Below are 115,092 nucleotides of genomic sequence, written 5' to 3'. Positions count from 1 at the left end.
ATCCTGCCGTGCCTGGGCCGTACCGACATTGATATCCAGGCCGATGGCCCGCAAGCCGTCACCGTGGAAGACTCGTTCAGCATGGTTCACGGCTCCAACGGCCAACTGCAACCCCTGTCGAAGCAGATGAAGTCCGAGCCTGCCATCCTCGCGGGCATCGCCGCCGCGACCCTGGGCAGCAAACCGGTGGACTGGAACTGGCTGGTGGCCGACTACGGGCGCATCCGCGACCTGATCGCCGACACCATCCCAGGCTTCAAAGACTTTAACGAGAAGATCAAACACCCGGGCGGCTTCTACCTGGGCAACTCCGCCGGCGCACGCCGCTGGAACACACCTTCGGGCCGCGCCAACTTCCGCCCGAACGTGCTGCCCAAAGACCTGATCCACGAACGCACCCACGCCACGGGCCGGGTGCCGGACCTGATCATGCAATCGATGCGCTCCCACGATCAGTACAACACCACCATTTATGGCCTGGACGACCGCTACCGTGGGGTCAAGGGCCAGCGTGACGTGTTGTTCGTCAACGAGGCCGACATCATCCGCCTCGGCTTCAAGCCGGGGCAGAAGGCCGACATCGTGTCGCTTTGGGAGGACGGCCGTGAGCGCCGCGTGAAAGGGTTCACCTTGCTGGCATTCGATATCCCGGCAGGCCAGGCTGCCGCCTACTACCCGGAAGTGAACCCGCTGGTGCCACTGGAAAGCACCGGGGATGGCAGCCATACACCGACGTCGAAATTTGTGGCGATTCGATTGGAAGCGGCGAGTGCGACCGGTTTGATCATGGCGCGCTCGGCCTGATGGGCTTGTTGTGCTGTGCGGGCTGGTTGTAGCGAGCGGGCTTGCCACAACAAGCAAGCCGTCACACATACTTTTTGCGAGGCACAAAAAAGGCCGCTTTTGCATAAAAGCGGCCGTTCCGAAGTAGTTAAAGACTCGCGAAAACCACTTAAGTTCCCCATACAAAACAGCAACTTAGCAAATTGTATACAACCTGTACCACTGGTCGGTTTTCGATTGTCAGTGTCTCGATACAACCTCAGGATCGCGCCGTCATCCTCTTGAGGTCTCTCTATGAAGTTCTCCTCGATTCTCTTGTTGTCCCTTGGCCTGGTCAGTGGCGCAGCCATGGCCGGTGGCACCACCGAAGCCGGTGTGGGCGGCGCATTGGGCGGGGTTTTAGGTTCAGTTGTCGGCCAGCAGATGGGTGGTAACACCGGCTCGGCCATCGGCGCAGCCCTGGGTGGCGCGGGTGGCAGTGCAGTGGGTGCCGACAAACGCAGCCGTGGCGAAGCCGCTATCGGTGGCGCCTTGGGCGCGGCCGGTGGCAACGTGGTGGGCCGCAGCATGGGCGGCAGCACGGGCAGCCTGATCGGCGCAGCCGCCGGCGGTGGTGCGGGCGGCGCGCTGGGCAACTACATGGGCAACAAGAGCGATGACGAAGACCGTCGTTATCGCGGGCGGGACAACCGTCGTTATGACCGTGACGACCATCGCGGCCGCGGCCATGCTTATGGGCATCGCAAGAACAAACATCATTACCGTGATCGGTAAGCCCGCAGTCTAAAGACAACTGCAGGCCCATGTGGGAGCGGGCTTGCCCGCGATAGCACAGCGTCAGGCGACACATCTCAACCTGACCCGCCGCCATCGCTGGCAAGCCCGCTCCCACATTTAATCTCCATTGAGCACAATGGCGGTGTCAGGCCACCAACCGCTGCAACGCCTCGCGCAACATCCCCGGAATCGCCACCGGCTGGTTCGACGCCCGATCCACAAACACATGCACAAAGCGCCCTGCCGCGCAGGCTTCCTCTTCGCCTGCCTTGAACACCGCCAACTCATACTGCACCGAGCTGTTACCCAGCTTGCCCACCCGCAGGCCAATCTCTATGCGGTCCGGAAAGGCAATCGACGCGAAATAATCGCATGCCGAACTCACCACAAAGCCCACCACCTCACCGTCATGAATGTCCAACCCACCGTGTTCGATCAAGTAGGTATTCACCGCCGTGTCGAAGAAGCTGTAGTAGGTGACGTTATTCACATGGCCATACACGTCGTTGTCGTGCCAACGCGTGATGATCGGCTGGAAGTGACGGTAATCGGCGCGCAAGGGCATTGAGTCAGGCATGTGCAGGTCTCACGAAAGTGGATTTACAGATCATTCAAATGACACTCAGCCCACTCACGCACCTCGGCGTAGGGGTAGTCTTCCAGCGCAGCAAAACCGGGAATCCCCCGCGCCTTCAGCTTGGTAAACAACGGCACGCTGATACCCCCCAGGAACCGTGTCAGCCGCTCCGCACCCGGCAGTTGCCCGGTGTGTTCATGATGCCTGTGGATAAAATCGCCGCACAGCCCCATGAAGTTTTTATCCACAAGCCGCGGCAAACTCGGCGGTGCAGGCAAGTGGGCTACATGGCCGTGGCACACCGAACAATGCCCACACCGCAAGGGGGCATCTTCATCGCCAAAGTACTTGGCCAAACGCTGTCCGAGGCAATGCTCGGTTGCAAAAAGGTCGAGCATGGCGTGAATTCGCGCCACCTCCGTCACTTCGTGCTGCTTGAAGCCTGTGTATAACTCTTCGCTCAATGCCTGCGGATCGAAGTCGGTATTCAGCAAGCTGTAGACCTCAGTCATCTGCTTGCTTTCCAGCTCGATCAAGCCCTGTTCCTGGAAGTAATCCAGCGCCTTCACTACACGGCTGCGCTCAGCATTGTGCTGCTGATACAGCGCGTCGAAATCCACAGTCGCCCAGGTCCTGGCGCGATTACACACCTGGATAATCGCCGCGACAAACTGCTGCCGCTCACCCGAAAAACGCGCCAACAAGGCCTCGGGCTCGATCAGGTATTTGAAACGGTATTCGGCGTAAAACGCGTAGCGCGGCGCGATCACGCCCTTGAGCTCCAACTGCACCAGCAATGTCTTGAGCGGCAGCTCGCGGATGTTGCTGTGGTCCGACAGCGACCTCAGCAAGAACTCCCATTGCCCATCGCCCCGCGCCGCCTGCAACTCCTCCAGCACACGGCAAATGCCCGACTGCTCCGGCGTGTCGCCGTAAACAAAGTTTTCCAGCACATTGAGGCTGTCGCGGTTGGCCAACACCAGGCAGTCGGACGGCTGCCCATCACGCCCTGCGCGGCCGATCTCCTGGCTGTAGTTCTCGATGGACTTGGGCAGGTCGAAATGCACCACGTTGCGGATGTCACTCTTGTCGATGCCCATGCCAAACGCGATGGTGGCAACGATGCAATTGGAGCGCCCGCCCATAAAGCGTTGCTGGATACCCTCACGTTTATCGTGGGCCAAGCCGGCGTGATAGGCCTCGGCCTGGATGCCATTGCGGTTCAGGTGCTCGGCAATCTGCTCGGCGGTTTTTTGCAGGGTGACGTAAACGATGCTCGGTTGATTGGCTCGCTCGCTCATCCAGGCGACCAGGCGCCGACGCTTATCCACACCGGCAACCGGCTCCACCAGCAAGTTGAGGTTGGGCCGGTAGAAGCCTGTGGTGATGACATCGTCCGGCGCAATGGCGAACTTCGCCTGCATGTCGGCAATCACCTTGGGCGTGGCCGTGGCTGTCAGCAGCAGGGCCTGCGGGATATTGAACTGGCGCTGGTAGTCCGGCAGCTTCAAATAGTCCGGGCGAAAGTTATGACCCCATTCGGAAATACAGTGCGCCTCGTCCACCACCAGCAAGGAGATCTGCACGCTTTGCAGGAAATGACGGAAACGCTCGTTCTTCAAACGCTCCACGGAAATCATCAGGATTTTCAGCTCGCCCGAACGTGCGCGGGCCATTACGTCATTGGCGTCATCGCGGCTCTGGGCCGAATCGATACTGCCAGCTGAAATGCCGTGGCGTTTCAAGAAGCCCAATTGGTCCTGCATCAACGCCAACAGCGGCGACACCACCAACGTCAGGTGCGGCAACAATACCGCCGACAGCTGATAACACAGGGACTTGCCAGAGCCGGTGGGGAAGATCGCCGCCGCTGAACGACCGGCCAGCACCGCACTGACCGCTGCTTCCTGGCCCAAACGAAACTGTGGATAACCAAAGACCTGTTGGAGGGTGTCGTGCATAAGCTGTCACTCCGTTGACCGCTGAACGAGCCCAAACCATAGACCAGCGTGTTCAGCGAATCGAGAAAGGTCGCAAGGAAAAAAGAGACAGGATGATACACAGACTGAGAGATGGCCCAGGGCCGAAGTGGGAGTGTTAACTCGATATTGTGAGAAGAATACAAACCAAATGTGGGAGCGGGCTTGCCTGCGATGGCGGTGTGGCAGTCGACATAAGTATCAACTGAACCACCGCCATCGCGGGCAAGCCCGCTCCCACACTTTTAGACCTGCGCTATGGCTGAATCAGCGGTTCTGCACGCGCTCAATCGCAGTGTCATACACCGGGTTGGCCTTTTGCTCTTTCGCCAACTGGTAGTGACGCAAGGCATCCGAGAATTGCCCCGCTGCTTCGTAGATCCGCGCGATGTTGTAGTAGGCGCCTGCCCGTACGGTCGCTGCATTCACGCCGGTCGCCAGGGCAATCGCCTTACGGTTGGCCCAGATCGACTCGGCGGTGTTGCCGGCTTTCTGATACGCCAGGCCGAGGTTGCCGTAGGCCTTCCCGAAACCATTGTCCAGATCGATGGCCTGACGGAACAGGTCAATCGCCTGGTCGAGGTTACCGGCCTGGTAAGCCGCTTCACCTTGCACGTTCAGACGCTTCGCATCGGTCTGTGCGGAAGAGCTGACAGCTACCGCCGTGACCGCCACGCCGTCATCCAGCAACCCCTTCACTTCATTGAGCACGTTCGGGGCATCAACCGTCACACCGCTGAAATTGTTGATGTCCTGGAAATCGCCACTGCCGGTCATGCGGAACACGGTCCACAGGTTACCGCTGCGGTTCTTCGGCACGTAATAAGTGCGCACCAAGGATTGACCCATGTAGACAAACACCTTGGCCTCGCTGTTGGACAGCTGACGCGAGCCTGGATTGCCGCTGTTGGTGAAGTCATGCACGGCGTAGACGTAGCTTTCGCCGTAGTGCTTTTTCTGCAGGGTGATGGTTTCCGGGCCATAGCTGTCGGTGTCATCCACGTCCAGCTCGGCGTCGGTGCCTTTCTGGTTGCCGAAGAAGATGTTGTTGCCCGGGAAAATCATGTGGGAGTCGAGGTCTTCCGGGGTTTTACCCCAGGTCAGCACGACGCGCAGGCCGTCGAGGTTTTCCATCACCGGGCTGACGGCGTACGTCATGCCTTTGCAAGGGCACTTCACCACCAGGTTGGAATAGCCGGGCTTTTTGATGATCAGCAGATTGCTGGCATCATCGGCGGCTTCGCTGGTGAGGGTCACCTGGCCTTGAGCGTTGGTGCGGCCCACCACGTTTTGTGCGCCGTTGCGTTGCAGCAGCACTTCGGCGTCGGCGATTTTCTGGTCCTTGACCACCGCACTCAGCACCTCGATCGGCAACTGTTCGGCCTGGATCGAAAAAGCCACCGCACACAATGACATCGCCGAGGCGATACGAAGCAAACCCATGCTTAACTCCCTTTAAGTGGTGGGCGGAATCGCCCGACAAGATTTTGCGGTGCAACATACGCTGAATTCGGTGGGTTGGCGTTTTTTTTGTGCGGAATGTGACGTGGTTTTTATCTCGCCTGCCCCCGCAAGCATTGCGCTACAATTGAACATTGCGACCCAGGAGTACGCTGCAATGAGCGAACCGACGTTTGAGCAAAAACAGGATCACTACCACAAGATCCGCCGTTCCAATTATCTGGCCAGCCTGCGCCTGGAAGGGTTCGACACCCAACCGGCCGACGTCGACAAACCCTTGCCGACCCGCGAAGCCGTTCTTGCCAAGTACCGCAAAACCCCACACTGATGCTCGACAAATACGGGGTGGGCCAGGACCCATACTGCTATCCCGATAGCAGCATCCTGCGCAACCGCCTCGATTTGCGCGACGAATCACTCCTGCATCAAGCCGAGCGCGAATTATCTGAAATCGCTGTAGGCAGCCTCCCGCTCTACCCACCGCCCTACGATCTCAGCCGGCTGCAACACATACACCGCACCCTGTTCGGCGATATCTACGACTGGGCCGGTGAGCTGCGCAGCGTCAACATCCAGAAAGGCGACACCCTGTTCTGCACGCCGGAACGCATTCCGCCGGAAGCGACGAAAATCATCCAGTCCATGGAACAGGCCAACTGGTATGTCGGTGCGAACCAGGCCGAACTGGTGCAGTTGATTGCCGAGGCTTATGGCGACCTCAACGTCATCCACCCTTTTCGTGAGGGCAACGGCCGGGCACAGCGGATTTTGTTCGAACAGATCATTGTGAATGCGGGGTTCTCGGTGAACTGGTGGCTGGTGAAACACGCGGCGTGGATACCGGCGAACATTGATGCGGTGGCGTGTGATTATCGGGGGCTGGAGGCGATTTTTGAGCGGTGTATCAGTAAACCAGTCAGTGCTTGATCGAATCACCACCTGTTAAACCATCTGTTTATTGCTCGAAATAACGCTCACTTCTAAGGTTTGGCCCATCGCTGCCAATTCAGCGATCGGGTTTGGTCACTCGAAAACAGCACACATAAGTGCCACTACCTGCCTTGCGAACGTCTATCGTCTCGTAATGCACTGCTATGGCGGCTGTGTGTGGGACGTCTTCGGACGTGTCGGAGTGCTGTTTCCGGCTGGCCAACCCGCGCACAGTCCGCCACCCACCGTTTGGCCACGGTGATGTCGGTTACCTAACAGCAAACCGAGTACCTTCAAATGCAAATACCTGAAACGATGGATCGCTATCGTCAGCTACGCACCAATTTCACCGACACTCACCCTCTCATCATCGACACCGAAGCCACCGCCGAAGACATCCAGTCCGCCGCACACCAGCGCATCCGCGCTGCCTCCGACTTACTGGAAACCTTCACCTGCCTGACCTACGAACACGCTGACCTCAACGATATTTCCCATATCATTAACGCCTTGTACCTGCTCGTGCAGGATGGCTGTGATCTGCTGGAAGCGGCGCAACACGTTCAACTGCAACCGGCAGCCGATAACCCACCACAACCAAGCCAACCACTGAGCTAAACCTGTGGGAGCTGGCTTGCCTGCGATAGCGGTATATCAGGCTATATTTCTGCACCTGACACACCGCAATCGCGGGCGAGCCCGACTCCCACATTGAATGGGTGTTGACCAAAAAATCACTGTCAAACCGAAAATGTCGGACAGCCCTGTGGGAAGCCGCTAAATACAGCGTAGTCCTCTTCCTAAACTGCTTAAAACACCTGCTCCGCCCTCTACATAACCCCCCTTCGCATGACCGAAACTAGCGCCCTCTCAACTGCCCCGGCAAATATCCGTGAACCTCGAAAGGACTCAATACATCGGCCACTACGGCGTCACCTTCATAGTGATTCGCCTTAACGTTTTACCCACCCACAAGCACGCTTTGGCAAACCTGTGTTTGTTAGAAGCGGGTACTTCGGCAAACGAAGTGCGCTATCGACTGGTGGATCTCTACGAAAAGATGTTCGCCCGTGATTTGCCTTGCAAGATGACAGTCGCGGTCTCCAAACCCCTGAGCCGACAACAAGCTGATCTGCTCAACGAGCGCGGGTCCATCGTCACCTTACTGTTGGCTGGGGCCTTCAGCGCTCCCATTCACCCGCTTTCGAAACCTGTAGCACGCGTTGTCGGCGTCACAGTGGGTCTAATCACCAAAAACATCATTATTGACATGCTCTACCAAGCCGTCAAAGCCAAACGCTGGAACACACAGGCACTCGAAGCAAGGAGATTTCAAGCGTCATGAATATCGTCCTGCAAATAGCCTGTTTCTTCGGTTTTTACCTTGTACTGCATTACCAGATCACTGACGCTATTCTGAGAAAACGCCTTGCAGTCACATGCCTCATAACCGGCCTAGCATTGACGTTCTTATTACCCTACGTGGCAGTAATCCTCAGAATGCCCTTCCTCCCTATCTTCGTATTCTTGATAGGCTTGGCACTCTTCATCACCCGCAACAAATACCGACTAAAACGCAACCCTCTCCCTCACCCACTCCCGCGTGCGCCCACCATGAACCTGGCCCCCAACTTCCCCGAAGACCCCGCGATGCAGCAGCTTCTGCAATTGCTGCACGAAGAAATCGGCCTGCCGAAACACAAGACCCTTCGCCTCGACACCTCAATCAACTTCGACCTTGGCTGCGACCGCGCCGAGGCCAAGCAATTCATGGAGGCGTTGGAGCAGGATTTTGCGGTCGACCTGGGCGACTACGACGCTTATCGTTACTTCCAGCCGCCGGTGTTTGATGTGTTCTTGAAGCACCGCGCCAAAGGGCGTGGCGATAAGGTGCCACTGACTATTGGCATGCTCTACCTGGCCATCAAAACTCACAGCTGGGACACGCAAACCCTGGAAAACCTCAGCTGAACCCAAGAACACCGAGTACCAACTGTGGGAGCTGGCTTGCCTGCGATAGCATCACCTAGGTAGGGCTGACACACCGAGTCGCCTGCATCGCGGGCAAGCCCGGCTCCCCCATTGAAGCTGCGGTCATAATAACGAGGACCTTACATGGACGTAATAATGGGCCTGCTGGCCGCCCTGCTCTGGGGCGGCACGGATTTTCTCGTGGGTCTCAATGCCCGCGCCGTGGGCGTTAAACGCGCGGTGTACTTCGGCCAGGCCCTCGGCTTTTTGATCATGACCGTGCTGCTGGTCATCTTTCCGGCGTTCCTTTTCAAATCCCTGAATGCCCCGTTGAGCGTCTGGCTCATGGGCATTACGGCCGCACTGCTCACCGTCTCCGGGGCCCTTGCGCTGTCCAAGGCCTTCGCCCTGGGCAAAGCCGCCATCGTCGCGCCACTGGTGACCTCTTACGGCGTGGTCACTACGCTACTGTCCTGGGCCAGCGGCGAACACATCAGCCTGATCCAGCTCGGTTGCATCGGCCTGTGCGTCATCGGCGTGATCCTCTCCAGCCTTCACAAGGACAACGGCGTGCCCCACAACAACCCGCGCCTGTCAATCGCCTACGCCATGCTTGCAGCAACGCTGTACGGCACCAGTTTCTGGCTGCAGGGCCGCTACACGCTGCCCGCGCTGGGGCCGGTTACCATGTTGTGGCTGGGTTACCTGGTGGGCCTGTGCGTACTGGTGGTGATGGTGCTGAAGATCAAGGACGGCCTGAAGATTCCGCCACTGAAAAACTGCGCCACGTTGACCGGTGCGAGTTTGATGAACCTGGGCGGGTTCTCGGCATTTTCGTGGGGGGCGATGGCCGGGTCGGTGTCGGTGGTGACGGTGATCAGCACGCTGTCGGGCGGGATCGCGGCGATGCTGGGGTTTGTGTTTTTCAAGGAGCGGTTGTCAGCGGTGCAAGTCTTGGGCGTAGCGACAGTGCTGGTCGGTGCGGTGGTTTTGCACATCGCCGACTAACGCTTGCGCACAAAAAAGCCGCCCACGAGGGGCGGCTTTTTTACAACAACCGAACCTTACAACTTAGGCCCAGCCGCCTTGATCGCATCGCTCACGTCAAACTTCTTGAAGTTCTCGGTGAACAGACCCGCCAGGGCTTTCGCCGCTTCGTCGTAGGCCGCTTTGTCGGCCCAGGTGTTGCGTGGGTTCAACAGGCCAGTCTCAACGCCCGGCACCGTCAATGGCACGTCGAGGTTGATGGTGTCGAGGTGTTCGGTTTCAGCACCGATCAACGCGCCGCTCTGGATCGCTGCGATAACGCCGCGAGTGGTCGGGATTTTGAAGCGTTTCGTTTGCCCACGCCGTAGCTTCAGATATTTAGATTTGCAGTATTGCTCATTATCGATCCTGCGTCGGTTCAACCAAGCTAAATAACCGACTGATTTAATTAAGATTTAACCCAGCATAATTTTTTACAAGCTTAGGAACAAACACTTGAAAAGTGTTGAAGCACTCGTATGACTAAAGTCTATAGATCCACCAATGAAGAAGTGCTGGCATTATGGGGCCACTTTGTTTTAGTCTAGAAAAGCATGATGGCGGATCGCCACACATGCCTAGATTTTTTATAATCTATGTGTTTAGCTGAAGATGCGCAAAATGCAAAATTCTAAAAATTAATCTTAATGGCATAATATAATATCCGTGACATAAGGGACTAAATCATGAAATATAACGCCGCTTTAATAGTTTATGTTGCTCGAAAACATTCCAAGCATCACCAGATAATATCCGATTTAAACTCTGAAAACTTAAGTGCAACTGAACTTGACTTGCCAATTAGCGATATTTCCTCCTGCTCTATTAACGACAGGTTGTCTATAGCAATACAACACATTGATTTGTTAGTGGTATACCTTTCTAAAGAAACTAAAGATCATGCCTGCATTAGTAAATCTGTAGAAATAGCAAACACTTATGGTAAAAGAATTATTGGTATTTGGATAGATGACGCAGAACCACAAGATCTTTGTGTATCGGTTGGGGCTTATGGCGATAGCATTAGTCCATACGATGCAAGGAGCAAAGAAATTTTTTCCGGAAAGTCTGATATATGGCTAAATCCCGACTATAGCACCCCACCTAAAACAAAAATCAAAAAACATACCTGTGGTTAAAAAATGAAAATATTTTCTTATGTGGTCGCTCGAGACTTTGGGTTTGCACCGAATCCATTTCATGGATTTTGTACATTGGCAACTTGTAAACCACTCATCCGCAATGCCGCCGAACTTGGTGATATTATAGTAGGTACAGCTGCGGCACCCAGGTCGAACGAAATTGTGTTTTTCATGGAAGTAAATGAAATATTAACTTTTGATGACTACTGGAATGACGTTCGATTTGCAGTGAAAAAAGTAAATTACGTCGGAAGCACAAAGAAAGCATATGGCGACAACATTTATCACACTGACGAAAATGGAAGCTGGATCCAAGAGGACTCACACCATACCAATTATGATGGATCAACAAGCGAAGAAAACATCGCCACAGATACAAGTAGCAATAGAGTCCTGATAAGTAATAATTTCTCATATTGGGGGTCAAAGTCACCAGCAATCCCCCCGACATTAATGGAATTAATTAAAAAGGGACCAGGCCACAAGTGCAACTTCCCTGACGAATTCAAGTCAGAAGCAAAAGCGTGGTTAATGTGTCAAGAACGAGGATGTTTTGGCGCTCCCTCTGATTGGAAAAACTAAAATCTAAGGATAGAAAATGATCACCACGACTAACGTTACACTAGACCATTACTCAAACAGCATAAGAGACACAGATCGTTTAACTGATCTTCAATCTATAACTTTTGGATTGTATGGTGAAGTCGGAAGCGTGGTGACCACTGCTAAAAAACTTAACCGCGATGGCATGGCATATAATTACAGAATATCCATAACTGAGGAACTTGGAGACGTATTTTGGTATTTTACCAGATTAGTTGATAGGCTAAAATACAACATAAACGATTTAGTGAAATCACCATTTTGCAAAAAACAGCATAGTATATTATTGGTCACAGACATACTAAGTAGTCCATTAGCTCATATTCCAATCACTGAAGATCAAGAATTCACAATAGCCTTAACAAATCTTGGGCAGTCTGCGGCTGATCTTCTGAATTCTCTTCAGGCAAACGAAGATACTAAGGAAAAACTAGAGAAATTCTTTTTAAATTATCTTTTTACACTCAAAGCCGCCAACATAAGTTTCGCAGACGTAATAAACCACAATATTGAAAAATCAACAAGCAGATTTCTTCAGCCAGATATATCAAAACTAAATACATTTGATGGTAGCTTTTCCGAAGAAGAAAGACTACCAGAACAGTTTGAAATAAAAATTACTGAAAGACCGAATGGAAAATCATACTTACAATGGCAAGGTGTTTTCATAGGAGACCCACTAACTGACAACATAAAGGATTCCGACGGATATAGATTTCATGATGTTTTCCATATGGCACATGCAGCAATCCTTCATTGGTCACCCACATTTAGGGCTCTGATCAAACACAAGAGAAAAAGCAACCCAAAAACAGATGAGGAACAAGATAGCGGTAGAGCTATTGTTATTGAAGAAGGATTAAGCGCCTGGATTTTCTCAGTGGCAAAAAACTCAAATTTCTTTGAACATCAAGATAAGTTATCATTCGATTTACTAAAAACAGTAAAGCAGTTTGTCTCTGGATACGAAGTTGAAGAGTGCCCTCTGGCCCTTTGGGAACGCGCTATTCTTGATGGGTACAAAGTATTCCGGCAGCTTAAAGAGAAGAGATGTGGCATAATTGTGGGAAATCGAATCAATAGAACTCTAGAGTTTCGGCCATTGGAAAAATGATATGACTCCTAAAAATTTCGTCAATGCGCTTAGCTCGCTGCACATAGAAAATACTTTTAATCCATATAGTGATACATGCCCCGTATTTGACAATGCGAACGCTTCAAAAATTAGAAAAAATTCTCTATTAAAACTTGTCGAAGCCGCGTCCAAAGCAGATATCGACTCTATTTGGATTGGCCGTGATTTGGGATATCGCGGTGGGCGCCGCACTGGTTTAGCGCTGACGGATGATGTAAATATAGATCGTCATGCTCATCGATGGGGAATTGAAATCCCACGAGTTACAAATGGAGCCCCTGTTTCAGAAAGAACAGCTGCAGTTATTTGGAGCGCTTTAGAAAAAATTGAAGACAATATATTTTTATGGAACGTCTTCCCGCTACATCCATTTATTGCAGGGAATGTGTTTACCAACAGAACGCATAATTCCACAGAAAGAAAGATCGGTGAAGCGATCCTTTGCGAACTTATCAGCACTATTAAGCCACGAAAAATAATTGCCATAGGAAATGATGCTTCAGTTTCCGCCTCAAAGTTAACAAGCAAAATAGAAATCAATAAGTTTAGACACCCAAGCTACGGTGGCCAAACTATTTTTTTAGAGCAAGTTTCAAAAGCTTATGAAATTAATTTTCATCCGCTACAATCATCCCTCTTTTAACTATTACATGATCAAATAAAAAGCCGCCCTGAAGGCGGCTTTTTATTTCTACAAATCTCTAAATCTGAGGCCCAGCCGCCTTGATCGCATCGCTCACGTCAAACTTCTTGAAGTTCTCGGTGAACAGACCCGCCAGGGCTTTCGCCGCTTCGTCGTAGGCCGCTTTGTCGGCCCAGGTGTTGCGTGGGTTCAACAGGCCAGTCTCAACGCCCGGCACCGTCAATGGCACGTCGAGGTTGATGGTGTCGAGGTGTTCGGTTTCAGCACCGATCAACGCGCCGCTCTGGATCGCTGCGATAACGCCGCGAGTGGTCGGGATGTTGAAGCGCTTGCCGACGCCGTAGCCACCGCCGGTCCAGCCGGTGTTGACCAGGTAGACCTTGGAGCCGAAGCCGCGGATGCGCTTGATCAGCAGCTCAGCGTATTCGCCAGCTGGGCGTGGGAAGAACGGCGCGCCGAAGCAGGTGGAGAAGGTCGACTTGATGCCGCTGCCGGAACCCATTTCAGTCGAGCCCACCAGTGCGGTGTAGCCGGACAGGAAGTGGTAAGCCGCTTGTTCTTCGCTGAGGATCGACACTGGGGGCAGTACGCCAGTCAGGTCGCAGGTCAGGAAGATGACTGCGTTTGGCTCCCCGCCAAGGTTCTTCTCGGAACGCTTGGCAACGTGTTCCAGCGGGTAGGCGGCGCGGCTGTTCTGGGTCAGGCTGACATCGGTGTAGTCAGCGTGCTTGGCATCGTCGATCACCACGTTTTCCAGCACGGCGCCGTGCTTGATGGCTTTCCAGATGACGGGCTCGTTCTTCTCGGAGAGGTCGATGCACTTGGCATAGCAACCGCCTTCGATGTTGAACACTACGCCTTCGCCCCAGCCATGTTCGTCGTCACCGATCAGGTAACGGCTTTCGTCGGCCGACAGGGTCGTTTTACCGGTGCCCGACAGACCGAAGAACAGGGTCACGTCGCCTGCTTCGCCGATGTTGGCGGCGCAGTGCATTGGCAGCACGTCGGCGGCCGGCAGCAGGAAGTTCTGCACCGAGAACATGGCTTTTTTCATTTCACCGGCGTAACGCATGCCGGCGATCAGCACTTTCTTCTGGGCGAAGTTGAGGATGACGCAACCGTCGGAGTTGGTGCCGTCACGCTCTGGCACGCACTCGAAGTTGGCCACGTTAAGCACTTGCCACTCGTCACGACCCGCCGGGTTGTACTGGGCTGGGTTGATGAACAGGCAACGACCGAACAGGTTCTGCCAGGCAGTCTGGGTGGTCATTTTCACGGCCAGGTAGTGGTCTTCTGCAGCCCCTACGTGAACGTGGGAAACGAAATGCTCTTGCGCGTTGTTGAAAGCCTCGACGCGAGCCCACAGGGCATCGAACTTGTCGGCCGGGAACTTGCGGTTGATCGGGCCCCAGGCGATTGCGTCCTGGGTGGAAGGCTCTTCCACGATGAAACGGTCGACCGGAGAACGGCCGGTACGGTGACCGGTTTCTACGACCAGCGCGCCAGTATCGGCAAGCACGCCTTCACCGCGCTGCAGGGCTTCTTTAACCAGATCGTCAACACTCAGATCGGTGTATACGGCGTTATTGGCTTGCGTCATGAGGTTCCCCGTCGGCCTATGGCCGAGTGCTCCAAACGTTTTGTAGTAGAAAGTTGCGCACTACTACCGCGAAAAAAGTGGGCCGGATTATGCCAGAAAAGCCCAAAAAAAGTAGGGCCCTCCCGTCAGAACTGCGCTAATCCGGCGTTTGTCAGGTGATTTACCTGTGCTTAAACGTTTTAGTGGCGGGTGTCAGAAGGGGTATCGATGCCTGCGCCAGCGAATAATTGGGCGACATCGGCGGCATCGAACAGGTAGCGCTGGTTGCAGAACTGGCAGTCGATCTCGATATTGCCGCCGTGCTCCACTACCAGATTCTGCGCATCTTCCAGGCCCAGGCTGACCAAGGCATTGGCCGAGCGCTCACGGGAGCAACTGCAACGGAAGCGCAGGCCCTGTGCGTCGAACAGGCGCACGGCCTCTTCGTGGTAAAGGCGGTGCAGGATGGTTTCGTTGTCCAGGCCCAGCAGCTCTTCAGCGGTCAGGGTACCGGCCAGGGCGGTCAGCTTGCGCCAGCTGTCGGTGCGCTCGTCGTCGTCCTTGATGCGGTCGGCAGGCAGTTGCTGCAGCAACAGGCCACGGGCGCGCTTGCCGTCGGCATTGAGCCAGAACTTGGTGCCGACTTGCTGGGACATCACAAAATAGTTGGTGAAGCAGTCCGACAGGGTCTCGCCGTCGAGGTCGACAATGCCCTGGTAACGCTGGCCTTCCGTCGGGTCAACGGTGATCGCCAGCACGCCGTTGGCCATCAGGTCGGACAGGGTGGCGTCCGGCGCGATCAGGTCGGCGTCGTAACGGGCCAGGCCACGGATTTCACGCTCGCTGGAACATTCGATCATCAGCATCGGCACCGGGCCTTCGGAGCGGGCCTGCAGAATCAGCAAACCGTCGAACTTCATGGTGCCCACCAGCAGCGACGCCGCCGCCATCAACTCTCCGAGCAGTTGCGCGACCGGCTCCGGATAGGGGTGCTTGGCAAGGACTTCGGCATAGCTGCGCTCCAGCGAGACCAGTTCGCCGCGGGCGTCGTTCTCGTCGAAGATGAAGCGTTGGGTGAAGTCGGTATCCGGTAGATCAGTCATAGGTCTGGTATCTGAATTGATGACAAATTAATTACAAGGTTTATAGAATTAAACGCTTTAGCACCATTTTGGTGCGGTTTTCTAGAGCAGTGAGGGACAGTTTATGAACAATCCGGGTTTGTTCCAAGCCAAGTGGAACCTCGGGGGATGGGCCTTTTGCAATCTACTCGCTATCGGGCTGCTGTGTTTTTGGCTGTGGCCCACGGGGCAGATGCTGTGTGTGGTATTCGACGAATGGCTGTTTCATCTGTTCAACGACCCGCTGGCAAGCAATTCAGTGTGGTTGCATGTGTGGGCTGTTGCCAGTTTGCGGCCATTCGACGCGGTAGTCGGGGTGATTTTGCTGATGCTGCTGATACGCGGTGACTGGGTGTTCAAGGCCGTTCAAGTACGCCAGGCATTTTTTGGCTTTTTCGGTATTTTGCTGCTGTTGCTGTTTATCCGCATGCTCTTTTCCAAACTGGTGGCGCAGATGGGCTGGCAGCACAGCAGCCCGTCGATGGTGATCGCTGGCGCGGTTCATATGAGTGACTATTTCCCCGGCCTGGAGAAAACCTGGGAGTTGAAGGACCGTTCCAGCCAGAGCTTCCCGGGCGATCATGCTTCGGTGTTGTTGATCTGGGGCCTGTTCATGACGGTGTTTGCCAAGCGCATCGGCCAGGTGCTGGTGATCTGGGGCCTGGCGCTGTTGTTCATGATGCCGCGATTGGTGGCGGGCGCGCATTGGGGACAGGACGATTACATCGGCGGAGTGCTACTGGCGTTGTTGGCGCTGGGCTGGGGGTATTACACGCCGTTTGCAGCGAAGGTATCGGACGCTTTGTTGCGGCTGACGGCACCGATCTTCGGGTTGCTGGGTAAGCTGCCAGTAGTCGGGCGATTGAGCGTCATACGCACAGCCGCCTGAAGCAGTCGATTCAGGTGGGAGCTGGCTTGCCGGCGATAGCGGCGAGGCAGTGACTGGGAGACTGGCTGACCTGACGCTATCGCAGGCAAGCCAGCGCCCCCGTTTGATCGCCATGTTGCTGGAGATTTGCACGATCAATCATCATTGCCGCTGCCGCGAAATTTGAACAAATCGCGACGCTGCTTCTTGCTCGGTTTGCCATCCGTGGTCATGCCGGTAGCCCCCGCCTTGCGCATGGCCGCTGCTTTTTCGCGCTTGGCGATGCTGGCTTCGGTTTCGGTGTACAGCGCCTGCGCTTCGGGTGCTCCACGGCGCACGACGGAAAGCGCCTGCACGACGACGGTCTTTTCATCAAAGCCCACACGAATCTGCAGTTCATCACCGACGCGCGGCTCCTTGCCAGGCTTGCAGCGTTCACCGCGATGGTGCACCTTGCCACTCTCAATGGCGGCCTTGGCCAAGGCACGGGTTTTAAAGAAACGCGCGGCCCACAGCCACTTGTCCAAACGGACCTTTTCTTCCTCTTCCTGCTTTTGAGCCACTTGAATTCCTCGCTCTGAAAAATGTCGCAACTTTACCGTTGAAGTCCTTCGACGCATAAACCCCAGCGCTCGCCTAAGATACGCCAGGCACCAACCCTGTTTTTGCGAGGATACGCCGTGACCGACTTTCCCACTTCACTCACCTCGCCCAACCAAGGTTGCGTAGGCTGCCAGCAAAGCGAACCCTTGGGTTTTGATTTTTCGTTCGCCTATCAGCCTATCGTAGACCTTCGGGATCATTCGATCTTCGCCCACGAAGCCTTAGTGCGAGGCACCAGCGGCGAAGGGGCGTTGTCAGTGCTGAGTCAGGTCAACGCAAGCAACCGTTATCGCTTCGACCAACGCTGCCGCACCCAGGCGATCGCCGGCGCCTCCGCCTTGGGGATGCAAACCAATCTTTCGATCAATTTCATGCCCAATGCCGTTTACCGGCCGGAGCTGTGCATTCGCAGCACCCTTGAGGCGGCCCGCGCGCATAATTTCCCAGTGAATCAGCTGATTTTCGAAACGCTGGAAAGCGAGCATGTAGATAACTATCGCCATTTGACCAATATTCTGCGTGAATACCGCGAATTCGGCTTCAAGACCGCCATCGACGATTTCGGCGCGGGCTATTCGGGGCTGAACCTGCTGGCTGATTTCCAACCTGACTTGATCAAACTCGACATGGCGCTGATTCGCGATGTCGACCAGGATCGTGTCCGCCAGGTAATCGTCCAGGGGATTGTCACAATCTGTGAGCAGTTGGGCGTTACTGTCATTGCCGAAGGTATCGAAAGTGCCGGCGAGCGTGACTTCCTGTCCGACTGCGGAATATTTCTGATGCAGGGTTATTGGTTCGCCAAGCCTGCATTCAAAGCCCTGGCCGAGGTTTCACCCAAGGCCTGGGCGAACTGACCGGTTACCCATATTGAAGACATTTGACCATTTGACCGTTGTCGGTCTGCGTGAGTGGGTGGCGCTTCCCGACTTGGGAGTGGCTGGCCTGCGCGCGAAGATCGACACCGGTGCCAGCACCTCGAGCCTGCACGCGACCGAGATCGAGCCGTTTGAGCGCGACGGAGAGAAGTGGGTGCGCTTTACCGCGCACTTGGGCAGCGTGGTGCAACTGCGTCACCGCCGTTGCGAGGCGCCGCTGGTGACGATGAAAACCATCAAGAGCTCCAACGGCCACGCGCAGGTGCGCTATGTGATCAGCACCACCCTGGCGATGGGTGATCGGGTGTGGCGGGTGGAGTTCACCCTCGCCTGCCGCAAGGCCATGCGTTACCGCCTGCTGCTGGGCTCCAAGGCGTTGATTGACGGCCATCTGGTGGTCAATCCCGGCGTCAAGTACGTTCAAGACAAGCCGGTGTTCCCGGTCTCTACTATTTCTGCCCCAGGTGCTGCATGAAGATTGCTGTGCTGTCGCGAAACCCGCGTCTGTATTCCACCCGCCGCCTGGTCGAGGCCGGCACCGAACGTGGCCATGAAATGGTGGTGATCGACACGTTACGTGCCTATATGAACATTGCCAGCCACAAGCCGCAGATCCACTACCGGGGCAAGCCGCTGGAAGGCTTCGATGCGGTGATCCCACGGATCGGCGCCTCGGTGACGTTCTATGGCTGCGCGGTGTTGCGCCAGTTCGAAATGATGGGGGTCTCGCCCCTCAATGAATCGGTGGCCATCGCCCGCTCGCGGGACAAGCTGCGCTCGCTGCAGTTGCTGTCGCGTCGCGGGATCGGCCTGCCGGTGACCGGTTTTGCCCACTCCCCCGATGACATCCCCGACCTGATCGAAATGGTCAACGGCGCGCCACTGGTGATCAAGGTGCTCGAAGGCACCCAGGGCATCGGCGTGGTGCTGTGCGAAACCGCAACCGCAGCCGAGTCGGTGATCGAGGCCTTCATGGGCCTCAAACAGAACATCATGGTGCAGGAATACATCAAGGAAGCCGGCGGTGCGGATATCCGTTGCTTCGTGGTGGGCGACAAGGTGATTGCGGCGATGAAACGCCAGGCCAAGCCAGGGGAATTCCGTTCCAACCTGCACCGTGGCGGCAGTGCCAGCCTGATCAAGATCACCCCGGAAGAACGTATGACTGCGCTGCGGGCAGCCAAGGTGATGGGGTTGAGCGTAGCGGGTGTGGATATCTTGCGTTCCAACCACGGGCCATTGGTGATGGAAGTGAATTCATCGCCGGGCCTGGAAGGGATCGAGACCACCACCGGGAAGGATGTGGCGGGGATCATCATTCAGCATCTGGAGAAGAGTGGTGGGCCGAATATGACCAGGACCAAGGGCAAGGGCTGATACGCAAAAAGCTTTGGTACCCTTTAAAAACAAATGGGGAGCTGGCTAGCCAGCGCCCACATTTGATTTGAGTTGTTTGTCAGACCGCGTCTCTTGGCAGCATCAGGCCAAGCGGCAACCGCACCCGCGCCTCCAGGCCACCCTCTTCCCGGTTGCGCAACTCAACATTGCCGCCATGCATCGAAGCAATCCGACGCACAATCGCCAACCCCAACCCCGTACCTTTACCACCCCGGGCACGGTCGCCACGGGTGAACGGGTTGAAAATACCTTCCAGTTCCGCGGGGTCGATACCCGTACCTCGGTCCATCACACTCAACACCACATAAGGCGCGGTGCTGTCGCCGGACACATACGCGGCCACTTCGACATCCGAACCTGCGTGATGCAAGGCGTTGCCGATCAAGTTGTTCAGCAGACGCTTCATGGATATGCGACGCAACGCAAACGGCTGGATCGGCTCCAGGCGCATGCGCACCTGCTCGCCGTTCTGGTTGTAGGGCGCCACCACTTCACGCACCAGTTCCGTCAGGTCGACCTCTTCGACCACCTCATCACGGCCATCACGGATAAACGCGAGGAACTGGTCAAGAATCGCGTCCATGTCCTCGATATCGCGCACCATGTCATCGGTCAGGTCGGAATGATTGCCCATCAACTCCAGGGACAGGCGCAAGCGCGTCAGCGGTGTGCGCAGGTCATGGGACACTCCCGCCAGCATCAGCTCGCGTTCGCGACCGGCCTGTTCGACATCTTCCGCCATCTGGTTGAAGGCGCCGTACACCTCGGTCATCTCACTGGGCGTGTCGCTGATCGGCAGGCGCACGCTACGCCCTTGTCCCAGTTGGCGGGCGGCAAATACCAGGCGTTTGAGGGGTTGGTTGAGCTGGCGCACAAAAATCCACGCGGACGCCGTTGAAAGCAAGCCGATCGCCAGGAACCAGCCCAGCACGTTCCAGATCTTCTGCCCTCGCAGCGGATGCGGGTAAAGCGGCACTTTCAGCCAATCCTGCCCCAGGCTTGGCGCACGCACCCATAACGCGGGTGACACATGCATACGCAGCCGCACCTCGGTGTCTTCACCCAGTTCGGCCTGCATCTGGCGTTGGTAAATCTCACTGTAAGGCCAATGCTGCTCGCCTTCCGGCACACCTGCTCCGGCGACGCGAACCAGGGTGGCAGCCTTGGCGATCTTCTCGCGGTTCTCGGGGTCGGCAGCCCAATAGGCGCGCAGTGTCAGGGCAACACCGTGGCTGTATTGTCGATCGACCAGCACGTCTTCGTTCATCAACAGATAAACCAGCGTCAGCGCCTTGGAAAACAGAACGACGATCAGCACCAGCCAAAGGGTGCGGGAAAAGAAACTTTGCGGGAACCACAGCGGGGTTTTCATAGGAGACAGCTAGACACCTTGCAAGAACGAGCGGCGCTCGCAGAATTGCAGACGCCGGGCATCCCGTCGACCCTCATGGAGTCAATCGCCAGGATGCCCGCCCCTGCAAATCATCGGTCACTTGGTTGCAGTGCCATCCGGCACAAACACATAACCCACGCCCCACACCGTCTGGATGTACCGCGGCTTGGACGGGTCCGGCTCGATCATTCGGCGCAGACGGGAGATCTGCACGTCGATGGAGCGCTCCAGGGCGTCCCATTCCCGGCCACGGGCCAGGTTCATCAGCTTGTCGCGCGTCAGCGGCTGGCGAGCATTCATCACCAGGGCCTTGAGCACAGCGAATTCGCCGGTGGTGAGCATGTGCACTTCTTCGCCACGCTTGAGCTCACGGGTCGCCAGCGACAGTTCGTAGTCGCCAAAAGTGACGCTTTCGTCTTCGCTGCCCGGCGCACCCGGAACCGGAGCTGCCTGGCGACGGAGTACGGCTTTGACCCGGGCCATCAACTCATCAGGGTTGAACGGCTTGGCCAGGTAGTCATCAGCACCCAGTTCAAGGCCCTTGATGCGGCTCAGCTCATCGCCCTTGGCGGTAAGCATGATGATTGGAATCTGGTTGTTCGCGCCGCGCAGGCGTTTGCAGGCGGTGAGGCCGTCTTCGCCGGGCAACATCAGGTCGAGCACGACCAGATTGAATACTTCGCGCCCCAGCAGGCGGTCCATCTGCTCGGTATTCGGCACCGCGCGTGCACGGTAGCCCTTGGAGTTGAAAAAGCGCTCCAGCAGGCTGCTCAGCCCCGGATCGTCGTCAACGATGAGAATTTTTTCGCCTTCAGCAGTTTGTGCAGTGCTGCTCATTAGATGCTCCTCTTATCTCGGCGCGCATTATGGCGTAGCTGCCGTTATACGCACCGTGTGCATTGTTAGCAGATTTTTCCTCCACCGCCAGCGAACCCGCGTCCTACAACCACTGGCGCAGTACCCCCCAAGGGCAGAACGCTGGTTATAATGCGGCGCCTTCGTGCAGGGCACTGTCAGACTTTACTGTTTACTGCCTCAGCAGTTTTTTCAGCGGCGGGCAGCAATTTCCCGATTTCGCGGGTCAATAGGCAGCCTATCGACCCAGGCAGCGGCGCCGGTAGGGCCGCTCAACCAGCCTCGCAACGCCTTGTTTTCCGGGCCTGCGAGCTGCTTTCAGAATTTCAGGTGGTTTTATGGACAGCATCAACAGCCGCATTGCCGAGGAACTCGGTGTACGCCCACAACAGGTCGAAGCGGCCGTCGCTCTACTGGATGAAGGCTCCACGGTGCCTTTCATCGCCCGCTACCGTAAAGAAGTGACCGGCAGCCTCGACGACATCCAATTGCGTCACCTGGAAGAGCGCCTGCGTTACCTGCGAGAACTCGACGAACGGCGCATCAGCATCCTCGCCAGCATCGAGGAGCAAGGCAAGTTGACGCCGCAATTGGAACGCGACATCAAGCTCGCCGACACCAAGACTCGCCTCGAAGACCTTTACCTGCCGTACAAACAGAAACGCCGCACCAAGGGCCAGATCGCCCTGGAAGCCGGCCTGGGCGACCTGGCTGACGGCCTGTTCAACGACCCGTCGCTGACCCCGGAAACCGAAGCCGCACGCTTTATCGACGCCGAAAAAGGTGTCGCCGACGTCAAGGCTGCCCTCGAAGGCGCCAAATATATCCTCATGGAGCGTTTCGCCGAAAACGCCAGCCTGCTGGAAAAACTGCGCTCCTACCTCAAGCAGGAAGCCATCCTCAGCGCCCGCGTCATCGCCGGCAAAGAGGAAGAAGGCGCCAAGTTCCGCGATTACTTCGAACACGATGAACCGCTGAAAAGTATGCCGTCCCACCGTGCACTCGCCATTTTCCGTGGTCGCAACGAAGGCATTCTCAGCTCCGCGCTGAAAGTCGGCGACGAGCTGCCGGGCACCATGCACCCGTGCGAAGGCATGATCGGTCAACAATTCGGCATCCAGAATCAGAACCGTCCTGCGGACAAGTGGCTCGGTGAAGTCGTGCGCTGGACCTGGAAGGTCAAGCTCTACACCCACCTGGAAACCGACCTGCTCGGCGAGCTGCGCGACGGCGCCGAAAACGAGGCGATCAACGTCTTCGCCCACAACCTGCATGACCTGTTGCTGGCCGCGCCAGCCGGCCCGCGCGCCACACTGGGCCTCGACCCGGGCCTGCGCACCGGTTGCAAGGTTGCCGTGGTCGACGCCACGGGCAAGCTGCTGGACCACGCCACCGTGTACCCGCATGTGCCGCACAACAAGTGGGACCAGACCCTGGCGATCCTGGCCGCGCTGTGCGCCAAGCACGCCGTGGACCTGATCGCCATCGGCAACGGCACCGCCAGCCGTGAAACCGACAAGCTGGCCGCCGAACTGATCAAAAAATACCCAGCCATGAAGATGACCAAAGTCATGGTCTCCGAGGCCGGCGCTTCGGTGTACTCGGCCTCGGAGCTGGCCTCCAAGGAATTCCCGGACCTCGACGTATCGATCCGTGGCGCGGTTTCCATTGCTCGCCGCCTGCAAGACCCGCTGGCCGAGTTGGTGAAAATCGACCCTAAATCCATTGGTGTCGGCCAATACCAGCACGACGTGTCGCAGCTGAAACTGGCACGCGGCCTGGATGCGGTGGTGGAAGACTGCGTAAACGCCGTGGGCGTGGACGTGAACACTGCCTCCGTGGCGCTGCTGGCGCGCATCTCCGGCCTCAACACCACCCTGGCGCAGAACATCGTCACCCACCGCGACGAGAATGGCGCGTTCAAAACCCGTGCGGCACTGAAAAAAGTCGCACGCCTGGGTGAAAAAACCTTTGAACAGGCCGCTGGCTTCCTACGCGTGATGAACGGCGATAACCCGCTGGATGCCTCCGCAGTTCACCCGGAAGCCTACCCGCTGGTGCAGCGCATTGCCGCCGAGACCGACCGCGACATCCGCTCGCTGATCGGCGACGCCGCGTTCCTCAAGCGCCTGGACCCGAAGAAGTACACCGACGAAACCTTCGGCGTGCCGACCATCACCGACATTCTGCAAGAGCTGGAAAAACCAGGCCGCGACCCGCGTCCCGGGTTCAAGACGGCCGAGTTCCAGGACGGCGTCGAAGACCTCAAGGACTTGCAACTGGGCATGATCCTCGAAGGTGTGGTGACCAACGTGACCAACTTCGGTGCCTTTGTGGACATCGGCGTTCATCAGGACGGTTTGGTGCATATCTCTGCGCTTTCGGAGAAGTTCATCAAGGACCCTCGCGAAGCGGTGAAAGCCGGTGACGTGGTGAAGGTCAAGGTCATGGAAGTCGATATCCCGCGCAAACGCGTCGGCCTGTCGATGCGCATGAGCGACACCCCCGGCGAGAAAATCGACGGCGCCCGTGGTGTACGCCCAGGCTCGGCGCCGCGCCCGTCGCAGAACAACGCGCCGCGCAAGGAAACCGCCACGGCCGCGCCGAGCAACAACGCCATGGCGTCACTGTTCGCCAATGCCAAGCAGTTGAAGAAACGTTGATGGAAATTCCAGCCGGTTTGACCCAGAGCGCCTTCAGCGAGCTGATCGGCTGCCGCCTGCAACGCCTTGAAGAAGGCGTTGCCGAGGTGGCCCTGACCCTGGAGCCGCACCTGCGCAACCGCGCGGGCAAGCTCCATGGCGGGGCGATTTTCAGTTTGGTCGATATCACCATGGGGCTGGCCTGCTCCAGTTCCCATGGTTTCGACCAGCAGAGTGCAACCATCGAGTGCAAAATCAACTACATCCGCGCCGTGTCTGACGGCGACGTGCTGTGCACCAGCCGGGTAATTCACGCCGGTCGACGCACGTTGGTGGTCGAGGCGGACGTGTACCAGGAGGACAAACTGGTCGCAAAAGCACAAGGCACCTTCGCTGTCCTCTAGCTCCCCGCCCTCGATTTGAGTTAATTTCGGCGCTGCGACAACAGCGTCGGAATTTTCTTGCTGCGCTATAGCCCAATTCATGGAGTGAAGTAGGCTTTTTCAAAGCGGGTCAAATCGACTCAAAACCAGGCGATAACGCCAGTTTTAACTTCACCCTTGTAGACCGTCCTGCCCACCCCCATATTGGGGCGACTGACGCGTGAAGGAATCCAACTTGAGCGAACTTCTCAACCGCCGCCTGGCCTTGCTCGGCAAGCGCGAACACCTCTCCCTGCTAGAGCAGTGCTTGCACGGCATCGAGCGCGAATGCCTGCGCGTCACGGATGAGGGTCGCCTGGCACAAACGCCGCACCCTGAAGCCCTGGGCGCTGCGTTGACCAACGAATTGATCACCACCGACTACTCGGAATCGCTGCTGGAGTTCATCACTCCCGCCCTGCCCAACCCGGCCGATACCCTGAGCAGCCTGGACAAGATCCATCGTTTTGCCTACAGCAAACTCGGCAACGAGTACCTGTGGAGCCCTTCGATGCCGTGCCCGTTGCCGGCCGAGGAAGATATTCCGATTGCCTACTACGGCACCTCGAATATCGGACAACTCAAGTACGTGTACCGCAAGGGCCTGGCCCTGCGTTACGGCAAGACCATGCAGTGCATCGCCGGCATTCACTACAACTTTTCCCTGCCGGAACAGTTGTGGCCGTTGCTCAAGGAGACTGAAGGTTTCGTCGGCACCGACCGCGACTACCAGTCCACCGCGTATATCGCGCTGATCCGTAACTTCCGTCGCTACAGCTGGCTGTTGATGTACCTGTTTGGTGCCTCACCGGCACTGGACGCCGGCTTCCTGCGCGGTCGCTCGCACCAGCTGGAGGCGTTGGACGCCGACACGCTGTACCTGCCCTACGCCACCAGCCTGCGCATGAGCGACCTGGGTTACCAGAGCAACGCCCAGGCGGGCCTGACGCCGTGCTACAACGATCTGAGCAGCTACACCGACAGCCTGCGTGAAGCGGTGGCAACGCCCTACGCACCTTACGTCGAAGTCGGCACCCATAAGGACGGTGAGTGGGTTCAGCTCAACACCAACATCCTGCAGATCGAAAACGAGTACTACTCCAACATTCGCCCCAAGCGCGTGACCTACACTGGCGAACGGCCGATCCAGGCGCTGATGGCCCGTGGCATTCAGTACATCGAAGTGCGTTGCCTGGACATCAACCCGTTCCTGCCGATGGGTATCGACCTGCCGGAATCGCGCTTCCTCGACGCGTTCCTGCTGTACTGCGCGTTGAACGACAGCCCGCTGTTCGCCAACAACGAGTGCGGCAATGCCACCTCCAACTTCCTCAGTGTGGTCAAGGAAGGTCGCCGCCCAGGCCTGCAGTTGCAGCGTCAGGGCCAGCCCGTGGACATGAAGGAATGGGCCACGGAGCTGCTGGAGCAGATTGCGCCGTTGGCCGCGTTGCTTGACGAAAGCCACGGTATCCAGGAACACAGCCAGGCACTGGACGCTCAGTTGGCGAAGGTCAAAGACCCTTCTCTGACGCCATCGGCCCAGGTGCTGGCGGCGATGGCCGAGCGCAAAGAGAGTTTTGCGCAGTTCTCCCTGCACCAAAGCGAGGTGCATGCCGCGTACTTCCGTAAAGAGCCGTTGCCGGCTGCAGAGCAGGCACGTTTTGAGGAACTGGCGCGCACGTCGCTGGCGCAACAGGCGGAACTGGAGCAGAACGAAGTGGGCGACTTTGATGTGTTTGTCGGGTCGTACCAGGCGAGCATCCTGGCGATCAGCAACTAAAAAGCCGAGCTCAATCCCTCATGGGAATGGGCTTTATGTGGGAGGGGGCTTGCTCCCGATAGCGGATTATCAGTCATCTATCATTGACTGGCCTACCGCCATCGGGAGCAAGCCCCCTCCCGCATTTGCCCGCTTTTGACTGAAGAGCGTCTTTCACCTTTCTCCTCATAAGCTAATTCGAAAATGTTATTTATTTTCGGATTCTTAGATCATTTAGTCTCCTCACTCGCCGACCCTCGGCCGCCTGATTGAGGAGCTTCCCCTTGAAACTGCATTTCCCTCTCCGCCTCCTGGCGGCGTTGTCCCTGGCCGGTGCCAGCCTGTTTGCACAGGCGGCGGATGTGACCATCGCTTACCAGACCACCGTGGACCCGGCCAAAGTTGCCCAGGCCGACGGCGCGTATGAAAAAGCCACCCATGCCAAGATCGACTGGCGCAAATTCGACAATGGCGCCGACATCATCGCCGCCATCGCCTCCGGCGACGTGCAGATCGGCTACCTCGGTTCCAGCCCGCTGACCGCTGCCGTCACCCGCAAAGTACCGGTGGAAACCTTCCTCGTGGCCACCCAGATCGGCGGCGCCGAAGCCCTGGTGGCGCGCAATGGTTCGGGGATCAACAGCCCGCAGGACCTGGTCGGCAAAAAAATCGCCGTGCCGTTCGTATCCACCGGCCACTACAGCCTGTTGGCCGCGCTGAAGCACTGGAACATCGACCCGTCGAAAGTCACGATCCTCAACCTCGCGCCACCGGCGATCATCGCCGCCTGGAAGCGCGGTGATATCGACGCGACCTACGTTTGGGACCCCGCCCTGGGCGTGGCCAAGGAAAACGGCAAGGTGCTGATCACCTCCGGCGAATTGGCCAAGTTCGGCGCGCCGACCTTCGATGCGTGGATCGTGCGTAAAGACTTCGCCGAGAAACACCCGGAAATCGTCAGCGCCTTCGCCAAAGTCACGTTGGATGCCTACGCCGCGTATCGCAAAGACCCACAAGCCTGGCTCGCCGACACAGGCAACGTCGACAAACTGGTGAAGCTCTCCGGCGCCAAGGCCAGCGATATCCCGCTGCTGCTGCAAGGCAACGTTTACCCGCTGGCCGCTGACCAGGTGACGCTGCTGGGCGCACCGACCACCAAAGCGGTGACCGATACCGCCGCGTTCCTCAAGGAACAAGGCAAGGTCGACGCCGTGCTGCCGGACTACGCGCCTTACATCAGCGCCAAGTTCATCACTCACTGATTCGGGAGTTCATTGCGATGGCCTTGCTACAACTGGAGCGCATCAGCGCACAGTACCCAGGCGCCACAGAACCGGTACTGTCTGACATCTCACTCGACCTTGGGCCTCAGCAATTGCTGGTGGCTCTCGGGCCGTCCGGTAGTGGCAAGACCTCGCTATTGAACCTGATTGCCGGTTTCGTCGAACCTTCTGCCGGGCGCATCACCCTCGATGGCGTGCCAGTCAAAGGCCCCAGTGCCGAACGTGGCGTGGTGTTCCAGGACGACGCCCTGCTGCCGTGGCAGGACGTGCTGGCCAACGTTGGCTTCGGTCTCGAACTGGCCGGCGTACCCAAGGCGCAACGTGAAGTGCGCGCCCGGGAAATGCTCGCCCTGGTCGACCTCGCCGGTTTCGACAGCCGCCGCATCTGGCAACTCTCCGGCGGCCAGAAGCAGCGTGTGGGCCTGGCCCGCGCCCTGGCGGCCGACCCTCGCGTGTTGCTGATGGATGAACCCTTCGGCGCGCTGGATGCCTTCACGCGCGAACAGATGCAGGAGTTGCTGCTGCAAGTCTGGCGGCGCACGGCCAAACCGGTATTCCTGATTACTCACGACATCGAAGAAGCGGTCTTTCTCGCCACCGATTTGATCCTGTTGGCGCCCAACCCGGGCCAGATCGTCGAACGCCTGCACCTGGACTTCGGCCAACGCTACGCCGCCGGTGAATCGGCCCGGGCGATCAAGTCCGACCCGCGCTTTATCGAAACCCGTGAGCACGTGCTGGGCAAAGTGTTCTCCCAACGGCAGGTGTCCGCATGAGCAGCTACGAACTCCCCGCCACGGCCGCGAAGCCCGTGGCTCACGCGGTTATCCCGGTACGCCGCAGCCTGAGCACGCGTTGGATCAGCGTGCTGACGCTGGTCACCTTGCTGGCGATCTGGTGGGCCGTGACCGCTACCGGTTTGATCGAACCCTTGTTCCTGCCACCACCGTCTGCCGTGCTGCAAAAAGGCTGGCTGCTGGCGACCACGGGCTACATGGACTCCACATTGTGGCAGCACCTGGGCGCGAGCTTGAGCCGTATCGGCCTGGGCCTGGGCTTTGCGGTGCTGACCGCCGTGCCGGTCGGCATTGCCATCGGCTCCAACCGAATTGCCCGCGGCATTCTCGACCCGTTGATCGAGTTCTACCGGCCGATTCCGCCGTTGGCCTACTTGCCGTTGATTGTGATCTGGTGCGGCATCGGCGAACTGTCCAAGGTGCTGCTGATTTACCTGGCGATCTTCGCGCCCATCGCCATCGCCACCGCGACCGGCGTGCGCACGGTCGACCCGGCCAAGCTGCGTGCCGCGCAGTCGTTGGGCGCGACCCGTGCCCAGTTGATTCGCCATGTGATCCTGCCGAGCGCCCTGCCCGACATCCTCACCGGTGTGCGCATCGGCCTGGGTGTGGGCTGGTCGACGCTGGTCGCCGCCGAGCTGATCGCCGCCACCAGCGGCCTGGGCTTTATGGTGCAGTCGGCGGCACAGTTTCTGGTCACTGACGTGGTGGTGCTGGGGATTCTGGTGATCGCCTTGATCGCCTTCGCCATGGAAATGGGCCTGCGTGCCCTGCAACGCAAATGGGTGCCTTGGCATGGCCAGGCACACTGAGTGAGAACAGCATGAGCAGCCTGACCGTTACCCCATTAAGCACCGCCCTGGGCGCCCAGATCAGTGGCGTCGATATCACCCAGCCGCTGAATATTGAACAGCGCAACGCCATCGAACAGGCGTTGCTTACCCACTCGGTGCTGTTCTTCCGCGACCAAGCCATCACGCCGCAGCAACAGGCACGCTTCGCGGCCAATTTTGGTGACCTGCATATTCACCCGATCTACCCCAACGTGCCGGAACAGCCCGAAGTGCTGATCCTCGACACCGCGGTGACCGATGTGCGTGATAACGCCGTGTGGCATACCGACGTGACCTTCCTGCCCACCCCTGCCCTCGGTGCGGTGCTCAGCGCCAAGCTGCTGCCGGCGTTTGGCGGCGACACGTTGTGGGCCAGTGGCATTGCGGCGTACGAGGCGTTGTCGGCACCGCTCAAGCGCCTGCTCGATGGCCTGACGGCGACTCACGATTTCACTAAATCCTTCCCGCTGGAACGCTTTGGCAATACGGCTGAAGACTTGGCGCGCTGGGAAGAAACCCGCAAGAAGAACCCGCCGCTGTCGCACCCGGTGGTGCGTACACACCCGGTGAGCGGGCGTAAGTCGCTGTTTGTCAGTGATGGATTTACCACCCGGATCAACGAGCTGGAACCGGCGGAAAGCGAGGCGATTTTGAAACTGCTGTTCGCCCGCGCAACACGGCCGGAATTCACCATTCGGTGGCGCTGGCAGGAGAATGACGTGGCCTTCTGGGATAACCGCGTGACCCAGCATTACGCGGTGGATGACTACCGGCCGCAGCGGCGGGTGATGCATCGGGCGACGATTCTGGGCGATGTGCCGTTCTAAGCCAAGCACGCCATCAGCATCACTGAAGATCAAAATGTGTGGGCTGGCTTGCCTGCGATAGCGTCGGGTCAGCCAACACATTCATCGACTGACACACCGCCATCGCGGGCAAGCCCGGCTCCCACAGGAACCGCGCACACCGGATGATTTCGCCCCACAGAAGATCAAAAATGTGGGAGCTGGTTTACCTGCGATAGCGCCGGGTCAGCCAACACACTCATCGACTGACACACCGCCATCGCGGGCAAGCCCGGCTCCCACAGGAACAGCGCACACCGGCTGACTTCGCCACACAGAAGATCAAAAATGTGGGAGCTGGCTTGCCTGCGATAGCGCCGGGTCAGCCGATACACTCATCGACTGACACACCGCCATCGCGGGCAAGCCCGGCTCCCACAGGAACCGCGCACGCCGGATGATTTCGCCACACAGAAGAGCAAAAATGTGGGAGCTGGCTTGCCTGCGATAGCGCCGGGTCAGCCGATACACTCATCGACTGACACACCGCCATCGCGGGCAAGCCCGGCTCCCACAGGAACCGCGCACGCCGGCTGACTTCGCCACACAGAAGATCAAAAATGTGGGAGCTGGCTTGCCTGCGATAGCGCCGGGTCAGCCAATACACTCATCGACTGACACACCGCCATCGCGGGCAAGCCCGGCTCCCACAGGAACAGCGCACACCGGCTGACTTCGCCACACAGAAGATCAAAAATGTGGGAACGGGCTTGCCTGCGATAGCGCCGGGTCAGCCAATACATTCATCGACTGACACACCGCCATCGCGGGCAAGCCCGGCTCCCACAGGAACTGAGTCGTAGCGTGTGAATTTGCCACGCTGAAGACCAAAAAATGTGGGAGCGGGCTTGCTCGCGAAAGCGGTGGGCCAGTCACCTATGTACTGACTGATACGCCGCATTCGCGAGCAAGCCCGCTCCCACATTTGATATACAGCGTGGCGAATAAATTTGGCAATTCAGGTCACTGTGGAAGCCAGGCTTTGCCGCTCCCACAGTGACCGGGTTATGCCAGTTTATTCAGCGGTGGATGGCTTCTCCCAAAGGTTAATCCCACCTTCCAGCGCAAACCGATCAATCTCCGCCAGTTCTTCGGCACTGAAGCTCAAGTTCTTCAACGCCCCGACGTTCTCGATGATTTGCTCTGGCCGGCTCGCACCGATCAGCGCACTGGTCACCCGTGGGTCACGCAGGGTCCAGGCCAATGCCAATTGCGCCAGGCTCTGGCCACGGCGCTTGGCGATTTCATTCAACGCGCGCACGTGGGCGATGTTGGCTTCGGACAAGTGCTTGGCCTGCAACGAGCCGCCACCCGGGCGATTGACCCGCGCATCCGCCGGTACGCCGTTGAGGTACTTGTCGGTCAGCAAACCCTGGGCCAGCGGCGTGAACGCGATCACTCCGGCGCCAAGTTCTTCGGTGGTGTCCAGCAGGTCTTTTTCCACCCAGCGGTTGAGCAGGTTGTACGCCGGCTGGTGGATCAGCAACGGTACTTTCCACTCCTTGAGCAGCGCCGCGATTTCGCGGGTTTTCACGCCGGAATAAGACGAGATACCGATGTACAACGCCTTGCCTTGTTGCACGGCCGTGGCCAGGGCGCTGGCGGTTTCTTCCAGCGGGGTGTCGGCGTCGAAACGGTGCGAGTAAAAAATATCCACGTAGTCAACGCCCAGGCGCTGCAGGCTCTGATCCAGGCTCGCCAGCACGTATTTGCGCGAGCCGCCGCCCTGGCCGTAGGGGCCGGGCCACATGTCCCAACCAGCTTTGCTGGAGATGATCAGTTCGTCGCGGTAATGCTTGAAGTCTTCGCGCAGCAAACGGCCGAAGTTGATCTCGGCGCTGCCATAAGGCGGGCCGTAGTTGTTGGCCAGGTCGAAGTGGTTGATACCCAGGTCGAACGCGGTGCGCAGCAAGGCGCGCTGGGTGTCGATCGGGGTGCTGTCGCCAAAGTTGTGCCACAGCCCCAGGGACAGTGCAGGCAGCACCAATCCACTGCGGCCTACGCGGCGATACGGAATAGATTCATAGCGGTTTTCGGCAGCAATGTAAGTCATCGAATCCTCTCTTGAACTTGGGACAAATAAGGCCCGGGAATAACGATATTCCCAGGCCTTTTAAGCAGCTGAATCGCTTAAGTCTGCCCTTCCGTTTTACAGCAATTTCCTACCAGAGTGGAACGACATAGCTGACATAGAAGCGGTTTTCATCTTGCACGGTAGCACCGGTAATGTCCGGACTCGCATGCGCGTTTTTCCAGGTCACGCCCAGGCCTTTGAGGGTGCCGGTCGGTACTTGGTAAGCCACGGCAATGTTGCGTTCCCATTCGCTGGTATCGCCCTGGGCCGTGCGGATGTCATCGCCATGGGCGTAGGCGGCGGAGAAGGTCAGGCCGGTGAGGCCGAGCTTGCCGAAGTCATATTTGTACTGAGCCAGCCAGGTGCGTTCGCCGGCGTGCTGGAATTTGTTCAACTGCATGTTGGTCAGCGCCGGGGTGTCGGCACCTGAACCCGGGCCTTGGCGTGCGTCACCGCTGTTCAGGCCGGCGTCGAGGTAAGGGAAGTCGCTGTCGCCGCTGTTTTTCTGGATACCGAGGCCGACGGTGTGGCCGTCCAGGCTGTAACTCTCAAGCAAGCTGGCGGTGGTTTGGTTGATGCGGCCTTTGCTGGTGCCATCACCGTAGAGGCCAGCACCGGCAAAGTCTTTATCGCCATCGGCATTAGCCCCCACACCCAGGCTGCGGAACACGCGCACGTCGGTGTCGATCGCGCCCACGGACAAGGCGTCATGACGCTTGGCGCCGAGGAAGAACTGCTGGTAGTAATCCTCAAGGTTGGAGTACCACAGGCTGACGGTGGTGTTCTGTATACCGGTGTAATCGGCACCACCGAACAAGAAGCGATCGCTCTCTTTGGTGCCACCTGCGGTAATCATCCCCTGGTCGCCGGTTTCGTTGCGGATCTTGGTCTTGAAGATATCGCCGCCGGTGAAGGTGAAGTCGCTGAGGTCCTTGGAGACCAGTTGCACACCGGTGTTGGTCTGCTGGTAAAGGCGGCCGTCGGTGTTGGCCAATACCGGGTTGTTGCCGTAGAGCGTGCCGAGGCGCAGTTCATCTTTGGCGAAGCGCATTTTGAATGTTGGGCTCAGCACGCCGAACTGGTCGGCCGACTTGCCGTCATCCAGCGGGAACATGCTGCCGGGGTAGCGGCCCTGGTGGTCCTTGTCATTCAGGTCGCCACCGGAATCCAGTTTCAAACCGTAGAACGCTTGCAGGTCCAGGCCAAAACCTACCGGGCCTTCGGTGTAGCCGGACTTGAAGTTGAACTCGAAACCCTGGCCCCAATCGCGCACGCTGTGGGCCTTGGCGCTGCTGTTCACCACATCACGCCCCTGCTGGTTGAGGTAGCGGTTGAGCAAGGTCACATCGGCGTGGCTGTCGTCGATAAAATCGGCATGGGCGGACAGCATAAAGCTCGCCATGGCGGCACCCACCATAGGGCTTATTAACGTCTTCATTGTTACCGGTCTCCGTCACTGTTCTGAAATGAAAGCGTCAAACGCTTCACACAATTACGCAGTGGCCAGATGACAGTTCCGCGTCAAAACGCGGTGTTCACCAATGAAATTAAATTTAAGAAAGCCCCGTGGGACGGGGCTTTGCGGGCTTTTTTGCGGGAGCGGGCTTGCCCGCGAGGCAGGCAACTCGGTGTATCTCAAACACCGAGCTGATGCGATCGCGGACAAGCCCGCCCCCACAGGGGACTAGCGCACCAGGTGCAAAAACTGCAGGTGTCGCTCGTACTGGTCGAGGATGTCGTTGATGATCTGCTCCTTGGTGTAGCCCACCAGATCGTAGTCCTGGCTGCCCTCACTCAGGTGCACTTCCGCCCGGTAATAGCGACGGTTGTTGATCTCTTTCGACCCCATGCCACCCCGGGCAAACGACGGCGTGAAGTAGCCGCGCATCTGCACCTGGTAGACGAACGGGTGCTCCTCGCCATGGCCGATTTCCAGGCTGACACTGTCATTGGACGGGTCAGGCTGAGTGACCACGTTCAAGCCTTTCTCGACAAATACCGCCGTCACTTCCTCGATCGCCGGGCGCACCGTTGATTCAAGGAAGCGGTACACCTCATCCCGCGAAGGGAAGTGCACGGCCTGGCTCAAACGCTGGCGCCAGCCGCCTCGGCCCTTGCGTGAGGCCGATACGGGTGCCAACGAATGCAACTGAGCAATCTGCTTCTGCGATTCGAGATGGAAAGCCTTGTGCAGCCCCCACATCATCAACAGCAGGATCAGCGAGAACGGCAACGAGGTCAGTACCACTGCGGATTTCAGCGAGTCGATACTGCCGGCAAACAGCAAGGCACTGGTGACCAGCGCGGTCATTGCGCCCCAGAACACACGCAGCCACTTCGGCCCGTCTTCATCGGCGTTGCCGCCTTTGGACGACAGGGTCGACAGCACCACGGTGCCGGAGTCGGCCGAGGTGACGAAGAACACGAAGCTGATAAACACCGTGACGGCGATCACGGTCTTGCTCCACGGATAGGTTTCCAGCAGCAAGTAGAGGCTCATCGACGGGTCGTCGATGGCCGACTGGCCGAGGGCGGTCAACCCGTGGTTGAGTACCTGGTCGATGGCGCTGTTGCCGAAGATCGACATCCACGCCAGGGTAAAGCCCAGCGGAATCAGCAGTACGCCAAACACGAATTCGCGGATGGTACGGCCGCGGGAAATGCGCGCGATAAACAGGCCCACGAATGGCGACCATGCAATCCACCAGGCCCAGTAGAACACCGTCCAACCGCCCAGCCAGTCACTGGGTTTGTCGTAGGCGTACACATCGAAGCTCTTGGTCGGCAACGCGCCGAGGTAGTCACCGATGTTCTGGATCAGCGTGTTGAGCAAGTGCTGGGTGGGCCCGGCGAACAACACAAACAGCAGCAGCGCACAGGCCAGCAGCATGTTGATGTCGGACATCACCCGCACACCCTTGTCGACACCGGCCACGGCCACGAGGATCGCCGCGCCCATCATCAGGGTGATCAGGCCGACCTGAATCCACTGGGTGTGGGCAACGCCGAACAGGTAGTCGAGCCCTGAGTTGAGGTGCAGCACACCAAAGCCCATGTCGGCACCCAGGCCGAACACCGTGGCGATGATGCCGAAGCCATCCACCGCGTAACCGATGGGGCCATTGATACGCTTGCCGATCAGCGGGTACAGCGCCGAGCGTAGCGCCAGCGGCAGGTTATGCCGGTAGGCGAAATACGCCAGGGCCATGCCGACAAAGGCGAACACGCCCCAACCATGCAGGCCCCAGTGCAGAAACAGGATCTGCATGGCCTGGCGGGCGGCGTCGGCGTTCATCGGTGCGCCCTGGGGCGGTTGCACCAAGTGCGTCAGCGGCTCCGAGACGCAAAAGAAAAACAGCGTGATGCTGATCCCGGCGGCAAACAGCATGCCGGCCCAGGACAGGTAACTGAATTCGGGCTCGTCGTGGTCGGCACCGAGTTTTATCTTGCCGTAGCCTGATAGCGCGGTGACCACCACGAAGACCAGATACAGGGTCATCGCCAGCATGTAGTACCAGCCGACCGTATTGGCCGCCCAGTTTTGCGCCGCCAGCAGCCAGGCACCGGCCTGTTGCGGGATAGCGATGACAGTGATGCCGAACAGCAGGATGAAGCTTGCGGCAAAGTAGAAAACGGGCGCATTCATGCGCACCAGGCCGCTGGGTGGGGTGGACGATGCACTCATGAACGATGCACCCCGAAGGTGTGGGATGTGGCTGTAAATAACGGACTCAGCAAAGGTAAGCCTCCTGTTGTGAGCGGGCAGCGAACCACCGGGTTTAACTTGAACGAACATTCAAGTTAAACATGGATAGGCGGTTTTGGACTAATCGCAAGGCTGAGCGGTAGATAGTTCCTACACTAGCTCAAGGATTGGTATGACGGCTGGTGATGGCAAAACGTTCAGCGATCATTGAGTGAAAATCTACCCAAAGCTGGAATGCAGTCCACTGTGGGAGCTGGCTTGCCTGCAATAGCGGTGGTCAGACATACCGCCATCGCAGGCAAGCCAGCCCACAAGGGTTCAGTGACTGGCCCTGGCTCAGTCGCTACTTCTGCGCCCCATCCTCATGCTGCAGATTCGCCTGCGTAATGTTCGCCCCGGCCGGCACGCTGCGGGTCAGCCACACATTGCCGCCAATCGTCGAGCCCTTGCCGATGGTGATGCGCCCCAGGATCGTCGCCCCGGCATAGATCACCACATCGTCCTCAACAATCGGATGGCGTGGATGGCCCTTCTGCAATTGCCCATCCTCATCCGCCGGGAAGCGTTTGGCGCCCAACGTCACGGCCTGGTAGATACGCACGCGCTCGCCGATGATCGCGGTTTCGCCAATCACCACGCCTGTGCCGTGGTCGATAAAGAAACTCGGGCCAATCTGTGCGCCCGGGTGAATGTCGATGCCGGTCGCCGAGTGAGCAATCTCCGCGCTGATCCGCGCCAACAACGGCAAGCCGGCGCGATACAAATGGTGCGCCAGGCGATGGTGAATCACCGCCAGAATCCCCGGATAGCACAGCAGCACTTCATCCACACTGCGCGCGGCCGGGTCGCCGTGATAGGCGGCCAGCACGTCGGTGTCCAACAGGCTGCGCAGGGACGGCAAGGCCAGGGCGAAATCCTGGATCAGGCGGATGGCCACTGCGTCGACTTCGCCATCGTCTTGGCCGCCTTGGCGGGCGGCATAACGCAGCTCCAGGCGCGCCTGGCCGAGCAAGGCATTCAAGGCGACGTCGAGGGTATGGCCGACGTAAAAATCTTCGCTTTCTTCACGCAGGTCCACCGGCCCCAGGCGCATTGGAAATAACGCACCACACAGGGCTTCGAGAATCTGCGCCACCGCCTCGCGCGACGGCAACTCGCGGCCGCCATGCTCGCCACTCAAGCGGCCATTGCGCGTGCGCCACTGGTCCCGGGCGCTGCGCAGCTGGCCGACGATGGTCTGCAATTGCCAATGACTGGAACGCTCACTCACGGTAGGACCTTTGGTAGTGGGAAGCTGCAAGCTACACGCGGCAAGTAAATGCGGCTTGGCTTTTACTTGAGGCTTATCACTTGGAGCTGGTAGCTGAAATTTTCGCCTACTTTACTTCATGCCAAGGAAGCAGCCTTAAGAACCAATCATGCCGAGCAAATAACCAAAGCTTATAAGCGATTGGCGGGTTGCCCGTTGAAAAGTGCCTGCCTATAGTCGCCCCATCACTTAGCCACTGTGCGTAGCCATGATCAAACAACAGCTCGACCGTTTTAACCGCCTGGAACTGCTGGGCGGCGCCACTGCCCTGGAAAAACTCGAGCGGCTGTCGGCCTGGCTGGGCAGGGATATCTACGTCAAACGCGATGACACCACGCCGCTGGCCATGGGCGGCAACAAGCTGCGCAAACTTGAATACCTGGCGGCCGATGCCCTCGCGCAGGGTGCCGACACACTGGTGACCGCCGGTGCCATTCAGTCCAACCATGTACGCCAAACCGCCGCGCTGGCCGCCAAGCTCGGCCTGGGTTGCGTTGCACTGCTGGAAAACCCCACCGGCACCGAAGACCCCAATTACCTGGGCAACGGCAACCGCCTGCTGCTGGAGCTGTTCGACGCCAACGTCGAATTGGTCGAGAACCTCGACAACGTCGACGACCAGCTCAACGCCCTCGCCGACCGCCTGCGCAGCAACGGCAAGAAGCCGTACCTGGTGCCGATCGGCGGCTCCAATGCCCTGGGTGCCTTGGGTTATGTGCGCGCCGGGCTGGAGCTGGCCGGGCAGATCGAAGACAGCGGGATTGAATTCTCCGCCGTGGTGCTGGCCTCGGGCAGCGCGGGTACCCACAGCGGCCTGGCGCTGGCATTGAGTGAAGTGCTGCCGAATTTGCCGGTCATCGGCGTCACCGTGTCACGCACCGATGAAGCCCAGCGCCCGAAAGTACAAGGCCTGGCCGAACGCACCGCCGAGTTGCTCGGCATGGAAATCCCCGAAGCATTCAAAGTCATTCTGTGGGACGAATATTTCGGCCCGCGCTACGGCGAACCGAACGCCGGCACCCTGGCCGCGGTCAAGCTATTGGCCAGCCAGGAAGGCCTGCTGCTGGACCCGGTCTACACGGGCAAGGCCATGGCCGGCTTGCTCGATGGTATCGGGCGTCAGCGGTTTGAGGACGGTCCGATTATTTTCCTGCATACCGGTGGGGCGCCGGCGTTGTTTGCCTATGGCGCAGCGTTTAACTGAACGAATACAGATCGAAAGGTGGGAGCGGGCTTGCCCGCGATAGCGGTGTATCAGTGAACATATTTGCAAACTGACACTGCGCTATCGCGGGCAAGCCCGCTCCCACATTAGACCAACGATATATTCCTCAATCGAATAACAAATTATATTTATATTATTTTCAAGTCTTAAAAACTCGCTTTATAGTCGCGCCGAAGGCGAAGACGCGCTTCGCGCTTTAAGGCAGGATACGACTACCGCGTCACCTGCTTCGCTCAACATAAAAACACAGGGGCTCTTCATGACTATTTCTGTATTGCGTCGCACATTGCTGGTTGGCACATTGGGCCTGACTCTTGGGGCCGGTTGGTTGGGCCAGGCAGTTGCCGGCGAGCAACTGGACACCATCAAGAAGGCGGGCGAGATCAAGATCGGCCTGGAAGGCACCTACCCGCCCTTCAGCTTTGTCGATGAAAGCGGCAAGCTCAGCGGTTTCGAAGTCGAGCTGTCCGAAGCGCTGGCCAAGGAGCTGGGCGTCAAGGTCAAGCTGCAAGCCACGCCGTGGGACGGCATCCTCGCCGCCCTGGAATCCAAGCGCCTGGACGCCGTGGTCAACCAGGTGACCATCTCCGAAGAGCGCAAGAAAAAGTATGACTTCTCCAAGCCCTACACCGTTTCCGGTATCCAGGCGCTGGTGCTGAAGAAAAACGTCGACACCATCAAAACCGCCGACGACCTGGCCGGCAAGAAAGTCGGTGTAGGCCTGGGCACCAACTACGAGCAATGGCTCAAGGACAACCAACCCAAAGCCATCATCAAGACTTACAACGATGACCCAACCAAGTTCCAGGACCTGCGCATCGGCCGCATCGACGCCATCCTGATCGACCGCCTGGCAGCCCTGGAATACGCCAAAAAAGCCCCGGACACTGCCGCTGCTGGCGATGCCTTCTCCCGTCAGGAAGCCGGTATTGCCCTGCGCAAAGGCGAGCCTGAACTGCTCGACGCCGTGAACAAGGCTCTCGACAAGCTGCGCGCCGACGGCACCTTGAAGAAGCTGTCCGAGAAATACTTCAACGCTGACGTCACTCAATAATGGAAGCAGGTTTCCAACTCGCGCTGGACTCCGCGCCCTTTCTGCTCAAGGGCGCGTATTACACGGTGATTCTTAGCCTCGGCGGAATGTTTTTCGGCTTGCTGCTGGGCTTCGGCCTGGCCTTGATGCGCTTGTCGCGCTTCAAGCTATTGAGCTGGACTGCCCGTGTCTACGTGTCGTTCTTTCGCGGCACGCCCTTGCTGGTGCAGCTGTTCCTGATCTACTACGGCTTACCGCAAGTGGGCATCGAGCTGGATCCGATCCCGGCCGCCATGATCGGCTTTTCGCTGAACATGGCCGCCTATGCCTGTGAAATCCTGCGCGCCGCGATCAGCTCCATCGAGCGCGGCCAGTGGGAAGCGGCTGCCAGTATCGGCATGACCCGCGCGCAGACCCTGCGCCGGGCCATCCTGCCGCAGGCCATGCGCACGGCCTTGCCGCCGCTGGGCAACAGCTTTATTTCGCTGGTCAAGGATACGGCGCTGGCCGCCACCATCCAGGTGCCCGAGCTGTTCCGCCAGGCTCAGTTGGTGTCTGCGCGCACCTTCGAAATCTTCACCATGTACCTCTCCGCCGCCCTGATCTACTGGATCCTGGCAAGCATCCTGGCGCATTTTCAAAATCGCCTGGAAGACCGGGTCAACCGGCATGACCTGGAGTCTTGAAGCATGATCGTGGTTGAAAAACTGACCAAACAATTCAAGGGTCAGGTGGTGCTCAACGGGATCGACCTTGAGGTCAAGGAAGGCGAAGTCGTCGCCATCATTGGCCCCAGCGGTTCCGGTAAAACCACCTTCCTGCGCTGCCTGAATTTCCTCGAAGAACCCACCAGTGGTCGCATCAAGGTGGGTGACATCGAGATAGACAGCAGCAAACCGCTTAACCAGCAACAAGGCCTGGTGCGGCGTTTGCGCCAGCACGTGGGTTTTGTGTTCCAGAACTTCAACCTGTTCCCCCACCGCACCGCGCTGGAAAACGTCATCGAAGGCCCGATCGTGGTCAAGAAGATGCCGCGCGATGCGGCGATCGCATTGGGCCGCAAGCTGCTGGCCAGGGTCGGCCTGGCGGGCAAGGAAGATGCGTACCCGCGACGCTTGTCCGGGGGCCAGCAACAGCGCGTAGCGATTGCCCGTGCATTGGCCATGGAGCCGGAGGTGATTCTGTTTGACGAACCCACCTCGGCCCTCGACCCGGAGCTGGTCGGCGAAGTGCTGGCGACCATCCGCAGCCTGGCCGAAGAAAACCGCACCATGGTCATTGTCACCCACGAAATGAGCTTCGCCCGGGATGTGGCCAACCGGGTGATCTTCTTCGACAAAGGCGTGATCGTGGAACAGGGCGAAGCCAAGGCATTGTTTGCCAACCCCAAGGAAGAACGGACCAAGCAGTTCCTGAGCAAATTTTTAGCCCACTGACAGTCCGTGTGGGGGCTGGCTTGCCTGCGACAGCATCACCGCGGTGTGACGGATAAACCAGGGTGCCTGCATCGCAGGCAAGCCAGTTCCCACATGACAGTGTTCCTACATAAAATCCTCATTCCAATCAGTAAAAGTCCCCGCGACACCCTGCTTAAAATCCCCCTCCCCGTCAGCTTGTTCTGAATCTGCGCCAACCCGCCGTTTAGCCCTTTGCCGCCATTGACGGCCGCTGGCCAACCCTCTTATCTAGCGCCCAGAGGATTGGATCCTATCCCGGCTATTCACTGAATCGTTCCTTTCGGCACCCTGCGCACAACCGCGCCACGGGTGCCGGAACGATTGCTGCTGGCTGCATCAAGGAGATTACGTATGACGCGCACCGCAACCCAGACTCTGCTCGCCGCCCCGACCCTGCCCCAGGCTAATCGGCACGGCATCAACGCCCTCGCCGCCGCCCACTTGCAGGTAGATATCGCGCCCTTCCCAGGCATGGAGGAAGGCGACCTGATCGAACTGTTCTGGAACAACTGCTTCGCCGACTCGCGTCGGATTACCGCGTGCAAGGTCGGCACATCGACCCGCCTGCGCGTCCCGGAAAGTTTTATCCAGGATGGCACGGCACGGGTTCACTATCAGGTCCTGCACGTCGGCCACGGCCCGGCACGCTCGGCCATCACCCAGGTGGGGGTGAAGACCTGCTATCCGGGTGGCCTGCCGTCCGCGCTCTCGGGCGACGAAAACCAGAACCTCGCCCCCGTGTGCCTGCCCGAAACCATCCGACGTCACGGCGTCAACAGCAGCCAGGTACGACGAGGTATCCCGCTGACCATCGAGCCTTACCTGAACATGGCCACGGGCGACGCCATTACCTTGCGCTGGGGTGACGCGCGCCTCGACCTGCCGCAAATCCAGGCCGAAGGCGTCGGCCTGCCGGTACAGGTGTGGGTGCCTTCGGCGGTGATTGTCGACGCGGGCGACGACAGCCGCCTGGACGTGACGTACTGCATTCTCGATCGCGTCGGCAATAATTCGCGCTGGGCACCGATGCGCACCTTGAACATCGCCGCCGGCGTGCCACAGGCGCCGACCCGCCCGGCCAGGGCCGCGTCGACTTATCAACCGCGCCAGCCCGGTTCTCCCTGCGAGCCTGGGTGACAGCCCTTCTATGCATATTCCTAAAAGTTAGTTTATTAAAAAATTTAACACGCTTAGGGTATATGCACCGGACCACCGGACATCTCTGATTTTTCTGTTTTATTTCATTGAATGCGAGGTCGGTATGGTCAGAATTACCCCGGTGCATAACGCCAGGGCATTACGTGCAGCCAAGGAGCGGCGCTGATGTCTAACTTGGCTCTAACACCCCCCCAGAGTGATCTGGACGTAGCCCCATTGCTGTTGCCGGCCGCTGTGCTGCGCAACGACGCCGAGGCGTTGAGCGCCGCGTTTGAGCTGGCCCAGGCTGCGCGCCTGCAAGCGGCCAAGCGCGACCAGCAGCGCAAGCTGCCATGGGCGCAGCTCGAGCAGTTCACCCGCAGCGGGCTCGGCAGTATTTCCATTCCCCGTGAATACGGCGGCCCACAGGTATCGTTCGTGACCCTGGCTGAAGTCTTCGCGATCATCAGCGCGGCGGACCCGGCCCTCGGGCAGATTCCACAGAACCATTTCGGCATCCTGTACCTGTTGCAGGGCACCGCCACCGAACGCCAGAAAAAGCAGCTGTTCCAAAGCGTCCTCGACGGTTGGCGCATCGGCAATGGCGGCCCGGAACGCGGCACCAAAAACACACTGGAGCTTAAAGCGCGCCTCACCGCCGAAGGCGACGGCTACGTGGTCAGCGGCCAGAAGTTCTACTCCACCGGCGCTTTGTTCGCCCATTGGGTCGCAGTAAAGGCGTTGAATGATGACGGCAAACAGGTCATGACATTTGTACGCCGTGGCACTGAAGGGCTGCGCATCGTCGATGACTGGTCGGGCTTTGGCCAACGCACCACGGCCAGCGGCACGGTGCTGCTTGATCGCGTGTCGGTGGACGCAGAGCTGGTGATTGAAAACTGGCGTCTGGGCGAAAGCCCAAACATTCAGGGCGCCATCTCGCAACTGATCCAGGCCGCCATCGACGCCGGCATCGCCCGGGGCGCCCTCGACGACACCATCGCCTTCGTGCGTGAACGTTCGCGCCCGTGGATCGACGCCAAGGTCGAGCGCGCCAGCGATGACCTGTATGTGATTGCCGATATCGGCAAGCTGAAAATCGAACTGCACGCCGCCGAAGCACTGCTGCGCAAGGCCGGCAAGGTGCTGGACGAGGTCAGCGCGGCGCCAATCACCGCGCAATCCGCCGCCAGGGCATCGATTGCCGTGGCCGAGGCGAAAGTGCTGACCACCGAAGTGTCGCTGCTGGTCAGCGAAAAGCTCTTCGAGCTGGCCGGCAGCCGCGCCACCCTCGCCGAATTCAACCTCGACCGCCACTGGCGCAACGCCCGCGTGCATACCCTGCACGACCCGGTGCGTTGGAAGTATCACGCCATCGGCGCCTATCGCTTGAACGGCACCTTACCTGCTCGTCACTCCTGGATTTAACCGACCAGAACACTTTTCCACGAGCTTCTGGAGAACACCTATGACTTTCTCTACAAACGTCGCGGTTATCACCAGCGACGAACAAGCCCTCATTGTCGCCAGCGACCTTGCGGAAGACTTCCGCCGCGACAGCGCCCAGCGCGACCGTGAGCGCCGCCTGCCCTTGCCCGAACTGGACGCGTTCTCCCGCTCCGGCCTGTGGGGCATCAGCGTGCCGAAGGAACACGGCGGTGCCGGCGTCTCCAATGTCACCCTGGCCAAGGTCATTGCGCTGATCGCCCAAGCCGACGCTTCATTGGGCCAGATCCCGCAAAACCATTTCTATGCCCTTGAAGTGCTGCGCGTCAACGGCAGCCCCGCGCAGCAGCAACGCCTGTACGCCGAAGTGCTCGCCGGCCAGCGTTTCGGCAACGCCCTGGCGGAGCTGGGCACAAAGACCGCTCACGACCGCGTGACCTCTATCACCCGCGACGGCGACGGTTTTCGCATCAGCGGCCGCAAGTTCTACGCCACCGGCGCAATCTACGCCCAACGCATCCCGACGTCGGTGGTGGATGAGCACGGCGTGCAGCAACTGGCGTTTGTGCGCCGCGACAGCGAAGGCCTGACGGTGATTGACGACTGGAGTGGCTTCGGCCAGCGCACCACCGGCAGCGGCTCCGTCGTGTTCGATAACGTGTGGGTCGCCGCCCAGGACGTGATCCCGTTCCAGAGCGCTTTCGAGCGCCCGACCACCGTCGGCCCACTGGCACAGATTCTTCACGCCGCCATCGACACCGGCATCGCGCGCGCCGCCTTCGAAGATGCGCTGCACTTTGTGCGCACCAAGACCCGCCCGTGGATCGACGCCGGCAACGACAAGGCCACCGAAGACCCGCTCACCCTGAAGAGCTTCGGCCACCTGAGCATTCGCCTGCACGCCACCGAAGCTTTGCTGGAGCGCTCCGGCGAAGTTCTCGACCGCGCCCAGGCCGACAGCACTGCCGAGACCGTCGCGGCGGCCTCCATCGCCGTCGCCGAAGTGCGCGCCCTGAGCACGGAAATTTCCCTGGCCGCCGGCAGCACCCTGTTCGAACTGGCCGGCAGCCAGGCGACCCTGGCCGAACACGGCCTCGACCGCCACTGGCGCAACGCCCGCGTGCACACCCTGCATGACCCGGTGCGCTGGAAGTACCACGCGGTGGGCAATTACTACCTCAACGATGAAAACCCGCCACTGCGGGGGACCATCTGATGAGCCTGCCGGTAAAAACAAAGAAAAAAATCCTGCTCAATGCCTTCAACATGAACTGCATCGGGCATATCAACCACGGCCTGTGGACGCATCCACGGGACACCTCGACGCAGTATAAAACCGTCGAGTACTGGACCGAACTGGCGCAGACCCTGGAGCGTGGGTTGTTCGACGGCCTGTTCATCGCCGACATCGTCGGCGTGTACGACGTTTACCAGAACTCTATCGACGTGCCGCTCAAGGAGTCGATCCAACTGCCGGTCAACGACCCGCTGCTGCTGGTCTCGGCCATGGCGGCGGTGACTAAAAACCTCGGCTTCGGCCTCACCGCCAACCTCACCTACGAGCCGCCGTACCTGTTCGCCCGGCGCATGTCCACGCTCGATCACCTGAGCCGTGGCCGGGTCGGCTGGAACATCGTCACCGGTTACCTCGACAGCGCTGCCAAGGCCATGGGCCTCACGGAACAGGTCGAGCATGACCGGCGCTACGACCAGGCCGACGAATACCTGGAGGTGCTGTACAAACTCTGGGAAGGCAGCTGGGAAGACGACGCGGTCATCAATGATCCGCAGCAAAGGGTCTACGCGCAGCCGGGCAAGGTGCACAAGGTCGAGCACCATGGCGAGTTCTATCAGGTGGAGGGTTATCACCTGTGCGAGCCGTCGCCACAGCGCACGCCGGTGCTGTTCCAGGCCGGCAGTTCGGACCGTGGCCTGCTGTTCGCCGGGCGACATGCCGAGTGCGTGTTCATCAGCGGGCAGAACAAGGCGGCGACCAAGGTCCAGGTGGACAAGGTACGCGCCAGCGCCGTCGAAGCCGGACGCAACCCGGATGACATCAAGGTGTTCATGGGCCTCAACGTGATTGTTGGCGCCACGCAAGAGCTGGCCTGGGCCAAGCACGCCGAGTACCTGAGCTACGCCAGCCCTGAAGCCGGCGTGGCGCATTTTTCGGCGTCGACGGCGATTGATTTTTCCCAATACGCGATCGATGAACCGATCCAGTACGTGAAAAGCAACGCGATTCAGTCGGCCACCAAGAACCTGCAAAACAACGACTGGACCCGGCGCAAATTGCTCGAGCAACACGCCCTCGGCGGCCGCTACATCACCTTGGTCGGCTCGCCCGAGCACGTGGCTGATGAGCTGGAATCCTGGATCAGCGAGACCGGGCTGGATGGCTTCAACCTGACGCGCATTGTGACGCCGGAAAGCTATGTCGACTTTATCGACCTGGTGGTGCCGGAGTTGCAGCGGCGCGGGTCGTACAAGACCGCTTACGAGACCGGCACCTTGCGCGAAAAAGTCTTCCAGGGCACTGCACGGTTACCCGAACAACACACCGGTTCCACCTACCGACACTGAATTAGAAGTGTGGGAGCTGGCTTGCCTGCGATAGCGGTGGGCCAGCAAAGAAAATATCCCTGACAGACCGCTATCGCAGGCAAGCCAGCTCCCACAGTTGACCACATTGTTCTTACAGACACCTTATGACTGGAAACCGATCATGAAAAAGACACTGCTCACTCACCCAGTCAAAGCACTGGCCCTGGCCCTCGGTTTATTCAGCTCGGCGGTGTTTGCTGCCGATGCACCGCTGAAAGTCGGCACCACCGCCGCGTTCGCGATCCCGCTGGAAGCCGCCGTGGCAGAAGCCGGCAAGCAAGGCCTGAAAGTCGAGCTGGTGGAATTCACCGACTGGATCGCTCCCAACGTCAGCCTGGCCGCCGGCGATATCGACGTGAACTACTTCCAACACATCCCGTTCCTGGAAAACGCCAAGGCCGCCGCCGGCTTCAAGCTGGAGCCGTATGCGCCGGGCATCATCAACAACGTCGGGCTGTATTCGAAGAAGTACAAAAGCTTTAACGACCTGCCCCAAGGGGCCAGCGTGGCGATTGCCAACGACCCGATCAACAGTGGTCGCGGCCTGCAACTGCTGGCCAAGGCCGGCTTGATCACGCTGAAGCCGGGGGTGGGCTACAAGGCCACCGAAGAAGACATCATCGCCAATCCGAAGAAGATCAAAATCCTGCAGGTAGAAGCTGTGCAACTGGTGCGCGCCTATGACGACGCCGACCTGGTGCAGGGTTATCCGGCGTATATCCGCCTGTCCAAGACCTTCGATGCCGAGTCGGCGCTGCTGTTCGACGGCCTCGACCACCCGGAATACGTGATCCAGTTTGTCGTCCAGCCCAAGAGCAAAACCGATCCGCGTGTGATCAAGTTCGTCGACATCTACCAGCACTCGCCGGTGGTGCGCGCAGCCCTGGATAAATCCCTCGGCAAGCTCTACCAAGTCGGCTGGGAAGGCTGAATATGAGCGCCGCCAACACGCAACTGCGCGACCTGGGTTTACCGCCCAGGGACGCCGAGCAGACAGAACTGCACCCCGATTTGAACCGCGCCCATGTGCGTTTTATCAACCTGGGCAAAACCTATGACGGCACCGTGCATGCCTTGCAAGGCATCGATCTGGCGATCCAGCGCGGTGAAGTGTTCGGCATCATCGGCCGCAGCGGCGCCGGCAAGTCCTCGCTGATCCGCACCATCAATCGCCTGGAGCAACCCAGCAGCGGCCGGGTGCTGATTGATCAGGTGGACATCGGTGAGTACGACGAAGACCGCCTGGTGGCGTTGCGTCGGCGTATCGGCATGATCTTCCAGCACTTCAACCTGATGTCGGCCAAGACCGTGTGGCAGAACGTCGAGTTGCCGCTGAAAGTGGCCGGAGTGCCCAAGCTGCAACGCGAGCAAAAGGTCCGCGAGCTGCTGGAACTGGTGGGCCTCAAGGACAAGCACAAGGCCTACCCGGCGCAGCTCTCCGGCGGGCAGAAACAGCGCGTGGGCATCGCCCGCTCGCTGGTGCACGACCCGCAGATTCTGCTGTGCGACGAAGCCACCTCGGCGCTCGACCCGGAAACCACGCAATCGATCCTCGGCCTGCTGCGTGAAATCAACCGGCGCCTGGGGCTGACCATTGTGTTGATCACCCATGAAATGGCGGTGATTCGCGAAATCTGCGACCGCGTGGTGGTGCTGGAACACGGCCGCATCGTGGAGCAAGGCCCGGTGTGGCAAGTGTTCGGCAACCCGCAGCACGAGGTCAGCAAAACCCTGCTGGCACCGTTGCAACACGGGCTGCCGGATGAGCTGCAAAGCCGCTTGCAGCTCACCCGGACATCCGCCGACGCGGCACTGGTGCTGCGCTTGCAGTTCACCGGCAGCGCCAGCGACGAACCCGACCTGGCCGCGTTGTTCAACGCCCTCGGCGGGCGCGTGCGCTTGCTGCAAGGCGGTGTCGAACGAATTCAGGGCCATGCCCTGGGGCAGTTGCTGCTGGCGGTGAATGGCTCGCCCCACAACGCCGAAGAACTGTGCAATCGCGCCGGGCGTTGGGCGCAACAGGTGGAGGTGCTGGGCTATGTGGTTTGATCGTTTATTGCAGGGCGCCGTCGATACCTTGTTGATGGTCGGCGTGTCGTCACTGATTGCGTTGCTGGTGGGCATTCCGCTGGCGGTGTTTCTGGTCACCAGCGATAAGGGCGGGATCTACCAGGCACCCGCGCTGAACCGAGTGCTGGGGGCGTTCGTCAATCTGTTCCGCTCCATTCCGTTTTTGATCCTGATGGTGGCGCTGATCCCGTTTACCCGGCTGATCGTCGGCACCACCTATGGTGTATGGGCGGCCGTGGTGCCGCTGACCATCGCCGCCACGCCATTCTTTGCACGAATCGCCGAGGTCAGTTTGCGTGAAGTCGACCACGGTTTGATCGAAGCCGCACAAGCCATGGGCTGCCGACGCTGGCACATCATCTGGCACGTGCTGTTACCGGAAGCGCTGCCGGGAATCGTCGGCGGATTTACGATTACGCTGGTGACGATGATCAACTCCTCGGCCATGGCTGGCGCAATCGGCGCAGGCGGCCTGGGTGATATTGCCTACCGCTATGGCTACCAGCGGTTTGATACGCAGATCATGCTGACGGTGATCGTGCTGCTGGTGATTCTGGTGGCCGTGATTCAGCTGGGTGGCGATCGCCTGGCGCGGGTGCTCAACAAGCGGTGAGGTATAGTCGGGCTATCTCAGTACCCGGTATACCCCGTCATGACCCTTAAGCCCGACGACCTCGACCAGATCACATCCACCACGCTCGGCCACTACAACCAGGTGGCCGAAGACTTCCGTGAAGGCACCCGCGATCACGATGTGAGCCAGAACATCGACGCCTTGCTGCGGCATATCCTGGGCACGCCACCGTTTACCCTGCTGGATTTCGGCTGCGGGCCGGGGCGGGATCTGCAGACGTTTACACGCATGGGGCACATTGCAGTGGGGCTTGATGGCTCCGAACGTTTTGCGCAGATGGCCCGCGAAGACAGTGGTTGTGAGGTGTTGCAACAGGATTTCCTGAAGCTGGATTTGCCTGCCGGGCGATTTGATGGGGTGTTTGCCAATGCGGTGTTGTTTCATATTCCCAAGCAGGAATTACCGCGCATTCTCAAACAGCTGCATGGCGCCTTGAAACAGGGCGGCGTGCTGTTCAGCTCCAACCCTCGCGGTGAAAACCAGGAAGGCTGGAATGGGCCTCGGTACGGGTCTTACCACGACCTGGAGGCATGGCAAGGTTTGCTGACGGCGGCCGGGTTTGTGGAGCTGGAGCATTACTACCGGCCAGCCGGGCTGCCACGGGAACAGCAGCCTTGGCTGGCGAGCGTGTGGCGCAAATTATAGATTTTTGTTGCCTGGGCTGACGCCTTCGCGAGCAAGCCCGCTCCCACATTTTGAAATGCATTCCCCCGTGGGAGCTGGCTTGCCTGCGATAGCGGTTTGACCGGCAGCGCTACTGCACCTGATACACCACCGGTTTTTCCCCCACCACCATTGCCGTCACACTGCGTGCGGGGTAGCCCTGGTTCTCCTCGGCAGCAAAATTCACCACTAACCGCGTGCCATCGGCAAACGTGGTCTGCTGCACCTGCTTGTCCGCCGTCAGCCAGCGAAAATCGGTCATCGCCTGAGTCGCCAGGCGTTGATGCAACGGCCGGAAAAACCGGTCCTGACGCTGGATCACCGGCAGCCGCTCCTTAAGCGTCGCCGCGCTCAGGTGATACAGCGGCGGCACGTTGTACAGCAGTTGAGTCAGCTCGTTTGCAGCCCGCACATTGCTCAGCTTCAGGCTATCGAACAGCCAGTGGTGGGTGGTGATGACCGAACCGTGGAACACCGCCTGATACAACGGCAAACGCATCGTCGGCTCGAAGTACACCGTACGAAACGGCTCCTTCAACGGCACGGGCTTGAAGAACACCGCGGGTTGCTCCGGCGGGTACCAGTTGCCCACGTAATAGGGCGACTGCTTGTCCTGAGTCATCGCGTCGTCACCCCAGCCGATCACGGGTGTCTGCATCCCATGGGCGAACAGGATGCCCTGTGCCGTGATTGCGTTGCCGTCTTCGGAGCCGGCGGGCAGCTTGAGCGCGGTGTTGATCCAGCGAGACGCGTCGATATTGCCCTCAGCATTTTGCGCCTGGGTCATTGGGGCGCCGGTACGATAGCTGTCGAAGACCATGCTGGTGGCGTAGGCATCAAGGAACCAGGCGTTGAAACCTGCCTTGGCGTGCACGGCCTTCACTCGGGCTTCCAGCAACGGCCGCACGCAGCGCGGATCGGTGTAGTGGCCCGATTGCTGGAAGCCGGTCTTGAGCTTGCCGTCCTTCAACACGATGGCACAGTCGCGGTAAGCCTTGCTGCCCAGGTGGGCGGTGGTCCAGTCCGGGTTTTCGATGGTGGATAACGCCGTTTCATAGGAATCGTACGGTGCCATGAGGTAACCGGCGTTGACGCCCGCCTGAATCGCTTCGGGATGCCACAGGCCACCTTCCCAACCGTCGCCCAAGGCCAGCAGCAGGCGTGGGAGCCCAGCGTCTTGCAGCGACTTCAGGGTCTTGGCCGAGAGCGTGCTGCCCCAGGTTTCAGGACCGTCACGCAGCGCGCCGCTGAACGCCGTCGCCAGCTCACGGCGCAGTGCGCCATAGCCATCAGCGAGCTTGAGCATGTCCGGCTCCTCGGTAGCCTGCCAGGTTTGCCGGGCCTTTTTATTGATTGCCGCGTTGAGGCCACGCAACAGCACGGTCTTTTGATAGCGGTCCAACGCAGCGGACTGCGCCAGCACTTGCGTGGCCTCTTTATCCAGCAAGCCCTTGAGTTCGTGGCCGCGCAGCACTTTCACCAGCAGCGGCCAATCACGCACATCATCCGCCCCCAACAGCTCATTACCCCACAGATAGACATGGCTGGCCCCCAGCAGCTTTTGCGCTTCAGGCGTTTGCCGCAGCTTGTCCGTCAACGGTTCATAACGCCCCTGCTCCACCAGCCACTGGCGATAGCGCTTGGCACCGGCCAATGGGTCGGCGTCGCCCAGGTGCAGGCGCAGGGTCATCGGCGCGCTGGGGTCCAGTGCCGTGAATGCATGGGATGCCAGCAGCGCCAGGCCCTTTCCGTCGGCTTGCCACAACAGGCGATTGTTATAGGGGTTGGTCAGCAACCAGCTCAGCGTGAAGCGCCCGTGATCCACGCCCCATAACGGCAGGCTCAGATCCTGCGTGGTGTTGAGCTCACCCTGTTCGAGCAAAAACGCGTTCCAGACGGGGTTACCCGCCGGCACGTAGTGCCCTTCGGCCAAGGGCCAGATCAACCCTTGGCCCATGGCCTCGGCGGGTTGGCGCAGCAGGTGCAATTCACCCGGCTCGCGGGCGCTGATGGTCAAGGCAAGGTCACGCTGCTCAAGGCGAGCCGTCAGACGATAGGCGCCGCTGTCCCATTGCCAGGTGGCCTGTTCAGCCTCTGCCTGCATATCGCTGACAACATGCGCCGCCACGCCGCTGGAGGCTTGCACAAGCGCCTCACCCGCCGGCGTAACGCGCAGCGCCAACGTGGCGGGATCGAGTTCCACGCGCCACAGGGCGTTTTCCAGCACCGTACCCGCAAACGTCAGCGGAGACAGCAACAGGCAACAAACCAACACAAGAGGGCGCATGGCACAGGTCTTCCAAACGGGATCGGGCCCGAAGGGTAAAACACTTGGCGCCCGGCAAATGTAGGGAAAGTGTTTCCAGGAGCCTTCCTACACCCTCGCAGGAAGGCCCCGATGGTCAGGCCTGATGGTCTTTAGGCTCGCGAATTTTGTACCAGGCCACGTAAAGCGCCGGCAGGAACAGCAACGTCAGCAACGTGGCGATAATGATGCCGCCAATCATCGCGTACGCCATCGGCCCCCAGAACACTTCCCGCGCAATCGGGATCATGCCCAGACTCGCCGCCGCCGCAGTCAGCAGGATCGGTCGGCGACGGTGCTCGGTGGCTTCCACCACCGCATCCCACGGCGTGTAGCCGTCGCGCTCGTAGGCGTCGATCTGCGTCACCAGAATCACCGAGTTGCGGATGATGATGCCGATCAGCGCGAGGATGCCGAGGATCGCCACAAACCCCATAGGCGTGCCCGTGGGGATCAGTGCCAGCACCACACCAATCAGGCCGAGCGGCGCGACACTCGCCACCAGGAACATCTTCTGCACGCTGTGCAACTGGATCATCAGGAAGGTGGCCATCAAAAACAGCATCAACGGCACCACTTTGGCAATCGGGCCCTGGGCCTTGCCGCTTTCTTCCACAGTGCCGCCGGTGGCGACCTTGTAACCCACCGGCAAACCGGCGCTGAATTTCTCGATCGTCGGCGCCAGCTGTTTAACCAGGTCGGTCGGCTGCATCTCATCGCGCACCGATGCCTTGATCGTGATCGTCGGCTTGCGGTCGCGGCGCCATACCAACGGTTGTTCAAGCTCATAGCGCACGGTGGCAAAGGCCAGCAGTGGAATCGAGGTGCCGTTGGGTGTGACGATCTGCAGGTTCTGCAAGGTTTCCGGCGTGCCGCGTTCGGCATCTTCGGCGCGGCCGACCACGTTGATCAGGTAGATATCGTCGTGCACCTGGGTGACCGAGGCGCCGCTGACCACGCTGTTCATCACCTGCGCCACGTCTTCCGACGACAGCCCCAGTTGCCGCGCCTTGTCCTGGGCGATGTCCACGCGCAGCACTTTGCCCGGCTCGTTCCAGTCGTAGATGATCTCGCCCAAGTGGGTGTTCTGATCCAGCAACGTTGCCAGCTCGATGGCGTGTTTGCGCACCTGGTCAATGTCTTTACCGGAGACCCGATACTGAATAGGCCGCCCCACGGGTGGGCCCATTTCCAGCGGCTGCACATAACTGGAGATGCCGACAAAGTCATCACGCAGGCGCTTTTGCAGGCGCGCAATCAAGGCGCCGCGCTCCTCCAGGCCTTTGCTGACGATGACCAACTGGGCGTAGTACGGGTTTTCCAATTGCTGGTCGAGGGGCAGGTAGAAACGAATCGCGCCCTGGCCGATATAGGTGCTCCAGCGGGCAATGTCCGGGTCATCCTTGATGATGGCTTCCAGGCGGTCGACCGCTTTGCGTGTTTCGTTGATCGAGGCGTTTTGCGGCAGGTTGAGGTCGACGAGGATTTCCGGGCGGTCCGACGACGGGAAAAACTGGTTCTGCACAAACTGCATGGAGAACACCGACGCCACAAACAGCCCCACGGTGATGCCGATGGCCCACCAGCGGTTGCGCATCGCCCAGAGCATGCCGCCGTTGAAGGCGCGGCCGATGCGCCCTGGCTCGGCGTTATGCGGTTTCACATTGGCACTGAGGATATGCACCCCAATCACCGGTGCAAACAGCACCGCCACCACCCACGACACCAGCATCGCCACGGCAATCACCGCAAACAGGGTGAAGGTGTACTCGCCCGCCGAACTGGCATTGAGGCCGATCGGCACGAAACCGGCCACGGTGACCAAGGTGCCGGTGAGCATCGGGAAGGCCGTCGAGGTGTAGGCGTACGTCGCCGCCTGCTCCTTGGTTTCACCTTTCTCCAGGCGCGTGATCATCATCTCCACGGTGATCATCGCATCGTCCACCAGCAGGCCAAGGGCGATGATCAACGCGCCCAGCGACACCCGCTGCATGGTGATGCCGCTGTACTCCATAAACACGAACACCAGCGCCAGCACCAACGGGATCGAGCACGCCACCACCAACCCGGCACGCATACCGAGGCTGATAAAGCTCACCACCAAGACGATGATGACCGCTTCAAACAATGCGCTGGTAAAGCCGCCGACAGCCTCCTCGACCACTTCCGCCTGGTCGGACACTTTGTGCACGCCGACGCCCACCGGCAGGTCGGCGGTCAGCTCATCCATGCGCGTGTGCAGCGCCTTGCCGAACGACTGGATATTGCCGCCCTTCTGCATGGCGATGGCCAAGCCGATCGCCGGCTTGCCGTTAAAGCGGAACATCGGCCGCGCCGGGTCGACATAGCCACGGCTGATGTCGGCAATGTCCGCCAAACGATAGAAGCGGTCATTGAGCCGCAGGTTGACGTTGGCCAAATCTTTCTCCGAGGCGAATTGCCCGGAAGTGCGCACGGAAATCCGCTCCGGCCCGGCCTCGATCACCCCGGCGGGGGTCACGGCGTTCTGTGATTGCAGGCTTTGCACGACCTGGCGCTGATCAATCCCCAGTGCCGCGAGTTTGCGCGTGGAGAAATTCAGGTAAATCACTTCGTCCTGCTGGCCGATCATCTCGACCTTGCCCAACCCCGGCACCGAACGGATCTCGGCACGCACCTGTTCCACGTAATCGCGCAACTGGCGCATCGACAGGCCGTCGCCGGTAAAGGCATACACCGAACCAAACACGTCACCGAACTCATCGTTGAACGACGGCCCCTGCAAACCCTGCGGGAACGTGCCGCGAATATCGTCGATCTTCTTGCGCACCTGGTACCAGATATCCGGGATGGCCTTGGCGCTGGTGGTGTCCTTGAGGAACACGAATACCGTGGATTCGCCCGGCCGCGTGTAGCTTTTCACGTAGTCGAGGGAGTCGAGCTCTTCGAGTTTTTTCTCGATGCGGTCGGTGACCTGCTTGAGGGTTTCTTCCTGGGTCGCGCCGGGCCAGCGGGTCTGGATCACCATGGTCTTGATGGTGAACGACGGGTCTTCCTCACGGCCAAGGTTCATGTACGAGAACACGCCCATCAGCAGCGCGACGAACATCAGGTACCAGACGAAGGACTGATGCTTGAGGGCCCAGTCGGATAAGTTGAAGCTCCCTTTCATCGCGGGCTGTCCTCGTCGATTTTGACTTTTTGCCCGGGTTTCAGGCTGTTCACACCGGCGGTGACGATGCGTTCGCCGGGTTTGACGCCGCCATTGAGCAAGGCGCTGGCGGCGTCGCGGCTGATCACGGTGACGTCACGCGGTTGCACGGTCTGGCGTTGGGTGTCGAGCAGCCAGATGCGGGTTTTGCCGTCGACTTCCTGCAAAGCGCTGACGGGCACTTCGATACGTGGCGCAATGGCAGTGCTCAAGGTCACGCTGATCGCGGTGCCCAGGCGAAACGCAGGCGGCGTCTCGGCCAGGGTCAGGCGTGCGCGCCGGGTGCGCGTGGCGCTTTGGGCCTGGGGCTCGATCTCGCGCACGATGGCGGTGGTGTTGACGCTTGGGTCGAGTTGCCCGGCGACCAGAAACACCACATCGGCGGGCAAGCGCTCGGCAAGGCCGGCGGGCAGGTCGATCACCGCTTCCTTGATATCCGGGCGGGCCAGGGTCACCACTTGCTGACCGGCGCTGACCACTTGGCCGGCCTCGGCATTCCACGCGGTGACAATACCGGCGTGGTCAGTGCGCAGTTCGGCGTAATTGAGCTGGTCTTTGGCCTGGTTGACCGAGGCCTTGGCCTGATCGAGGGTCGCCTGGGTGGTTTTAAGGTCGGTCTGGGCCACGTCCAACTGGGCCTGGGCGCCGACGCCACGGTTGAACAACGCCTGTTGGCGGCGGGCGTTGGCCTGGGCATTGATAAATTGCGCCTGCACACGGGCGAGGTCGCCTTGGGCGGCGCGCAACTGGTTCTGCTGGTCGGTGGGGTCGAGAACGGCGAGCAAGGCGCCCTTCTCCACCTCGGCACCCACATCCACGGCGCGACGGGCAATACGACCGGGCACGCGGAACCCCAGATTGCTTTCATAACGGGCCTGGATCGTACCGGCGAAGCGGCCGAGGTTTTCCTGGTCTTCGGCTTTCACTTCCATCGATAACACCGGGCGCACGGGCTCGGGCGGCGGTTCTTTCTTGGAGCAGGCGACCAGCAACAGGCTGGCGGCGAGTAGAGCCATCAATCGCTTCATGGCTGGGCTCCTGGCTGGGCGATCTCGACAAGCATGCCGGGGTGCAGCAATTGCCCACCGGCCACCACGACTTTTTCGCCGCCTTTAAGGCCCTCGCCAATGATCACTTTGCCGGTCAGGTAACGCGCCACGCTGACCTTGTGCAACTGCGCCTTGCCGTCGCCATCGATCAGCCACACAGCGGGCTCGTTGAGGTCTTTGGTCAACGCAGACCAGGGCAGCTCGATACTGGCCTTGGCCGGGCCATTCGCGGTGGCGCTCACCACCGACCCCAGCTGCATGCCTTTGGGCAGATCCTGCAGGGCAATCTTGACTTGCACGGTGCCGGTATTGGCTGCCACCGCGGGCGTGACTTCACGGACTTTACCCACTGCCTTGACGCTTGGGTTATCCAGGAGGCTGACGGTAATCGGCGCGTCGGGCGGCGGCTCCACCAGCAAGGATTCATACACGTTGAACACCGCATCGCGCTCACCATCACGGGCCAGGCTGAAAATCGGCACGGTGGCCTGCACCACCTGGCCGACCTCGGCCTGGCGCGCGGTAATCACGCCGGGCGCATCGGCGATCAACGCGCTATAGCCGAGTTGCTCGCGGGCGTTGGCCAGTTGGGCTTGTGCCGCCGCCAGCGCGCTTTGGCTGCTGCGCAGCGCGGCCTGGGCGGCGTCGTATTCGCTGCGGCTGGTGTAGCCCTTGGGCAACAGCTTTTCCTGGCGCACGAAGGCGGCGGCGGTTTGCTTGACCCGCGCCTGTTCGGCCACGACCTGGGCCTGGGCGGAATCGACGTGGGTCTGCAAATCCTTGGGATCAAGCTTGGCCAGCACTTGCTTGGCAGTCACGCGGTCGCCCACGTCGACCACGCGCTGGATGATCTTGCCACCCACGCGAAAGGACAAATCGGTTTGTACGCGGGCCTGGATGTCACCGGTCAGCGTGACCGCCGCGGCAAAATCCGCCGACTGGACGGTCTGCACAAATACCCGTGAATGCGCCTTGGGTTCGGTCTTTTCCTGACCACAGCCGCTCAGCAGCGCCAACAGGCCAAGGCTGAGTACAACTCTTGAAGTGCGACCGCCCATGCAGGCTCCTTTTGCGTGACGCGATGTGCCAATTTGTATGCGACTGTGAGCTTAGATCAGGGTTCCTTATCTGCAGGGAGGAACCCATACTCCAAGGGTTCCCATGCAGACTGAATGCACATGCTGAAAACCCTCGCAGTAGCCAATTATCGCTCAATCAATAAGTTGGTGGTGCCCCTGGACCGACTGAATCTGGTCACCGGCCCCAATGGCAGCGGTAAGTCCAACCTGTACCGCGCGCTACGGCTACTGGCGGAAACCGCCCAAGGCGGGGTGATCAATGCGCTGGCCCGTGAAGGCGGGTTGGATTCGACCTTCTGGGCCGGGCCGGAAACCATCAGCCGGCGCATGCGCAATGGCGAGGTGCCAGTAGAGCCCATGGTGCGCCAAGGCGTCAAACGCCTGCGCCTGGGGTTTGCCGGGGAGGATTTCAGCTATGCGATCTCCCTGGGTCTTCCGGAAAAAACCCAGTCGTATTTTTCCCTGGACCCGGAAGTGAAGAAGGAATGCATCTGGGCTGGCCACATCTACCGCCCGGCCAGCCTGCTGGTGCAGCGTTCCGGGCCGATGGTGCGCGCACGCGAGGGGCGTGCCTGGGATGTGTTGGCTCAGCACACGCCGAATTACCACAGCCTGTTCGACCAGGTCGGCAGCCTGCGCGGCTCGCCGGAGGTGTTGCTGCTGCGCGAAAGCATCCGGGGCTGGCGTTTTTATGATCACTTTCGCAGCGATGTGGATGCGCCCGTGCGCCAGCCACAACTGGGCACGCGCACGCCGGTGTTGCATCACGACGGGCGCGACCTGGCCGCCGCGTTGCAGACCATCCGCGAGATTGGCGACCCCGAGGCGTTGCAGCGCGCGGTAAGCGATGCGTTCCCCGGTGCACGCTTGAATATCCAACCGCTGCAAGGCGGGCGTTTCGCGCTTGAGTTTTATCAGGAAGGTTTGCTGCGGCCGCTGTCGGCCGCGGAGTTGTCGGACGGCACCTTGCGTTATCTGCTGCTGGTCGCTGCGCTGCTGACACCACGGCCGCCCACGATGATGGTGCTGAACGAGCCGGAAACCAGCCTGCACCCGGATTTGCTGCCGGCGCTGGCGCGCTTGATTATCCAGGCGTCACAGCAGTGCCAGGTGTGGGTGGTGTCCCATGCCAGCCGGTTGATTGCGGCGTTGCAGCAGGATGACGGGTGTAATTCGATTGTGCTGGAGAAGGTGCTGGGCGAGACGCGGATTGTGGGGCAAGGGATTTTGGATGCGCCGGCGTGGCATTGGCCGGAATAAATGGTGACTGTGGCGACCTCATCGCGGGCAAGCCCGCTCCCACATTTGGATCTGCGCCTGTCAGATTGGCCGCGCTCTGCCCGCTACATAAGCCAGTACCACAAGACCACCCAGCGCCGCCAAACCCCTGTGGGAGCGGGCTTGCTCGCGATAGCGGTAGACCAGTCGATTTTTCCAGCGACTGACACACCGCCTTCGCGAGCAAGCCCGCTCCCACCTTTGGATCTGCGTCTATCAGATTGGCCGCACTCTGCCCGCTACATAAGCCAGTACCACAAGACCACCCAGCGCCGCCAAACCCCTGTGGGAGCGGGCTTGCTCGCGATAGCGGTAAATCAGTCGATATTGCCAGCGACTGACACACCGCCTTCGCGAGCAAGCCCGCTCCCACCTTTGGATCTGCGTCTGTCAGATTGGCCGCACTCTGCCCGCTACATAAGCCGGTACCACAAGACCACCCAGCGCCGCCAAACCCCTGTGGGAGCGGGCTTGCCCGCGAAAGCGGTAGACCAGTCGATTTTTCCAGCGACTGACACACCGCCTTCGCGAGCAAGCCCGCTCCCACCTTTGGATCTGCGTCTATCAGATTGGCCGCACTCTGCCCGCTACATAAGCCAGTACCACAAGACCACCCAGCGCCGCCAAACCCCTGTGGGAGCGGGCTTGCTCGCGATAGCGGTAAATCAGTCGATATTGCCAGCGACTGACACACCGCCTTCGCGAGCAAGCCCGCTCCCACCTTTGGATCTGCGTCTGTCAGATTGGCCGCACTCTGCCCGCTACATAAGCCGGTACCACAAGACCACCCAGCGCCGCCAAACCCCTGTGGGAGCGGGCTTGCCCGCGAAAGCGGTAGACCAGTCGATTTTTCCAGCGACTGACACACCGCCTTCGCGAGCAAGCCCGCTCCCACCTTTGGATCTGCGTCTATCAGATTGGCCGCGCTCTGCCCGCTACATAAGCCAGTACCACAAGACCACCCAGCGCCGCCAAGCCCCTGTGGGAGCGGGCTTGCTCGCGAAAGCGGTAGACCAGTCGATTTTTCCAGCGACTGACACACCGCCTTCGCGAGCAAGCCCGCTCCCACCTTTGGATCTGCGTCTATCAGATTGGCCGCACTCTGCCCGCTACATAAGCCAGTACCACAAGACCACCCAGCGCCGCCAACCCCCTGTGGGAGCTGGTTTGCCTGCGATACCGGTGTAACCGTCAGCGAAGGATCAACCCTGCCACTTCCCGCCTTCAACAATCACACTCTCAGGCTTGGTGTCATCGCTCAGCTCTTTACGCACGTATTGGTCATACAGCTTGAGCAAAAACTTCTCTTCACCCAACTTCGCCAACTCGGTATTCACCCAGTCACGCAGTTCGACATTGCCCTTCTTCACCGCTGGCGCAATCGGCGCTTCATCACCGAGTTTCTGTTCCAGTACGCGGTAGCCCGGGTTCTGCTTGGCCCAGCTGAACAGCACCAGGTTGTCCTGTGCATACGCGTCCCCACGACCGGCCGACAACGCTTGCAGTGACTCGGAGTTTTTCTCGAACTTGAGCAGTTTCCAGTCCGGGTGGTTCTTGGTCAGCCAGATATCGGCAGTGGTGCCGGTGGTGACGATGGTGGTGCGGGTGGCCAGGTCATCCAGGCTTTTCACCGAGCTGTCCTGCGGCACCAGCGCCTGTACCGCGACTTTCAGGTTGGGGTTGGTGAAGTCCACCGCTTCCTTGCGCTCCGGGGTCACGGTCATGTTGGCGAGGATCAGGTCGACTTTGTCACTTTGCAGAAACGGTATACGGCTGGCCGGCTCGACGGCGACGAATTCGACTTTGTTTTCATCGCCCAGCAGGTCCTTGGCGAATTGGCGGCCGATGTCGGTATCGAAGCCGACGTAGCGACCGGCTTCGTTCACAAAGCCGAACGGCGGCTTGTCGGTAAACACGCCGACGATCAGCTTGTCGCGCGCCTTGATCTTGTCGATGTAGCTCACAGCGGCGGCGGGTTTCGCGGGCGCTTCGGCCTTCTTATCGCAGCCGGCCAGCAATGCGACGGCGAGCAGTGGCAGTAATAACTTGGCAGTTTTCATATCAGCTCCAGTTCCTTGGTCTTTTTGGGCAGTGTTGAAACAAAGGAGAACTTCTCCAGGAACTGCTGCGCGCGTGCGGTTTGCGGGTTCGTAAAGAATTCCTCGGGGGTGTTTTGTTCGAGGATGCGACCGGCCTCCATAAACACCACGCGGTCGGCGACGGCGCGGGCGAAGGCCATTTCGTGGGTGACGATCAGCAGGGTCATGCCATCGCGGGCCAAGCCCTGGATCACCTCCAGCACCTCCTTGACCATCTCTGGGTCGAGGGCGGCGGTGACTTCGTCAAACAGCATGACCTGGGGGTTCATGCACAACGAGCGGACGATGGCGATGCGTTGTTGCTGACCACCGGAAAGCTGACGCGGATAGGCATCGCGCTTGTCGGCCAGGCCCACGCGTTCCAGCAGTTTTTCTGCCTGCTCGCGGGCTTCGCGTGGGTCGCGTTTTTGCACTTTCAGCGGGCCGAGCAGGATGTTGTCGAGCACGCTCATGTGCGGGAACAAATGGTAGCTCTGGAACACCATGCCTACGTCCTGGCGCACTTGGCGCCAGTCCGTGTGTTTGTCCAACAGCTCCTTGCCGGCAAAGCGCAGGCTGCCGCTGTGCGCCACTTCAAGGCCGTTAAGGCAGCGCAACAAAGTGCTTTTACCGCAGCCGCTGGGACCGAGGATCACCACTACTTCGCCGCTTTGTACCCTCAAGTCGATGCCTTTGAGCACCTGCTGCTCACCGAAGAATTTGTTGAAACCCTGGAACTCGATCAATGCGCTCATGCTTGGGCCCAGCGCCGTTCCAGCACCTTGGAGGCGGCCGACAACGGGTAGCAGATAAAGAAGAAAAACAGGAACAGCACGCCGTAGATCAGTACCGACTCATAGGTGCGCTCGATGATTTGCTGACCGACCTTGATCACATCCACCACACCGATCAGCACGGCCAGGGAACTGGTCTTGATGATCCGCGTGTAGACGTTGATGGTCGGCGGCGTCATGCGCTTGAGGGCCTGGGGCAACAGGACATAGCCGTATAACTGCGGGTCGGACAACCCAATCGACAAGCCGGCTTCACGCTGGCCACGCGGCAGCGAATGCAACGCGCCGCGCACCACTTCGCCGACCTCGCTGGCGCCCCATAGCGACAGCACCAGCACCGCGCACCAGAAGCTCGGGATGCTCAGGCCGAAGAAAATCGGCAGGCCGAAAAACAACAGGTACAACCACACCAGCACCGGAATCGCCCGGAACAGTTCCAGGTAAACCCGCAGCACGAGGTTGATCAGCTGGTTATTCAGCGTGCGTAACACGCCGTACAGCACGCCACCGACAGTGCTGAAAACGATGCTCAAAAAAGAAATCGACAGGGTTTGCGCAGCGCCCTTGCCCAATTGCGGCAACGACACCCACAACAGCTCAAGACCCGAACTGGCCATGCTGGAGCCTCCTTTCCAGGCGGCTGAGCAGCAGCGACAGCGGCAAGAACAACAGCACGCAAATCAGCGTCAGCACGGCGAGCATTTCGTAGGTCTTGTAGTAGAGCGCGATGTAACTCTTGGTGGTGTAGAGAATCTCCGGCACCGCCACGGCAGACACCACGGTGGTCTCCTTGAGCAGGAAGATGAAATTGGCGAACAGCGCCGGCAGGCTGAGAATGCCGGCCTGGGGCAGGATCACATGGCGCAGCAATTGCCAGTCGGACAGGCCGATGGATTTGCCCGACTCGATCTGCGCCAGCGGCACGGCTTCCACACCGGCGCGCAGCACTTCGGTGAGGTAGGCGCCGCCGAGGAAGGTCATGGTGATGATGGCTGCCCAGAACCCGGAAATATTGAAACCCAGGGCGGGCAAGGCGAAGTACACGAAAAACAGTTGGATGAGCAGCGGCGTGTTACGCGCCAACTCCACATACAACGCCACCAGGCGTGACAGGTAAGGCGTGCGAAACACCAGCAGCGCGGCGTTGATCAGCGCCACCAGCAAGGAGGTGGCAATGGCGATCAAGCCCACTTGCAGCGTCACCCCTACGGCGTTGAGAAACGCCGGCAAGGTGCTGAGGATAAAAGCGAAATCGAAAGTCATTGTGAGTCCATGACGCCGCAAGGGTAATGCAGCGAGCGCAGTCCGTTCCGGCGTGGGTAACGTCGGGTAGCGCGAACTTTAAAGGTATAAAAAGCAAAATTTAAATACCTAAATAGCATATTGATATCACCCAAAAAGATAACCGCCGGATTCGCGGGTTTGGCCGGTGGAGGCTATGGTCTTCGGGTCGAGGGAAGGCTGTTTTTTCGAGGGAATGAGCAATGAACGAAGTGAAACCGATGGATCCGCAGGAGCTGGTGAAGTGGTTGGTGGCGTTGCGCAGGGCGATCAATAGCCGCGTGCTCTGAAACGCTGAAGGTCCAATGTGGGAGCGGGCTTGCTCGCGAATGCGGTGTATCAGACAGAGCATCTGTAACTGACAGACCGCTATCGCAGGCAAGCCAGCTCCCACAGTTCTTGCCCGTATTTCCAGGCCAATAAAAAAACGCCGACGCTGTAGAAGCCGTCGGCGTTCAAACCTTGAAGGGGGTTTTGTTTACATCAGAACGCAGGCACTACCGCGCCGTTGTACTTCTTCTCGATGAAGGCTTTGACTTCCGGGCTGGTCAGCGCCTTGGCCAGTTTCTGGATAGCGTCGCTGTCCTTGTTGTCTGGACGTGCGACCAGGAAGTTCACGTAAGGCGACTTGGCATCTTCGATGATCAGCGCGTCTTTCGCCGGGTTCAGGCCAGCTTCCAGGGCGTAGTTGGTGTTGATCACGTCCAGGTCAACCTGGTCCAGCACGCGTGGCAGCAGGGCCGATTCCAGCTCTTTGAATTTCAGGTGTTTTGGGTTCGAAGCGATGTCTTTAGGCGTGGACAGTGCATTGGTCGGGTCTTTCAGCGTAATCAGACCGTTCTTTTGCAGCAGCAGCAGGGCGCGACCACTGTTGGAGCCTTCGTTCGGGATGGCCACGGTAGCGCCGTCTTTAAGCTCGGAAATATTCTTGATCTTCTTCGAGTAACCGCCGATGGGTTCAACGTGCACGCCGATCACAGTGACCAGGTTGGTGCCCTTGCCCTTGTTGAAGTTTTCCAGGTACGGCAGGGTCTGGAAGTAGTTGGCGTCCAGGCGCTTCTCGGCAACCTGTGTATTGGGTTGTACATAGTCAGTGAAAACCTTGATCTCCAGGTCCACGCCTTCTTTGGCCAGGGTCGGCTTGACCAGCTCAAGGATCTCGGCGTGCGGGATCGGGGTGGCGGCAACGACCAGTTTCTCGTTGGCCTGGGCGAAGCTTGCAGTCAGGGCAGCCGCCAGTGCGGTAAACAACAGAACCTTTTTCATGCAGTGTCCTTATCGAAATTCCGGGGCGTCTCTGACGACCGTTTTTTTGTGGTGTGCCAGCGAAGTGCTATCGCGGCGTGGGATGGACAATACCTAGATTTTTTATTCCCGAACAATATCTTTTATTCACGTTGATATTCCATTTTGTTCATGTAGGAATTTGAGCAAGGTTTGTTGCTCAGCGGGGCTGGCGCTGGCGAAAATTCGTTGCAACTGGTCCAACGGAGAGCCCGCCACCGGCAAATTCAGATGCTCGGGCAAAATTTCATCGCCACTGCTCACCAGCAGCGCGAAGTGAATAACGTTTTCCAGCTCGCGGGTGTTGCCCGGCCAACTGTGGTGTTCCAGCACGCGTTGGGCGGCGTCGCTGATCAGCGGCACCGGCAGGTCAAGGCGCTGGCTGTAGATGCCGAGGAAGTATTCGGCCAAGGACAGAATGTCGCCAACACGCTCGCGCAAAGCCGGCAGGTCGAGTTGGCCCTCGCTCAAGTAGTGGAACAAACGCTCATGAAATTTCCCGGCGGCCACGGCCTGGGCCAGGTCGATGCTGGTAGCTGCGACCAGCCGCACATCCACCGGGCTGGGCTGGTGGGCGCCGACACGGGTGACCTCATGGTTCTCCAGGGCAGCGAGCAATTTCACCTGGATCGGCAGCGGTAAGTCGCCGATCTCGTCCAGATACAAGGTGCCGCCGTTGGCCGAACCAAACCACCCCGCCCGACTGCTGGCCGCGCCGCTGTGGCTGCCGGCGGCATAGCCGAACAGTTCGGCGTCGGCATAGGTAGGGCTGATCGCGCCGCAATTGACCGAAACAAACAGCCCGGCGCGGTCGCTGCCCCGGTGGATATGCCGCGCCAACAGCTCTTTACCGCTACCGGTCTCGCCACGAATCAGTACGGGCAAGGCACGCGGCGCGAGGCTTTCCAACTCTTCGCGCAGTTGCCGCGAACGGGGGTCGACGAACACCAATGCCTTGGCGCGAATGCTCAGCGGGCTCTTTTCGGCGTCGGGGAAGGTCAGCAGTGGCTGGCCGAAGGTTTCATGACTCATGGCAGGCTCCCGCCCCAAATCCACTCAGGGACGGGGCGTTGAAAAAAGATCAGGCAGTGCGCCGGGCGTGATGCTCGAGGCGGCTCTGGAGGCGATACAAATAGGCGAAACCCTGCTCCCAACGCTGGTGGCCGGACTTCACATTGATATGCCCGGCACCTGACAGAATGCCGGCTTCGGCGCCCCAGTGACGTGCCAGCTCCAGAGCCCTGGGGGCGCTGACGGCACTGTCGTTGTCGGAACCGACCACCTGGCTGGGAAACGGCAGCAGGTCGGTCGGGATCGGCGCGAAGTTGCGCAAGGCCGGTGAACAGGCCGGACGTTCGACATCCGCCGGGGCCACCAGCAAGGCGCCACGCACCTGACGCAAAAAATGCACCGGCGCAGTGGCCGCCCAATGGGCGACGGTGATGCACCCCAGGCTATGGGCGATCAGGATTACGGGGGTGCTGTCGGCGGCGATGGCCTCGGCCAGCGCGGCCACCCAGTCTTCGCGACGCGGCGTCAGCCAATCGGCCTGCTCCACACGCGCACTGTTGGGCAGGCTGTTTTGCCAATGACTTTGCCAATGATCTTCTGGCGATCCTTGCCAGCCCGGCACGATCAGATAACGAATCGACTCGCTGTGCATGGGTGTGCCCTCCTGCAGCGTTTAACGTTGCTGACCAGTATAGGGACGCGGTTTATATTCGTTAAGGAATAAGAAGCTATTTATTAATAACCAAAATATCAAATTCAAAAAGGATCGAAATGTGGGAGCTGGCTTGCCAGCTCTCACATTGATCGGGTTACTCAGTGAGACTTTCGGTGTTGGGTAAATCCCAGGCAAAAAAAAGGCCGCACCCTGCCAAGGAGACGGCCCAAAAATTGTCGAGACTTTTGAAACTAACGGGCGGTAATCACCGACAGCTTGGTAATCCCCGCGCGCTCGATAGACGCCATGGCTCGCGCCACTTCGCCATAGTTCACGCCATCGTCCGCCTGCAGTTGCACCCGCACATCGGGGTCCTTGACCTTGGCCGCCTGCAGGTTGAATTCCAGCAGGTCCGGCTGGATTTCGTCCTTGTTGATAAACAGTTTGCCGGCGCCGTCGATGCTCACCACCAGCGGGTCTTTCTGCTCCACCGGGGCCACGGCCTGGGTCTTGGGCAGGTTGATCGGAATCGCATTGGTCAGCAGCGGCGCAGTGACGATAAACACCACCAGCAGCACCAGCATCACGTCCACGAGCGGCGTTACGTTGATTTCGCTCAGCACCTCATCACTGTCTTGCGTGGAGAAGGCCATCTCAGGACGCCTCCTTCACTTTTTGCGGGTTACCAGCCGCGCTTTTGGTCAGCGCAGGGTGCAGCAGCACGCGGAAGGAGTTCTTCTGCGCCAGGCTGTAAAAGTCGTGGGCAAAGTCATCCAGGTCGGCTGCCGTCAGCTTCAGGCGGCGCAGGAAGTAGTTGTAGACCAACACTGCCGGCACGGCGACGGCGATACCGACGCCGGTGGCAACCAGCGCCGCACCAATCGGGCCGGCCACAGTTTCCAGGCTGGCGGAACCGGCGGCGCTGATCCCCTTCAGCGCTTCCATGATCCCCCACACAGTGCCGAACAGACCGATAAACGGCGAGGTGCTGCCGATACTCGCGACCACGGCCAGGCCGGTTTCCAGGGAGCGACGCTCCCGTACGATTTGCTGGCGCAGAGCACGCTCGAGACGATCCTGGTGGTTGATGGCCTGGCTCAAGTCCGCAGCGTGTGGCGCGTCACCGACCTGGATCGCGGCATAACCGGCCTGGGCCACACGGGCCGCGGCGCCGGGTTGGGTTTCGGCCAGTTCAGCGGCAGAGTCGAGACTCGACGCCGCCCAGAACTGATTATGGAATTTGCGATCCTGCGCCTTGAGGCGACCGAACTGCACGCCCTTGAGCAGGGCAAAGCCCCAGGTGGCGACCGAAAAGGCCACCAGCAGCCAGATCACCGCGCTTTCGATGGATTCAACGGGAGATGCCAATGCCATGATGTTTTCCCTCTGTGCAGGTCGCGACGTGTCCAACACACCGCAGCCGAATAGTTAGTGAATCTTGAAATCGATCGGCACGCTGACCCAGCCGTCTTGAGCCACATCGCCTTGCTTGGCCGGTACGAAGCTCCAACGCTTCACCGCCGTCAGGGCGGCGTCGTCGAGTGGTTGGCGACCGCTGCTTTTCTGGATCTGGATCTCGCCCGGCTTACCGCTGGCCAACACGTGCACCCGCAACAACACCGTGCCTTCCCAACCGCGACGCTGGGCCAGCGACGGATACTCCGGCGCCGGGTTCTTCAGGTACGCGGCGTTGGCAGAAGCGGGTGTCACCGGTGCCGGCGCAGCAGCCGGTGCGGGAGGCGCTGGAGGCGCGGGCGTCGGTGGCACGGGCGGCGGCTCAACCGCTTTGGGTACGGGCTTGGGCTCAGGCTTTGGCACTGGCTTGGGTTTCGGTTTAAGCACCGGTTTGGGCGGCGCCGGCCTGGCGGCCAGCTCATCCACTAACGGCGGCGGTGGCTCGACTAAGGGCGGTGGCGGCACAGGCGGTGGCGGTTCAACCACCGGCGGCGCCGGCTGGGAAAATTCGATGGTCATCGGCGGGATTTCCGGCGGCACAATCGGCAATACCGGCGTGGGCTTCTGGCTGACCCAATAGATCACCGCACCGTGCAGGGCCAACACCAGCAACCCGAGTAGAACCCCTTCGCGACGACTCGAGAAGCGCCTGGGGGTTTTCTGCAAGCGCAATTGCCCCAACGGCGCGCGGTGCGGTCGGCCAAGGTCGACCAACTCACCACCCGGTGCCTGGCGCCATTGCGCCTCACGTGCACTGGCGGCGGTCTGGACATTGCCCATTGATTCACTCCCTACGGTTTTCACACCAAAAAACCGACGGGCCTGCCAAAGCGGCCGTCGAGGGCTGAATCATCGGGGTTAGACGCTTATCTCTTAAAGTAATCTTTAAAGTTATAGATAGATCTAAATTGCATAAAAGCATCGCTGGGAAATGCCAGAACCCCGCCCCTCGCGGGCTGGCGCGAAGCGGCTGTTTTCCCATGCTTTTCAGGCATGCAAAATATTCAGTGAAGGCATGGTTCAGTGCGGGTTATTTGTACACAAATCGAGCAATTGGTCCTGCAATGCCTGCCCGGCCGCCCCCAAACCACTGCGGCCATACAGCGCCAGACGCACACCCTGCACCCTCGGCAAACCACTTTCATTGCCAAGTATCAAATGGCCAGGCTGCACCACCCGTTGCGGCAACAGGCTGATACCCAACCCCGCTGCCACGGCCGAACACACACTGGCCAGGCTGGCGCTGGAATAGCCGATGCGCCAACGCCAGCCGCCGACTTCCAGGTGGTGGAGCATTTCATTGCGGTACAAACCGCCCACTGGAAACGCCACCAGGGGCAGCGGGTCGCGCCCCAATGACGGCGCGGTGCGGCTGTCCACCCAGCACAACGGTTCCGGCCATGAGGCCAGGCAGTCATCGCTGTCACCCATCTGCTTGACCAGCAACACGTCGAATTCACCCGCGCGGTACTGCCGTTGCAACTCCGGGCCCAGACCACTGGTCACCTCCAGGCGCACTCGCGGGAAGGCCACTACGAACGCCGACAGCAACGGCATCAGGCGCTCGGCGGCAAAGTCCTCCGGCACACCCAGACGCAACACCCCGTCGCTTTGCTGGCTGATCAACACGTCGGCAGCTTCTTCATGCAGTGCCAGAATGCGCCGCGCATAGGCCAGCAGGCGCTCACCCTCGGCGGTGGCCACCACGCGGCGCTGGTCGCGGTCCAGCAACTGGCACGCCACGGCATCTTCCAGGCGACGGATCTGCTGGCTCACGGTGGATTGGGTCAAGTGCAGGCGCTCGGCAGCGCGGGTGAAGTTGCCGCAGTCCACCACGGCAACAAAACTGCGTAACAACACGGGATCGAACATGGCGCGTCACCATTCCATTTGCCACTGGTTGGCATGGTTATATTTAATTTCAGAATACTCCGGCAGCTGACCATACTTCACCTTCCATTCTGCCCAGAGGGACCGCAATGACCGACGATCATCAGCACCTGCAACGCGCCATAACCCTGGCCAGCGCCAACGTGGCCAAAGGTGGCCGACCGTTCGGCGCCGTGCTGACGCTCAATGGCGAGGTGCTGGTGGAAGCCGTGAATGAGATCCACCTGACCCAGGACCCCACCGCCCACGCCGAGCTGCTGGCGATTCGCGCGGCCAGTCAACGCGTAGGCGCGCGCCTGGAAGGCTGTGTGATATACGCCAGCGGCCAGCCATGCCCAATGTGCTTGAGCGCCATGTACCTGTGCGGCGTAGAGCGCGTGGTGTTTGCTGCCAGCAACGCAATGGCCGAGCCGTTCGGCCTGTCGACGGCGGTGATTGGGCAACAGGTCGGCCTGCCGTTGAGCGAACAGCGCCTGCCGATCCAACACCTGCCCGACGCCGCCATGACCGCGCTCTATCAGCGATGGAAAGCCCTGCATGACCCTGAATAAATCCTTTGCCGGCTGGGGCCTGCTGGTGGTGCTCGGGCTTAACCTGCGGCCAATCCTCAGTTCCATCAGCCCCTTGCTCGGCGAGATTCGCCAGGCCACCGGCCTGAGTTTCCAGAGCAGTGCGTTGCTCACCAGCCTGCCGGTGGTGTGCATGGGCCTGGTGGCGCTGGTCGGCGTGCGTGTGGAGGCACGACTCGGCGAACGGCGTGGCATTGCCCTGGGTTTAATGATGATTCTGCTGGCATGCCTGGCGCGTTGGCTGATGGGCCAGGCGTCGGCGTTGCTGGTCACGGCATTGCTCGGTGGCGCCGGTGTGGCGCTGATCCAGGCGTTGGTGCCGGCGATGATCAAGCGCGAATTTCACCACCGCGTGCCGGTGGCGATGGGCGTGTATTCCGCTTCGCTGATGGCCGGTGGCGGCCTGGCAGCGTTGCTCAGCCCGGTAGTGGCCACGCATTTCCAGCAATGGCAGGCGGGGTTGGGTGTGTGGCTGTTGCCGGCGCTGGGGGCGTTATTGCTATGGGCGTGGTTGCCGTTGGGCGCGGTGAGAAACCCGCAGGCAGCACCCGCGTTCAAGGGCCTGCGCAACCGGCGGGCCTGGCTGTTGGCGCTGTACTTCGGTTTGGTCAATTGCGGCTATATGAGCATGGTGGCGTGGCTGCCTGCGTACTATCAGCAACTGGGCTGGGGCGTATTGCCGAGTGGCTCGTTGCTGGCCTTCATGACCATCTTCCAGGTGATCGCCGCGCTGCTGATGCCGGTGCTGGCGCAACGCGGTATCGACCGTCGGCCCTTGCTGGGCATCAGCCTGCTTGCGCAAACCATCGGCTACCTCGGCCTGATCATCGCGCCGCAGGAGTATCCCCACCTGTGGGTAGCGCTGTGCGGTTTCGGCCTGGGCGCGTGTTTTGCCCTGAGCCTGCTGCTGACCCTGGACCACCACCGCGACCCGCGCCAAGCCGGGCAACTGGCGGCTTTCGTGCAAGGCGTAGGTTTTTTGATCAACGCGATTTCGCCGTGGCTGACCGGCTGGCTGCGCGAACTTACCGGCAATTTTGTCAGCGCCTGGGTGGTGCTGACAGTGACGGTGGTGGCGATGTTGCTGGTGACGCGGGTGTTCAGCCCAGCCACCTATCGCACGGTGCCTGCTCTATAGATATGCATTTAAGGTCTAGATAAAACAAACACGCTTCGTTGACGGAATAAGCGCGCCCCTTAAAATCCCGGTTCTCCTTTCGGACGCCGGGCCCCTATGGATCTCCGCCAACTGCGCTACTTCATTGCGCTGAACAAGTACCGCAGTTTCGTGCGCGCCGCCGACGCCATGGGCATTACCCAGCCAGCCTTCAGCCGCAGCATCCAGGGTTTGGAACAGGAGTTCGGCTGCGTACTGGTGGACCGCGCCAATAAGGACCTGCGCCCTACCCCCGAAGGCCAGGTGGTGCTGCAGCACGCCCTGGGCCTGGTGCAAGGTGCGGCGTTGTTGAGCCATGAAGTCACGCGCATGACCAAGCTCGACGCCGGCGAGGTACGTTTTGGCAGTGACGCCGTGGCGGCGGTCAACCTGGTGCCCCTGGCGATAGCCCGTTTTATCACGACCTACCCCAAGGTCCACACCGCCTTGCAGGTGGATAACTGGGAAAAACTGGGGCGCAGCCTGAGCCGGGAAGAGATCGAATTCTTTATCGCCGATGTGCGTCACTTTGAAGCCGATCCGAATTTTCAGACCCAGGCCCTTACCCCACGACGCACGGTATTTTTCTGCCGCGCCGGGCACCCGCTGCTGGCCAAGGACAGCCTCTCCACCAATGACCTGTTCGGCTACCCGCTGGCCGCGCCATTGATGCCGCCCGGCATTCGAAAATTGCTGGCCAACCTCAGCGGGCGCATCGACTTTGCGCCCGCTGTCGAGCTTGAGCAGTTTCCCGCTCTGGCCACCATCGTGCGGCAGTCAGACGCCATTGGCTTGGGGGCTGAAGAAGCCTTCGTCGACGCGTTCCTCAGCGGTGAGCTAGTAGTGCTGCACTGGCGCAACCTACCTCACACCCTGGGCAGTTTGAACAACCACTGCGGCGTGGTCAGCCGCGCTGGGGTTCGTTTGTCGCCTGCGGCGAAGGCGCTGATCGAAACCCTGCTGGCGGTGGAAAGCCGAGCCGATTGGCCCGCGAAAACGTCCCAAAATCATTGAAGCGCACGCCCATGTCGGCCATGACCTTGTGCGCCACCTTGGCCGTCATCTGGCGGATGTAGAACGGTTCCTTCACCACAAAATGATGGATGCCATGGGTGCTGCCGAAGTTGAAACAAAACGCCTGCAGCGGCCACATCCACCACGGGTTCAATACCTGGGTCTGCTGGATCACATTGCCCAGCTCCACATCGCCGTAGTAGTGCATGTTGGAGCTGACAAAATGCAGGCAAAAGGTGCGCAGCACGTTGGGGCCGATGATCACCACGGCGGCGATGTCGATCACCTGCATCATCTGCAAGGTGTTGGCTGACCACTCGATCGGCACGCCCATCAGGCTGGCAATGCCATTGGCGGCATGGAAGCCGAGGAACACATACCACGCGCCCCAATGCAGCAGCGCCAATGGCGCGTACACCAGCAGCGAGCGCTTGAGGATCTTGAGTTTGTGGCTCCAGGTTTTCGCACGCAGCATGCGGATAAACGCCGACATCACGTTATCCCCCACCATCAGCAACCGCGCAAAACCCCACGGTTCGCCGTTGGTGATGGCGCGCTCCTCCATATCGGTTTCGGTCCCGGAAACCTTGTGGTGATTAAGGTGCAGGTGGCGGCGTATCCACGGGTTGATCGTACTCGGCCGCGCCAGCCACACCAGGCCCATCATCAGATTGTGCGGCAGGCGTTGCTTGCGAAAGTACATGCTGTGGATCAGGTCGTGTTCCAGCTCGTGGGTCAGCGAGGCGAGGAAGGCATTGAGCAGCAGGCACACCCACCAGGCCATATGCCCAGTGATATAGAGCGCCGCCGAGCCGAGCATGCCGAGCAACGCGAAGGCCAGGATGCCCGCGCCCAACGCGTCCTGATGCTGCAGCCAGGGGTGCTGCTGGCGCAATCTGGCGCCTTCGGCGAGCACCACTTCGCGAATATGCGCTGAACGCTGTTGCGCATTCATCTGCTGGGGACTTGCAGAAGTACCGTCCATGCTTCCATCCTCTTGTTTATTGATAGATGCATCCTGGCCCAAGCGGTGCGCCAGGGCATCAGCCCCACACGCCAACCTGTTGACCGCAAGCGCCAATCGCCATGACCGAACCCACTTCGCTCGCCAGCTGGACCCGCGCCCTGCGCAAACAGCTCGATGCCCTGGACCTCGACAGCGCCGCGCTGTGCGCCCAGGCCGGGCTCGACCCACAGCAGATGGACGACCCCAACGCGCGTTATCCGCTGTCGGCGACCACGCGCTTGTGGGAACTGGCAGTGCAGGCCAGCGGCGATCCCGCGATCGGGTTGCGGGTGTCGCGGTTTGTCAGCCCCACGACCTTTCATGCGCTGGGTTATGCCTTGGTGGCCAGCGGCAGCTTGCGCGAGGTGTTCGAGCGGATCGTGCGTTATCACCAGGTGGTCAGTGATGCCCTGACGCTGGAGCTTAGCCGAGAGGGCGAGCGCTACCACTTTCGCCTGCTGCAGCCACCGGGCAGCCCGGCGCCGGCACTGGAAGCGATTGATGCATTTGCGGCGATCTATGTGCGCACCTGCCGTAATCGACTGGGCCGGGAGTACGCGCCGCTGGCGGTGCACCTGCGACGGCCGGAGCCGGCTGACGCCAAGCCGTGGCACACGGTATTCCGCGCGCCGGTGTTTTTTGGCGCTGAGGAAGACCGCCTGGAGTTTGCCGCAAGGGACTTCGACAGCCATCTGGATGACGCCAACCCCGAGTTGGCCGAACACAATGAAACGGTGCTCAAACGCACGCTTGCCCAGTTACAACCGCTGACCTGGGAGCGCAAGGTGCGCGCGGCCATTGAGGCGCAATTGCCGGAGGGCGAGCCAAGTGCCGAGCGGATCGCCCAGGCGCTGCACCTGAGCCTGCGCAGTTTGCAGCGGCATCTGGCGGATGAAGGCTGTCGGTTTGATGCGCTGCTCAATGAGTGCCGCGAGAACCTGGCGCTGCTGCACCTGCGGGACCCGCAGTGTTCGTTGGCCGAGATCAGCCATTTGCTGGGCTTTGCCGATACCAGCAGTTTCAATCGGGCGTTCAAGCGCTGGACGGGGATGACACCGGGGCAGTTTCGCGATGGGTTGCGGTAGCGGAATGTGTAGCGGTTGTGAGGGCCTCATCGCGGGCAAGCCCGGCTCCCACAGGTTGACTGTGTTCACGCTGGCTTGCCTGCGATGGCGGCAGGGAGATTTTGGGTGACTGTGAGGGCCTCTTCGGGAGCAAGCCCCCTCCCACATTTTGATGTGTGAACCCAGTCAAATGTGGGAGCTGGCTTGCCTGCGATGGCGGCAGGGAGATTTTGGGTGACTGTGAGGGCCCCTTCGGGAGCAAGCCCCCTCCCACATTTTGATGTGTGAACCCAGTCAAATGTGGGAGCTGGCTTGCCTGCGATGGCGGCAGGGAGATTTTGGGTGACTGTGAGGGCCCCTTCGGGAGCAAGCCCCCTCCCACATTTTGATGTGTGAACCCAGTCAAATGTGGGAGCTGGCTTGCCTGCGATGGCGGCAGGGAGATTTTGGGTGACTGTGAGGGCCTCTTCGGGAGCAAGCCCCCTCCCACATTTTGATTGGTGAACCCAGTCAAATGTGGGAGCTGGCTGCCTGCGATGGCGGCAGGGAGATTTTGGGTGACTGTGAGGGCCCCTTCGGGAGCAAGCCCCCTCCCACATTTTGATGTGTGAACCCAGTCAAATGTGGGAGCGGGCTTGCCCGCGATGGCGATAGCCCCGGCAACCCATGAACGGGATCAGTCAGCGCCCACGATCACGTCGCAATAACTTCCTTACCCGCGCCACCAACGCCTTGGCATCGAACGGTTTGAGCAAATAATCATCTTCATGCAGTTCCAGGCCACGCAGTCGGTCTTCAATCCCGCCCGGCGTGGTCAAGAACAACATCGGCGTCTCGCCCTTCAACCGAATCGCCTGCTGCAACTTCCAGGCATTCAGGCCCGGCAGCATCACATCCAGAATGACCAGGTCGTACTCGGTGCTTTCCACGAAACGCAACGCCGCCATGCCATTGGCTGCGACCTCCACGGTGTAGCCCGCTTCGTTCAAGCCCTGGGCCATCCGCTGTGCTTCTTCGGATTCATGTTCCACTAACAGCACACGCATAACACACCTCGATTAATCAGGCTTGCAGGCTAACACCCTGGCGTGTGCGCCGCCTCACGCAGTCGCTGGGCATCAAGGATTTCGATCTCGCCATAGCCCAGGCGCACGATGCCCTGGGCTTGCAGGTCCTTGAGCAAAGCGTTGGTGGTCTGGCGCGACAGGCTCAACATCGCCGCCAGGTCTTCCTGGGGCAGTTGCACACTGCTTCTGGAGGGTTGGATATCACCGTAACCCTCAACGATCATCAATAAGCGGTGGGCCAATCGAACCGAGGCAGGCATCAGGCTGAGGTGTTCGAGGCCAATGAAACTCAGGCGCAGTTTCTGGCTCATCAGCAAGGCGAGGTCGCGCCAGTATTGCGGGGTTTCATCCAGGATGTTCAGCAGCGCCCGTTGCGGCACCTGCAACAGCGTGCACGGCCCGACCGCGCAGGCGTCATGGGTACGCGGCAGGCCGTCGAACAGGCAGATTTCGCCGAACCAGTAAGGCAGCTCGACCTGGCTCAATACCGCTTCCTTGCCGTGCTCATTCACTGCGCTGATGCGCAGCGTGCCGTCGAGCACCGCGTACAGGCCACACGGCGGGTCGCCGCGTTTGAACAGGTATTGCCCCGCCGCCAGCTGCCGCTGCCGGGCGTGGGCCAGCAGGCTATGCTGAAAAGAACCCGGCAGGTGGCTGAACCAATGGCCCGTGGCCAACTGCGCGTGCCATTTCTCTGTGTCCATGACAACTCCGAAGATTGTCGCCCAGCTGACAGTCAGTCGCCGGCTGACAGGGCATGATCAAACATCCTACAGGAGGAACAATAATGAAAAGCCTCGTCGACCATCTCAGTCAATACGCCGCCTACCATCGCGACCCCCGCAATATCGCCAGCCACTTCATCGGCATTCCACTGATTGTCGTGGCAGTGGCCGTGCTGCTGTCACGCCCCGAATGGTCAGTGGGCGGGCTCTGGCTCTCGCCTGCCGTCATGCTTGCGCTGTTTTCAGCGTGGTTTTACCTGCGTCTGGAGCTCGCGCTGGGCGTGCTGATGACGGTGTTGATGGGCTTGTCGGTGTGGGCCGGGCACGTGCTGGCCGCACAGAGCACGATGGTCTGGCTCAGCAGCGGCATCGGGATGTTTGTGGTGGGCTGGGTAATTCAGTTTGTCGGCCACTACTACGAAGGCAAGAAGCCGGCGTTTGTGGATGACGTGTCGGGGCTGATCGTCGGGCCGTTGTTTGTGGTGGCGGAGCTGGCGTTTATGGTGGGGTTGCGGGATGAGCTGAAGCAGCAGATTGAGCAGCGGTCCGGGCCGGTGGAACGCCGTGATCTAAAGCCGAGCAAGGTCTAAATGTGGGAGCGGGCTTGCTCGCGAAAGCGGTGTATCAGTCGGTATATCTGTTGACTGACACTCTGCATTCGCGAGCAAGCCCGCTCCCACATGGGTATTGCAGTAGGCTTAGGCTTTTTGCCAGACCTTGGGTTTGAAGAACAGCGTCTCGCCACGGGCCAGGCCGGTGAGGCTGTCGTGGTCTTTCACCACTTCAGCTTCAATCAGCTCGCTCTGGCCTTCCACCTTCAAGGTCACCCGTGTAGTCGCACCCAGCGGACGAATATCACGCACTTCAGCCGCATGGTGGTCTTCCAGCTCATGGCGCGACAGCGACACTTCGTGCGGGCGGAACAGCACGTGCTTGTCCTCACCCAGGTGCAGGCGGTTGGAGTCGCCGAGGAAGTGGTACACAAAATCGCTGGCCGGGTTTTCGTAGACGTCGCCCGGTGAACCGATCTGCTCGATCACGCCCTTGTTCATCACCACGATACGGTCGGCGACTTCCATCGCCTCTTCCTGGTCGTGCGTCACAAATACCGACGTCAGGTTGATGTCTTCGTGCAGGCGCGCCAGCCAGCGGCGCAGTTCTTTACGGACCTTGGCGTCTAGGGCGCCGAACGGTTCGTCGAGCAGCAAGACTTTGGGCTCCACCGCCAGCGCACGGGCCAGGGCGATACGCTGGCGCTGGCCACCGGAGAGTTGCTCCGGATAGCGATCAGACAACCAATCGAGCTGCACCATGTTCAGCAGTTCGTGAACCTTGACCGCGATCTGGCTTTCGCTCGGGCGCTGGTTTTTCGGCTTCATGCGCAGGCCGAAGGCGACGTTGTCGAACACTGTCATGTGGCGGAACAACGCGTAGTGCTGGAACACAAAACCGACGTTGCGATCCCGCACGTCGTGGCCGGACACGTCTTCACCGTGGAACACAATGCTGCCGTCATCCGGGGTTTCCAGCCCGGCAATGATGCGCAGCAAGGTAGTCTTGCCGCAGCCGGACGGGCCCAGCAACGCCACCAGCTCGCCACTCTGGATGTCCAGATTGATGCTGTTCAGGGCCTTGAAGGCGTTGAAATTCTTGCTGACATTACGGACTTCAATCGACATGACTTATTCCTCACCGGCGCTTTTGCGCAGGCGGTTGATACGGTTCTCGCTCCACTGCTTGAGCAGCAGGATGAAGAGCGCCAGGATCAGCAACAGGCTCGCGACGGCAAACGCGGCGACATGGTTGTATTCGTTGTAGAGGATCTCGACGTGCAGCGGCAGGGTGTTGGTCACGCCGCGAATGTGGCCGGACACCACCGACACCGCGCCGAACTCACCCATGGCCCGCGCAGTACACAGCACCACGCCGTAGATCAGGCCCCATTTGATGTTCGGTACGGTCACATGCCAGAACATCTGCCAGCCATTCGCACCGAGCAGGCGCGCGGCCTCTTCTTCCTGTGTGCCCTGCTCCTGCATCAGCGGGATCAGTTCACGGGCCACGAACGGCACCGTCACGAAAATGGTCGCCAGCACAATGCCCGGCAAGGCGAACACGATCTGGATGTCATGGTCCTGCAGCCACGGGCCGAAGAAGCCCTGGGCGCCGAACATCAGCACATAGACCAGGCCCGCGATCACCGGCGACACCGAGAACGGCAGGTCGATCAGCGTGACCAGGATGCTCTTGCCACGGAACGAGTACTTGCTCACGCACCAGGCGGCGCTGACCCCGAATACCACGTTGAGCGGCACCGAAATTACCACGGCGATCACCGTGAGCTTCAGCGCCGACAGCGCGTCGGGTTCGAGGATTGCGGTGAAGAATGCGCCGAGGCCGTTCTTCAAGCCCTGGGACACCACGATAAACAGCGGCAGCAGCAGGAACAGGAAGAACACCAGCCAGCCCAGGCTGATCAGGATGCGCCGGGACACCGCGCTGCCACGACGGGCAGCGTTGGCCGAGGACGCGGCGGAAATAGACGATTGGGACATGTTCCGCGCCTCCTTATGGACGTTCGATGCGCCGCTGCAACAAGTTGATCAGCAGCAGCAGGACAAAGGAAACCACCAGCATCAGCACGCCAATGGAGGTGGCGCCGCGGTAGTCGTATTGGTCGAGCTTGACCATGATCAGCAGCGGCAGGATCTCGGTTTTCATCGGCATGTTGCCGGCGATGAAGATCACCGAGCCGTACTCACCCACGCCACGGGCAAACGCCAGCGCGAAGCCGGTCAGCCAGGCGGGCAGCAATGCGGGCACGAGAATGTAGCGGAACACCTGCAATGGCTTGGCGCCCAGGCAGGCGGCGGCTTCTTCGATTTCCCGGGGGATATCGGCGAGCACCGGCTGCACCGTACGCACCACGAAGGGCAGCGTGACAAAGGTCAGCGCCAGGGTGATGCCCAAGGGGCTGTAGGCGATCTTGAAGCCCAGGTCGGCCGCGAACTGACCGACCAGGCCGGTCGGCGTGTACAGCGCGGTCAGCGCGATACCGGCCACGGCGGTGGGCAGGGCAAACGGCAGGTCGATCATCGCATCGATGATCTTGCGGCCGGGGAAGGTGTAACGCACCAGCACCCAGGCCAGCAGCGTACCGATTACGCCGTTGATCAGCGCGGCGTACAACGCGGTGCTGAAGCTCAGTTTCAACGCCGCCAGCACGCGTGGTGCGGAAATAATGGCCCAGAACTGATCCCAGGTGAGTTGAGCGGCGTGCACAAACATCGCCGCAAGGGGGATGAGTACGATCAGGCTGAGGTACACCACGGTGTAGCCCAGCGTCAGCCCGAAGCCGGGTATGACGGGGGAAATACGACGCGACATAAGAGTCCTTGGTTAAAAGGTAGAAACCACTGTAGGAGCGCGCTCCTCTGTGGGAGCTGGTTTATGTGGGAGCCGCGCTTGCCCGCGATGCAGCCACCTCGGTGTGTCAGCCACACTGCGGTGATGCTATCGCGGGCAAGCCCGGCTCCCACACAAGCCAGCTCACAGAGAGAAGCGGGGCTCCTACAGGTACTTTGGCTTACTGCGCCGTGTAAATCTGGTCGAACACGCCACCGTCATTGAAGAATTTCGGTTGGGCAGTTTTCCAGCCGCCGAAGTCTTTGTCGATAGTCACCAGGTCCAGTTTCGGGAACTGCTGGGCGTATTTGGCGGCGACTTTCTCATCGCGTGGGCGGTAGAAGTTCTTCGCCGCAATCTCCTGGCCAGCCGGGCTGTACAGGTGCTTGAGATATTCAGTGGCAATCTCGGTATTGCCCTTTTTCTCGGCGTTCTTGTCAACCACGGCCACCGGCGGCTCCGCAAGAATCGATAGGGATGGCACGACGATGTCGAACTTGTCAGCGCCACCGTCTTCTTTCAGGGCCAGGAATGCCTCATTTTCCCAGGCCAGCAACACGTCGCCCTGACCGTTGTTGACGAAGGTAATGGTCGAGCCACGAGCGCCGGTGTCGAGGATCGGCACATGCTTGAACAGCGCTTGAACGTATTCCTGGGCCTTGGCTTCGCTGCCGCCGGCTTTGAGGCCATAGGCCCAGGCGGCGAGGAAGTTCCAGCGGGCACCGCCGGAGGTTTTCGGGTTCGGGGTAATGACCGAAACGTCTTTCTTGATCAGGTCACCCCAGTCCTTGATGCCTTTAGGGTTGCCCTTGCGCACCAGGAACACGATGGTCGAGGTGTACGGGGTGCTGGCGTCCGGCAGGCGAGTTTGCCAGTTTTCCGGCAGGGTCTTGCCCAGCTTTGCGATTTCGTCGATGTCGCCGGCCAGGGCCAGGGTCACGACGTCGGCGCGCAGGCCGTCGATCACCGCACGGCCTTGTTTGCCGGAGCCACCGTGGGATTGCTGGATCTTGACGTTGTCACCCGGGTGCTCTTTCTTCCAGAAGCTGGTGAATTCAGCGTTGTAGTCCTGGTACAGCTCACGGGTAGGGTCATACGAGACGTTCAGCAACTCGTAGTCCTTGGCAACAGCGGAACCGGCAAACACGGCACTGGTCAGTGCGGCCAGGGCATAACGGCGAATCGACGACATAGAAGGCTCCTGAAATTCTGGGTGTTGGCTTTTTCTTATAGTTGCGGGTCTATCGCCGTTTTTGCTTAGCTCGGTTTGTTACCCGGGTTCTGCAAACGGAATTTTTCTTTGCGTTCGATCTGTACCACTTGGGCGTTATGCACAGTGATTTCCACCGCGCCAAACCGCAGGTCGCGCAAGGCGCTCTGGATCTCGCGCAAAATGGCTGCTTCGTCCTGGCCGTCGACGCTACGTAGAGATGCGCTCATGGTCTCGCTCCTGAAAAGAATAGTGCCTGGCAGTGGCGGCACTGCTTGCGGCGTGAGGGCGATAGTAGATAAGCGCGGATATTCTTAAAAATACTATTTAAGAATGTTTATATAACCAGAAAGAATTTTCTGGCAGGACGTGGGGTTGCGAGGTTTTTTACGCGTGCGACACTGAAAATAAGCCATGCCGAAATCCAAAGGTGGGAGCGGGCTTGCTCGCGAATGCGGTGAATCAGTCAATACACCTGTTTCTGACAGACCGCTTTCGCGAGCAAGCCCGCTCCCACATTTTGACTGTATTTCAAGTCCTGATAGCTGGCGCACGCCCCCAATCAATTTCATTTGCCGGCATCGGCCGCCCGAACCAATAACCTTGCCCCATATCGCACTCCTGCTCCGACAGAAACCGCGCCTGCTCAACCTGCTCGATGCCTTCGGCCTGCACCTGCATGCCCATGCTTTTAGCCAGGGCGATCACCACGCGCACGATGGCGGCGTCGTCTTCATCCCACGGCACACCGGCGACAAAACCCTGGTCGATCTTGAGCTTCTGCACCGGCAAGCGCTTGAGGCGCAGCAGCGATGAATAGCCCGTGCCGAAGTCATCAATGGCCAGGCGCAAGCCCAGTTCACGCAGGCGATGCAGTTGCTCAAGGGCCACTTCGGGGTCATCCATCACCGCGCTTTCGGTGACTTCCAGCTCCAGGAACGCCGGATCAAGGCCAGTGGCATGCAGCACTTGCGCGACCTGCTCGTACAGCTCGCGTCGGGCGAACAGACGGCTGGAAACATTCACCGCAATAAAGCTCAGCGGCGCGCCATCAGCCAACCACTGGCACATCTGGCGGCAGGCCTGGTCCATCACCCACGCATCGATATCGGCAATCAGCCCGGTGCGCTCGGCGATGGGGATAAATTCGCCCGGCGGCACCAGGCCGCGCTCCGGGTGTTGCCAGCGCACCAGCGCTTCGACACCGATCAGGCGGCTGTCCTGCAGGTTATGCACAGGCTGGTAATACACACGCAGCTCTTGCTGCTCGAGGGCGCGGCGCAGTTCGCTGGCGATTTCCACGCGATTCTGCGCGTGGGCGGTCAGCTCTTCGGTGTACAACGCATACCCTTCGCGGCCGGCGCTCTTGGCCTTGAAAAGCGCCGAGTCGGCATTGCGCAGCAACTGTTGGGCGCTCAGGGCATCGCTGGGGAACAGGCTGATGCCGACGCTGGCGCTGATAAACAACGGGTTGCCATCGAACACGAACGGTTCTTTCATCGCATCGAGCATGCGCTGTGCCATCGCGGCAGCCTGAATCACCTGTGGACAACTTTCGGCCAGCACGGCGAACTCGTCCCCACCCAGGCGCGCCAGCGTCACGCCGGGGCCAAACAGGCCTTTTAGCCGCTCGCCCACCGCCTTGAGCAACTGATCACCGACGTTATGGCCGAGGCTGTCGTTAATGATCTTGAAGTGGTCCAGGTCCATCAACAGCAACGCGCAGCCGCGCTTGTGCACTTGCGCCGAGGCCAGCGCCTGTTCGGCGCGGTCGGTAAACAGCAGGCGGTTGGGCAGGTCGGTCAGCGGGTCGTGATGGGCGAGGTGCGCCAGTTCGTGCTCGGAGTCCTTGATGGCGCTGATATCGGAAAACACCGCGACGTGATGGCTGACCTGGCCTTGGTCATCGTGGATCACACGGATGGTTTGCCACTGGGGATAAATCTCGCCGCTTTTACGCCGGTTCCAGATTTCGCCGCTCCACTCACCCTCGTGTTCCAGGACCTGGAACATCTGCTGATAAAAATTCGACGAATGGCGCCCGGATTTGAACAGACTGGGCCGCTCGCCCATGACGTCTTCGCGGCAGTAGCCGGTGATCTCCATGAACGCTCGGTTGACGTGCACAATCAGCCCTTGGGCGTCGGTGACCAGCACCCCTTCGCGCGTGCAATCGAACACCGCGGCCGCCTGGCGCAGGCGCTCGCGGTTTTCCTGCAGGGGTTGCTGAAACTGGTGGGCGCGGGCAAAACGGGCGCAAATCAGGTAAATAACCAACGCACTGAGGGCCACCCACACATAGCCGCGCAGCTGAAGCCAGCGGACCAACTCCCGCGGGTCATCGAGAAAGTCGATCAGTAGATGATGGCTGAGCTGGAGCCACACAATCGAAACCAGCAGATATACCAGCCCCACACGCAGGGCACCTCGGTACGAAAACAGCATAGGGTCAGTAATCCTTACCAAAAAAACAAAATCGCCCCACAAAGGCTGCGGATTATAGAATAAGAAACATCCAGTCACTTCTATCTGAAAGGGCGGCTGGTTTTCTCTGTAGGCTTAGTGATAATGCGTGAGCTGTTTTTTACTTTATCTGAGGGCCATACAGCCTATGTGGTACAACGGTTTTCTTGACCTGTCAGCCTGGCAACTGGTGGCAGTCACTCTGTTGATGACCCACGTGACCATCGTTGGGGTCACGGTTTATCTGCACCGCTATTCAGCCCATCGCTCCCTGGAGCTTAATGCCGGCCTGAAACACTTCTTCCGCTTCTGGCTGTGGTTGACCACGGCACAGAACACCCGCGAGTGGACTGCTATCCACCGCAAACACCACGCCAAATGTGAAACCGTCGACGACCCGCACAGCCCGGTCATCAAAGGCCTGTCCACCGTGCTGCGCAAGGGGGCCGAGCTGTACCGCGCCGAGGCGGAAAACCCCGAGACCCTGCGCATCTATGGCAAGAACTGCCCGGACGACTGGATCGAGCGCAAAATCTACACGCCTTACCCACTGCTGGGCGTGGCGATCATGGGCGTGATCGACCTGCTGCTGTTCGGCACCATCGGCATCACCATCTGGGCGATCCAGATGATGTGGATTCCGTTCTGGGCCGCCGGCGTCATCAACGGCCTGGGGCATGCCATCGGCTACCGCAACTTCGAATGCCGCGACGCGGCGACCAACCTGGTGCCATGGGGCATCATCGTCGGTGGCGAAGAACTGCACAACAATCACCATACCTACCCGAACTCGGCCAAGCTGTCGGTCAAGAAGTGGGAGTTCGACCTGGGCTGGGCGTGGATCAAAGTGTTCAGCTTCCTGCGCCTGGCCAAGGTGCAGCGCGTCGCGCCAATCGCGCACCGCGTGGAGGGCAAAGGCAACCTGGACATGGACACCGCCATGGCGATCCTCAACAACCGCTTCCAGATCATGGCCCAATACCGCAAGTTGGTGATCGGCCCGCTGGTCAAGCAGGAGCTGGAGAAGGTCGATCATTCGGTCCGCCACCAATTCCACCGTGCCAAGCGCCTGCTGTCGCGTGAGACCAGCCTGCTGGATGACCGCCACCACGTGCGTATCCAGAGCATGCTGGAACACAGCCATGCCTTGACGGTGATCTACGAAAAACGCCTGGCGTTGCAGCAGATCTGGCTGAAGACCAGTTCCAATGGCCACGATATGCTGGCGGCGATCAAGGAATGGGTGCACGAGGCCGAAGCCAGTGGCATCCAGTCCCTGCGTGACTTCGCCCACCAACTGAAGACCTATTCGCTGCGCCCTGCAGCGGTCTGACGGCACTGTGGGAGGGCCAGCCCTCCCACATACCCTCTTTCTGGCGCCATTTTCCGGGCACCACGAATCCGTCACGATCACGGAACTTCACTGCAATTACCCTCTCTCAAAGAACACTTCGCCATCATGGTGAACCTTGTAGTGACCGCTGTTCCATCCTGCGGCGCGCCCAGAGAGAGTTGCACCGATGGTCCACGAAAAGCCCTGCCTGCCCGACGCCCCCACTGCTGAGCCCCCTCGCCCAGCCGCGGCGGCAACCCTGTTGGCGCTGATGCACGCCCAGGGTGAAGTCGAGCGGTTGAGCGAGCGCGAGCAATTGCTGAGCTCACTGCTGGTCAGTGTGAATGCCGTGCTGTGGGCCATTGATTGGGAAACACGTCGCGTGCTGTACGTGAGCCCGGCCTACGAGCGGGTGTTCGGCCGCTCGGCCGGTTTGCTGTTGGCCGATTACCGGGAATGGCGCAACAGCATTCACCCTGAAGACCTCGACTATGCCGAACACAGTCTCGCTCGCGTGCTGGAGCACGGTGCCGTGGAGGACCGTGAGTACCGCATCATCACTGCCGACGGGCAAATTCGTTGGCTGAGCGACAAATGTTATATCAACCAGCAGGTCGAGCCCGGAGAGCCGAAGATCGTGGTCGGCATGGCCGAGGACATCACCGAAAAGAAGCAGATGGCGTTAGAGCTGCACCGCCTGGCCACCACCGACGTGCTGACCCAGAGCAGCAACCGCAGGCATTTTTTCGAGTGTGCCAATCAAGCCTTCGACAACGCCTGCGCCCAGGGCGCGCCGCTGGCATTCCTGTTGCTGGACATCGATGACTTCAAAGACGTCAACGACAGCTACGGCCACCTGGAGGGCGATCAGGTCTTGCGGCGTATCGCCGAGAGCGGTCGAGGTGTATTGCGCCGTGGCGATCTGTTCGGGCGTATTGGCGGCGAAGAATTCGCCGCGGTGTTGCCCGGTTGCGCACCGGAGATGGCGATGCAGGTGGCTGAACGCCTGGGCAAAGAAATCCAGGCATTGGGTTTCAGCTATGAGGGCCGAGCGTTTACCGTGACCGTCAGCCAGGGTCTGGCCAACCTGCGCGAAGGCGACTCAACCCTGGACAGCCTGTTCGCGCGGGCCGATGCCGCCATGTACGAAGCAAAGCGCCAGGGCAAAAACCGCGTAATAGCGGGCTAGCACTGAACAAAATGCGGGGGTGAGTGTATTTTTGTCAGGCTTTACGCACCCGCATCAGCTCCGACAATCCCACTTTCAGCAACCGCGCAGTCTTGCCTTTGGCAAGTTCTTCGAGCCCCTCATGCTCGGTCAGGCGCGCCATTTGCGCGGCCAGGTTCACCACCAGCGCCTCCCGCGAATACACCCCGCCTTCGAGTGAATAGGTCGCCGCGATCAACTGACGCAGCTCCAACGGCAAGCGCCAACGCGTGCGCAACGCCGACCCATAGGCCGCGCCAAAGGTGAACAGGGATTCGCCAATCACTTCATCATCCAACGCACCACCGCCCAGGCGCCAATCTTCCAGGCAGCGCAACAGCGCCAAGTCCCCCAGCCGATGCAGGATAGCGGCGCTGTAACAGCGCTCGTGGTCCAGATCCAGCATGCGCGCGAGGCGGCGGGCATAGTCGGCAGTGGCCTGGGACAATTGCCAGTGGCGCTCGGCGTAGTCCATTAGCGCCGGATCGCCCAATACCACGTTGTGCTTGAGGGTCAGGCCCAGGATCAGGTTCATGCTCTGCCCGGGCACCAGCTTGTGCAGCGCGCCCGGCAGGTGTTGTACCGGCGAGCCATGATGCCCGGCGCTGTTGGCCGCGGCGATGAGCACGGCGGTGATTTGCGGGTCCAGGCGCACCCGGTCTTCCAGGCGCTGGAGGTCCAGGCCATCCGGCCCGAGGCTCTGTTGCACGGCAGCCTTCACGTCGACCCGCAACGGCGCGCCATCGCAGGCGTCGCGGCGACGCTCCAGGAACACCGGCAAGGTCATGCCCGGCGCCAGCGGTGGAATTTCGCAATACACGCTTTCGCCTTCATTAAGCAGCAGGTCTTGCAGCCGCTGGGTCAGGCCTTCCATATTCAGGGGTTTGGTCAGGTACGCCGTCGGCGCCAGGGGCAAGGCTTCACGCACGCTGGCACTGTCATTGCGACTGCTCAGCAGAATAAACGGCAGCGCGGGCGAGCGGCGCTTCTGGCGCACGTTGCGCAGCAGGCTCAGGCCATCGATGCCCGGCAGCTCCCAATCCGCCAGGATCAGGTCGTAGGCTTTTTCTTGCAGCAGCGTGGCGGCTTGCTGCCCATCGGCACACACATCCAGCCGTGCGTCGCAGCGCACATTCAACAACACTTGCTTGAGCAGATCCCGCGACCAAGGGTCCGCCTCGGCAATCAACACTCGGGGTACAGCCGGTAAATCAACAGCAGTCATCCAGCACGCTCCATCGGCAATGCCTGCACCTTAGACAATCACGCTGCCTACGTACAATGAACAAGGCCTGAATGTGCTGCACCCGGCACAAAAAAACCCGCCGAGGCGGGTTTTTTCTGTCGATCAGGTCAGGGTCCGCTTACAGCTCGGAGAAGCACTCTTCGATGATCGCCAAGCCTTTGTCCAACTGCTCGTCCGGCGAGGTCAGCGGGACCAGTACGCGCAACACGTTGCCGTAGGTACCGCAGGACAGCAGGATCAGGCCCTTGTCGCGCGCCTTGGCGACCACGGAGGCAACAGCAGCCGCGTTCGGCTTGTGGCTGTCGCCGTCTACGAACAGCTCCACCGCGATCATCGCGCCGAGGGCACGCACTTCACCGATCACCGGGTACTTGGCTTGAATGGCTTTGAGGCCGGTCACCAAGCGCTCGCCGACAGCCTTGCAGCGGTCCAGCAGGTGCTCTTCTTCGAACACTTCCATCACCGCCAAAGCAGCAGCGCAAGCGATCGGGCTACCGGCATAAGTGCCGCCCAGGCCACCTGGGGCGATGGCGTCCATGTATTCAGCCTTGCCGCACACACCGGCCAGCGGGAAGCCACCGGCGATGGATTTGGCGAAGGTGGTCAGGTCGGCAGCAACGCCCATCTGTTCCATGGCAAAGAAAGTACCGGTACGGCCGGCACCGGTTTGCACTTCGTCGGCGATCAGCAGGATGCCGTGCTTGTCGCACAGCTCACGCAGACGCTTCATGAACGACTTAGGCGCGACGTAGAAACCGCCTTCGCCCTGCACCGGCTCGATGATGATGGCCGCGATATCACGCGGCTCGGCATCGTTTTTGAAGATGCGTTCGATGCTGGCGATGGAATCATCGTCGCTCACACCGTGCAGTTCGTTCGGGAACAGCGCACGGAACACACCGCCGGGCATCAAGCCCATACCGGCCGAGTAAGGCACGACTTTACCGGTCAGGCCCAGGGTCATCATGGTGCGGCCGTGGTAGGCGCCGGTGAAGGCGATCACGCCGGCACGGCCCGTCGCGGCACGGGCGATTTTCACGGCGTTTTCAACGGCTTCGGAACCGGTGGTGACCAGCAGGGTTTTCTTGGCGAAATCGCCAGGCACCTTGGCGTTGACTTTTTCGCACAGTTCCACGTAAGGCTCGTAGGCCAGTACCTGGAAGCAGGTGTGAGTCAGTTTGTTCAACTGCGCGGTCACGGCGGCGATGATTTTCGGGTGCACGTGGCCAGTGTTCAGCACGGCGATACCGCCGGCGAAGTCGATGAACTCGCGACCTTCAACGTCGGTCACGGTTGCGTTCTTTGCCGACTCGGCGAAGATCGGGTGAATCTGGCCAACACCGCGTGGTACAGCGGCTTCGCGGCGTTTCATCAGGGAGGCGTTGGTCTTGCTCATAAAGTCCTCATTCGCCACTCATCGGGTGGCGGGGTCCAAGGAATACGTGGCGGGGAGGCAACTACGGCAGCATGCGATGATCGACTGCCACAGCTTTCCCGGCCACTACGAATAACGTCTTGAAACACGCAAAGGGTCAGCGCTCTCGTGCCCTCTGCGTTTACTGCAATCTCTTGCCGGGCTTATCCCTTACAGCACTTAGATGCCCAGGCAGAGGTATTTGATTTCCAGGTAATCCTCGATCCCGTACTTGGAGCCTTCACGGCCCAGGCCCGAAGCCTTGATGCCGCCGAACGGCGCCACTTCGTTGGAGATCAACCCGGTGTTGACGCCGACCATGCCGTATTCCAGGGCTTCAGCCACACGGAACACACGGCCCAGGTCGCGGGCATAGAAGTAGGAGGCCAGGCCGAACTCGGTGTCGTTGGACATCGCGATCACTTCGGCTTCGTCTTTGAAGCGGAACAGCGGCGCCAGCGGGCCGAAGGTTTCTTCCTTGGCCACAGCCGCGTCTTTCGGCACATTCACCAGAATAGTCGGTTCGAAGAAGTTGCCTTCCATCACCTTGCCACCGGCCAGCAGCTTGGCGCCTTTGCTCAGGGCATCAGCAATGTGCTCCTGAACCTTGGCCACGGCTTTTTCATCGATCAACGGGCCGGTGGTGGTGCCTTCTTCCAGACCGTTGCCGATCTTGAGTTTGGCCACGGCCACCTTGAGTTTTTCCGCGAACGCGTCGTACACCGAATCCTGGATGTACAGGCGGTTGGCGCAGACGCACGTCTGGCCGTTGTTGCGGTACTTGGAAATGATCGCGCCTTCGACGGCCTTATCCAGGTCCGCGTCGTCGAACACGATGAACGGCGCGTTACCGCCCAGTTCCAGGGAGACTTTCTTGATGTCCTTGGCGCACTCGGCCATCAGCTGGCGACCGATTTCGGTGGAGCCAGTGAAGGACAATTTACGCACGATCGGGTTGCTGGTCAGCTCGCTGCCGATATCACCGGCGCTGCCGGAGACCACGCTGAACACGCCTTTAGGGATGCCGGCACGCTGGGCCAGTTCAGCCAGGGCGAACGCCGAAAACGGGGTTTGCGAGGCCGGCTTGAGCACCATGGTGCAACCGGCGGCCAGGGCCGGGCCGGCTTTACGGGTGATCATCGCGGCCGGGAAGTTCCACGGCGTGATGGCGGCGGTAACGCCGATCGGCTGCTTGATTACGATCAGGCGCTTGTCCGGCTGATGGCCGGGAATGACATCACCGTAGACGCGCTTGGCTTCTTCGGCGAACCACTCGATAAACGAGGCCGCGTAGACGATTTCGCCTTTGGCTTCGGCCAGCGGCTTACCCTGTTCCAGGGTCATGAGGCGAGCCAGGTCTTCCTGGTTCTCGATGATCAGCTCAAACCAACGACGCAGCTTGTTGGCGCGGTCTTTGGCGGTGAGTGCACGCCAGGCCGGCAGGGCCTTGTCGGCGGCTTCGATGGCGCGGCGAGTTTCGGCGGCGCCCATCTTCGGCACGGTGCCGAGAATTTCGCCCGTGGCAGGGTTGTTAACCTTGATGGTTTGACCGTTGTCCGCATCGACCCAAGCGCCATCGATAAAGGCTTGTTGGCGGAACAACTGGGTATCTTTGAGCTGCATGTCGGCTTTCCTTAACAGCACCGCGCGCACGCGGAGCGAATTAGAGTTGTTGAAAGGCGCCTTGTGGGCTGCCGTCAGGGAAATCAGCCCCAGCGCGCGGGAATAATGAAAAAGCGCACGGGAGACAGAGCGTTTGAAATCTCAAACGAATCCTAGGATCAATGGGGGTACAGGGCAATAGTCTGTTCGAAAAAAAGAACGAAAACGGCGCATTTGCCGAATCTTTCTGATCAGCGTCATTCGGCCAGGTTCCAACGCATTGATCACTGGTCCCCGGCGCAGGGCCTCGGTGCAGCAAATTCCTACCCATAAACGGCCAAAGACCGGCATGGACGCCCAAGGGCGACATGGGTATGATGTCGCCCGCACAAGCATCCGTAGCTCAGCTGGATAGAGTACTGCCCTCCGAAGGCAGGGGTCGTGGGTTCGAATCCCGCCGGGTGCACCAGATACGCAAGAAAAAGCCTCAGGTCGAAAGACCTGGGGCTTTTTTGCATTTTAGATTTGGGATCTTTGGGGTCTTTGTCTCTAAAAGCTTCCAGCCATAGGAAGCTGCGACAAAAGAGGTACATTGCTCGTCGCTTCACAGTACAGAAACCGCTCGATCAAGAACGCTCAGGTTTCCAGGCTGAACCTCAAAAAAATAAAGGCCTGCCACACGGCTGCCAGGGTAGTTTATCGATGACGCGTGGTTATCCAAAACCCTGGCAGAGCTATCAGGAACAATTCGAACTGCTTCGCGCGCGAGGCATGGCCGCTACTGACCAACCTAAAGCGTTGGAGTACCTGGAGCGCATCGGCTACTAGCGCCTCAGCGGCTACTGGTTTGCCTTTCGTGAGCGCACTGAACTCTGCTGTCCGCTCATCCAGCATAGATATCAGAAACCCGCTAAAACGAAACCTACGCGAATCCCACTCGATACCTTCAAGCCCGGTACCACCTTCCAGAATGCAATCGACCTGTATGTCTTCGATAAAAAGCTCCGCCTACTGACTCTGGATGCGCTGGAACGCATTGAAATAGCCCTGCGAGTGGATATTTCACACACATTAGGTAGACACGACAAATTCGCCTACCTGAAGCCTGATTTTTTCCACGAGAGCTTCTCTATCCAATTGGAAGCTAAAACTGGGTTAACCAAACATCATGTGTGGGTCGGGAAACACGCTGTATTGATCAACCGCTCAAACGAAGATTTCATCCGTCATAACAAGGAAAAATATGGCCTACCACTGCCGGTCTGGGTGGCGTGTGAGGTGTGGGATTTTGGCACACTGTCGACCCTCTACTCAGGTATGACAGAGAGCGACCAGGACGCAATTTCTGAGGCCTACGGCTTCAGCAATGGCAGGACCTTCGCCAGTTGGTTGCGTAGTCTGAATTACCTGAGAAATGTATGCGCTCATCACAGTCGTCTTTGGAATCGCAACATTGTCGACCAGCCAAAACTACCGCCTGTAGAGCAAGCACCTTCATTGTCGGCATTTCACGATGACGTGCATCGGCGGGCCCGGCCATTCATGTTGATGTGCATCACTCAACATCTGATGCAAGTCATCAATCCATCGTCAAGCTGGGGAAGACGACTTAAGACATTGATGGAAAACGATTTTCCAGACTTACACCATCTTGATTTAAATTTAGAGGGTATGGGGGTCGATCACGATTGGCAGAACCGTAGTTGGTAAATGAAAAAATACAGGCAATAAAAAACCCCTGAGCAGTCTCAGCACCGAAGCGCATCAACCGACAGGGGCCGTGTTGCGAAGAAGTATAAAGGCTTACCATCGCTCGTCAATCGACAAAAGTATTCACTCTCTTACCGCTTCTGCAACGCCTCCAACCGCGCCGGCAAGTCTTCCTCGGGGAAGCGTTCATGCAGCGCCAGCAGCTTCTCATCCGCCGCTCTGGTTGCTCCGGCCAGGCGCAGGTTCACAATCTCCTGCAACCCCTCCTCCAACGAAGGCAATGCTACCGGCGCGCGCTTGCTCAGTTTCACTGCCGGCGCATCGGCCATCAAGCCGGCGACCTCAGCCTGAACCGGCGGTGCGGCGGCCATGCGGGCCATAGGCGCGGGCGCGGGGGCCGAAAACGCTTGCGGCGCCGGGCGCGCTGCTTCTGGGTGGGGCGCGGAGAACGTCGTTGTGGCCACCTCCTGTTGTGGCACGGGCGAGCGCATCACCACGCCGATCATCAGTGCCACACCGGCGACGGTCGCAAATGCCATTTGCCAGCGCGGGCGTTGGCAGGCGTGCAGCCAGCGTTGCCACAGGCTCGGTTGCGGTGCCGGGGCTTCGCGGCGGGCGGCGTTGAGGATGAAGGCGTCGAGGGACGCAGGCGGTTCGCCGGCGGTGTGTTGACGAAAGTGCTGGAGCAACACGTCGTCGCAATCCTGGGGGTGTCGGGAGTCGGTCATGCGGGTATCTCCTCGGCCAGCAGGCGGCGCAGTTTCTGCTGGGCGTAACGCAGGCGGCTTTTTACGGTTTCCAGCGGGGCGCCGGTGAGCGCGGCGATTTGCGGCACTTCGAGGTCGCCGTGCAGGCGCAGCAGGAAGACTTCGCGCTGGTCTTCGGGCAAGTCTTGCAACGCGGCGTCGAGGCGCGCCTGATCGCGGCTCAGGCTCAGTTGCTGCTCAGGGCCGGCGCTGTCGTCGGCCTGGGCGTGCAGTTGCTCATCGTAGCTGTCGTGCAACGGGTTGTGCACGCCGTGCTTGCGCCAGTGATCAATCAGGCGGTTGCGGGCAATCTGGAACAGCCATGTACGAAAGCTCGCTCGGCCTTGTGGCTGGGTGCTGCTGCGGATCAGGCTGAGCCAGGTTTCCTGGTACACCTCTTCAGCCAGTTCGGCCTTGTTGCTCAGTGATACAAGGAACCGGTACAAACCTTGGCGGTGCCGCGCGTACAAGACCTCGAACGCAGCAGCGTCACCGGTTCGGTAACGGGCCAGCAGCGATTCGTCGCTGGGTGAATCGTCTGAAACGACCATGTTAAGTGGCGAACTCCTTTTGAGACGTTAAAACCTTTCAATGGTGGCCGTCGGGCTTGCCCGCGGTAGCGGTGGTTCAGGCAGCCTCTGCGGTGCTGACTTACCGCTATCGCAGGCAAGCCAGCTCCCACACTGGCGCTTCATTGGGCCCAAGATCAGTGTTTGAGACTCTGCGCCAACTCCACCAGTTGCACGAACTCGTTGCGCAGCCCGAACGGGTCATCGCCTCGCGCCGAGCGGGCCAGTGCGGCGGTGTCCTGCAAACGCATACTGCCAGTGTAGCGGCCATCACCCTTGAGCTGTTGGGCGAAGGCAGCCACGGCGGCGGCGAAGCGCAAATCGTCGCTGGCCTGGGTGGTTTGGTTGCGGATGGGCCGCTCAATCAACTGGCTGGCCCCGCCTGCCGCAGGCTTGTAGCGCACGCGCAACAGCGCCAACTCAGCGGACGTGTTTTCAACCGCAGGGGCCGTGGCGTAACGCAATGGCTCCAACCAGCCCTGCTCGCCCTTCGGCACAATTTCGTACAACGCAGTCACTGTATGCCCTGCGCCGATCTCACCAGCGTCGACCTTGTCGTTGTTAAAATCCTCACGCTTCAAGGCACGGTTTTCGTAGCCCAGCAGCCGGTACTCACTGATTTGGGACGGGTTGAATTCCACCTGTAGTTTCACATCCCGCGCCACCACCGCCAGGGTCGAGACGAGTTGGTCCACCAGCACCTTGCGCGCTTCGCGCAGGTTGTCGATGTAGGCATAGTTGCCATCGCCTGCGTCAGCCAATTGCTCCATCAGGTGCTCGTTGTAGTTATCCACACCAAAGCCCAGGGTGGTCAGGGAGACACCACTTTTGCGCTGGTCGACGGCCATTTGCTTAAGGCTGTCGAAGTCGCTGATGCCCACATTGAAGTCACCGTCGGTGGCCAGCAGGATGCGGTTGATGCCCTTGTCGATAAACCCTGCGCGCGCCATCTGGTAGGCCAGTTCGATGCCGGATGCGCCCGCCGTGGAACCACCCGCCGAGAGTTGGTCGATGGCGTTGCGGATCGTGGTTTTTTCGCGGCCGGAGGTCGGTTTGAGGACCACACGGGATTCACCGGCATAGACCACCAGCGACACTCGGTCCTGTTCACGCAGCTGATCCACCAGCAGCTTCAGCGTGCTTTTCACCAGTGGCAAGCCTTCGCGGCGGTCCATGGAGCCGGAGACATCCACCAGAAACACCAGGTTGGCCGGCGCCAGATCCGCCACCGCGCGATCAGACGCCTTGATGCCGACGCGCAACAATCGGGTGTGCGGGTTCCACGGCGTCGTGGCGACTTCGGTGGTTACGCCAAAGGGCGAGCCGTCGGTGGGCAGTGCATAGTTGTAAGGGAAGTAGTTGACCATTTCCTCCAGACGCACAGCGCCGTCAGGCGGCAGGCTACCTTGGTTGAGGAAGCGCCTCACGTTGGCGTAACTGCCGGTGTCGACGTCTGCACTGAACGTCGACACCGGGGTTTGTGCAACGCTGTAGACCGGGTTATCGGGCAGGTTCTGGTATTGCTCTCGAGGCGCGTCCAGGTACGCCAACGCCACCGAGTCATGCATGACGCTTTGCGAGGCCATCAACACAGGGGCCGCCGCCCGCTTGGCCAAGGCCCCCTCAGGGCTAGGCGCTGCGGGCGTTTCTGCGACAGGCTTGGCAGCCTCTCGAGACGATGACAGCCCGCAGCCGACGAGCGCCGCCAGCACGGTAACGACAATGCTGCAGCCGATGGGACGCAGTAATAAAGGAGCCTGTGACATGGCGCTGAACCTCAACAGTGAATAGTCCGTTCATAGGTTCAGACGCAAAGCACCCTGGGTTCGGGTTAAGGCTCGAAGTTTCTTCGCCAAGCACTCTCCCCCAGTGCACGCTGAGCCCGTTGTCAGATCACAGCACAGAGAGCTGTCATTTATTCAGCAAGGCTAAGTCCAAAAAAAACATCCAGCCTGTGGGAAACTTCGAGAATAGAAGCACTTAAATAAGATGATCTACTGGCTGACCGCTAAATACGTTAACAAAAACGTTAACACTGTAAAAATTTCTGTATTACCAAAGAAGACATATTAAACATAATTGAAATGTACGCTTTCACACCCACGAGCAACGCTTTCAAAATCAGCGCCACACACACAGAGTTTAAAAAATAATAAACACAACCCCCATTACAAAGCATGACGCACTGAACAGCCAACACACTCAAGAAACATATACCCCATTGGCAATTCATTTATAGAGTGCGAAGGTATTTACAGCAAACGGACATGCACTTTCCATATAAAAAAAGGAATCCATCTCACAACAAAAAATGGATTGTTCTCATGCGAATCGACTTCAGGCCACCTCTACTGCAACAACCGAATTACGCTGAAAACTTCTTGGGGCCGATCCTTCGACCCTTTACTCAACAGATTTTCAACCACCCGATCTTCCGTCCACTCGTGCAGCCCTTCCTTCGGCATCCTTTCGTAAGGCCATTTATTCAACCCGTCATACGACGCCCGTTGGATCCAACTCCTACAACCAACCCCACGACACCCGACACAACCACCACGCGCAATTGGGACGGCAAAGACCCAACATTGCGGCCCGACGACCCGTATGCGGCCGGCTTGAATAAACGCTCTTTCGATGCACGCCAGGCCAGCGACAACCTCACGCGGGAAAACACCCAGTGGGTTGACCGAAATGGTGACGGCAAAACCTCTGTTTCCTACTCGTTCAATACGGGTTTCGGACAGTTCGATGAGCGCCAGAAAGCCCAGGCGCGGCGTGCCATGCAGTCGTGGAGCGATGTGTCCAATCTTGTCTTCGAGGAAAACGGGCCTCGAACAGAGGGGAGAATGTCATTTGGTATATCAAATAGCGTGTCCACCGCTGTCGGCTATTACCCAAGCAACCATCCCGATGGAGGCTCGACCCTCTACAACCCCAGGCGGGTAAACCCCAACGACTTGATTCACGAAACAGGTCACGCCCTGGGGCTGTCACATGGCGGCAACTACAATGGCAGCATGACCGCAAGCCAATGGAATCACGCCCAGGATTCGAAAGCCCATACCGTCATGAGCTATTTCGGCGCGGAAAAAAGTGGCAAAAACCACGGCAGGACCTCGCCTGCGGCTCCGATGATGGATGACATTTCCGCGATCCAGAAACTGTATGGCGCCAATCGTCAAATCCGTCAGGACAACACCACCTACGGCTTCAATTCCAACAGCCAGCGGGACTACTACACCCTGAACTCCAACCGGGACGCTGCGGTGTTCTGCATCTGGGACGGCGGTGGCATCGACACCCTGGACGTCTCTGGCTACACGGCAAACCAGACCATCAATCTCAAGGCCGGCTCGTTCTCGGATGTCGGCGGGCTCAAGGGCAACGTTTCCATCGCCCGGGGCGTCACCCTGGAAAATGCCATCGGCGGTTCAGGCAACGACGCTCTGATCGGTAACGACGCCGGCAATCGGCTCACCGGCGGCGCAGGCGGTGACCGGCTGCGGGGTAGTGGCGGCGCAGACACCTTCGTTTACAACAGGGCCAGCGATTCCACGCCGGATAACCCGGACGTCCTCGTGGATTTCATCAGTGGCACCGACAGAATCGATGTGTCCGCGGCAATGAAACACGCCAATGTCGCCAGCCTGGCATTTGTCAGCGAAATGACCGGCAAAGCGGGTGAGACCGTACTCACCTATAACGAGCAAAGTGGCAGCGCCAGCGTGGCTATCGATATGACAGGCAACGGCAAACCCGACCTGCTGATCCGAGCCCACGGGCAAGTCAAACCGGTGGACATCATCGCGCCCACAAGTACCGTAACCCTGGATAAGCAGCCGGAGACACCGAGCAATCGTTCCACAGTGACTCCCCCCACGCACCACCGTTCAAGTACACACACATACGAAAAAGCCAGCGACTCGACCTATCACAATGCTGATCTGATCAACGATTTTGTCAGTGGCAAAGACAAGATCAATCTCACCGGTTTGATAAAGAACATCGGCACACCCCTTCAACTTGTCGAGCACTACACAGGGCGAATTGGCGACACCCTGGTCAAGTTTAACGCGCACAGCGGTCGATACTTCGTGGGCGTGGACGTGACGGGTAATCGTCGAACAGACTTTCTAGTCAAAAGCACTCAAATAATAAAACCTGAAGACATCATCGGTTTAACTACACGCACCACAGTTCGGGCCAACGCATTTTCACGCGCCTGGTAAACCAGCCCCCTTTAAATACATTAACCCCTGAACAACTCCACTCACCCATGAGCCTTAAAGCTCACGCTTCACTTTGCCTATTAAAAGGATTCAAGTAGATGTTGCCAGTTAGTCAACCGTCTTACCCGGTACGCGCAGTTGTACACGCCACTCAACCACCCGATGTCATAAAGGCCCCCGCCTTGGCGTCCTACTCCACCGATCAAGCCGCCCGGCAACTGCTGCGTACCAGTAATGAAAGAGGGTTTAAATGGCAAGACCGCAACCGCGACGGTGTCGTTGATATTGCCTATGCGTTTTTCACGCCCGGCAATCCGCGCGCGGTCAGCAATGTGCCCAAGGACGCCAGTGAATTAGGTGAGCAACAAAAGAAACTGGCGCGGATGTCCATGCAAGCCTGGGCCGACGTTGCCCGTATCAAGTTCTCGCAGAACAGTGCCAGTACCGAGGGCCGGCTTACCCTGGGTCTTTACGACGGTGACGGAGAATCCTATGCGTCCCTGCCCTTTCCCAGGAACTTCAAGAAAGGCGGTGAGGCATGGCTGGACAAGGAGCATGCGCAACCCAAGACTGATCGTCATGACCGACAGGTCATGACCCATGAAATTGGTCATTCGCTGGGCCTGGATCATCCAGGGGACTACACCCAACACCCCGCGGCGCGCCATTATCTTGAGGACACTCAAGCCTATAGCCTGATGAGTTACAACCCCGAGATCCGGAGCGGTCAAAACTTCTCGAAAAACGGCGAGTGGACTCACTACCCGGCTGCGCCGATGTTGCATGATATTGCGGCGGTGCAGGCGCTCTACGGCCCCAACTACAAGACCCGGAGCGATAATACCGTTTACGGCTTCAACTCCAATACCGATCGCGACTATTACAACCTCACGTCGTCACGGGACGCGCCGGTCTTTTGCATATGGGATGGCGGCGGCAACGATACGCTGGACTGTTCCGGCTTCGACCAGAAGCAGACCCTCAACTTGAACGCCGAAGCGCTCTCGGATGTGGGCGGAATGACAGGCAATGTCTCCATCGCCAAAGGCGTGACCATCGAAAATGCCATTGGCGGAGCCCATGACGACACGTTGATCGGCAACAACGCGAACAACCGGCTAAAGGGCGGTGGCGGCGCAGACACTCTGAAAGGCGGCGGTGGCGCGGACGTTTTTGTCTACGACAAGGCGAGCGACTCAACCGTGGCCAAGGCCGACCTGATCCTCGATTTTGTCAGTGGCAGAGACAAGATCGACCTCACGGGCTTGAGCAAAGAAACCCGCACTCAGCTGCAACTGGTAAACGCCTACACAGGGCGCGCGGGAGACACCTTGGTGAGGTTCAACCCGTATAGCCAGCGGTACTTTGTGGCCATTGATCTGACCGGAAATAGCCAAACCGACTTTCTGGTGAAGAGTACCCAGTTGATCAGGCCTCACGATATCACCGGCCTTATTACCCCCAGATAACCTTTCAGGTAAAGGCGCTGCTTGAGCGTTCACGTCTGAAGCAGCGCCGGACTTCGTAGATAGCGTCAGCGACTGACAGAAGGTAAAAATCCATGGTCAGAATCAACCCGCCCCTTATCACGTCTGCTTTTTCGAATGCGCAGGCCGCCGAGCCGAACAGCCAACCGGCGAGCACTCTTTCAACCCCGGGCAATAAAAAGAAATCCTACAACACAGACCAGGCCGCAGCACAAATCACCCGAATGGGCTTTCGCTGGAAAGACCTCAATAATGACGGTGTCACGCGCATTTCCTTCCAGTTCTTTACAGCTTCGAAAGCACCGTTCAATACGCCCAAGGGGGCCAATAAATTTACCGCCGCGCAAAAAGACGACGCCATCCGTGCAATGCAGTACTGGTCGGATGTCGCCAATATCACGTTTACGCAAAACGCGCCCTACGCCGAAGGGAAGATGTTATTAGGCAACGACTCCCAGCTCAGCGTTGCCGGACAAGGCTCCTACCCCGGCATCTACAGCGACGGCACGCAGGTCTGGATCGCTTCCGATGGCAAGGAAAGGCCCCCCAGCCAGGACCATTTCGGGCAATGGCTCATGAACCATGAAATCGGGCATACCCTGGGCCTGCTGCATCCCGGTAATTACAATGGCGCCGGTGCCAGTTACGCCACCCATGCCAAGTATGCCGAAGACACCCGCGCCTACAGCATCATGAGCTACTGGTGGGAAGGCAATCTCGGCCATGACTTCGCCAAGCACCAGCGCACCTACTACCCCAGCACCCCAATGATGGACGACATCACGGCCGTGCAAAAACTGTATGGCGCCAATTACAAAACCCGCAACACCGACACAACCTACGGCTTCAATGCCAACGCCGGGCGCGAAGCGTTCAGCCTCCGGTCCTCAAATGATGCCCCCGTATTCTGCATATGGGACGGCGGCGGCAATGACACCCTGGACTTTTCCGGCTTTCACCAAAACCAGCGCATCAACCTCAACGCCCAGCACTTTTCTGATGTCGGTGGCATGCAAGGCAACGTCTCCATCGCCAATGGCGTGACCATCGAGAACGCCATCGGCGGCTCGGGAGATGACCGGTTGACGGGTAACGCTGCGAACAATCGCCTGAAAGGTGGCGCAGGGGCAGACCGCCTGACCGGCGGCGCCGGAGCCGATACGTTTGTCTACGACAAGGCCAGTGATTCCACCCTGAGTCACTCCGACCTGCTTACCGACTTCAGCAGCGGGCAAGACAAGATTGATGTATCCGGGGCATTGCGCGAGGCACGTGTCGATAGCCTGCGCTTCGTGGCACGCTTTAGCGGCCGGGCGGGCGAAGCGGTATTGGGCTACAACCCCAGCACCCGGGAAAGTAGCCTGTCCATCGACTTGAACGGCAACGGCAACGCCGACCTGTTCATCAGGAGCAGCGCTGCAATCAAAGCCAGCGATGTGATCGTCAATGGCTCAACGGTGCACCGCACGGTGCCACAAGCACCGCCAGCCACCTCAACATTGCCCACTCTCCCTGGGCCCACAGGCAAAACCAACGCCCCGCAGCGCGCACCCTTTTCCCTGCAGAACTGGTCCAGTGAGTCGCTCAAGAACTCCCCCATGTATACCTCTGCCAAAGCGGTGGGCAGCATTCGCGAGGTGACCGTGGTGCGCGACTCATGGGGCTACGACCGGGTTCATTACACTACGTTGGGCACCGGCTCACTGATCGACACAGGCGCCAGCGTATTGACCAACAAACATGTGCACGACGCACTCGCCAAAGGCAGCAAGCTCGAACTGTGGTTGGGTTACACCGAAGATGAGAGCGGCCGCATGCGCGTTGAACGCAAGGTGCCGCTGGACAGCCACGCTATCAGCAGCGACGCACACTTGGATTACGCCGAGTTGCGGGTCGACCTGCCCCAGGCGCAGATCAACACGCTGGCCAAGCAATTCCCGCCACTCAAACTGGCCGATAACCCGCAGGCCCAAGCCGGACAAAAAATCTTTATGCCCAACCACGGCCAACAAGGGCTCGGTATTTCTTTCCTGAACGCCGAAGGCAAGCCCACCACGCTTTTGGGGCGGAGCACCGACAGCGGCGCCCAAAGCGCCTTCTATCATGACGCCTACAAAATACCGGGCACGTCCGGTTCTCCGCTGATTTCAGCCAACACCGGAGAAATCATTGCGCTGCACTACGGTTCGATCATCGGCCAGGTGGGCAATAGCCACGCCTCAAGAGGTGCCGCGACACGCGCAGAGCTGATCCAGCAGCACCGCAAAGAGCCGCAGAAACAGGCATAAAAAAACCCGGCCATCCGTAATGGCCGGGTTTTTCTCACACCGGTGACTCAGTCGGTACCGTACTTGGGATTACGCGGACCATACAGAAGCCCCGTACGCTGCCCGGCCGACAGCAAACGCACACTGGCGATACCGGCAATCGGGTGCGCGGCATCGGTAGAGCTGTTGATCACCTGCTTGACCGCCGCCGAGATCAGCATGCCCACCAGGCCGCCGCTGTTGTTGTTGCCTTCCTCGCTGGAAGCACGTGCCGAACCGGTCCACAAGGTGGTGCCGGTGCGCAGGTCTACCAGCTTGGCCGAGGCGGTCACGGAGGTGTCGCTGGAGATCAGCATGTACTTGGTGCCGTACTCGCTGACGGTGATGTACAACGCCGCATCCGCACCAAAGATGTCATGCAGCTTGGCCGGTGCCACGCCCTGGATATCGTTGGCGGTGGTCAGGCCGTTCTGGCGGAAGGTTTCGTCCACCAGGGCAATCGGCAGCACGTAGTAGCCCGCTTCGGCCAACGGGTAGGTGACCTGCGAAACCAGGCTATAGGACGCCTGCACTTCCGGCGATTCATTGATCGGCGGCAGTACCAGGATCGACTTCGGCCGGGCCTGTTTATACGCCGTGTAATCAATGGTCTTGGGCGCCGCGCAGCCGCCGAGCAAAGCCAGGGCCAGCAAGGCGCCGGTAAGTTTTAACAGGCTCATTTGCTAGCGACTCCGGTTTTAGCGTTTTTCAGCAGAAAGTCCATGTACGAAGCCGACTCGGGGAACAGTGCCTTCTCGGTGCGAAACTCCTGCACCATCTGGTCATCCTTGCCCATGCTCAGGTACAGCATGCCCAGGTGCGCGTGGTAACCCGGCGGCGCCTTGCGGCCACTGGCGTTGATCTTTTGCAGATCGCGCTCCAATGCTTCCACCTGTGCTCCCTTGGGCTCGCCCTTGAAGTACTCGTAAACCTCTGCCTGGTAGCTTTCCCATTGATACAGGGGTTGGGGCGCCGTCTGGCACCCGGCGACCGTTGCGATTGCTGTCAGCATCAGCGCCAACTTAACTGCCTTGCTCATCCTTGTACTGCTCCTTGAGGTGCTGCTGATCAGTTGCGCGGGTTCCAGGCGCCGGCATTGATGCCGTCGACGAGGCGGTTGATTGCTTCGCGCATGGCCAGGTCCAGGACCTTGCCATTGAGGGTGGAGTCGTAGCTGGCGGTGCCGCCGAAGCCGACGATTTCACGGTTGGACAGGGCGTACTCACCGGCACCCTGGGTGGAATACACCACTTCGGACGTGCTGATGTTGACGATATTCAGCGCGACCTTGGCGTAAGCCACCTGGGTTTTGCCACGGCCAAGAATGCCGAACAGCTGGCGGTCGCCGGTCTCTTTGCGGCCGAACTCGGTCACGTCGCCGGTCACCACATAGTCAGCGCCCTTCAGCTTCTGGATGGTGCCTTTGATCGCGGCTTCCTGGGAGATTTCGCCCATGTTGTCGCGGTCCAGCACGCTGAAGCGGTTGGTCTGCTGCAAGTGGGTAATCAGGATGGTCTTGGCCTGGCCACCGAGGCGGTCAACGCCGTCGGAGAAGATGCCGCGCATGTAGCTGGAACGGTTATCGAACTTGCCCACGGCAATCGGTACACGTACGCCGGAATAGGCCACGCTGGCGCTGGCGACTTGTTCCACCGGCATCGCGCGATTGCTCTCCGTGGCGCAACCGGCCACGGTCAGCAGCGCTGCGGCGGCAACGCCGGACAGCAGGATTTTGGACAGTGTTTTCACAGGGTGCTCCTAGGGTGAGAGGTCCGTGGTTGCAGCAGATGAACCAGCGGGAGGGACTGTTATGTACGTTGACTACGATATGGCGGCGATCAGAATTTTCTGAAAAAACGCGCGATCTTGCCCAGCGCCTCACCATCAAACGTGTCGGGCCAGCAGGTAGGTGTTTTGGCAAGGATGACCGGCGCAGAGCGGTCCGGCTGGAAAGTGCAGCCCGCCATCAGGCAGGTGACTGGGAGAAAAGCAGAAATGCGCATTGCTTGATTCGTCCTTGAAAAATGCCATGTTGCTAATGCCGCGACATTTTACGGGGTTGCCCTGTGTACTCAAGCGGTTTTGCTGCCAAGAGGACATTCACCGCCCAACGGCAACGCCCGCCTCAACGACAGCTCAAGCCAGGTGCACCGACATTTTGCGGTGGGCAACGGGTCGGAACAACATGCAGCGCCCCCGCGGCCGAGCAGTGGAGTGCGGCCAATCTGATAGACGCAGATCCAAAGGTGGGAGCGGGCTTGCTCGCGAAGGCGGTGTATCAGTCACTGGCAATATCGACTGATTTACCGCTATCGCGGGCAAGCCCGCTCCCACAGGGGTTTGGCGGCGCTAGCTGTTCTTGTGATACTGGCTTATGTAGCGGGCAAAGCGCGGCCATCTGACAGACGCAGATCCAAAAGTGGGAGCGGGCTTGCTCGCGAAGGCGGTGTGTCAGTCACTGGCAATATCGACTGATTTACCGCTATCGCGGGCAAGCCCGCTCCCACAGGGGTTTGGCGGCGCTAGCTGTTCTTGTGGTACTGGCTTATGTAGCGGGCAAAGCGCGGCCATCTGACAGACGCAGATCCAAAAGTGGGAGCGGGCTTGCTCGCGAAGGCGGTGTGTCAGTCACTGGCAATATCGACTGATTTACCGCTATCGCGGGCAAGCCCGCTCCCACAGGGGTTTGGCGGCGCTAGCTGTTCTTGTGGTACTGGCTTATGTAGCGGGCAAAGTGCGGCCGATCTGATAGACGCAGATCCAAAGGTGGGAGCGGGCTTGCTCGCGAAGGCGGTGTGTCAGTCGCTGGAAAAATCGACTGGTCTACCGCTTTCGCGGGCAAGCCCGCTCCCACAGGGGTTTGGCGGCACTAGCTGTTCCAATGGTATTGGCTTGGGTAGCGGCAGAGTGCAGCCAATCTAATAGACACAGATACAAAAGTGGGAGCGGGCTTGCTCGCGAAGGCGGTGTGTCAGTCACTTGAGGTATCGACTGGTCTTCCGCTTTCGCGAGCAAGCCCGCTCCCACAGGGGTTTGCCGGCGCTAGCTGTTCTTGTGGTACTGGCTTATGTAGCGGGCAGAGCGCGGCCAATCTGATAGACGCAGATCCAAAGGTGGGAGCGGGCTTGCCCGCGATAGCGGTGTGTCAGTCACTGTAGGTATCGACTGATTTACCGCTTTCGCGAGCAAGCCCGCTCCCACAGGGGTTTGGCGATAACGCGTGTGCTCAGGCGTTGATCACGATTGTCTTGGCCAACATGTCGCCCAAACGACGACGCAGCCCAAACAGCACCAAAAAGCCATCCAGTGGGCTGAACAACATTTTGCACGCGTTGCGCAGGAACGACTGGAACGGCGTGCAGTTCGTCGCGTAGGGGTATCCCACCACCGACATGCTGAACAGCCGTTTGCCAAGACTTTGACCTTTGGGCAAAGCATCGCAAAACAAAAAATAGCCGAAGGCCAACAGCGTTAACACGGCGTCGATAACCTGAAAAAACATCTGCCCGAACGTAGAATAGAAACGCATGGCCAGCGACGCCATTAGATATTTAAGCAGCAAAATGAAAAAAACCACGGCCATGTCGACTATGAAACCCAAGAGTCGCTTGCTGCGGCTGGCCAAGTTGAACGTGCCGGTAGCCGTTAGAGAATCACTCATCATATTTTTTGATCCGTGACGGGATAAAGGGACATGAAGCGCCCGGCCCATTGGCCAGGCGCTCAGTTTTTTAAAACGCGTAACGCGCTTTTAGCATCACCCCATCGGCATCAAACCCGCTGCGCGCCTGACGTGTGTAGCTGGCGCCCACGGTGAAATCCGAGACCTGGTAATTCACCCCGACACTGGCTTCATAGCTGTCACGTGCCACCGAAGCGCCGGTGGTGGTGAACGCCGCACCGCCTGCCACGAAGCTTGAAGTTTGCGCCACGCGATCACCCATCAGGTCGTGGTACGCCATCAAGGTTGCTTCCGGTTGCAGGCTGCCCGCGCCCATCGGCACGTTGCCGGCCAGGCGAAGACCGGCGCCCACTTCGCCCACTTCATAACGCTGCGAACGGGTGCTCAGTGCAGCCGCCGAACCTTTCTCGTCGAAGCCATCCATGCGCACGTTGGCATAACGCGCCGCCACGCGCGGCTCGATCACCACGGCCTGCGACGGCTTGAAGCTGTAGCCGCCGATCACGCTGGCGGCCAACACATTGCTGTCGTAACTGCCCTTGGCCGTGGTGCCTGCCACATGGCGTTTGCTGTCGTTGTCGTTGTGGCCGTAGCTGAGGCTGCCGTCGACAAACCAGTTTTGCAGCGCCCAGTTGCCATACAGCGACAGCGCGTGGCCCTCGACGTCGGTCTTGTTGCCGAGGTCGGAATGGATGTTGGAATTGAGGTAGCTGTAGGCCACGCCCAAGGTGGTGGTGTCGTTCAAGCGACCGTCCACACCCACCGCCATGCCGCTGCTGTTGGCCGAGTAACCGTTATCGCCGCCGCGCCCGTCCTGGTCCATGTTGCTGCTCAGGCCCTGCACCCACACGCCGCCGGTTTGACGGCTTTCGCGCTGGTCGGTAAGGCGGTTGAAGATCGCGCCGTTGACCACGCTTTGCCCCGACAACGCCACATCCAAAGCGCCACGGTTGGCATCCGGCTTGAGCTGTTCGCCAACCTGCGCCAACGCTTGCACCGAGGGCGCATTGGCCACCGACTGGAAGACCGCGTCCTGGGTGTCCAACTGGCCGAGCACGCGGTTTTTAAGGGTGTTGACCGCCGCCACGGTCGGCTCCGCAGTGCCCACACTGGCGAGCATGGTTTGCACTTGCTGATCGCTCTTCACGCCCACCACGGCCTTGACCGTCTGCGCATCAGCCGAGTAGCTGAGCACATTGAGCAACGACGACGCGCTGGCTACCGTCAGGCCGTTATTCTGCAAGCTACCGGCCTGCAACAGCGTGTATTGCGTGGCGGCAGGCGTGCTGGTGAAGTCACCGGGTTTGGCGCTGACGGTGATGTTCGAGCCCGGGGCAAAGGTGGCAGCGCCGTTGACCGTCAGGTAAGGCGTGGTCGGCACCACGTTGCTGCCCAGGCGCATATCCACGCCCGCACCGCTGCCCACATACAACTCGCGGCTCACCACCGTGCCGGGCCCCGACAGGTTCAGGGAACCGGCGTTAACCGACACCGGCGCGTTGATACGGCTGCCGGTGAAATCCGCTTGCCCGCCGATGTTCACCGAGCTGACATCCAGCACGTCACCCTGGATGCGGCCACCGGTCCAGATCAGCGAGGCCATGTTGCCGCCGTCAATCGCAATGCCGGAATGGCTGCGAATTTCCCCGGCTTGCTGGTTGATCTCGAAGGGCGAGGTCTGCTCGGCAGGGTTCACCAGGATCGCCGTGCTGTCGGCACTGATCACACCCCGGTTGATGATGCCCCGCGCACCGACCGGCGAGCCGGTGGTGAACGTCGCCCCGCGCAGGTTGATAGCCGTCGCGCTGCTGCCCTTGGCTTCGATGGTGCCGGTGTTGAGCAAGTAATCGACAGTGCCTTCGTATATTGCCACCGCCCGTGACTGATTACCGGTGACCGAGAGCAGGCCCGTGTTCTCAATGCGCAGGTCATTGGTCTTGGTCTCAATCACCATCCCCAGCGCTTCTTCACCCGTGACGCGAATAATCCCGGCGTTGATAATCTTGCCGCCGACCGTCACCGGCATATTGTTGTGGGTATCCAGAATCAACCCATACCCGTAGTACGAGGTGATATCCACCAGGCCCGAGTTGATCACATCACCGGCAACCGTAGTGCCATTGAGATAGATACCTTCCGCGTCGCTTTCCGGGCCGGAGCCCGGTACGTCGACAGCGATGATCGTGCCGGTGTTAACCACATTGCCGCCGACCATGGCCGCGCCCACTTCAAAACCTTCGGCCCAGATCTGGTTGTACATATTGATGGTGCCGGCCTGAACAATACCGCCGGTGATGAAACCGCCACGGTTCCTGAGGTCTGAATCCAGCGCGCCATCCACCACAAACCCGCGCACATTGCGGCCGCTGCCATCCAGGTTGAAATTGGCATAGTTGATCAACGCGCCCTGGATGTTGGTATCGGCCACGCTGGCGCCGTCGGTCTTGCGCTCAGTGGCGACGATATTGCGTGTCCCCACCAGCGTCACGGTCTCGTTGAAGTTCTGGTACGACCATGCGTTCTGGCCGGTACTCACATCAAATTCCACAGCACTGGCCTGTGCGGCGCCTGCGCTGACCATCAAGGCCAGCAGGGTTTTCTGGAACGGCTTACGCTTCATTTCAAACTCCATGAACTACAGTAAAAGCCGCCAATAAGCCCGGCGGCCGTAGGTGTGCTGAGCGAAGGATCAGATGATCCGAATGCACTCCCTCAAGGCGCTTTGCTGAACCACAGGCGCGAGCAATCGCACCGCAGCCGGTGGTGGCAGAAAAGGGGTTGGGGAGGTGAGGTTCACATTAATCCTTAATGTCGTTTGAAAACGCTGCAGTCCATGCAGCCCGACCGGTTGCGGGTGGGCGGGGTAAAGACCCGGGCTTGAGGGAAATGGTTCCTTTTGCGGTAGGACGCCTCCCGAAACGACTGGGGATTTGCGTAATACCCGTGAGCAGACGGCGGGAAGCGTTGGCGTCGGTGGGGGTTGGGGATAGGACGCAGGGGTTTGAGTCAGGGCGTTGATGCCTTGCGTGGGTTTGGGTGCGGGGCTTATAGTCCGGCCCGTCGCCCATATGGCGATCAGGTTTGGCGACCTGACAACAGAGTGCAAAAGCAACCCGCTTCCATGCAGGTGTTTTTGCACCCGCAAAGCTGTGCATGTTATGGCGGCTGTGCGCGGGAGACCTTCGGGTCTGCCGGTTACTCTGTTCCGGTTCGCCAACCTGCGTACAGCTGCCACCCATTCGTTTGGCGACGAATGCGTGGTGGCTTAATCCACCAACAGAGTACTGAAAATGAACCAATACATGCCCCTAACGGGCCACGACTGCACCGTCCCCGCTCTGCTTATCGACACCAGCGCGCCCCTCGACGTGCTCCACGACGCCGCCGCGTACCGGATTCGCGCCGTCACCCAACTGCTGGAAAACCTGGCCTTCCGCGAACAACTCAGCAGTGATGCCGTGGTGCTTCAAGACTTCGCCCAACTACTGGCTATACCGCTGCGCGATGGGTGTGATTTGCTGGATGTCATCATTCGCAGGCTTAACAGCGTCAACTGACCGCGACAGGGCGGCTGACGAGTTGCCCTGTTAATGGTGAGGCAGTGAGTAGGGGCAAACTACACTTGAATATTAAAGGTGGCTTGTCACTACTCCTTTACACCATCAAACAGAAAATGGCCTGCCCCTATTTCACGCTCGATCTTATATACCTGTCACAGATTTCAGAGTACTTAATGGTCACAGAATTAACATCATCAACAACACAATTCCATTTTTTACCAAACTCGTACGCCAACCATAAATACATCTCTATCGACCCTTTTGAGTGTCCCAACTGTATTTCAATCATTGTCCTCGGCGTGGCACCCAACCAAGATTCCCAATCGAGAATATCTTGCGCATCATAAAAACCTATGAGCTTTTCGGAGGTAAGTAATGACACATACAAAGTGGCCTCATCCCAGCTCAATACTCCACGACTACGTTTACCCGCGCTGACGATTCCACCTACAGCGTGGAGAAAATCAGCGAAAGTGTCTTCGTCAATTGCCACATCCGATATAATTGATGCTGAGTTGCTCACAACCATAACCCCGCTTTTTTTGGTTCCATACTCGAATAACTCTTCGACGCGAATGAAAAGGGCGGAAAAGTGGACAGATTTATTTAAGTAAAAAAGCACTCGAAAAATTAAATAAATCTGTCCCCTTTTTCCCTTAGCCCCCGACTTCCCCCTTAGCTTACGCAACACACTCGATCCCCAGCCAGATAATAAAGCCCCTCAAGCCTTCCACGAACCGAAGGAAGGTTAAGGAGCGGCTCTGAAACATAAGAAATTGGCAAATCGGATCTAAGTAAATTGGAGAACTCAGAATTATCCCACGTGGGTTGTACTATACCGTTCCAAAAGCTGATGGTTTCCCCCGCTTGCGACAAGATAACTGGCTTTAAGTATTCAACCAAAGAATCAGAACCCCAATATAAATAACCAGAATATACAGAGCCACTTACTCCAAAAAAATCAGCTCTTACAATAATCTGAAAATCTGAGCAAGTTTCTTGTTCGGCCAGAGGACGCACTGTCAACTCATCCTCTACGGTATCGTCCATCGGAAAAAACCAAACACCAAAATCAGCAAGATCACCAATGGTCAGCTCGTAGACTTGTTTATCCGACATAACAAACACCCCCTATTTAAACGAAAAACGTGGTCTGACCCCTATTGCCTTGATAGACAGTCCTATCTAGAACTGTTGTTTTATTCCAAAAAACACCAGCTTTAGGCGTTGTACTTGCAACATCACTACCCGCGGTCGTGCCCGTACCAGCAGAACCCGGCCCTTTTGCACCATTTTACAGCAGGACAATATCGGACTGACCCTATTGCCTACCTCGCTTCTAAAAGTGCTGAAACAACCCTTACACAAAACAGTTTCATTTCGAACTCATCTATAAGATGCTCGCCGCCTCCAGGCCGATAAAGCGAGAGCTTTTCCTGCAGCTCATCAAAGAGATTTTCAAACTTACCAAAACCTTCATTTTCTTCAATTTCATCCAGAAGGGTTTCCGTATCTTTTGCCCATTGAACCGAAATATTAGAACCACTCACAAATCTATCAAGATGCTCAATCAAATTATCTATCGTCATTTTTTCTTTACCGGATTAACAACCGTGATAATACGATCCTCATCCACAGCAATTTGAGCTTTAGGATATTTAGAGTTTATGAGCGTAACTGAGGCACCACGATAAAATAGGCATAAAATAGCATAAGATAGGGGTCAGACCACTATTAATACTTGATTTAAAAAATATGGCCTGCTCCCTATTCCCTCTTAAATTAAAAAGCCATAGCTTGAACCCGATTTTTTCCTTCAAATCACCAGGCTAACAAAATAGAATAATTACAAAAAATAAATCATATTTTTAAAAAGCAACTCCGCCGAACTATAAAAAGCAAAAACCGTGGTCTGACCCCTATTCTCTAATCGTTCTCTGTCCACATTTCGATAAATTCTTGATCGTGCCTCTTATTTGTTAGCCAGATGAAGAAATCATCGAATTTCTCCTCTGACCATGGATCTACTGGATCAAGTTCCACAGCTGAATATTCGAATACAAGGCTGCTTTGACCTAAACCGACGAAACTAACTTCATTTACACCTAAATTTCTTTGAACCCGAATATTCCATGAGGGCTCAGCAAATAAATACTTGCAATCATTTATAAATAAAACCGGCCCTTCAACTGAGGAATAAACCCCGATAAACCCGTCGCAAAACCCAACATAGAAAGCCTTGCTTCTTGGTTCGTTTTTACCAATATATTCCTCTGAAATGGGATTGTAATTTTTATCGCATAACAGAACCAAGCGTCTATCGTTTTTATGTCGCATATAAACGTGATTCATGATCATTTTCGCTCTATTAAATGCGGGAAAATAGGGGTCAGACCACTATTCTTTTAACTCATACTTTTTTGGGCGTCCTGACACGCCCTGCGAAACTTTTTTACCTAATGCCTGCGCGATCTCGGACGCAAACTTCTGATCGCCCAAAACGTAATTACCGTTTATAGAAGATCGAATTTGTTCTATCAGCCCAAGTGAAAGTCGATCATTGAATATAGACCGGTAAGCTTCGGCTCGTTGCGCGGTGCCGCTACCTAATTCGTTATAAACCGCATGCGGGCTTATAAAGCCTGACAGCTCGCCCTGTGCGTTTGCCCTATAGCTGGTCCAGCGATAGTCGCCCGGATGAGCAACCATACCGGCTCTGACCGGGTTCATTTCGATATATCGATAGCAAGCTAAAACATAGTTGTCTTGTTGAACCAAACAGGAGCGGAAACGGCCTTCCCACAACGTGCCCGTTCGTTGATATGTTCGATTGACATATTGAACGTAGCGCTGCCCCAGTCCCTTCATAAGCAAGCCGGCCCCTGCGCAGCAACTGGGAGTCAACAACAAATGAACATGATTTGTCATCAAGCACAATGCGTGAACTTTACAGCCATACAATTCAGCAAGCACGGCTAATGTATCAATGTAAAAAATATAGTCTTCATCTCAATAAAAACACGCAGACCGATTGTTTCCCCGCTGAATAATGTGCAACGGGATATCCGGCAGTAAAACCCTAGGACGGCGAGCCATATAAACCCCTAACTGGATAAGAGCTTACAGCTTAACCGCCATTCAACAGGCCAACAGATTGGAATAATTACAAAAAATAAATCACATTTTTAAAGAGCAACTCTGCTTAACTCTAAAAAACAAAACCGTGGTCTGACCCCTATTTCCTTGAATTCAGACATTACTACCTCTACCGAGCTCTAGGATAAAATAGAGAAAATAGGGGTCAGGATCCCTCAGGGTCTGACCCCTATTTCTTCCGGGTCGGCATCCTTACTCATGCCGCCCGGCGCGATGGCCACCCTGGCGCCTCGCGCATAGCTGTAGACCGCCTGGCCAAACCACAACTGCACCAGCACCATGAGGAAAAAGCGCTTCCAGCTACCGTCAAATCGTAGAAAGCCATTGAGTAGCGCAGCCAGGAGTAAGACCACATACAAACGTGATCTGACCTCGATTACCCGCTCTACCACCCACCACGCCCGGACATAAAGGATTTCACATAATCCCACCGTGTAACTATCCAGTACACAGCAAATATTCCTGACAAGGGAAATCCAATCCAGATGAACACCCAGTTCGAATCTGTGCGAAGCAGTATACCAACCACTATGGCGACCATCATGCCGAAAAACGTACTCACCCCACACACCACCGCCAACAATGAAACTATCAGCAGCAGGGTATTTATAAGTTTACTTGCTCGCATCGACCGCCTCATTGTAAAGGCTATTGCCTTTCGCGCCCACGGACAGAAAATATAGCAACATTGCACCGCCATACGGCGCCTTTTTACCAAGAATAAATTGGTTATTATCAAACTTTCTGACCGTCACATCAAATATTGATTTTTTCTTGTTCAAACCATCAGCCAACCCCATCTTCAGAGGCACCTTTACAAACCCCGAACCAATTGATAACGCGAAATCTGCGGCACTATATATCACCGGCCCATATCCGCCAGGAATCTGATCAAAAGTTTGTTTAACATGATTATAACTGCCCTCTTCATTATTAACATGGTTATAAAGGGCTGAGGTGCCCTCCTCAATATTCCCTAATCCGAATACAATCATAGGCCCACCGAAAAAGCACCCGGCCACTGTGCCGCATAGAGTGCCCCCCGAGTAAACACTTGCCCCTCCCGTGACAGTCTTGGCGGTGTTAGCTACCACAGGAATGACATCACGCGTTCCCGCATCAAAAACCGAGTCAGTGAGCGAATAGTTAAACAGGCCTTTATCCCTTTGCGCATCTGCCCATTCAAGCTCATTACTCAGCCCGACCATATCGGCTTCACTCAAGTATGCATCGTGATACTCCTTGGTCCCTCGCTCCAGATGAGCCCAGCACTTGATGATGTAACACATGGCCTTTTCCAGGTTCGCTTCCGTGAAGTCACCTTTCTGAGCCTCAGCCTTGATCGCCGCCACCTCCGCCTCATGAGCTGCTCGATTATAGACTTCCACCGACATCGCGTTTCCTCCCGCGACAACAGCACCTGAGGTACCTCGCCCAGAGCCAACCACGGCCCCGGCGCCTGCCGCGATTAAGAAATAGGGGGCAGACCACTATTCTTTTAACTCATACTTTTTTGGGCGTCCTGACACGCCCTGCGAAACTCTTTTACCTAATGCCTGCGCGATCTCGGACGCAAACTTCTGATCGCCCAAAACGTAATTACCGTTTATAGAAGATCGAATTTGTTCTATCAGCCCAAGTGAAAGTCGATCATTGAATATAGACCGGTAAGCTTCGGCTCGTTGCGCGGTGCCGCTACAGAATTCGTTATAAACAGCATGCGGACTTATAAAGCCTGATAGCTCGCCCTATGCGTTTGCCCTATAGCTGGTCCAGCGATAGTCGCCCGGATGAGCAACCATACCGGCTCTGACCGGGTTCATTTCGATATATCGATAGCAAGCTAAAACATAGTTGTCTTGTTGAACCAAACAGGAGCGGAAACGGCCTTCCCACAACGTGCCCGTTCGTTGATATGTTCGATTGACATATTGAACGTAGCGCTGCCCCAGTCCCTTCATAAGCAAGCCAGCCCCTGCGCAGCAGCTGGGAGTCAACAACAAATGAACATGATTTGTCATCAAGCACAATGCGTGAACTTTACAGCCATACAATTCAGCAAGCACGGCTAATGTATCAATGTAAAAAATGTAGTCTTCGTCTGAGTAAGAACACGCAGACCGATTGTTTCCCCGCTGAATAATATGCAACGGGATATCCGGCAGTAAAACCCTAGGACGGCGAGCCATATAAACCCCTAACTGGATAAGAGCTTACAGCTTAGCCGCCCTTCAACAGGCCAACAGAGTGGAATAATTACAAAAAATAAATCACGTTTTTAAAGAGCAACTCTGCTGAACTCTAAAAAACAAAACCCTAAACCGTGGTCTGACCCCTATTTCTTTCTTCAACAAGCCAACAGATTGGAATAATTACAAAAAATAAATCATGTTTTTAAAGAGCAACTCTGCTTAACTCTAAAAAACGAAAAACGTGGTCTGACCCTATTTCCTTATATAAACCGAAGTTTCCAATAGTCATTGCCCGCCACTATCCAGTACCGCTCGCGAGCAGGGATCAAAAAGCTAAAATCAAAGCATTCAGCAGTCCAGTCCGAATAAGCTAGACTTTCATGAACACGCACGTCATCCATATGCATAAAAATTTTTCTATCAAAATTTATGTAGAACTTGGGAAACCTGGAATGAATGATATTGGCCTTTTTAAATAGGGCCGGGGACAAACCCTCGCCGGTTAAAAAATAATGTTCAGTCTTTTCAAAAACTTCATAATCCGCTTCTATAAAATTTTTCAAATCGCTTGAAGTAAGAATTTTTTCACTTGAGTCATCTAGATACTGCGGAAAATTTTCCGAAGTCATTTTCAGAATACCGCCCCTGAAACTTTTGCAAGACTGCTCGTATTGCTCCTGGGTTATATCGCCATCTTCAAGATAGGCGCGATAGTCTTTTTCTGCGTCAAGAGAGAAATTATACTTCTCATCTATCACCCAATAACATCTTCCAGAGTGTACAAAAAAGCAGACACTTCTCTCTCCATTCCAAAGATCATCAAAAACTGTCTGGTTCACCTTCATTGCTTGAACTCCTTGAAAAATTCATCCTGTGTATAAACACGGGCGTTACTCGAGTTCTTTTCGAGTAGCGACTCCCAAATCTTGGGTAGCTCGAGGGAGTAACCGGGCTGGTCTTTGTCTACCCTCTTAGGTGCATCAGGATCCTTCGTCATACCAGCGACAGGCCGCTGAGGGACTACCCTGTCCATAATTTCCTTATGAAGGCCAGCATCAACGTCAAAAACCACTACAGAGCCATCAGGTCGCTTGTTCGTCAAGTAGTACGTAGCGTGATCAGCATTGCCAACACTTACACAAATTTGCCCTGTAAAAATAGGGGTCAGACCCTGAGGGATCCCCGATTTTTCTTACCGAAAATCAAGAAGTTGGAATATTGAAGAGGCCTGCATGAGTCGGCAACTTGGTTTGCACCACACAAAAACAAGAACCCGAACCCATGCAGGCCATCCGATTTTTACACAGAGCGCTCGCTCAAGCACTGCCTTCAATCCATTCTCGCCGCCTGACAACGCTGATGAGTTGTGTCAGTTCGTTACTGCAAGGCCGTCGCCTGACGCTGACAGCGCTGGGACGTTTTATGCCAGGGCAGGCGTATCCAAAACATGCGATCAAGCGAGTGGACCGATTGTTGGGTAATCAACACTTGAGAGCAGAGCGGCCATTGTTCTACTGGGCGATGCTGCGGGCGTTGTTGGGCTCCTTGAAGCACCCTTTAATCTTGGTCGACTGGTCGAGAATTGATGCCTCTGGCGACGCCTTTTTGTTGAGAGCCGCAGTCCCGCTTGCGGGACGCTCGTTTCCTATTTATGAAAGCGTTCATGAGCGCGAGAGTTGCCCCAAATATCAAAGTCGACTGCTCAAAACGTTGGCTGCATTACTACCTGAGGGATGCGTTCCAGTCCTGGTCACTGATGCAGGTTTCCGGCGGCCCTGGATGAAGGCCGTAGCGGCGCAGGGCTGGTATTACGTGGCCCGCATACGAAATCGTGAGCTTTATCGTCGCGAAGAAAATGACTGGCAGCCTGTGAAGAATTTGTACGCTCTGGCCACCTCATCACCTAAGTCGTTAGGCCGTGTCGAGATGACGCGTAGCGCCCCTCACTTCATCGATTTGTACTG

The 115,092-nt window shown here is 58.6% G+C and carries 106 protein-coding genes, 1 tRNA gene and 2 pseudogenes (2 of these 109 only partly in view); 51 read left to right on the top strand and 58 right to left on the bottom strand.

Going from position 1 to position 115,092, the window contains the following annotated elements:
• A protein-coding gene (locus A7J50_RS01355) for an FdhF/YdeP family oxidoreductase (RefSeq protein WP_064450208.1) crosses the window boundary here: on the top strand, positions 1 to 804 show its 3' end. 1,545 nt of this gene lie to the left of the window's left edge; the window shows 804 of its 2,349 coding nt (coding positions 1,546-2,349); its start codon lies off the left edge, out of view; its stop codon occupies positions 802 to 804.
• Between the two features lie 273 nt (positions 805 to 1,077).
• Positions 1,078 to 1,557 (top strand): glycine zipper domain-containing protein, encoded by a 480-nt coding sequence (locus A7J50_RS01350; RefSeq protein ID WP_064450207.1) that lies wholly within the window; start codon positions 1,078 to 1,080, stop codon positions 1,555 to 1,557.
• 148 nt (positions 1,558 to 1,705) lie between these two features.
• Here the strand turns inward: A7J50_RS01350 and A7J50_RS01345 are convergent, their stop codons facing one another.
• From A7J50_RS01345 to A7J50_RS01335, 3 genes are all read right to left on the bottom strand, one after another.
• Positions 1,706 to 2,137 (bottom strand): acyl-CoA thioesterase, encoded by a 432-nt coding sequence (locus tag A7J50_RS01345; protein WP_064450206.1) that lies wholly within the window; start codon positions 2,135 to 2,137, stop codon positions 1,706 to 1,708.
• Positions 2,138 to 2,160: 23 nt separating this feature from the next.
• Positions 2,161 to 4,098, bottom strand: a complete 1,938-nt coding sequence (locus A7J50_RS01340) for a RecQ family ATP-dependent DNA helicase (RefSeq protein ID WP_064450205.1) — start codon at positions 4,096 to 4,098, stop codon at positions 2,161 to 2,163.
• A 285-nt stretch (positions 4,099 to 4,383) separates the two neighbouring features.
• Positions 4,384 to 5,559 carry a tetratricopeptide repeat protein gene (locus A7J50_RS01335; RefSeq protein WP_064450204.1) on the bottom strand — a complete coding sequence of 392 codons (1,176 nt, stop codon included), beginning with the start codon at positions 5,557 to 5,559 and terminating at the stop codon, positions 4,384 to 4,386.
• Positions 5,560 to 5,734: 175 nt separating this feature from the next.
• Here A7J50_RS01335 and A7J50_RS31300 point away from each other — a divergent pair, with 175 nt between their 5' ends.
• The 6 genes from A7J50_RS31300 (at position 5,735) to A7J50_RS01310 (ending at position 9,486) form a co-directional block, all read left to right on the top strand.
• Entirely contained in the window at positions 5,735 to 5,905 is a 171-nt protein-coding gene (locus A7J50_RS31300; protein ID WP_096236773.1) for a YhfG family protein, read from the top strand.
• Positions 5,905 to 6,504: a putative adenosine monophosphate-protein transferase Fic gene (locus tag A7J50_RS01330; RefSeq protein WP_064450203.1), complete on the top strand. Its 600-nt coding sequence runs from the start codon at positions 5,905 to 5,907 to the stop codon at positions 6,502 to 6,504. Before A7J50_RS31300 ends, A7J50_RS01330 begins: the two co-directional genes overlap by 1 nt.
• 300 nt (positions 6,505 to 6,804) lie before the next feature.
• Positions 6,805 to 7,125 carry a hypothetical protein gene (locus tag A7J50_RS01325; RefSeq protein WP_064450202.1) on the top strand — a complete coding sequence of 107 codons (321 nt, stop codon included), beginning with the start codon at positions 6,805 to 6,807 and terminating at the stop codon, positions 7,123 to 7,125.
• 274 nt (positions 7,126 to 7,399) lie between these two features.
• The gene (locus tag A7J50_RS01320; RefSeq protein WP_208604449.1) at positions 7,400 to 7,852 is read left to right on the top strand and encodes a hypothetical protein; all 453 of its coding nucleotides are present in this window, start codon (positions 7,400 to 7,402) and stop codon (positions 7,850 to 7,852) included.
• A 269-nt stretch (positions 7,853 to 8,121) separates the two neighbouring features.
• On the top strand, positions 8,122 to 8,478 hold the full coding sequence (locus A7J50_RS01315; protein ID WP_064450201.1) for a DUF1493 family protein: 357 nt from the start codon (positions 8,122 to 8,124) through the stop codon (positions 8,476 to 8,478).
• A gap of 144 nt (positions 8,479 to 8,622) precedes the next feature.
• A complete protein-coding gene (locus A7J50_RS01310) occupies positions 8,623 to 9,486 on the top strand; it encodes a DMT family transporter (RefSeq protein ID WP_237140877.1) in 864 nt (287 codons plus the stop codon).
• A 56-nt stretch (positions 9,487 to 9,542) separates the two neighbouring features.
• Here A7J50_RS01310 and A7J50_RS01305 read toward each other — a convergent pair.
• A pseudogene (locus A7J50_RS01305) lies at positions 9,543 to 9,824 on the bottom strand (phosphoenolpyruvate carboxykinase (ATP)); the annotation flags it as partial.
• Positions 9,825 to 10,190: 366 nt separating this feature from the next.
• On the opposite strand from A7J50_RS01305, the gene A7J50_RS30320 reads away from it, so the two are divergent.
• Genes A7J50_RS30320 through A7J50_RS30310 form a run of 4 tightly spaced genes read left to right on the top strand, consistent with a single transcriptional unit; the run spans position 10,191 to position 13,027 of the window.
• Positions 10,191 to 10,643 carry a TIR domain-containing protein gene (locus tag A7J50_RS30320; RefSeq protein ID WP_082895811.1) on the top strand — a complete coding sequence of 151 codons (453 nt, stop codon included), beginning with the start codon at positions 10,191 to 10,193 and terminating at the stop codon, positions 10,641 to 10,643.
• A gap of 3 nt (positions 10,644 to 10,646) precedes the next feature.
• A complete protein-coding gene (locus A7J50_RS31295; RefSeq protein WP_156526243.1) occupies positions 10,647 to 11,228 on the top strand; it encodes a hypothetical protein in 582 nt (193 codons plus the stop codon).
• A gap of 16 nt (positions 11,229 to 11,244) precedes the next feature.
• Positions 11,245 to 12,363, top strand: coding sequence for a hypothetical protein (locus tag A7J50_RS30315; RefSeq protein WP_082895810.1), 1,119 nt, complete (start codon positions 11,245 to 11,247; stop codon positions 12,361 to 12,363).
• A gap of 1 nt (position 12,364) precedes the next feature.
• Entirely contained in the window at positions 12,365 to 13,027 is a 663-nt protein-coding gene (locus A7J50_RS30310; RefSeq protein WP_082895809.1) for a uracil-DNA glycosylase, read from the top strand.
• 58 nt (positions 13,028 to 13,085) lie between these two features.
• Here the strand turns inward: A7J50_RS30310 and A7J50_RS01300 are convergent, their stop codons facing one another.
• Both A7J50_RS01300 and hslO read right to left on the bottom strand, forming a co-directional pair.
• Positions 13,086 to 14,627 (bottom strand): phosphoenolpyruvate carboxykinase, encoded by a 1,542-nt coding sequence (locus A7J50_RS01300; RefSeq protein ID WP_064450198.1) that lies wholly within the window; start codon positions 14,625 to 14,627, stop codon positions 13,086 to 13,088.
• Between the two features lie 179 nt (positions 14,628 to 14,806).
• The gene (hslO, locus tag A7J50_RS01295) at positions 14,807 to 15,709 is read right to left on the bottom strand and encodes an Hsp33 family molecular chaperone HslO (protein ID WP_064450197.1); all 903 of its coding nucleotides are present in this window, start codon (positions 15,707 to 15,709) and stop codon (positions 14,807 to 14,809) included.
• Positions 15,710 to 15,812: 103 nt separating this feature from the next.
• Between hslO and A7J50_RS01290 the strand changes: the two genes are divergently transcribed.
• On the top strand, positions 15,813 to 16,616 hold the full coding sequence (locus A7J50_RS01290; RefSeq protein ID WP_064450196.1) for a phosphatase PAP2 family protein: 804 nt from the start codon (positions 15,813 to 15,815) through the stop codon (positions 16,614 to 16,616).
• Between the two features lie 134 nt (positions 16,617 to 16,750).
• On the opposite strand, the gene A7J50_RS01285 is transcribed toward A7J50_RS01290, so the two are convergent.
• Complete coding sequence (locus A7J50_RS01285) at positions 16,751 to 17,158, bottom strand: RNA-binding S4 domain-containing protein (RefSeq protein WP_064450195.1); 408 nt, start codon at positions 17,156 to 17,158, stop codon at positions 16,751 to 16,753.
• Positions 17,159 to 17,275: 117 nt separating this feature from the next.
• Between A7J50_RS01285 and A7J50_RS01280 the strand changes: the two genes are divergently transcribed.
• The 3 genes from A7J50_RS01280 to rimK are packed head-to-tail and all read left to right on the top strand — an operon-like array spanning position 17,276 to position 19,453.
• Complete coding sequence (locus A7J50_RS01280; protein ID WP_064450194.1) at positions 17,276 to 18,055, top strand: EAL domain-containing protein; 780 nt, start codon at positions 17,276 to 17,278, stop codon at positions 18,053 to 18,055.
• 46 nt (positions 18,056 to 18,101) lie between these two features.
• On the top strand, positions 18,102 to 18,551 hold the full coding sequence (locus tag A7J50_RS01275) for an ATP-dependent zinc protease (protein WP_407015987.1): 450 nt from the start codon (positions 18,102 to 18,104) through the stop codon (positions 18,549 to 18,551).
• A complete protein-coding gene (rimK, locus tag A7J50_RS01270; RefSeq protein WP_003213178.1) occupies positions 18,548 to 19,453 on the top strand; it encodes a 30S ribosomal protein S6--L-glutamate ligase in 906 nt (301 codons plus the stop codon). The genes A7J50_RS01275 and rimK overlap by 4 nt, the downstream gene beginning before the upstream one ends.
• 79 nt (positions 19,454 to 19,532) lie before the next feature.
• On the opposite strand, the gene A7J50_RS01265 is transcribed toward rimK, so the two are convergent.
• Both A7J50_RS01265 and ompR read right to left on the bottom strand, forming a co-directional pair.
• Positions 19,533 to 20,846, bottom strand: coding sequence for an ATP-binding protein (locus A7J50_RS01265; protein WP_064450192.1), 1,314 nt, complete (start codon positions 20,844 to 20,846; stop codon positions 19,533 to 19,535).
• 117 nt (positions 20,847 to 20,963) lie between these two features.
• Positions 20,964 to 21,704 (bottom strand): two-component system response regulator OmpR, encoded by a 741-nt coding sequence (gene ompR / locus A7J50_RS01260; RefSeq protein WP_053255745.1) that lies wholly within the window; start codon positions 21,702 to 21,704, stop codon positions 20,964 to 20,966.
• A 356-nt stretch (positions 21,705 to 22,060) separates the two neighbouring features.
• Between ompR and A7J50_RS01255 the strand changes: the two genes are divergently transcribed.
• The 7 genes from A7J50_RS01255 to tauD all read left to right on the top strand — a co-directional run bounded on the left by A7J50_RS01255 (position 22,061) and on the right by tauD (position 30,285).
• Positions 22,061 to 24,385 (top strand): Tex family protein, encoded by a 2,325-nt coding sequence (locus tag A7J50_RS01255; protein ID WP_064450191.1) that lies wholly within the window; start codon positions 22,061 to 22,063, stop codon positions 24,383 to 24,385.
• Positions 24,385 to 24,768: a PaaI family thioesterase gene (locus tag A7J50_RS01250; protein ID WP_064450190.1), complete on the top strand. Its 384-nt coding sequence runs from the start codon at positions 24,385 to 24,387 to the stop codon at positions 24,766 to 24,768. The genes A7J50_RS01255 and A7J50_RS01250 overlap by 1 nt, the downstream gene beginning before the upstream one ends.
• Positions 24,769 to 24,982: 214 nt before the next feature.
• Positions 24,983 to 26,566 carry a glutamate--cysteine ligase gene (gene gshA, locus A7J50_RS01245; protein ID WP_064450189.1) on the top strand — a complete coding sequence of 528 codons (1,584 nt, stop codon included), beginning with the start codon at positions 24,983 to 24,985 and terminating at the stop codon, positions 26,564 to 26,566.
• Positions 26,567 to 26,829: 263 nt separating this feature from the next.
• On the top strand, positions 26,830 to 27,807 hold the full coding sequence (gene tauA / locus A7J50_RS01240; protein WP_064450188.1) for a taurine ABC transporter substrate-binding protein: 978 nt from the start codon (positions 26,830 to 26,832) through the stop codon (positions 27,805 to 27,807).
• Positions 27,808 to 27,824: 17 nt separating this feature from the next.
• On the top strand, positions 27,825 to 28,604 hold the full coding sequence (gene tauB / locus A7J50_RS01235) for a taurine ABC transporter ATP-binding subunit (RefSeq protein ID WP_064450187.1): 780 nt from the start codon (positions 27,825 to 27,827) through the stop codon (positions 28,602 to 28,604).
• Positions 28,601 to 29,437, top strand: coding sequence for a taurine ABC transporter permease TauC (tauC, locus tag A7J50_RS01230; RefSeq protein ID WP_064450186.1), 837 nt, complete (start codon positions 28,601 to 28,603; stop codon positions 29,435 to 29,437). Before tauB ends, tauC begins: the two co-directional genes overlap by 4 nt.
• Before the next feature lie 11 nt (positions 29,438 to 29,448).
• Positions 29,449 to 30,285: a taurine dioxygenase gene (tauD, locus tag A7J50_RS01225; RefSeq protein ID WP_064454836.1), complete on the top strand. Its 837-nt coding sequence runs from the start codon at positions 29,449 to 29,451 to the stop codon at positions 30,283 to 30,285.
• Positions 30,286 to 31,318: 1,033 nt separating this feature from the next.
• Here the strand turns inward: tauD and mgrA are convergent.
• The 4 genes from mgrA to epsC form a co-directional block, all read right to left on the bottom strand.
• The gene (gene mgrA, locus A7J50_RS01220) at positions 31,319 to 32,356 is read right to left on the bottom strand and encodes an L-glyceraldehyde 3-phosphate reductase (RefSeq protein ID WP_064450185.1); all 1,038 of its coding nucleotides are present in this window, start codon (positions 32,354 to 32,356) and stop codon (positions 31,319 to 31,321) included.
• A 109-nt stretch (positions 32,357 to 32,465) separates the two neighbouring features.
• Positions 32,466 to 33,794 carry an OprD family outer membrane porin gene (locus tag A7J50_RS01215; RefSeq protein WP_082895808.1) on the bottom strand — a complete coding sequence of 443 codons (1,329 nt, stop codon included), beginning with the start codon at positions 33,792 to 33,794 and terminating at the stop codon, positions 32,466 to 32,468.
• A 267-nt stretch (positions 33,795 to 34,061) separates the two neighbouring features.
• Entirely contained in the window at positions 34,062 to 36,023 is a 1,962-nt protein-coding gene (betT, locus tag A7J50_RS01210) for a choline transporter BetT (protein ID WP_167353715.1), read from the bottom strand.
• Positions 36,024 to 36,426: 403 nt separating this feature from the next.
• Positions 36,427 to 37,353, bottom strand: coding sequence for a serine O-acetyltransferase EpsC (gene epsC / locus A7J50_RS01205; RefSeq protein WP_064450182.1), 927 nt, complete (start codon positions 37,351 to 37,353; stop codon positions 36,427 to 36,429).
• A gap of 247 nt (positions 37,354 to 37,600) precedes the next feature.
• Here epsC and A7J50_RS01200 point away from each other — a divergent pair, with 247 nt between their 5' ends.
• The 12 genes from A7J50_RS01200 (at position 37,601) to A7J50_RS01145 (ending at position 49,643) form a co-directional block, all read left to right on the top strand.
• Entirely contained in the window at positions 37,601 to 38,596 is a 996-nt protein-coding gene (locus A7J50_RS01200; protein ID WP_064450181.1) for a D-cysteine desulfhydrase, read from the top strand.
• A 280-nt stretch (positions 38,597 to 38,876) separates the two neighbouring features.
• Positions 38,877 to 39,671, top strand: a complete 795-nt coding sequence (tcyJ, locus tag A7J50_RS01195; protein WP_064450180.1) for a cystine ABC transporter substrate-binding protein — start codon at positions 38,877 to 38,879, stop codon at positions 39,669 to 39,671.
• A complete protein-coding gene (gene tcyL, locus A7J50_RS01190; RefSeq protein ID WP_017135731.1) occupies positions 39,671 to 40,336 on the top strand; it encodes a cystine ABC transporter permease in 666 nt (221 codons plus the stop codon). The genes tcyJ and tcyL overlap by 1 nt, the downstream gene beginning before the upstream one ends.
• Before the next feature lie 3 nt (positions 40,337 to 40,339).
• Positions 40,340 to 41,086, top strand: a complete 747-nt coding sequence (gene tcyN, locus A7J50_RS01185) for an L-cystine ABC transporter ATP-binding protein TcyN (RefSeq protein ID WP_064450179.1) — start codon at positions 40,340 to 40,342, stop codon at positions 41,084 to 41,086.
• 372 nt (positions 41,087 to 41,458) lie between these two features.
• Complete coding sequence (locus A7J50_RS01180; RefSeq protein ID WP_064450178.1) at positions 41,459 to 42,244, top strand: hypothetical protein; 786 nt, start codon at positions 41,459 to 41,461, stop codon at positions 42,242 to 42,244.
• 186 nt (positions 42,245 to 42,430) lie between these two features.
• Positions 42,431 to 43,672, top strand: a complete 1,242-nt coding sequence (locus A7J50_RS01175) for an SfnB family sulfur acquisition oxidoreductase (RefSeq protein WP_064450177.1) — start codon at positions 42,431 to 42,433, stop codon at positions 43,670 to 43,672.
• 40 nt (positions 43,673 to 43,712) lie between these two features.
• Positions 43,713 to 44,906: an SfnB family sulfur acquisition oxidoreductase gene (locus A7J50_RS01170; protein ID WP_064450176.1), complete on the top strand. Its 1,194-nt coding sequence runs from the start codon at positions 43,713 to 43,715 to the stop codon at positions 44,904 to 44,906.
• Positions 44,906 to 46,273: an LLM class flavin-dependent oxidoreductase gene (locus A7J50_RS01165; RefSeq protein ID WP_064450175.1), complete on the top strand. Its 1,368-nt coding sequence runs from the start codon at positions 44,906 to 44,908 to the stop codon at positions 46,271 to 46,273. The genes A7J50_RS01170 and A7J50_RS01165 overlap by 1 nt, the downstream gene beginning before the upstream one ends.
• A 142-nt stretch (positions 46,274 to 46,415) precedes the next feature.
• The gene (locus tag A7J50_RS01160) at positions 46,416 to 47,225 is read left to right on the top strand and encodes a MetQ/NlpA family ABC transporter substrate-binding protein (RefSeq protein WP_064450174.1); all 810 of its coding nucleotides are present in this window, start codon (positions 46,416 to 46,418) and stop codon (positions 47,223 to 47,225) included.
• A 2-nt stretch (positions 47,226 to 47,227) separates the two neighbouring features.
• Complete coding sequence (locus A7J50_RS01155) at positions 47,228 to 48,343, top strand: methionine ABC transporter ATP-binding protein (protein ID WP_064450173.1); 1,116 nt, start codon at positions 47,228 to 47,230, stop codon at positions 48,341 to 48,343.
• Positions 48,333 to 48,977, top strand: a complete 645-nt coding sequence (locus A7J50_RS01150) for a methionine ABC transporter permease (protein WP_064450172.1) — start codon at positions 48,333 to 48,335, stop codon at positions 48,975 to 48,977. Before A7J50_RS01155 ends, A7J50_RS01150 begins: the two co-directional genes overlap by 11 nt.
• Positions 48,978 to 49,016: 39 nt before the next feature.
• Positions 49,017 to 49,643, top strand: a complete 627-nt coding sequence (locus A7J50_RS01145; RefSeq protein ID WP_064450171.1) for a class I SAM-dependent methyltransferase — start codon at positions 49,017 to 49,019, stop codon at positions 49,641 to 49,643.
• Between the two features lie 109 nt (positions 49,644 to 49,752).
• Here the strand turns inward: A7J50_RS01145 and A7J50_RS01140 are convergent, their stop codons facing one another.
• From A7J50_RS01140 to A7J50_RS01125, 4 genes are all read right to left on the bottom strand, one after another.
• A complete protein-coding gene (locus tag A7J50_RS01140) occupies positions 49,753 to 51,948 on the bottom strand; it encodes a glycoside hydrolase (RefSeq protein ID WP_064450170.1) in 2,196 nt (731 codons plus the stop codon).
• A gap of 115 nt (positions 51,949 to 52,063) precedes the next feature.
• Positions 52,064 to 55,117: an efflux RND transporter permease subunit gene (locus tag A7J50_RS01135; protein WP_064450169.1), complete on the bottom strand. Its 3,054-nt coding sequence runs from the start codon at positions 55,115 to 55,117 to the stop codon at positions 52,064 to 52,066.
• Positions 55,114 to 56,184, bottom strand: coding sequence for an efflux RND transporter periplasmic adaptor subunit (locus tag A7J50_RS01130; protein ID WP_064450168.1), 1,071 nt, complete (start codon positions 56,182 to 56,184; stop codon positions 55,114 to 55,116). The genes A7J50_RS01135 and A7J50_RS01130 overlap by 4 nt, the downstream gene beginning before the upstream one ends.
• Positions 56,181 to 57,263: an efflux RND transporter periplasmic adaptor subunit gene (locus tag A7J50_RS01125; RefSeq protein ID WP_064450167.1), complete on the bottom strand. Its 1,083-nt coding sequence runs from the start codon at positions 57,261 to 57,263 to the stop codon at positions 56,181 to 56,183. Before A7J50_RS01125 ends, A7J50_RS01130 begins: the two co-directional genes overlap by 4 nt.
• A gap of 120 nt (positions 57,264 to 57,383) precedes the next feature.
• Here A7J50_RS01125 and A7J50_RS01120 point away from each other — a divergent pair, with 120 nt between their 5' ends.
• Positions 57,384 to 58,544: an AAA family ATPase gene (locus A7J50_RS01120; protein ID WP_064454835.1), complete on the top strand. Its 1,161-nt coding sequence runs from the start codon at positions 57,384 to 57,386 to the stop codon at positions 58,542 to 58,544.
• Positions 58,545 to 59,764: 1,220 nt separating this feature from the next.
• Here the strand turns inward: A7J50_RS01120 and A7J50_RS01115 are convergent.
• The 11 genes from A7J50_RS01115 to A7J50_RS01065 form a co-directional block, all read right to left on the bottom strand.
• Entirely contained in the window at positions 59,765 to 60,622 is an 858-nt protein-coding gene (locus A7J50_RS01115; protein ID WP_064450166.1) for a transporter substrate-binding domain-containing protein, read from the bottom strand.
• Complete coding sequence (locus A7J50_RS01110) at positions 60,619 to 61,395, bottom strand: amino acid ABC transporter ATP-binding protein (RefSeq protein WP_064450165.1); 777 nt, start codon at positions 61,393 to 61,395, stop codon at positions 60,619 to 60,621. The genes A7J50_RS01115 and A7J50_RS01110 overlap by 4 nt, the downstream gene beginning before the upstream one ends.
• On the bottom strand, positions 61,392 to 62,051 hold the full coding sequence (locus A7J50_RS01105; protein WP_064450164.1) for an amino acid ABC transporter permease: 660 nt from the start codon (positions 62,049 to 62,051) through the stop codon (positions 61,392 to 61,394). The genes A7J50_RS01110 and A7J50_RS01105 overlap by 4 nt, the downstream gene beginning before the upstream one ends.
• Positions 62,032 to 62,697: an amino acid ABC transporter permease gene (locus tag A7J50_RS01100; RefSeq protein ID WP_064450163.1), complete on the bottom strand. Its 666-nt coding sequence runs from the start codon at positions 62,695 to 62,697 to the stop codon at positions 62,032 to 62,034. The genes A7J50_RS01105 and A7J50_RS01100 overlap by 20 nt, the downstream gene beginning before the upstream one ends.
• Before the next feature lie 501 nt (positions 62,698 to 63,198).
• Positions 63,199 to 63,981 (bottom strand): MetQ/NlpA family ABC transporter substrate-binding protein, encoded by a 783-nt coding sequence (locus A7J50_RS01095; protein WP_064450162.1) that lies wholly within the window; start codon positions 63,979 to 63,981, stop codon positions 63,199 to 63,201.
• A 126-nt stretch (positions 63,982 to 64,107) separates the two neighbouring features.
• A complete protein-coding gene (locus A7J50_RS01090; protein ID WP_064450161.1) occupies positions 64,108 to 65,031 on the bottom strand; it encodes a sigma 54-interacting transcriptional regulator in 924 nt (307 codons plus the stop codon).
• A gap of 49 nt (positions 65,032 to 65,080) precedes the next feature.
• Entirely contained in the window at positions 65,081 to 65,662 is a 582-nt protein-coding gene (locus A7J50_RS01085; protein WP_064450160.1) for an alpha/beta hydrolase, read from the bottom strand.
• 254 nt (positions 65,663 to 65,916) lie between these two features.
• Positions 65,917 to 66,318 (bottom strand): ExbD/TolR family protein, encoded by a 402-nt coding sequence (locus tag A7J50_RS01080; protein WP_064450159.1) that lies wholly within the window; start codon positions 66,316 to 66,318, stop codon positions 65,917 to 65,919.
• A gap of 1 nt (position 66,319) precedes the next feature.
• On the bottom strand, positions 66,320 to 67,042 hold the full coding sequence (locus A7J50_RS01075) for a MotA/TolQ/ExbB proton channel family protein (protein ID WP_156526313.1): 723 nt from the start codon (positions 67,040 to 67,042) through the stop codon (positions 66,320 to 66,322).
• Between the two features lie 51 nt (positions 67,043 to 67,093).
• On the bottom strand, positions 67,094 to 67,900 hold the full coding sequence (locus A7J50_RS01070; protein WP_064450157.1) for an energy transducer TonB: 807 nt from the start codon (positions 67,898 to 67,900) through the stop codon (positions 67,094 to 67,096).
• A gap of 240 nt (positions 67,901 to 68,140) precedes the next feature.
• A complete protein-coding gene (locus A7J50_RS01065) occupies positions 68,141 to 68,992 on the bottom strand; it encodes a LysR family transcriptional regulator (RefSeq protein WP_064450156.1) in 852 nt (283 codons plus the stop codon).
• A 107-nt stretch (positions 68,993 to 69,099) separates the two neighbouring features.
• On the opposite strand from A7J50_RS01065, the gene A7J50_RS01060 reads away from it, so the two are divergent.
• From A7J50_RS01060 to A7J50_RS30305, 3 genes are all read left to right on the top strand, one after another.
• Positions 69,100 to 69,561 carry a nucleoside deaminase gene (locus A7J50_RS01060; RefSeq protein ID WP_064450155.1) on the top strand — a complete coding sequence of 154 codons (462 nt, stop codon included), beginning with the start codon at positions 69,100 to 69,102 and terminating at the stop codon, positions 69,559 to 69,561.
• A complete protein-coding gene (locus tag A7J50_RS01055) occupies positions 69,548 to 70,717 on the top strand; it encodes a CynX/NimT family MFS transporter (protein ID WP_064450154.1) in 1,170 nt (389 codons plus the stop codon). The genes A7J50_RS01060 and A7J50_RS01055 overlap by 14 nt, the downstream gene beginning before the upstream one ends.
• 96 nt (positions 70,718 to 70,813) lie before the next feature.
• Positions 70,814 to 71,749 carry a LysR family transcriptional regulator gene (locus A7J50_RS30305; protein ID WP_082895807.1) on the top strand — a complete coding sequence of 312 codons (936 nt, stop codon included), beginning with the start codon at positions 70,814 to 70,816 and terminating at the stop codon, positions 71,747 to 71,749.
• On the opposite strand, the gene A7J50_RS01045 is transcribed toward A7J50_RS30305, so the two are convergent.
• The gene (locus A7J50_RS01045; RefSeq protein WP_064450152.1) at positions 71,640 to 72,734 is read right to left on the bottom strand and encodes a fatty acid desaturase; all 1,095 of its coding nucleotides are present in this window, start codon (positions 72,732 to 72,734) and stop codon (positions 71,640 to 71,642) included. The two genes, A7J50_RS30305 and A7J50_RS01045, sit on opposite strands and share 110 nt — an antisense overlap.
• A 101-nt stretch (positions 72,735 to 72,835) precedes the next feature.
• Between A7J50_RS01045 and A7J50_RS01040 the strand changes: the two genes are divergently transcribed.
• Positions 72,836 to 73,840 carry an AraC family transcriptional regulator gene (locus A7J50_RS01040; RefSeq protein ID WP_064450151.1) on the top strand — a complete coding sequence of 335 codons (1,005 nt, stop codon included), beginning with the start codon at positions 72,836 to 72,838 and terminating at the stop codon, positions 73,838 to 73,840.
• Positions 73,841 to 74,499: 659 nt separating this feature from the next.
• On the opposite strand, the gene A7J50_RS01035 is transcribed toward A7J50_RS01040, so the two are convergent.
• Together A7J50_RS01035 and A7J50_RS01030 are read right to left on the bottom strand one after the other, a co-directional pair.
• Entirely contained in the window at positions 74,500 to 74,865 is a 366-nt protein-coding gene (locus A7J50_RS01035; RefSeq protein WP_064450150.1) for a response regulator, read from the bottom strand.
• Between the two features lie 29 nt (positions 74,866 to 74,894).
• Complete coding sequence (locus A7J50_RS01030) at positions 74,895 to 75,590, bottom strand: Crp/Fnr family transcriptional regulator (protein WP_064450149.1); 696 nt, start codon at positions 75,588 to 75,590, stop codon at positions 74,895 to 74,897.
• 83 nt (positions 75,591 to 75,673) lie between these two features.
• Here A7J50_RS01030 and A7J50_RS01025 point away from each other — a divergent pair, with 83 nt between their 5' ends.
• Complete coding sequence (locus A7J50_RS01025) at positions 75,674 to 76,201, top strand: DUF962 domain-containing protein (RefSeq protein WP_064450148.1); 528 nt, start codon at positions 75,674 to 75,676, stop codon at positions 76,199 to 76,201.
• Between the two features lie 108 nt (positions 76,202 to 76,309).
• Here A7J50_RS01025 and A7J50_RS01020 read toward each other — a convergent pair whose 3' ends face one another.
• The 6 genes from A7J50_RS01020 to dibA all read right to left on the bottom strand — a co-directional run bounded on the left by A7J50_RS01020 (position 76,310) and on the right by dibA (position 82,671).
• The gene (locus A7J50_RS01020; RefSeq protein ID WP_034101869.1) at positions 76,310 to 77,290 is read right to left on the bottom strand and encodes a sulfate/molybdate ABC transporter ATP-binding protein; all 981 of its coding nucleotides are present in this window, start codon (positions 77,288 to 77,290) and stop codon (positions 76,310 to 76,312) included.
• A 3-nt stretch (positions 77,291 to 77,293) separates the two neighbouring features.
• Entirely contained in the window at positions 77,294 to 78,166 is an 873-nt protein-coding gene (gene cysW / locus A7J50_RS01015) for a sulfate ABC transporter permease subunit CysW (protein WP_003218139.1), read from the bottom strand.
• Between the two features lie 13 nt (positions 78,167 to 78,179).
• Positions 78,180 to 78,998, bottom strand: a complete 819-nt coding sequence (cysT, locus tag A7J50_RS01010) for a sulfate ABC transporter permease subunit CysT (RefSeq protein ID WP_064450147.1) — start codon at positions 78,996 to 78,998, stop codon at positions 78,180 to 78,182.
• A gap of 199 nt (positions 78,999 to 79,197) precedes the next feature.
• A complete protein-coding gene (locus A7J50_RS01005) occupies positions 79,198 to 80,208 on the bottom strand; it encodes a sulfate ABC transporter substrate-binding protein (RefSeq protein ID WP_064450146.1) in 1,011 nt (336 codons plus the stop codon).
• Between the two features lie 65 nt (positions 80,209 to 80,273).
• The gene (oscA, locus tag A7J50_RS01000; protein ID WP_003170956.1) at positions 80,274 to 80,456 is read right to left on the bottom strand and encodes a sulfur starvation response protein OscA; all 183 of its coding nucleotides are present in this window, start codon (positions 80,454 to 80,456) and stop codon (positions 80,274 to 80,276) included.
• Positions 80,457 to 80,757: 301 nt separating this feature from the next.
• Positions 80,758 to 82,671: a phosphodiesterase DibA gene (gene dibA / locus A7J50_RS00995; RefSeq protein ID WP_064450145.1), complete on the bottom strand. Its 1,914-nt coding sequence runs from the start codon at positions 82,669 to 82,671 to the stop codon at positions 80,758 to 80,760.
• Positions 82,672 to 82,837: 166 nt separating this feature from the next.
• Between dibA and desA the strand changes: the two genes are divergently transcribed.
• Together desA and A7J50_RS00985 are read left to right on the top strand one after the other, a co-directional pair.
• The gene (gene desA / locus A7J50_RS00990) at positions 82,838 to 84,022 is read left to right on the top strand and encodes a delta-9 fatty acid desaturase DesA (protein ID WP_064450144.1); all 1,185 of its coding nucleotides are present in this window, start codon (positions 82,838 to 82,840) and stop codon (positions 84,020 to 84,022) included.
• A 187-nt stretch (positions 84,023 to 84,209) separates the two neighbouring features.
• Positions 84,210 to 85,211 carry a sensor domain-containing diguanylate cyclase gene (locus A7J50_RS00985; RefSeq protein ID WP_064450143.1) on the top strand — a complete coding sequence of 334 codons (1,002 nt, stop codon included), beginning with the start codon at positions 84,210 to 84,212 and terminating at the stop codon, positions 85,209 to 85,211.
• A gap of 34 nt (positions 85,212 to 85,245) precedes the next feature.
• Here the strand turns inward: A7J50_RS00985 and A7J50_RS00980 are convergent, their stop codons facing one another.
• The 3 genes from A7J50_RS00980 to gabD all read right to left on the bottom strand — a co-directional run bounded on the left by A7J50_RS00980 (position 85,246) and on the right by gabD (position 89,512).
• Complete coding sequence (locus tag A7J50_RS00980) at positions 85,246 to 86,454, bottom strand: HDOD domain-containing protein (protein ID WP_064450142.1); 1,209 nt, start codon at positions 86,452 to 86,454, stop codon at positions 85,246 to 85,248.
• A gap of 139 nt (positions 86,455 to 86,593) precedes the next feature.
• On the bottom strand, positions 86,594 to 87,871 hold the full coding sequence (gene gabT, locus A7J50_RS00975; RefSeq protein WP_064450141.1) for a 4-aminobutyrate--2-oxoglutarate transaminase: 1,278 nt from the start codon (positions 87,869 to 87,871) through the stop codon (positions 86,594 to 86,596).
• Positions 87,872 to 88,069: 198 nt separating this feature from the next.
• Positions 88,070 to 89,512, bottom strand: a complete 1,443-nt coding sequence (gene gabD, locus A7J50_RS00970) for an NADP-dependent succinate-semialdehyde dehydrogenase (RefSeq protein WP_064450140.1) — start codon at positions 89,510 to 89,512, stop codon at positions 88,070 to 88,072.
• A gap of 371 nt (positions 89,513 to 89,883) precedes the next feature.
• Between gabD and A7J50_RS00965 the strand changes: the two genes are divergently transcribed.
• The 3 genes and pseudogenes from A7J50_RS00965 to A7J50_RS00960 all read left to right on the top strand — a co-directional run.
• Positions 89,884 to 89,960, top strand: a tRNA-Arg gene (locus A7J50_RS00965).
• Positions 89,961 to 90,193: 233 nt separating this feature from the next.
• Entirely contained in the window at positions 90,194 to 90,319 is a 126-nt protein-coding gene (locus A7J50_RS32065) for a hypothetical protein (RefSeq protein ID WP_257784283.1), read from the top strand.
• A 12-nt stretch (positions 90,320 to 90,331) separates the two neighbouring features.
• Positions 90,332 to 91,201 (top strand): annotated as a pseudogene (locus A7J50_RS00960) (Abi family protein); the annotation flags it as partial.
• A gap of 131 nt (positions 91,202 to 91,332) precedes the next feature.
• Here the strand turns inward: A7J50_RS00960 and A7J50_RS00955 are convergent.
• From A7J50_RS00955 to A7J50_RS00945, 3 genes are all read right to left on the bottom strand, one after another.
• The gene (locus A7J50_RS00955; protein ID WP_064450139.1) at positions 91,333 to 91,929 is read right to left on the bottom strand and encodes a hypothetical protein; all 597 of its coding nucleotides are present in this window, start codon (positions 91,927 to 91,929) and stop codon (positions 91,333 to 91,335) included.
• A complete protein-coding gene (locus A7J50_RS00950; RefSeq protein ID WP_064450138.1) occupies positions 91,926 to 92,498 on the bottom strand; it encodes an RNA polymerase sigma factor in 573 nt (190 codons plus the stop codon). Before A7J50_RS00950 ends, A7J50_RS00955 begins: the two co-directional genes overlap by 4 nt.
• 155 nt (positions 92,499 to 92,653) lie before the next feature.
• Positions 92,654 to 94,282: a vWA domain-containing protein gene (locus A7J50_RS00945; protein WP_064450137.1), complete on the bottom strand. Its 1,629-nt coding sequence runs from the start codon at positions 94,280 to 94,282 to the stop codon at positions 92,654 to 92,656.
• 558 nt (positions 94,283 to 94,840) lie between these two features.
• Between A7J50_RS00945 and A7J50_RS00940 the strand changes: the two genes are divergently transcribed.
• From A7J50_RS00940 to A7J50_RS00930, 3 genes are all read left to right on the top strand, one after another.
• Positions 94,841 to 96,745 (top strand): M10 family metallopeptidase C-terminal domain-containing protein, encoded by a 1,905-nt coding sequence (locus tag A7J50_RS00940; protein WP_237140876.1) that lies wholly within the window; start codon positions 94,841 to 94,843, stop codon positions 96,743 to 96,745.
• Positions 96,746 to 96,927: 182 nt separating this feature from the next.
• The gene (locus A7J50_RS31740) at positions 96,928 to 98,214 is read left to right on the top strand and encodes a M10 family metallopeptidase C-terminal domain-containing protein (RefSeq protein WP_064450135.1); all 1,287 of its coding nucleotides are present in this window, start codon (positions 96,928 to 96,930) and stop codon (positions 98,212 to 98,214) included.
• A gap of 92 nt (positions 98,215 to 98,306) precedes the next feature.
• Positions 98,307 to 100,520, top strand: a complete 2,214-nt coding sequence (locus A7J50_RS00930; RefSeq protein ID WP_064450134.1) for a M10 family metallopeptidase C-terminal domain-containing protein — start codon at positions 98,307 to 98,309, stop codon at positions 100,518 to 100,520.
• Positions 100,521 to 100,567: 47 nt separating this feature from the next.
• Here A7J50_RS00930 and A7J50_RS00925 read toward each other — a convergent pair whose 3' ends face one another.
• The 6 genes from A7J50_RS00925 to A7J50_RS00905 form a co-directional block, all read right to left on the bottom strand.
• Positions 100,568 to 101,218: a DUF799 domain-containing protein gene (locus tag A7J50_RS00925; protein ID WP_064450133.1), complete on the bottom strand. Its 651-nt coding sequence runs from the start codon at positions 101,216 to 101,218 to the stop codon at positions 100,568 to 100,570.
• A complete protein-coding gene (locus tag A7J50_RS00920; protein WP_064450132.1) occupies positions 101,215 to 101,577 on the bottom strand; it encodes a DUF4810 domain-containing protein in 363 nt (120 codons plus the stop codon). The genes A7J50_RS00925 and A7J50_RS00920 overlap by 4 nt, the downstream gene beginning before the upstream one ends.
• 29 nt (positions 101,578 to 101,606) lie before the next feature.
• Complete coding sequence (locus A7J50_RS00915; RefSeq protein ID WP_064450131.1) at positions 101,607 to 102,287, bottom strand: CsgG/HfaB family protein; 681 nt, start codon at positions 102,285 to 102,287, stop codon at positions 101,607 to 101,609.
• Between the two features lie 89 nt (positions 102,288 to 102,376).
• On the bottom strand, positions 102,377 to 102,541 hold the full coding sequence (locus tag A7J50_RS31290) for a hypothetical protein (RefSeq protein ID WP_156526242.1): 165 nt from the start codon (positions 102,539 to 102,541) through the stop codon (positions 102,377 to 102,379).
• 1,223 nt (positions 102,542 to 103,764) lie between these two features.
• Positions 103,765 to 104,202, bottom strand: a complete 438-nt coding sequence (locus A7J50_RS00910; protein WP_237140875.1) for an RDD family protein — start codon at positions 104,200 to 104,202, stop codon at positions 103,765 to 103,767.
• Between the two features lie 67 nt (positions 104,203 to 104,269).
• Positions 104,270 to 106,840, bottom strand: coding sequence for an autotransporter outer membrane beta-barrel domain-containing protein (locus tag A7J50_RS00905; RefSeq protein ID WP_064450130.1), 2,571 nt, complete (start codon positions 106,838 to 106,840; stop codon positions 104,270 to 104,272).
• Positions 106,841 to 107,522: 682 nt separating this feature from the next.
• Here A7J50_RS00905 and A7J50_RS00900 point away from each other — a divergent pair.
• On the top strand, positions 107,523 to 107,777 hold the full coding sequence (locus tag A7J50_RS00900; protein ID WP_017136667.1) for a hypothetical protein: 255 nt from the start codon (positions 107,523 to 107,525) through the stop codon (positions 107,775 to 107,777).
• Between the two features lie 127 nt (positions 107,778 to 107,904).
• Here the strand turns inward: A7J50_RS00900 and A7J50_RS00895 are convergent, their stop codons facing one another.
• The 9 genes from A7J50_RS00895 to A7J50_RS00870 all read right to left on the bottom strand — a co-directional run bounded on the left by A7J50_RS00895 (position 107,905) and on the right by A7J50_RS00870 (position 113,973).
• Positions 107,905 to 108,471, bottom strand: a complete 567-nt coding sequence (locus A7J50_RS00895) for a hypothetical protein (RefSeq protein WP_064450129.1) — start codon at positions 108,469 to 108,471, stop codon at positions 107,905 to 107,907.
• A complete protein-coding gene (locus A7J50_RS30300) occupies positions 108,456 to 108,899 on the bottom strand; it encodes a hypothetical protein (protein ID WP_082895804.1) in 444 nt (147 codons plus the stop codon). Before A7J50_RS30300 ends, A7J50_RS00895 begins: the two co-directional genes overlap by 16 nt.
• A gap of 209 nt (positions 108,900 to 109,108) precedes the next feature.
• Complete coding sequence (locus A7J50_RS00890; RefSeq protein ID WP_064450128.1) at positions 109,109 to 109,369, bottom strand: hypothetical protein; 261 nt, start codon at positions 109,367 to 109,369, stop codon at positions 109,109 to 109,111.
• Positions 109,370 to 109,706: 337 nt separating this feature from the next.
• Positions 109,707 to 110,138, bottom strand: coding sequence for a hypothetical protein (locus A7J50_RS31285; RefSeq protein ID WP_156526241.1), 432 nt, complete (start codon positions 110,136 to 110,138; stop codon positions 109,707 to 109,709).
• A gap of 39 nt (positions 110,139 to 110,177) precedes the next feature.
• Entirely contained in the window at positions 110,178 to 110,753 is a 576-nt protein-coding gene (locus A7J50_RS30295; RefSeq protein WP_237140874.1) for a transposase, read from the bottom strand.
• A gap of 338 nt (positions 110,754 to 111,091) precedes the next feature.
• Positions 111,092 to 111,289 carry a hypothetical protein gene (locus A7J50_RS00885; protein WP_156526240.1) on the bottom strand — a complete coding sequence of 66 codons (198 nt, stop codon included), beginning with the start codon at positions 111,287 to 111,289 and terminating at the stop codon, positions 111,092 to 111,094.
• 261 nt (positions 111,290 to 111,550) lie between these two features.
• The gene (locus A7J50_RS00875) at positions 111,551 to 112,330 is read right to left on the bottom strand and encodes a DUF4225 domain-containing protein (RefSeq protein WP_017135224.1); all 780 of its coding nucleotides are present in this window, start codon (positions 112,328 to 112,330) and stop codon (positions 111,551 to 111,553) included.
• A 354-nt stretch (positions 112,331 to 112,684) separates the two neighbouring features.
• The gene (locus A7J50_RS31800) at positions 112,685 to 113,125 is read right to left on the bottom strand and encodes a transposase (protein WP_237140873.1); all 441 of its coding nucleotides are present in this window, start codon (positions 113,123 to 113,125) and stop codon (positions 112,685 to 112,687) included.
• A 263-nt stretch (positions 113,126 to 113,388) separates the two neighbouring features.
• Positions 113,389 to 113,973 (bottom strand): hypothetical protein, encoded by a 585-nt coding sequence (locus A7J50_RS00870; protein ID WP_064450126.1) that lies wholly within the window; start codon positions 113,971 to 113,973, stop codon positions 113,389 to 113,391.
• Between the two features lie 436 nt (positions 113,974 to 114,409).
• Here A7J50_RS00870 and A7J50_RS00860 point away from each other — a divergent pair, with 436 nt between their 5' ends.
• Positions 114,410 to 115,092, top strand: partial view of an IS4 family transposase gene (locus A7J50_RS00860; RefSeq protein ID WP_064450124.1) — the 5' portion only. 511 nt of this gene lie beyond the right edge of the window; 683 of the gene's 1,194 nt are visible here — the first part of the coding sequence; its start codon is at positions 114,410 to 114,412; the stop codon falls past the right edge of the window.

Origin of the sequence: Pseudomonas antarctica, assembly GCF_001647715.1 — a bacterium.
GTDB classification, from domain to species: Bacteria; Pseudomonadota; Gammaproteobacteria; order Pseudomonadales; family Pseudomonadaceae; genus Aquipseudomonas; species Aquipseudomonas antarctica_A.
This window is presented reverse-complemented; position numbering and strand designations above follow the sequence as displayed.

Coding starts and splice junctions, on each gene's coding strand:
- A7J50_RS01350 (WP_064450207.1), top strand. CDS start 1,078: ATGAAGTTCTCCTCGATTCTCTTGTTGTCCCTTGGCCTGGTCAGTGGC.
- A7J50_RS01345 (WP_064450206.1), bottom strand. CDS start 2,137: ATGCCTGACTCAATGCCCTTGCGCGCCGATTACCGTCACTTCCAGCCG.
- A7J50_RS01340 (WP_064450205.1), bottom strand. CDS start 4,098: ATGCACGACACCCTCCAACAGGTCTTTGGTTATCCACAGTTTCGTTTG.
- A7J50_RS01335 (WP_064450204.1), bottom strand. CDS start 5,559: ATGGGTTTGCTTCGTATCGCCTCGGCGATGTCATTGTGTGCGGTGGCT.
- A7J50_RS31300 (WP_096236773.1), top strand. CDS start 5,735: ATGAGCGAACCGACGTTTGAGCAAAAACAGGATCACTACCACAAGATC.
- A7J50_RS01330 (WP_064450203.1), top strand. CDS start 5,905: ATGCTCGACAAATACGGGGTGGGCCAGGACCCATACTGCTATCCCGAT.
- A7J50_RS01325 (WP_064450202.1), top strand. CDS start 6,805: ATGCAAATACCTGAAACGATGGATCGCTATCGTCAGCTACGCACCAAT.
- A7J50_RS01315 (WP_064450201.1), top strand. CDS start 8,122: ATGAACCTGGCCCCCAACTTCCCCGAAGACCCCGCGATGCAGCAGCTT.
- A7J50_RS01310 (WP_237140877.1), top strand. CDS start 8,623: ATGGACGTAATAATGGGCCTGCTGGCCGCCCTGCTCTGGGGCGGCACG.
- A7J50_RS30320 (WP_082895811.1), top strand. CDS start 10,191: ATGAAATATAACGCCGCTTTAATAGTTTATGTTGCTCGAAAACATTCC.
- A7J50_RS31295 (WP_156526243.1), top strand. CDS start 10,647: ATGAAAATATTTTCTTATGTGGTCGCTCGAGACTTTGGGTTTGCACCG.
- A7J50_RS30315 (WP_082895810.1), top strand. CDS start 11,245: ATGATCACCACGACTAACGTTACACTAGACCATTACTCAAACAGCATA.
- A7J50_RS30310 (WP_082895809.1), top strand. CDS start 12,365: ATGACTCCTAAAAATTTCGTCAATGCGCTTAGCTCGCTGCACATAGAA.
- A7J50_RS01300 (WP_064450198.1), bottom strand. CDS start 14,627: ATGACGCAAGCCAATAACGCCGTATACACCGATCTGAGTGTTGACGAT.
- hslO (WP_064450197.1), bottom strand. CDS start 15,709: ATGACTGATCTACCGGATACCGACTTCACCCAACGCTTCATCTTCGAC.
- A7J50_RS01290 (WP_064450196.1), top strand. CDS start 15,813: ATGAACAATCCGGGTTTGTTCCAAGCCAAGTGGAACCTCGGGGGATGG.
- rimK (WP_003213178.1), top strand. CDS start 18,548: ATGAAGATTGCTGTGCTGTCGCGAAACCCGCGTCTGTATTCCACCCGC.
- A7J50_RS01265 (WP_064450192.1), bottom strand. CDS start 20,846: ATGAAAACCCCGCTGTGGTTCCCGCAAAGTTTCTTTTCCCGCACCCTT.
- ompR (WP_053255745.1), bottom strand. CDS start 21,704: ATGAGCAGCACTGCACAAACTGCTGAAGGCGAAAAAATTCTCATCGTT.
- A7J50_RS01255 (WP_064450191.1), top strand. CDS start 22,061: ATGGACAGCATCAACAGCCGCATTGCCGAGGAACTCGGTGTACGCCCA.
- A7J50_RS01250 (WP_064450190.1), top strand. CDS start 24,385: ATGGAAATTCCAGCCGGTTTGACCCAGAGCGCCTTCAGCGAGCTGATC.
- tauB (WP_064450187.1), top strand. CDS start 27,825: ATGGCCTTGCTACAACTGGAGCGCATCAGCGCACAGTACCCAGGCGCC.
- tauC (WP_064450186.1), top strand. CDS start 28,601: ATGAGCAGCTACGAACTCCCCGCCACGGCCGCGAAGCCCGTGGCTCAC.
- tauD (WP_064454836.1), top strand. CDS start 29,449: ATGAGCAGCCTGACCGTTACCCCATTAAGCACCGCCCTGGGCGCCCAG.
- mgrA (WP_064450185.1), bottom strand. CDS start 32,356: ATGACTTACATTGCTGCCGAAAACCGCTATGAATCTATTCCGTATCGC.
- A7J50_RS01215 (WP_082895808.1), bottom strand. CDS start 33,794: ATGGTGGGTGCCGCCATGGCGAGCTTTATGCTGTCCGCCCATGCCGAT.
- betT (WP_167353715.1), bottom strand. CDS start 36,023: ATGAATGCGCCCGTTTTCTACTTTGCCGCAAGCTTCATCCTGCTGTTC.
- A7J50_RS01200 (WP_064450181.1), top strand. CDS start 37,601: ATGATCAAACAACAGCTCGACCGTTTTAACCGCCTGGAACTGCTGGGC.
- tcyJ (WP_064450180.1), top strand. CDS start 38,877: ATGACTATTTCTGTATTGCGTCGCACATTGCTGGTTGGCACATTGGGC.
- tcyL (WP_017135731.1), top strand. CDS start 39,671: ATGGAAGCAGGTTTCCAACTCGCGCTGGACTCCGCGCCCTTTCTGCTC.
- tcyN (WP_064450179.1), top strand. CDS start 40,340: ATGATCGTGGTTGAAAAACTGACCAAACAATTCAAGGGTCAGGTGGTG.
- A7J50_RS01180 (WP_064450178.1), top strand. CDS start 41,459: ATGACGCGCACCGCAACCCAGACTCTGCTCGCCGCCCCGACCCTGCCC.
- A7J50_RS01175 (WP_064450177.1), top strand. CDS start 42,431: ATGTCTAACTTGGCTCTAACACCCCCCCAGAGTGATCTGGACGTAGCC.
- A7J50_RS01170 (WP_064450176.1), top strand. CDS start 43,713: ATGACTTTCTCTACAAACGTCGCGGTTATCACCAGCGACGAACAAGCC.
- A7J50_RS01165 (WP_064450175.1), top strand. CDS start 44,906: ATGAGCCTGCCGGTAAAAACAAAGAAAAAAATCCTGCTCAATGCCTTC.
- A7J50_RS01160 (WP_064450174.1), top strand. CDS start 46,416: ATGAAAAAGACACTGCTCACTCACCCAGTCAAAGCACTGGCCCTGGCC.
- A7J50_RS01155 (WP_064450173.1), top strand. CDS start 47,228: ATGAGCGCCGCCAACACGCAACTGCGCGACCTGGGTTTACCGCCCAGG.
- A7J50_RS01150 (WP_064450172.1), top strand. CDS start 48,333: ATGTGGTTTGATCGTTTATTGCAGGGCGCCGTCGATACCTTGTTGATG.
- A7J50_RS01145 (WP_064450171.1), top strand. CDS start 49,017: ATGACCCTTAAGCCCGACGACCTCGACCAGATCACATCCACCACGCTC.
- A7J50_RS01140 (WP_064450170.1), bottom strand. CDS start 51,948: ATGCGCCCTCTTGTGTTGGTTTGTTGCCTGTTGCTGTCTCCGCTGACG.
- A7J50_RS01135 (WP_064450169.1), bottom strand. CDS start 55,117: ATGAAAGGGAGCTTCAACTTATCCGACTGGGCCCTCAAGCATCAGTCC.
- A7J50_RS01130 (WP_064450168.1), bottom strand. CDS start 56,184: ATGAAGCGATTGATGGCTCTACTCGCCGCCAGCCTGTTGCTGGTCGCC.
- A7J50_RS01125 (WP_064450167.1), bottom strand. CDS start 57,263: ATGGGCGGTCGCACTTCAAGAGTTGTACTCAGCCTTGGCCTGTTGGCG.
- A7J50_RS01120 (WP_064454835.1), top strand. CDS start 57,384: ATGCTGAAAACCCTCGCAGTAGCCAATTATCGCTCAATCAATAAGTTG.
- A7J50_RS01115 (WP_064450166.1), bottom strand. CDS start 60,622: ATGAAAACTGCCAAGTTATTACTGCCACTGCTCGCCGTCGCATTGCTG.
- A7J50_RS01110 (WP_064450165.1), bottom strand. CDS start 61,395: ATGAGCGCATTGATCGAGTTCCAGGGTTTCAACAAATTCTTCGGTGAG.
- A7J50_RS01105 (WP_064450164.1), bottom strand. CDS start 62,051: ATGGCCAGTTCGGGTCTTGAGCTGTTGTGGGTGTCGTTGCCGCAATTG.
- A7J50_RS01100 (WP_064450163.1), bottom strand. CDS start 62,697: ATGACTTTCGATTTCGCTTTTATCCTCAGCACCTTGCCGGCGTTTCTC.
- A7J50_RS01095 (WP_064450162.1), bottom strand. CDS start 63,981: ATGAAAAAGGTTCTGTTGTTTACCGCACTGGCGGCTGCCCTGACTGCA.
- A7J50_RS01090 (WP_064450161.1), bottom strand. CDS start 65,031: ATGAGTCATGAAACCTTCGGCCAGCCACTGCTGACCTTCCCCGACGCC.
- A7J50_RS01085 (WP_064450160.1), bottom strand. CDS start 65,662: ATGCACAGCGAGTCGATTCGTTATCTGATCGTGCCGGGCTGGCAAGGA.
- A7J50_RS01080 (WP_064450159.1), bottom strand. CDS start 66,318: ATGGCCTTCTCCACGCAAGACAGTGATGAGGTGCTGAGCGAAATCAAC.
- A7J50_RS01070 (WP_064450157.1), bottom strand. CDS start 67,900: ATGGGCAATGTCCAGACCGCCGCCAGTGCACGTGAGGCGCAATGGCGC.
- A7J50_RS01065 (WP_064450156.1), bottom strand. CDS start 68,992: ATGTTCGATCCCGTGTTGTTACGCAGTTTTGTTGCCGTGGTGGACTGC.
- A7J50_RS01060 (WP_064450155.1), top strand. CDS start 69,100: ATGACCGACGATCATCAGCACCTGCAACGCGCCATAACCCTGGCCAGC.
- A7J50_RS01055 (WP_064450154.1), top strand. CDS start 69,548: ATGACCCTGAATAAATCCTTTGCCGGCTGGGGCCTGCTGGTGGTGCTC.
- A7J50_RS30305 (WP_082895807.1), top strand. CDS start 70,814: ATGGATCTCCGCCAACTGCGCTACTTCATTGCGCTGAACAAGTACCGC.
- A7J50_RS01045 (WP_064450152.1), bottom strand. CDS start 72,734: ATGGACGGTACTTCTGCAAGTCCCCAGCAGATGAATGCGCAACAGCGT.
- A7J50_RS01040 (WP_064450151.1), top strand. CDS start 72,836: ATGACCGAACCCACTTCGCTCGCCAGCTGGACCCGCGCCCTGCGCAAA.
- A7J50_RS01035 (WP_064450150.1), bottom strand. CDS start 74,865: ATGCGTGTGCTGTTAGTGGAACATGAATCCGAAGAAGCACAGCGGATG.
- A7J50_RS01030 (WP_064450149.1), bottom strand. CDS start 75,590: ATGGACACAGAGAAATGGCACGCGCAGTTGGCCACGGGCCATTGGTTC.
- A7J50_RS01025 (WP_064450148.1), top strand. CDS start 75,674: ATGAAAAGCCTCGTCGACCATCTCAGTCAATACGCCGCCTACCATCGC.
- A7J50_RS01020 (WP_034101869.1), bottom strand. CDS start 77,290: ATGTCGATTGAAGTCCGTAATGTCAGCAAGAATTTCAACGCCTTCAAG.
- cysW (WP_003218139.1), bottom strand. CDS start 78,166: ATGTCCCAATCGTCTATTTCCGCCGCGTCCTCGGCCAACGCTGCCCGT.
- cysT (WP_064450147.1), bottom strand. CDS start 78,998: ATGTCGCGTCGTATTTCCCCCGTCATACCCGGCTTCGGGCTGACGCTG.
- A7J50_RS01005 (WP_064450146.1), bottom strand. CDS start 80,208: ATGTCGTCGATTCGCCGTTATGCCCTGGCCGCACTGACCAGTGCCGTG.
- oscA (WP_003170956.1), bottom strand. CDS start 80,456: ATGAGCGCATCTCTACGTAGCGTCGACGGCCAGGACGAAGCAGCCATT.
- dibA (WP_064450145.1), bottom strand. CDS start 82,671: ATGCTGTTTTCGTACCGAGGTGCCCTGCGTGTGGGGCTGGTATATCTG.
- desA (WP_064450144.1), top strand. CDS start 82,838: ATGTGGTACAACGGTTTTCTTGACCTGTCAGCCTGGCAACTGGTGGCA.
- A7J50_RS00985 (WP_064450143.1), top strand. CDS start 84,210: ATGGTCCACGAAAAGCCCTGCCTGCCCGACGCCCCCACTGCTGAGCCC.
- A7J50_RS00980 (WP_064450142.1), bottom strand. CDS start 86,454: ATGACTGCTGTTGATTTACCGGCTGTACCCCGAGTGTTGATTGCCGAG.
- gabT (WP_064450141.1), bottom strand. CDS start 87,871: ATGAGCAAGACCAACGCCTCCCTGATGAAACGCCGCGAAGCCGCTGTA.
- gabD (WP_064450140.1), bottom strand. CDS start 89,512: ATGCAGCTCAAAGATACCCAGTTGTTCCGCCAACAAGCCTTTATCGAT.
- A7J50_RS32065 (WP_257784283.1), top strand. CDS start 90,194: ATGACGCGTGGTTATCCAAAACCCTGGCAGAGCTATCAGGAACAATTC.
- A7J50_RS00955 (WP_064450139.1), bottom strand. CDS start 91,929: ATGACCGACTCCCGACACCCCCAGGATTGCGACGACGTGTTGCTCCAG.
- A7J50_RS00950 (WP_064450138.1), bottom strand. CDS start 92,498: ATGGTCGTTTCAGACGATTCACCCAGCGACGAATCGCTGCTGGCCCGT.
- A7J50_RS00945 (WP_064450137.1), bottom strand. CDS start 94,282: ATGTCACAGGCTCCTTTATTACTGCGTCCCATCGGCTGCAGCATTGTC.
- A7J50_RS00940 (WP_237140876.1), top strand. CDS start 94,841: ATGCGAATCGACTTCAGGCCACCTCTACTGCAACAACCGAATTACGCT.
- A7J50_RS00930 (WP_064450134.1), top strand. CDS start 98,307: ATGGTCAGAATCAACCCGCCCCTTATCACGTCTGCTTTTTCGAATGCG.
- A7J50_RS00925 (WP_064450133.1), bottom strand. CDS start 101,218: ATGAGCCTGTTAAAACTTACCGGCGCCTTGCTGGCCCTGGCTTTGCTC.
- A7J50_RS00920 (WP_064450132.1), bottom strand. CDS start 101,577: ATGAGCAAGGCAGTTAAGTTGGCGCTGATGCTGACAGCAATCGCAACG.
- A7J50_RS31290 (WP_156526242.1), bottom strand. CDS start 102,541: ATGCGCATTTCTGCTTTTCTCCCAGTCACCTGCCTGATGGCGGGCTGC.
- A7J50_RS00910 (WP_237140875.1), bottom strand. CDS start 104,202: ATGATGAGTGATTCTCTAACGGCTACCGGCACGTTCAACTTGGCCAGC.
- A7J50_RS00905 (WP_064450130.1), bottom strand. CDS start 106,840: ATGAAGCGTAAGCCGTTCCAGAAAACCCTGCTGGCCTTGATGGTCAGC.
- A7J50_RS00900 (WP_017136667.1), top strand. CDS start 107,523: ATGCCCCTAACGGGCCACGACTGCACCGTCCCCGCTCTGCTTATCGAC.
- A7J50_RS30300 (WP_082895804.1), bottom strand. CDS start 108,899: ATGTCGGATAAACAAGTCTACGAGCTGACCATTGGTGATCTTGCTGAT.
- A7J50_RS00890 (WP_064450128.1), bottom strand. CDS start 109,369: ATGACGATAGATAATTTGATTGAGCATCTTGATAGATTTGTGAGTGGT.
- A7J50_RS31285 (WP_156526241.1), bottom strand. CDS start 110,138: ATGATCATGAATCACGTTTATATGCGACATAAAAACGATAGACGCTTG.
- A7J50_RS00875 (WP_017135224.1), bottom strand. CDS start 112,330: ATGTCGGTGGAAGTCTATAATCGAGCAGCTCATGAGGCGGAGGTGGCG.
- A7J50_RS31800 (WP_237140873.1), bottom strand. CDS start 113,125: ATGGCTCGCCGTCCTAGGGTTTTACTGCCGGATATCCCGTTGCATATT.
- A7J50_RS00870 (WP_064450126.1), bottom strand. CDS start 113,973: ATGAAGGTGAACCAGACAGTTTTTGATGATCTTTGGAATGGAGAGAGA.